Annotated in this window: 86 protein-coding genes and 1 pseudogene (1 of these 87 running past the window's edge); 49 read left to right on the forward strand and 38 right to left on the reverse strand. The window is 57.4% G+C overall.

Annotated elements, in window-relative coordinates; translation table 11 throughout:
• Positions 1-165, reverse strand: the start of a protein-coding gene (gene bsmA, locus IM299_RS14395) for a biofilm peroxide resistance protein BsmA (protein ID WP_028015263.1). The gene continues 165 nt to the left of window position 1, outside the view; the window shows 165 of its 330 coding nt (coding positions 1-165); its start codon is at positions 163-165; the stop codon falls past the left edge of the window.
• Between the two features lie 137 nt (positions 166-302).
• Here bsmA and yjfP point away from each other — a divergent pair, with 137 nt between their 5' ends.
• Positions 303-1,025: an esterase gene (gene yjfP, locus IM299_RS14400; protein WP_041911482.1), complete on the forward strand. Its 723-nt coding sequence runs from the start codon at positions 303-305 to the stop codon at positions 1,023-1,025.
• Here yjfP and ulaR read toward each other — a convergent pair.
• On the reverse strand, positions 1,022-1,777 hold the full coding sequence (gene ulaR, locus IM299_RS14405; RefSeq protein ID WP_024907324.1) for an HTH-type transcriptional regulator UlaR: 756 nt from the start codon (positions 1,775-1,777) through the stop codon (positions 1,022-1,024). The genes yjfP and ulaR overlap by 4 nt on opposite strands.
• A gap of 110 nt (positions 1,778-1,887) precedes the next feature.
• Positions 1,888-2,952, reverse strand: coding sequence for an L-ascorbate 6-phosphate lactonase (gene ulaG / locus IM299_RS14410; protein WP_045631264.1), 1,065 nt, complete (start codon positions 2,950-2,952; stop codon positions 1,888-1,890).
• 358 nt (positions 2,953-3,310) lie between these two features.
• Here ulaG and ulaA point away from each other — a divergent pair, with 358 nt between their 5' ends.
• From ulaA to IM299_RS14440, 6 genes are read left to right on the forward strand one after another with little or no spacing between them, the layout of a single operon-like run.
• Positions 3,311-4,711: a PTS ascorbate transporter subunit IIC gene (ulaA, locus tag IM299_RS14415; RefSeq protein WP_126300233.1), complete on the forward strand. Its 1,401-nt coding sequence runs from the start codon at positions 3,311-3,313 to the stop codon at positions 4,709-4,711.
• Positions 4,712-4,723: 12 nt separating this feature from the next.
• Positions 4,724-5,029: a PTS ascorbate transporter subunit IIB gene (ulaB, locus tag IM299_RS14420; protein ID WP_003856022.1), complete on the forward strand. Its 306-nt coding sequence runs from the start codon at positions 4,724-4,726 to the stop codon at positions 5,027-5,029.
• 9 nt (positions 5,030-5,038) lie between these two features.
• Positions 5,039-5,506, forward strand: coding sequence for a PTS ascorbate transporter subunit IIA (gene ulaC / locus IM299_RS14425; protein ID WP_028015266.1), 468 nt, complete (start codon positions 5,039-5,041; stop codon positions 5,504-5,506).
• Positions 5,507-5,518: 12 nt separating this feature from the next.
• A complete protein-coding gene (gene ulaD / locus IM299_RS14430; protein ID WP_023334265.1) occupies positions 5,519-6,169 on the forward strand; it encodes a 3-keto-L-gulonate-6-phosphate decarboxylase UlaD in 651 nt (216 codons plus the stop codon).
• 9 nt (positions 6,170-6,178) lie between these two features.
• Positions 6,179-7,039 carry an L-ribulose-5-phosphate 3-epimerase gene (locus IM299_RS14435; protein ID WP_193357678.1) on the forward strand — a complete coding sequence of 287 codons (861 nt, stop codon included), beginning with the start codon at positions 6,179-6,181 and terminating at the stop codon, positions 7,037-7,039.
• Complete coding sequence (locus tag IM299_RS14440; protein ID WP_041911477.1) at positions 7,032-7,718, forward strand: L-ribulose-5-phosphate 4-epimerase; 687 nt, start codon at positions 7,032-7,034, stop codon at positions 7,716-7,718. The genes IM299_RS14435 and IM299_RS14440 overlap by 8 nt, the downstream gene beginning before the upstream one ends.
• A gap of 139 nt (positions 7,719-7,857) precedes the next feature.
• On the opposite strand, the gene yjfY is transcribed toward IM299_RS14440, so the two are convergent.
• Complete coding sequence (gene yjfY, locus IM299_RS14445; protein ID WP_041911476.1) at positions 7,858-8,133, reverse strand: DUF1471 family protein YjfY; 276 nt, start codon at positions 8,131-8,133, stop codon at positions 7,858-7,860.
• A 340-nt stretch (positions 8,134-8,473) separates the two neighbouring features.
• Between yjfY and rpsF the strand changes: the two genes are divergently transcribed.
• From rpsF to IM299_RS14470, 5 genes are all read left to right on the forward strand, one after another.
• Complete coding sequence (rpsF, locus tag IM299_RS14450; RefSeq protein ID WP_014068637.1) at positions 8,474-8,869, forward strand: 30S ribosomal protein S6; 396 nt, start codon at positions 8,474-8,476, stop codon at positions 8,867-8,869.
• A gap of 6 nt (positions 8,870-8,875) precedes the next feature.
• Positions 8,876-9,190, forward strand: coding sequence for a primosomal replication protein N (gene priB / locus IM299_RS14455; protein ID WP_028015270.1), 315 nt, complete (start codon positions 8,876-8,878; stop codon positions 9,188-9,190).
• A gap of 4 nt (positions 9,191-9,194) precedes the next feature.
• Positions 9,195-9,422, forward strand: coding sequence for a 30S ribosomal protein S18 (gene rpsR / locus IM299_RS14460; protein ID WP_000135199.1), 228 nt, complete (start codon positions 9,195-9,197; stop codon positions 9,420-9,422).
• A 41-nt stretch (positions 9,423-9,463) separates the two neighbouring features.
• Positions 9,464-9,913, forward strand: a complete 450-nt coding sequence (gene rplI / locus IM299_RS14465) for a 50S ribosomal protein L9 (protein ID WP_006810372.1) — start codon at positions 9,464-9,466, stop codon at positions 9,911-9,913.
• 152 nt (positions 9,914-10,065) lie between these two features.
• Positions 10,066-10,995: a DMT family transporter gene (locus tag IM299_RS14470; RefSeq protein ID WP_193357679.1), complete on the forward strand. Its 930-nt coding sequence runs from the start codon at positions 10,066-10,068 to the stop codon at positions 10,993-10,995.
• Positions 10,996-11,041: 46 nt separating this feature from the next.
• Here the strand turns inward: IM299_RS14470 and IM299_RS14475 are convergent, their stop codons facing one another.
• Positions 11,042-11,680, reverse strand: a complete 639-nt coding sequence (locus IM299_RS14475) for an OapA family protein (RefSeq protein ID WP_193357680.1) — start codon at positions 11,678-11,680, stop codon at positions 11,042-11,044.
• A 233-nt stretch (positions 11,681-11,913) separates the two neighbouring features.
• On the opposite strand from IM299_RS14475, the gene fklB reads away from it, so the two are divergent.
• Complete coding sequence (gene fklB, locus IM299_RS14480; protein WP_008502892.1) at positions 11,914-12,534, forward strand: FKBP-type peptidyl-prolyl cis-trans isomerase; 621 nt, start codon at positions 11,914-11,916, stop codon at positions 12,532-12,534.
• A gap of 312 nt (positions 12,535-12,846) precedes the next feature.
• Positions 12,847-14,256 carry a D-serine/D-alanine/glycine transporter gene (gene cycA, locus IM299_RS14485; protein WP_041911474.1) on the forward strand — a complete coding sequence of 470 codons (1,410 nt, stop codon included), beginning with the start codon at positions 12,847-12,849 and terminating at the stop codon, positions 14,254-14,256.
• 86 nt (positions 14,257-14,342) lie between these two features.
• Here cycA and ytfE read toward each other — a convergent pair whose 3' ends face one another.
• Positions 14,343-15,005 carry an iron-sulfur cluster repair protein YtfE gene (gene ytfE / locus IM299_RS14490; RefSeq protein ID WP_047366985.1) on the reverse strand — a complete coding sequence of 221 codons (663 nt, stop codon included), beginning with the start codon at positions 15,003-15,005 and terminating at the stop codon, positions 14,343-14,345.
• A 244-nt stretch (positions 15,006-15,249) separates the two neighbouring features.
• On the opposite strand from ytfE, the gene IM299_RS14495 reads away from it, so the two are divergent.
• On the forward strand, positions 15,250-16,899 hold the full coding sequence (locus tag IM299_RS14495) for a methyl-accepting chemotaxis protein (RefSeq protein ID WP_193357681.1): 1,650 nt from the start codon (positions 15,250-15,252) through the stop codon (positions 16,897-16,899).
• Between the two features lie 79 nt (positions 16,900-16,978).
• On the opposite strand, the gene IM299_RS14500 is transcribed toward IM299_RS14495, so the two are convergent.
• The 3 genes from IM299_RS14500 to IM299_RS14510 form a co-directional block, all read right to left on the reverse strand.
• A complete protein-coding gene (locus tag IM299_RS14500) occupies positions 16,979-17,944 on the reverse strand; it encodes a DMT family transporter (RefSeq protein ID WP_041911471.1) in 966 nt (321 codons plus the stop codon).
• A gap of 75 nt (positions 17,945-18,019) precedes the next feature.
• Positions 18,020-18,844 carry an AraC family transcriptional regulator gene (locus IM299_RS14505; protein WP_193357682.1) on the reverse strand — a complete coding sequence of 275 codons (825 nt, stop codon included), beginning with the start codon at positions 18,842-18,844 and terminating at the stop codon, positions 18,020-18,022.
• 81 nt (positions 18,845-18,925) lie between these two features.
• Positions 18,926-19,774, reverse strand: coding sequence for an SDR family oxidoreductase (locus IM299_RS14510; protein WP_048957681.1), 849 nt, complete (start codon positions 19,772-19,774; stop codon positions 18,926-18,928).
• Positions 19,775-19,858: 84 nt separating this feature from the next.
• On the opposite strand from IM299_RS14510, the gene IM299_RS14515 reads away from it, so the two are divergent.
• Positions 19,859-20,245 (forward strand): helix-turn-helix domain-containing protein, encoded by a 387-nt coding sequence (locus IM299_RS14515; RefSeq protein WP_028015279.1) that lies wholly within the window; start codon positions 19,859-19,861, stop codon positions 20,243-20,245.
• Positions 20,246-20,285: 40 nt separating this feature from the next.
• Here the strand turns inward: IM299_RS14515 and IM299_RS14520 are convergent, their stop codons facing one another.
• The gene (locus tag IM299_RS14520) at positions 20,286-22,229 is read right to left on the reverse strand and encodes a bifunctional 2',3'-cyclic-nucleotide 2'-phosphodiesterase/3'-nucleotidase (RefSeq protein ID WP_048957660.1); all 1,944 of its coding nucleotides are present in this window, start codon (positions 22,227-22,229) and stop codon (positions 20,286-20,288) included.
• 190 nt (positions 22,230-22,419) lie between these two features.
• On the opposite strand from IM299_RS14520, the gene cysQ reads away from it, so the two are divergent.
• A complete protein-coding gene (cysQ, locus tag IM299_RS14525) occupies positions 22,420-23,160 on the forward strand; it encodes a 3'(2'),5'-bisphosphate nucleotidase CysQ (protein ID WP_028015281.1) in 741 nt (246 codons plus the stop codon).
• Here cysQ and IM299_RS14530 read toward each other — a convergent pair.
• Positions 23,154-23,711, reverse strand: coding sequence for a YtfJ family protein (locus IM299_RS14530; RefSeq protein ID WP_028015282.1), 558 nt, complete (start codon positions 23,709-23,711; stop codon positions 23,154-23,156). The genes cysQ and IM299_RS14530 overlap by 7 nt on opposite strands.
• Positions 23,712-24,034: 323 nt before the next feature.
• Between IM299_RS14530 and IM299_RS14535 the strand changes: the two genes are divergently transcribed.
• Complete coding sequence (locus IM299_RS14535; RefSeq protein WP_008501430.1) at positions 24,035-24,241, forward strand: DUF1107 domain-containing protein; 207 nt, start codon at positions 24,035-24,037, stop codon at positions 24,239-24,241.
• A 75-nt stretch (positions 24,242-24,316) separates the two neighbouring features.
• Here the strand turns inward: IM299_RS14535 and IM299_RS14540 are convergent, their stop codons facing one another.
• Together IM299_RS14540 and msrA are read right to left on the reverse strand one after the other, a co-directional pair.
• Positions 24,317-25,654 carry a hemolysin family protein gene (locus IM299_RS14540; protein ID WP_028015283.1) on the reverse strand — a complete coding sequence of 446 codons (1,338 nt, stop codon included), beginning with the start codon at positions 25,652-25,654 and terminating at the stop codon, positions 24,317-24,319.
• Between the two features lie 211 nt (positions 25,655-25,865).
• Complete coding sequence (msrA, locus tag IM299_RS14545) at positions 25,866-26,507, reverse strand: peptide-methionine (S)-S-oxide reductase MsrA (protein WP_028015284.1); 642 nt, start codon at positions 26,505-26,507, stop codon at positions 25,866-25,868.
• 223 nt (positions 26,508-26,730) lie between these two features.
• Here msrA and tamA point away from each other — a divergent pair, with 223 nt between their 5' ends.
• Genes tamA through IM299_RS14560 form a run of 3 tightly spaced genes read left to right on the forward strand, consistent with a single transcriptional unit; the run spans position 26,731 to position 32,584 of the window.
• Positions 26,731-28,464 (forward strand): autotransporter assembly complex protein TamA, encoded by a 1,734-nt coding sequence (tamA, locus tag IM299_RS14550; protein WP_193357683.1) that lies wholly within the window; start codon positions 26,731-26,733, stop codon positions 28,462-28,464.
• Positions 28,461-32,237 (forward strand): autotransporter assembly complex protein TamB, encoded by a 3,777-nt coding sequence (gene tamB / locus IM299_RS14555; protein ID WP_193357684.1) that lies wholly within the window; start codon positions 28,461-28,463, stop codon positions 32,235-32,237. The genes tamA and tamB overlap by 4 nt, the downstream gene beginning before the upstream one ends.
• Positions 32,238-32,239: 2 nt before the next feature.
• Entirely contained in the window at positions 32,240-32,584 is a 345-nt protein-coding gene (locus IM299_RS14560) for a gamma-glutamylcyclotransferase (RefSeq protein ID WP_008501424.1), read from the forward strand.
• Positions 32,585-32,638: 54 nt separating this feature from the next.
• On the opposite strand, the gene ppa is transcribed toward IM299_RS14560, so the two are convergent.
• Positions 32,639-33,169, reverse strand: coding sequence for an inorganic diphosphatase (gene ppa / locus IM299_RS14565; protein WP_041911466.1), 531 nt, complete (start codon positions 33,167-33,169; stop codon positions 32,639-32,641).
• 309 nt (positions 33,170-33,478) lie between these two features.
• Here ppa and ytfQ point away from each other — a divergent pair, with 309 nt between their 5' ends.
• The 5 genes from ytfQ (at position 33,479) to IM299_RS14590 (ending at position 39,646) form a co-directional block, all read left to right on the forward strand.
• On the forward strand, positions 33,479-34,435 hold the full coding sequence (gene ytfQ / locus IM299_RS14570) for a galactofuranose ABC transporter substrate-binding protein YtfQ (RefSeq protein ID WP_193357685.1): 957 nt from the start codon (positions 33,479-33,481) through the stop codon (positions 34,433-34,435).
• A 65-nt stretch (positions 34,436-34,500) separates the two neighbouring features.
• A complete protein-coding gene (ytfR, locus tag IM299_RS14575) occupies positions 34,501-36,003 on the forward strand; it encodes a galactofuranose ABC transporter, ATP-binding protein YtfR (protein ID WP_041911465.1) in 1,503 nt (500 codons plus the stop codon).
• 10 nt (positions 36,004-36,013) lie between these two features.
• Positions 36,014-37,039: a galactofuranose ABC transporter, ATP-binding protein YtfT gene (ytfT, locus tag IM299_RS14580; protein ID WP_193357686.1), complete on the forward strand. Its 1,026-nt coding sequence runs from the start codon at positions 36,014-36,016 to the stop codon at positions 37,037-37,039.
• Entirely contained in the window at positions 37,026-38,006 is a 981-nt protein-coding gene (gene yjfF / locus IM299_RS14585; protein WP_041911463.1) for a galactofuranose ABC transporter, permease protein YjfF, read from the forward strand. The genes ytfT and yjfF overlap by 14 nt, the downstream gene beginning before the upstream one ends.
• Positions 38,007-38,074: 68 nt before the next feature.
• Entirely contained in the window at positions 38,075-39,646 is a 1,572-nt protein-coding gene (locus tag IM299_RS14590) for a methyl-accepting chemotaxis protein (protein ID WP_049138562.1), read from the forward strand.
• Here IM299_RS14590 and IM299_RS14595 read toward each other — a convergent pair.
• The gene (locus tag IM299_RS14595; protein ID WP_041911461.1) at positions 39,618-39,974 is read right to left on the reverse strand and encodes a LysR family transcriptional regulator; all 357 of its coding nucleotides are present in this window, start codon (positions 39,972-39,974) and stop codon (positions 39,618-39,620) included. The genes IM299_RS14590 and IM299_RS14595 overlap by 29 nt on opposite strands.
• A 148-nt stretch (positions 39,975-40,122) precedes the next feature.
• Entirely contained in the window at positions 40,123-41,121 is a 999-nt protein-coding gene (gene fbp, locus IM299_RS14600) for a class 1 fructose-bisphosphatase (protein ID WP_028015293.1), read from the reverse strand.
• 197 nt (positions 41,122-41,318) lie between these two features.
• On the opposite strand from fbp, the gene mpl reads away from it, so the two are divergent.
• Positions 41,319-42,692, forward strand: a complete 1,374-nt coding sequence (gene mpl, locus IM299_RS14605; RefSeq protein WP_028015294.1) for a UDP-N-acetylmuramate:L-alanyl-gamma-D-glutamyl-meso-diaminopimelate ligase — start codon at positions 41,319-41,321, stop codon at positions 42,690-42,692.
• Positions 42,693-42,766: 74 nt separating this feature from the next.
• On the opposite strand, the gene yjgA is transcribed toward mpl, so the two are convergent.
• The gene (gene yjgA / locus IM299_RS14610; RefSeq protein ID WP_028015295.1) at positions 42,767-43,318 is read right to left on the reverse strand and encodes a ribosome biogenesis factor YjgA; all 552 of its coding nucleotides are present in this window, start codon (positions 43,316-43,318) and stop codon (positions 42,767-42,769) included.
• 95 nt (positions 43,319-43,413) lie between these two features.
• Here yjgA and pmbA point away from each other — a divergent pair, with 95 nt between their 5' ends.
• Both pmbA and cybC read left to right on the forward strand, forming a co-directional pair.
• On the forward strand, positions 43,414-44,766 hold the full coding sequence (pmbA, locus tag IM299_RS14615; protein WP_032644960.1) for a metalloprotease PmbA: 1,353 nt from the start codon (positions 43,414-43,416) through the stop codon (positions 44,764-44,766).
• Positions 44,767-44,805: 39 nt separating this feature from the next.
• Entirely contained in the window at positions 44,806-45,192 is a 387-nt protein-coding gene (gene cybC / locus IM299_RS14620; protein ID WP_028015297.1) for a cytochrome b562, read from the forward strand.
• 70 nt (positions 45,193-45,262) lie between these two features.
• Here cybC and IM299_RS14625 read toward each other — a convergent pair whose 3' ends face one another.
• The gene (locus IM299_RS14625; protein WP_041911460.1) at positions 45,263-45,418 is read right to left on the reverse strand and encodes a Hok/Gef family protein; all 156 of its coding nucleotides are present in this window, start codon (positions 45,416-45,418) and stop codon (positions 45,263-45,265) included.
• Positions 45,419-45,835: 417 nt separating this feature from the next.
• Between IM299_RS14625 and IM299_RS14630 the strand changes: the two genes are divergently transcribed.
• From IM299_RS14630 to IM299_RS14675, 10 genes are read left to right on the forward strand one after another with little or no spacing between them, the layout of a single operon-like run.
• Positions 45,836-46,174 (forward strand): PRD domain-containing protein, encoded by a 339-nt coding sequence (locus tag IM299_RS14630; RefSeq protein ID WP_026080657.1) that lies wholly within the window; start codon positions 45,836-45,838, stop codon positions 46,172-46,174.
• 10 nt (positions 46,175-46,184) lie between these two features.
• Positions 46,185-46,547: an SFCGS family glycine-rich protein gene (locus tag IM299_RS14635; protein ID WP_023293430.1), complete on the forward strand. Its 363-nt coding sequence runs from the start codon at positions 46,185-46,187 to the stop codon at positions 46,545-46,547.
• 2 nt (positions 46,548-46,549) lie between these two features.
• The gene (locus IM299_RS14640; protein ID WP_008501409.1) at positions 46,550-46,849 is read left to right on the forward strand and encodes a DUF4312 family protein; all 300 of its coding nucleotides are present in this window, start codon (positions 46,550-46,552) and stop codon (positions 46,847-46,849) included.
• 22 nt (positions 46,850-46,871) lie between these two features.
• Positions 46,872-47,648 carry a DUF4311 domain-containing protein gene (locus tag IM299_RS14645; protein ID WP_023310182.1) on the forward strand — a complete coding sequence of 259 codons (777 nt, stop codon included), beginning with the start codon at positions 46,872-46,874 and terminating at the stop codon, positions 47,646-47,648.
• A 13-nt stretch (positions 47,649-47,661) separates the two neighbouring features.
• On the forward strand, positions 47,662-48,303 hold the full coding sequence (locus IM299_RS14650) for a DUF4310 family protein (RefSeq protein WP_003856081.1): 642 nt from the start codon (positions 47,662-47,664) through the stop codon (positions 48,301-48,303).
• 42 nt (positions 48,304-48,345) lie between these two features.
• Complete coding sequence (locus IM299_RS14655; RefSeq protein ID WP_048960841.1) at positions 48,346-49,479, forward strand: amidohydrolase/deacetylase family metallohydrolase; 1,134 nt, start codon at positions 48,346-48,348, stop codon at positions 49,477-49,479.
• A complete protein-coding gene (locus IM299_RS14660; RefSeq protein ID WP_028015299.1) occupies positions 49,463-50,581 on the forward strand; it encodes a DgaE family pyridoxal phosphate-dependent ammonia lyase in 1,119 nt (372 codons plus the stop codon). Before IM299_RS14655 ends, IM299_RS14660 begins: the two co-directional genes overlap by 17 nt.
• Positions 50,578-51,318 (forward strand): KDGP aldolase family protein, encoded by a 741-nt coding sequence (locus tag IM299_RS14665; RefSeq protein ID WP_193357687.1) that lies wholly within the window; start codon positions 50,578-50,580, stop codon positions 51,316-51,318. Before IM299_RS14660 ends, IM299_RS14665 begins: the two co-directional genes overlap by 4 nt.
• Positions 51,319-51,343: 25 nt before the next feature.
• Positions 51,344-52,480, forward strand: coding sequence for a lactonase family protein (locus tag IM299_RS14670; protein WP_193357688.1), 1,137 nt, complete (start codon positions 51,344-51,346; stop codon positions 52,478-52,480).
• Between the two features lie 19 nt (positions 52,481-52,499).
• A complete protein-coding gene (locus IM299_RS14675) occupies positions 52,500-54,410 on the forward strand; it encodes a transcription antiterminator (RefSeq protein ID WP_193357689.1) in 1,911 nt (636 codons plus the stop codon).
• Positions 54,411-54,442: 32 nt separating this feature from the next.
• Here IM299_RS14675 and nrdG read toward each other — a convergent pair whose 3' ends face one another.
• The 5 genes from nrdG to IM299_RS14700 form a co-directional block, all read right to left on the reverse strand.
• Positions 54,443-54,907, reverse strand: a complete 465-nt coding sequence (gene nrdG, locus IM299_RS14680) for an anaerobic ribonucleoside-triphosphate reductase-activating protein (protein ID WP_193357690.1) — start codon at positions 54,905-54,907, stop codon at positions 54,443-54,445.
• A 105-nt stretch (positions 54,908-55,012) separates the two neighbouring features.
• A complete protein-coding gene (nrdD, locus tag IM299_RS14685) occupies positions 55,013-57,151 on the reverse strand; it encodes an anaerobic ribonucleoside-triphosphate reductase (RefSeq protein ID WP_041911452.1) in 2,139 nt (712 codons plus the stop codon).
• 369 nt (positions 57,152-57,520) lie between these two features.
• A complete protein-coding gene (locus tag IM299_RS14690) occupies positions 57,521-58,093 on the reverse strand; it encodes a PTS sugar transporter subunit IIA (RefSeq protein ID WP_193357691.1) in 573 nt (190 codons plus the stop codon).
• Position 58,094: 1 nt separating this feature from the next.
• Entirely contained in the window at positions 58,095-60,692 is a 2,598-nt protein-coding gene (locus IM299_RS14695) for a glycoside hydrolase family 38 C-terminal domain-containing protein (RefSeq protein ID WP_193357692.1), read from the reverse strand.
• A gap of 10 nt (positions 60,693-60,702) precedes the next feature.
• Positions 60,703-62,100, reverse strand: coding sequence for a PTS fructose transporter subunit IIC (locus tag IM299_RS14700; protein ID WP_193357693.1), 1,398 nt, complete (start codon positions 62,098-62,100; stop codon positions 60,703-60,705).
• Positions 62,101-62,279: 179 nt separating this feature from the next.
• On the opposite strand from IM299_RS14700, the gene IM299_RS14705 reads away from it, so the two are divergent.
• The gene (locus IM299_RS14705) at positions 62,280-62,939 is read left to right on the forward strand and encodes a MurR/RpiR family transcriptional regulator (RefSeq protein ID WP_193357694.1); all 660 of its coding nucleotides are present in this window, start codon (positions 62,280-62,282) and stop codon (positions 62,937-62,939) included.
• An 8-nt stretch (positions 62,940-62,947) separates the two neighbouring features.
• Here the strand turns inward: IM299_RS14705 and IM299_RS14710 are convergent, their stop codons facing one another.
• From IM299_RS14710 to treR, 4 genes are all read right to left on the reverse strand, one after another.
• A complete protein-coding gene (locus IM299_RS14710; RefSeq protein WP_028015309.1) occupies positions 62,948-63,694 on the reverse strand; it encodes an oligogalacturonate-specific porin KdgM family protein in 747 nt (248 codons plus the stop codon).
• Between the two features lie 135 nt (positions 63,695-63,829).
• Positions 63,830-65,485, reverse strand: coding sequence for an alpha,alpha-phosphotrehalase (gene treC, locus IM299_RS14715; RefSeq protein WP_193357695.1), 1,656 nt, complete (start codon positions 65,483-65,485; stop codon positions 63,830-63,832).
• Positions 65,486-65,536: 51 nt separating this feature from the next.
• A complete protein-coding gene (treB, locus tag IM299_RS14720) occupies positions 65,537-66,955 on the reverse strand; it encodes a PTS trehalose transporter subunit IIBC (RefSeq protein ID WP_028015311.1) in 1,419 nt (472 codons plus the stop codon).
• Positions 66,956-67,083: 128 nt separating this feature from the next.
• Positions 67,084-68,031, reverse strand: a complete 948-nt coding sequence (treR, locus tag IM299_RS14725) for a trehalose operon repressor TreR (protein WP_028015312.1) — start codon at positions 68,029-68,031, stop codon at positions 67,084-67,086.
• Between the two features lie 390 nt (positions 68,032-68,421).
• Here treR and mgtA point away from each other — a divergent pair, with 390 nt between their 5' ends.
• Both mgtA and IM299_RS14735 read left to right on the forward strand, forming a co-directional pair.
• Entirely contained in the window at positions 68,422-71,130 is a 2,709-nt protein-coding gene (gene mgtA, locus IM299_RS14730) for a magnesium-translocating P-type ATPase (protein WP_193357696.1), read from the forward strand.
• A 178-nt stretch (positions 71,131-71,308) separates the two neighbouring features.
• Positions 71,309-73,693, forward strand: coding sequence for a beta-N-acetylhexosaminidase (locus IM299_RS14735; protein ID WP_193357697.1), 2,385 nt, complete (start codon positions 71,309-71,311; stop codon positions 73,691-73,693).
• 44 nt (positions 73,694-73,737) lie between these two features.
• Here IM299_RS14735 and gbpA read toward each other — a convergent pair whose 3' ends face one another.
• The 5 genes from gbpA to IM299_RS14760 all read right to left on the reverse strand — a co-directional run bounded on the left by gbpA (position 73,738) and on the right by IM299_RS14760 (position 77,332).
• Positions 73,738-75,189: an N-acetylglucosamine-binding protein GbpA gene (gene gbpA / locus IM299_RS14740; RefSeq protein ID WP_193357698.1), complete on the reverse strand. Its 1,452-nt coding sequence runs from the start codon at positions 75,187-75,189 to the stop codon at positions 73,738-73,740.
• Between the two features lie 137 nt (positions 75,190-75,326).
• Positions 75,327-75,713: a 2-iminobutanoate/2-iminopropanoate deaminase gene (gene ridA / locus IM299_RS14745; RefSeq protein WP_008501391.1), complete on the reverse strand. Its 387-nt coding sequence runs from the start codon at positions 75,711-75,713 to the stop codon at positions 75,327-75,329.
• Between the two features lie 73 nt (positions 75,714-75,786).
• Entirely contained in the window at positions 75,787-76,248 is a 462-nt protein-coding gene (gene pyrI, locus IM299_RS14750; RefSeq protein ID WP_023310197.1) for an aspartate carbamoyltransferase regulatory subunit, read from the reverse strand.
• Between the two features lie 12 nt (positions 76,249-76,260).
• Positions 76,261-77,193, reverse strand: coding sequence for an aspartate carbamoyltransferase (gene pyrB, locus IM299_RS14755; RefSeq protein ID WP_193357699.1), 933 nt, complete (start codon positions 77,191-77,193; stop codon positions 76,261-76,263).
• Between the two features lie 34 nt (positions 77,194-77,227).
• Complete coding sequence (locus IM299_RS14760; RefSeq protein ID WP_071524139.1) at positions 77,228-77,332, reverse strand: pyrBI operon leader peptide; 105 nt, start codon at positions 77,330-77,332, stop codon at positions 77,228-77,230.
• Here IM299_RS14760 and IM299_RS14765 point away from each other — a divergent pair.
• Positions 77,312-77,429, forward strand: a pseudogene (locus IM299_RS14765) (hypothetical protein). The gene IM299_RS14760 and the pseudogene IM299_RS14765 sit on opposite strands and share 21 nt — an antisense overlap.
• Before the next feature lie 3 nt (positions 77,430-77,432).
• On the opposite strand, the gene IM299_RS14770 reads toward IM299_RS14765, so the two are convergent.
• From IM299_RS14770 to arcA, 5 genes are all read right to left on the reverse strand, one after another.
• Entirely contained in the window at positions 77,433-77,912 is a 480-nt protein-coding gene (locus IM299_RS14770; protein WP_193357700.1) for an arginine repressor, read from the reverse strand.
• Positions 77,913-77,987: 75 nt separating this feature from the next.
• The gene (locus IM299_RS14775; RefSeq protein WP_045259604.1) at positions 77,988-79,391 is read right to left on the reverse strand and encodes a YfcC family protein; all 1,404 of its coding nucleotides are present in this window, start codon (positions 79,389-79,391) and stop codon (positions 77,988-77,990) included.
• 47 nt (positions 79,392-79,438) lie between these two features.
• The gene (gene argF / locus IM299_RS14780) at positions 79,439-80,443 is read right to left on the reverse strand and encodes an ornithine carbamoyltransferase (protein WP_003863360.1); all 1,005 of its coding nucleotides are present in this window, start codon (positions 80,441-80,443) and stop codon (positions 79,439-79,441) included.
• Positions 80,444-80,468: 25 nt separating this feature from the next.
• Complete coding sequence (gene arcC, locus IM299_RS14785) at positions 80,469-81,380, reverse strand: carbamate kinase (protein WP_193357701.1); 912 nt, start codon at positions 81,378-81,380, stop codon at positions 80,469-80,471.
• A gap of 9 nt (positions 81,381-81,389) precedes the next feature.
• Entirely contained in the window at positions 81,390-82,610 is a 1,221-nt protein-coding gene (gene arcA / locus IM299_RS14790) for an arginine deiminase (RefSeq protein WP_193357702.1), read from the reverse strand.
• A 675-nt stretch (positions 82,611-83,285) separates the two neighbouring features.
• On the opposite strand from arcA, the gene IM299_RS14795 reads away from it, so the two are divergent.
• The 5 genes from IM299_RS14795 (at position 83,286) to IM299_RS14815 (ending at position 90,108) form a co-directional block, all read left to right on the forward strand.
• Positions 83,286-83,738, forward strand: a complete 453-nt coding sequence (locus IM299_RS14795) for a YhcH/YjgK/YiaL family protein (RefSeq protein ID WP_193357703.1) — start codon at positions 83,286-83,288, stop codon at positions 83,736-83,738.
• A gap of 247 nt (positions 83,739-83,985) precedes the next feature.
• Positions 83,986-84,894 (forward strand): 2-keto-3-deoxygluconate aldolase, encoded by a 909-nt coding sequence (gene yagE, locus IM299_RS14800; protein ID WP_193357704.1) that lies wholly within the window; start codon positions 83,986-83,988, stop codon positions 84,892-84,894.
• 14 nt (positions 84,895-84,908) lie between these two features.
• Positions 84,909-86,876, forward strand: coding sequence for a xylonate dehydratase YagF (yagF, locus tag IM299_RS14805; RefSeq protein ID WP_193357705.1), 1,968 nt, complete (start codon positions 84,909-84,911; stop codon positions 86,874-86,876).
• Positions 86,877-87,103: 227 nt separating this feature from the next.
• Positions 87,104-88,486, forward strand: coding sequence for an MFS transporter (locus tag IM299_RS14810; protein ID WP_193357706.1), 1,383 nt, complete (start codon positions 87,104-87,106; stop codon positions 88,484-88,486).
• An 11-nt stretch (positions 88,487-88,497) separates the two neighbouring features.
• On the forward strand, positions 88,498-90,108 hold the full coding sequence (locus IM299_RS14815) for a glycoside hydrolase family 43 protein (RefSeq protein ID WP_193357707.1): 1,611 nt from the start codon (positions 88,498-88,500) through the stop codon (positions 90,106-90,108).
• Positions 90,109-90,112: 4 nt separating this feature from the next.
• Here the strand turns inward: IM299_RS14815 and xynR are convergent, their stop codons facing one another.
• Positions 90,113-90,871, reverse strand: a complete 759-nt coding sequence (gene xynR, locus IM299_RS14820; RefSeq protein ID WP_193357708.1) for a DNA-binding transcriptional repressor XynR — start codon at positions 90,869-90,871, stop codon at positions 90,113-90,115.
• Positions 90,872-91,295: 424 nt separating this feature from the next.
• Here xynR and IM299_RS22960 point away from each other — a divergent pair.
• Positions 91,296-91,369, forward strand: a 74-nt coding sequence (locus IM299_RS22960; RefSeq protein WP_227008597.1) for a hypothetical protein, incomplete at its 3' end; no start/stop codon positions are given.

Below are 91,369 nucleotides of genomic sequence, written 5' to 3' on the forward strand. Positions count from 1 at the left end.
TCGCTGTAATCCTTCCGTCTGATTACGACGAATCTCCTGCGGATGATCGGCAACCGGGGGAGCGGGTTGCGGTGTACCCTGCAGTGCGCTACAGCCACTGAGCAGAAACACCAGCAATAAAGCAGCAAACCTGTGCATAACCATATCTCGTTTCCTGTTAGCCATAGTGTAGTTGTCTGCGAATTTAGTTTTGGGGGAATGTTCCCGAAGTGTTATCTGGGACGTAATTTTCGAATGAAAATAGCGTCAAACCGTAATCCAGTTCTCAACATTATGAATCATTCATTCGTACAGGGTCGACAATGATTGAAATTGAAATACGCCATCTCGGCGACCATGAAATTTTACACGCTGTGCCGGCAGGGAAACGTGATAAATCGCTGCCTGTTGTGGTTTTTTATCATGGGTTTACCTCATCGAAACTGGTTTACAGTTATTTTGCAGTGGCGCTGGCTCAGGCAGGTTTTCGCGTGGTAATGCCGGATGCGCCTGACCACGGCGCGCGCTTTACGGGCAATGAGCGGGCGCGACTGGGGCAGTTCTGGCACATTCTGCACGGCAGTCTGACCGAGTTTGCCGGGTTGCGCGATGCGCTCTATGAGGCAGGGCTGGTGGCCGATAATCGGCTGGCGGTGGCCGGGGCGTCGATGGGCGGCATGACGGCGCTGGGGATTATGACGCATCATCCTGACGTGCGATCTGTTGCCTGTCTGATGGGCTCGGGCTATTTTACCTCGCTGGCGAAGACGCTTTTCCCCCCTCAGGATTTAACGGAAATTACGCCGATGCTGGCAGAGTGGGAAGTGACCCGGGCATTGCCGCGCCTGGCCGATCGCCCGCTGCTGCTATGGCATGGTGATGCGGACGATGTTGTCCCGCCCGATGGAACCTTCCGCCTGCAGCAGGCGTTAAAGAATGAAGGACTGGACGCTAATCTGACCTGTTTGTGGGAGTCAGGCGTCCGCCACCGCATCACGCCAGCGGCGCTGGACGCCACGGTGGCGTTTTTCCGCAAGCATCTTTAAACGCGCAGGACTTTCACCCCTTGATCTTCCAGCTTCTGGAGGATCTCGGGGTTCGCCCCTTTGCCGGTGATCACCATGTCGATCTGTTCTGCGCGGCTGAACAGCATGCCTGCGCGTTCACCGACTTTGCTGCTGTCGACCAGCACAACGAGCTTGCCCACCACGTTGAGCATGTTTTGTTCCGCCATCGCGGTCAGCATATCGGTTTTATACAGGCCGTCAGCGGTCAGGCCTTTGCCGCTGGTAAACATCCAGTGCCCGGCGTAGAGACTGTTTTCGCTGTCCTGCGGGCTGAGCGTGATGGACTGGCTTTTGTTGTACTGGCCGCCCATGATCACCACGCTTTCATGTTCCTGATCGATCAGGTAGTTAGCCAGCGGCAAATAGTTGGTAATGATTTGCACCGGCTTGCCGCACATTTCACGGCCCAGCAAAAACGCCGTGGAGCCGCAGTTGATGACGACGCTCTCACCGGGGTTCACCAGCTGCGACGCCGCTCTGGCAATCCGTACTTTTTCATCGTGATTCTGCGCCTGATGAATATTCATAGGCGACCAGCGTGGACGCTGCTGGCTGATGGCTTCTGCGCCGTTGCGGACTTTTTTCAGCTTGCCGCTCTCATCCAGCTTGTTGATGTCTCGCCGCGCGGTGGCGGGGGAGATCCCTAAACGTTCGATCACTTTCTCGACGGTGATAAACCCTGTTTGCGCCAGGAGTTCCAGTAAAATTTGATGCCGTTGCGCTTCCGTCATGAGCTATTCCGATAAGAATTGATTTGAAAAGATGATATTTGAAATAGCGTGAAATTACTAAAATAAATATGAAATCGCCAGACACAGGGTCTGGCGATGTGGCCTCACAATCAGAGGAAGGATTTAAACGGGAGATCTGGCTCAATGGTGAAGCAATCATCGAAGCCGCGCGGGTAGTGATACTCGAGATTGTCTTTGTCCAGCGGCCAGGTGAACTTGCCGCCTACCTGCCAGATAAAGGGCTTGAAGCCGTACTTCAGGCGGTCTTTTTTCATCTCCCACAGCACGCGGATTTCCTGCGGATCGGCCTGGAAGTTTGACCAGATATCGTGGTGGAACGGGATCACTACTTTGGTGTTGAGCGCTTCCGCCATGCGCAGCATATCGGCGCTGGTCATTTTGTCCGTAATACCGCGCGGGTTTTCCCCGTACGAGCCCAGCGCCACGTCAATCTGATATTCGTTGCCGTGCTTCGCGTAATAGTTAGAGTAGTGGGAATCACCGCTGTGATACAGGGAGCCGCCCGGCGTCTTGAACAGGTAATTCACCGCACGTTCGTCCATGCCGTCTGGCAGTACCCCAGCAGCCTTCTGGTCGGCCGGCAGGGTAATCAGCGCGGTACGGTCAAAGGCATCCAGCGCGTGGATTTCAATGTCTTTAATTTTCACCACGTCGCCAGGCTTCATCACGATGCAGCGCTCTTTAGGCACGCCCCAGCCAATCCAGAGATCTACGCAGGTTTGCGGCCCGATAAACGGTACGTCGTCCGCGCAGTTTTGCATCACCGCTGCCGCCACGTTCACGTCGATATGGTCGTTGTGATCGTGAGTAGAAAGCACGGCATCGATCTGGCGAATGGCAAAAGGATCAAGGACAAACGGCGTGGTGCGCAGGTTCGGCTGGAGCTTTTCCACGCCGGCCATACGCTGCATCTGGTGGCCTTTTTTCATCAGCGGGTTACCGTGGCTCTGTTTGCCGGTGCCGCACCAGAAATCGACGCAGATATTGGCGCCGCCTTCAGATTTCAGCCAGATACCGGTGCAGCCCAGCCACCACATTGCAAACGTGCCAGGAGCAACCTGTTCCTGCTCGATCTCTTCGTTCAGCCAGCTACCCCACTCCGGAAAGGTGCTCAGAATCCATGATTCACGGGTAATGGTTTTCACTTTACTCATCGTTTGACTCCTGGTTTTAATCAAAAGTAATCATACTGTGACTTGTTGTGATTAATGCTGTCACTGTTTGAATCGATTTGCAATGGCTGATTTGCGGAAAATTCCCCTCGTCACATCACAGAAAAAACATCATGACGTTGTTAAGATAACCGCTATAAATGATTAATTTACTGAATTTTAAGAATTTATTTATTGGATTCGATCGGTAGTGAAAATCATTACTAACACCATGGAAATAAATTGCGTGATGCGTCACAAATAATCAAATTCAATCTTGTGGTGATTATTTGTGATTAATAGAGTGATGGCACCAACCGCACAGGGATTGCCCCTCGTGTTCTCATTTCTGGAGAGAGTTATGGAGATCCTCTACAACGTCTTTACCGTTTTCTTTAATCAGGTAATGACCAACGCCCCGCTGTTGCTGGGTATCGTGACGTGCCTGGGCTACATCCTGCTGCGCAAAAGCGTCAGCGTGATTATTAAAGGCACCATCAAAACCATTATCGGTTTCATGCTGTTGCAGGCGGGGTCAGGAATTCTGACCAGCACGTTTAAGCCGGTCGTCGCCAAAATGTCGGAAGTGTATGGCATCAACGGCGCTATCTCTGATACCTACGCCTCAATGATGGCGACCATCGATCGCATGGGTGATGCCTATAGCTGGGTGGGGTATGCGGTGCTGCTCGCGCTGGCGCTGAACATCATTTACGTGCTCCTGCGCCGCATTACCGGCATTCGCACCATCATGCTCACCGGGCACATCATGTTCCAGCAGGCGGGGCTGATCGCGGTTTCTCTCTATATCTTCGGTTACCCCATGTGGACCACGATTATCTGCACCGCGGTGCTGGTCTCGCTCTACTGGGGTATCACCTCCAACATGATGTACAAGCCAACGCAGATCGTGACCGACGGCTGTGGTTTCTCCATCGGTCACCAGCAGCAGTTTGCCGCCTGGATTGCCTATAAAGTTGCGCCGTACCTGGGCAAAAAAGAGGAGAGTGTCGAAGACCTCAAACTGCCTGGCTGGTTGAATATCTTCCACGACAACATCGTCTCCACCGCGATTGTGATGACCATCTTCTTCGGCGCCATTCTGCTCTCTTTCGGCATTGACGTCGTGCAGGCGATGGCGGGTAAAACCCACTGGACGGTCTATATCCTGCAGACCGGCTTCTCCTTCGCGGTAGCGATTTTCATCATCACTCAGGGCGTGCGTATGTTCGTCGCCGAGCTGTCGGAAGCCTTTAACGGCATCTCTCAGCGCCTGATCCCTGGTGCGGTACTGGCGATTGACTGTGCGGCTATCTATAGCTTTGCGCCAAACGCCGTCGTCTGGGGCTTTATGTGGGGCACCATCGGCCAGCTGATTGCGGTGGGCATCCTGGTGGGCTGCGGCTCCTCAATCCTGATTATTCCTGGCTTTATCCCGATGTTCTTCTCCAACGCCACCATTGGCGTGTTTGCTAACCACTTCGGCGGCTGGCGCGCGGCGCTCAAGATCTGTCTGGTGATGGGCATGGTGGAAATCTTCGGTTGCGTGTGGGCGGTCAAGCTCACCGGTATGAGCGCCTGGATGGGCATGGCGGACTGGTCAATTCTGGCCCCACCGATGATGCAGGGCTTTGCCTCCGTCGGTCTGGCCTTTATGGCCGTCATCATCCTGATTGCTCTGGCTTATATGTTCTTCGCTGGCCGTTCGCTGCGAGCTGAAGAAGATGCGGAAAAACAAACAGCAGAAGTGTCTGCTCATTAAGGAGTTTCGATTATGACCGTACGTATCCTGGCTGTGTGTGGCAATGGGCAAGGTAGCTCCATGATCATGAAGATGAAAGTGGACCAGTTTTTGACCCAGTCAAACATCGACCACACGGTGAACAGCTGCGCAGTGGGTGAATACAAAAGTGAACTGAACGGCGCGGACATCATCATCGCTTCAACTCATATTGCCGGTGAGATTAGCGTGTCGGGCAACAAATATGTGGTAGGCGTGCGCAACATGCTCTCGCCTGCGGATTTCGGGCCAAAACTGCTGGAAGTGATCAAAGAACACTTCCCACAAGACGTGAAGTAAGGACGCCACATGAAACTACGTGATTCGCTGGCAGAGAATAACTCCATCCTTTTACAGGCCGACGCCAGCACCTGGCAGGAAGCGGTGAAGCTGAGTGTGGATCTGCTGGTTAAGGCGGACGTTGTCGAGCCGCGCTATTACCAGGCCATTCTGGATGGCGTGGCGCAGCACGGCCCCTATTTCGTGATTGCGCCGGGCCTGGCCATGCCGCACGGCCGTCCGGAAGAGGGCGTCAAGAAAACCGGTTTTGCGCTGGTGACCCTGAAAACGCCGCTGGTGTTCAACCACGAAGATAACGACCCGGTCGACATTCTCATCACCATGGCGGCCGTTGATGCCAACACCCACCAGGAGGTGGGCATCATGCAGATCGTCAACCTGTTTGATGACGAAGCCAATTTTGACCGTTTACGCGCCTGCCGCACCGCGCAGGAAGTGCTGGATTTAATTGATAACGCCACTGCGGCGGCCGTTTAAGAGGAATTGAAAATGTCATTACCAATGTTGCAAGTCGCGCTGGATAACCAGACGCTGTCTCACGCTTACGAAACCACCCGCCTGATTGCGGAAGAGGTGGATATCATCGAAGTGGGGACCATTCTGTGCGTGGGCGAAGGCGTGCGCGCCGTTCGTGACCTGAAAGCGCTCTATCCGCACAAAATCGTGCTGGCGGATGCCAAGATTGCTGACGCAGGCAAAATCCTTTCCCGCATGTGCTTTGAAGCCAACGCCGACTGGGTCACCGTGATCTGCTGTGCGGATATCAACACCGCCAAAGGCGCGCTGGACGTGGCAAAAGAGTTTAACGGCGACGTGCAGATTGAACTGACCGGCTTCTGGACCTGGGAGCAGGCGCAGGAGTGGCGCGATGCGGGCATCCAGCAGGTGGTTTATCACCGCAGCCGCGATGCGCAAGCCGCAGGCGTGGCGTGGGGCGAAGCGGATATCAGCGCGATTAAGCGTCTGGCGGATATGGGCTTCAAAGTCACCGTCACCGGTGGCCTGGCGCTGGAAGATCTGCCGCTGTTCCAGGGCATCCCTATTCACGTCTTTATCGCTGGCCGCAGCATTCGCGACGCGGCATCTCCGGTGGAAGCGGCGCGTCAGTTCAAACGCTCAATCGCTCAGCTTTGGGGTTAAGGAGCGGGTATGTTGTCAAAACAGGTCCCGCTTGGCATCTATGAAAAGGCACTCCCTGCAGGGGAGTGCTGGCTGGAGCGGTTACGGCTGGCAAAACAGCTGGGTTTCGATTTTGTCGAAATGTCCGTGGATGAGACGGATGTGCGCCTTTCTCGCCTGGACTGGAGTCGCGAGCAGCGCCTGGCGCTGGTGGGCGCCATTGCCGAAACCGGCGTGCGCGTGCCGTCCATGTGTCTGAGCGCCCACCGCCGTTTTCCGCTCGGCAGTGAAGACGATGCCGTGCGCGCTGAAGGGCTGGCGATCATGCGCAAAGCCATTCGTTTTGCGCAGGATGTCGGCATCCGCGTGATCCAACTGGCGGGTTACGACGTCTACTATCAGGAAGCCAACGACGAAACGCGCCGTCGTTTCCGTGACGGCCTGAAAGAGAGCGTTGAGATGGCAAGCCGCGCGCAGGTCACGCTGGCGATGGAGATCATGGACTACCCGTTGATGAACTCCATCAGCAAGGCGCTGGGCTATGCACACTATCTGAATAACCCCTGGTTCCAGCTTTATCCGGATATTGGCAATCTGTCGGCCTGGGATAACGACGTGCAGATGGAGCTGCAGGCGGGCATCGGGCATATCGTGGCGGTGCACGTCAAAGATACCCGCCCTGGCGTGTTTAAAAACGTACCGTTCGGCACCGGGGTGGTGGATTTCGAACGGTGCTTCGAGACGCTCAAACAGACAGGGTATTGCGGGCCTTATCTGATTGAGATGTGGAGCGAAACGTCAGACGATCCGGCTGCGGAAGTGGCAAAAGCGCGGGACTGGGTGCGCGAGCGTATGGCGCGCGCGGGGTTACTGGAGGCTGAACATGCTTAAGCTGAAACAGCAGGTCTTTGAGGCCAATATGGATCTGCCGCGCTATGGCCTGGTAACGTTCACCTGGGGCAACGTGAGCGCCATCGACCGTGAACAAGGTCTGGTGGTGATCAAGCCGAGCGGCGTGGCGTATGAAACCATGAAAGCGGACGATATGGTGGTGGTCGACCTCGAAGGAAACGTCGTTGAGGGCAAATGGCGTCCTTCTTCTGATACGGCGACCCATCTGGCGCTGTACCAGCGTTATCCATCGCTGGGTGGCGTTGTGCATACCCACTCCACGCACGCCACCGCCTGGGCACAGGCGGGGCTGGCGATTCCGGCGCTGGGAACAACGCATGCGGACTACTTCTTTGGCGACATCCCCTGCACGCGCGCATTAACGCAGGCTGAAGTGGAAGGCGAATACGAGCTCAACACCGGGAAGGTCATCATCGAAACGTTGGGTGAAAGCGAACCGCTGCATACGCCGGGTATTGTGGTCTATCAGCACGGTCCGTTCTCCTGGGGTAAAGATGCTCACGACGCGGTACATAATGCTGTCGTGATGGAGGAGGTAGCTAAAATGGCGTGGATTGCCCGCGACATTAATCCACAGCTTCAGGGCATTGACGATTACCTGATGAACAAGCATTTCATGCGCAAGCACGGCCCGAATGCCTACTACGGGCAGAAGTGAATAAGTGCTCTGGAATACCGAAAAACAGTTGTAACCGGTGGTATTCCGGAGCCATTCACAAAAAAAGCCCCCGGACAGGGGGCAACGTCAACTATGGCTATGTTCTCGTTGTTGGCTTTCCTGGTGCTAGCGTTAAGGGTTACCGGTAGATATCTGCACTGGCGTGCATATTGCCGTTGCTGCCGGGCTCACGGGTTAACATCACGTGGTAATAGGTTGCGCCCTGGGCATCGGTCTCTTCATTTAGTGCCCGATCTGCTTCGCTTTCAGTGGCGAAATTATGATTGATATAGATTACGCCCAAGCTGTGCACATCATCCATGTTTCTGGCCTGCCGGCCGTCTATTTTGATGGCTGCCATCGCGTTTGCACTGAGCAAAAGCGCCGCCATTATGGCTACTGCGATTTTTTTCATGATATGCGCTCCACGACTGCGTGCTGTGTGAGGGGAATACTCCTTCTTTAATTCAGCTGATCTCTGATTAAAGTGTAATCATTCCTCCGGCGGGGATGCGTGACCATTTCTGATGCAGTTGTTCAAAAAAACAACGCTTCCTGATGCGATTAATTTTAAATCACCCACTTAGACCAGCTTTACGCTTTGTGCGAATTATTTGTGCAATCAGCTTGAGTTTCCTGGGGGGGGCAAGTATTATGACGCGTCAATTTTTCAGCCGACCTTTAACACGTTCCTTGCCTCCCCGGGCCTCGGCTGACCCAGACAGGAGGCTGAATAATCCGTAAGGAGCAATTCGATGCGTCATTACGAAATCGTTTTTATGGTCCATCCTGACCAGAGCGAACAGGTTCCGGGTATGATCGAGCGTTACTCTGCTGCCATCACTGGTGCAGAAGGTACGATCCACCGTCTGGAAGACTGGGGCCGCCGTCAGCTGGCTTACCCGATCAACAAACTGCACAAAGCACACTACGTTCTGATGAACGTTGAAGCGCCGCAGGAAGTGATCGATGAGCTGGAAACTACCTTCCGCTTCAACGATGCCGTTATCCGCAGCATGGTTATGCGTACCAAAAACGCAGTTACCGAAGCATCTCCGATGGTTAAAGCGAAAGACGAGCGCCGTGAGCGTCGCGATGATTTCGCAAACGAAACCGCAGATGATTCTGATGCTGGGGATTCTGAAGAGTAATTTCTGATGACCAACCGTCTGGCGTTGTCCGGCATCGTATGCAGGGCTCCCCTTCGAAAGGTCAGTCCATCAGGAATTCCGCATTGCCAGTTCGTGCTTGAGCATCGTTCTGTGCAAGAGGAAGCCGGGTTTCACCGGCAGGCGTGGTGCCAAATGCCCGTTATTATTAGCGGACACGAAAACCAGGCCATTACTCACAGTTTAACGGTCGGTAGCGCAGTAATCGTTCAGGGGTTCATCTCTTGCCACAAGGCAAAGAACGGCCTGAGCAAAATGGTTCTGCATGCCGAGCAGATTGATTTGATAGATACTGGAGACTAGCCATATGGCACGTTATTTCCGTCGTCGCAAGTTCTGCCGTTTCACCGCGGAAGGCGTTCAAGAGATCGACTATAAAGATATCGCAACGCTGAAAAACTACATCACCGAAAGCGGTAAGATTGTCCCAAGCCGTATCACCGGTACTCGTGCAAAATATCAGCGTCAGCTGGCTCGCGCTATCAAACGCGCTCGCTACCTGTCCCTGCTGCCGTACACTGATCGTCATCAGTAATCGGGCACGGTCCATTAATACGACTTTAAGAGGATAAGGTAATGCAAGTTATTCTGCTTGATAAAGTAGCAAACCTGGGCAGCCTGGGTGATCAGGTTAACGTTAAAGCGGGCTACGCTCGTAACTTCCTGGTTCCACAGGGTAAAGCTGTTCCAGCTACTAAGAAAAACGTAGAGTTTTTCGAAGCACGTCGCGCTGAACTGGAAGCCAAACTGGCTGACGTTCTGGCGGCTGCTAACGCTCGCGCTGAAGCAATCAACGCACTGGGCACTGTTACCATCGCTTCCAAAGCTGGCGACGAAGGTAAACTGTTCGGTTCCATCGGTACCCGCGATATCGCTGATGCAGTTACTGCAGCAGGCGTTAAAGTGGCTAAGAGCGAAGTTCGCATGCCGAACGGCGTTCTGCGTACCACTGGTGAGCACGAAGTTGACTTCCAGGTTCACAGCGAAGTGTTCGCTAAACTGGTTGTTAACGTTGTAGCTGAGTAATTTTTTACTCTGCTCGCGTCGAAGCGCCGGCCTTGTGCCGGCGTTTTGCTATTTAAAGCTACCGGAAATTCTCTTTTTATCTCGTATGGTAGCTATTCCTGACGCATTCTCTGATAATAAATTGAAACGCAATTTTATTTATGAGATTTGTCATGGATACCGCTCTGCCCACGCACGTCTTTGCCCGTCGACATGTGGCCTACGCCTGCGCCACGCTCTGCTGCCTGCTTTGGGGGAGCTCGTACCCGGCCATTAAAAATGGCTACGAACTCTTTCAGATCGCAACCGATGATATTCCCTCCAAAGTCGTTTTTGCCGGATACCGTTTTCTGTTTGCCGGTGCCTTGCTGCTGCTGTTTGCGCTGGCCCAGCGCAAACCGATTGGCAGGCTCACGCCCGCGCAGTTTGGCCAGCTCACGATCCTCGGGCTGACCCAGACCACCATTCAGTACACATTCTTCTATATAGGACTGGCCTACACGACGGGGGTAAACGGCTCAATCATGAACGCCACCGGGACTTTCTTCAGCGTACTGCTGGCGCACTTTATCTACCACAATGACAAACTCAGCTATAACAAAACGCTGGGCTGTATTCTTGGGTTTGCCGGTGTGATGCTGGTGAACTTTCACAGTGGGTTAAGCGATTTCCAGTTTGTCTGGAAAGGCGACGGTTTTGTGGTGCTGGCGGCTTTTATTCTTTCTGCCGCCACGCTTTACGGGAAACGTATTTCCCAGACCGTCGACCCAACGGTGATGACCGGCTGGCAGCTGGCGATAGGCGGGGCTGCGCTGGTTGCGGGAGGTTATGCCACGGGCGGAACGCTGGAAGTGCACAGCATGAAGGCCGTTGCGGTGCTGGGGTATCTGACGCTGCTCTCATCGGTGGCGTTCGCCCTGTGGAGCGCGCTGCTGAAAGTGAACCGGGTAAGCATGATTGCTCCGTTCAACTTTGTCATTCCTGTTGCAGGGACGGTACTTTCCGCCATTTTCCTCGGCGAAAACATTCTGGATATCAAATACGCGATTGCGCTGGTGCTGGTCTGCTCGGGGATCTGGTGGGTGAATAAACGGAGTGCCTGAGAACAAAAGTGCCGGGTGGCGGCTTCGCCTTACCCGGCATACGCCATTAACGTGCTCTGATGAAACTGCCGTCCGGCTGGCGGGTAAATAGCACCTGCTGCCCATTCCCGGTATCAATGGTCAGCCCGGTGACCACCCCGCTGGCGTTCTGGCGAATCTGCACCATCTGGCCGTTCTGTAAGTTACTCAGCGGTTTACCTGCGCCTTCCACTTTTGCCATGGCATACACGTCGGTAGGCGGCAGGTTGTGGTCGCGGAAAAGCTGTGCCAGGGTTTTGCCCGGCTCCACGCGATAGGAACGCCACTGTTGCTCAATGCCGGGCGGCTGCTGGGTTTGCGGCTCAGACGGCGTTGCGGCCTGCTCCTGTTCATCCTGAACGGGTTCGGGTTCAACAGGCGCGACCTGACCTGGATCGTTAGACGGGGCTACCAGCTGCGTCTGCATCGGCTGCGCGTCAGGCTGCGGCCGCGTTTGCGACTGAAGATCCAGCTGCGCATTGCGGGTGACCGGCGCGGTATCAACATCATCACCGCCGGAAGGAAGCAGGAAGCCCACGATCACCATCAGCGCACCAATGATGATCCCCCTGCGGTGCAGAGGAGGCAGCGGGTCCATAATGCGAAAATTGTCCGGCGCCTGCCAGATTTTCGCCAGGGTAGGTTTCAGTTCAAATCGCCCGGGCATGGCTCTCCTCCTGCTCCGCGTCTTTTATATCCTGTGCTTCGAAGTATAGTTCGCTAACTGCCTGAACGACGTAGCAAACCGGACATCCGTGACATCAGTTCGGGATTAATCCTGGTTGTCTCTATTGTTTCTGTTTCGTCGCGGTTTGTCACCTTAACTTCAGACAAAGTTTTACCCATAAGGGCATGGCTGATATGCTGCCCGCTACTTTAAATGTGATGGAAGGAAAACCCATGACCACCCCGACTTTTGACACTATCGAAGCGCAGGCAAGTTACGGTATCGGCTTGCAGGTAGGACAGCAGCTGAGCGAATCCGGCCTGGAAGGTCTGTTACCTGAAGCGCTGGTGGCGGGTATCGCTGATGCGCTGGAAGGTAAACAGCCTGCCGTTCCGGTTGACGTTGTGCATCGTGCGCTGCGTGAAATCCACGAACGTGCTGACGCTGTGCGTCGCGCGCGCTTCGAAGAGATGGCAGCCGAAGGCGTGAAATATCTGGAAGAGAACCGCGAGCGCGAAGGCGTGAACAGCACCGAATCCGGCCTGCAGTTCCGCGTGATCAACCAGGGCGACGGCGCTATCCCGGCGCGTACCGACCACGTTCGCGTGCACTACACCGGTAAGCTGATCGACGGTACCGTGTTCGACAGCTCCGTGGCGCGCGGCGAACCGGCTGAGTTCCCGGTCAACGGCGTAATCGCGGGCTGGATCGAAGCCCTGACCCTGATGCCAGTGGGTTCCAAATGGGAACTGACCATCCCGCACAACCTGGCTTACGGCGAGCGTGGCGCTGGCGCGTCCATCCCGCCATTCAGCACCCTGGTCTTTGAAGTCGAGCTGCTGGAAATCCTGTAATCGACTTTTCTTATTTCCTCTCTCCGCCCGGGGAGAGGAAAATAGTGATAAAACCCATAGTTACGACGGAATCAACATTTTATCTTGCAAACGAAACTGTTGCGTGTATTTTTGTGAGCTGTTTCGCGCTGTATGAGTGATATGACACTCACTTTCAACATATTATTAACATAATATCTAAATCATAGTATTCATCCCGCCGATTCTTACCTAATATCGATAAACCCTTACGAAGGGACCGTCATTTATTTGACGTTTTTAAAGGCCAGAAGAGCCTTAACAACACAGACAGGCATAAACAGGAAAAATTACATGGTAGATCAGGTCAAAGTCGCCGCTGCAGAAGAGGCGACGTCTGAACAGTCGCTACGGCGCAATCTCACAAACCGTCATATTCAGCTTATCGCCATCGGTGGTGCCATCGGCACCGGGCTGTTTATGGGGTCGGGCAAAACCATCAGTCTTGCCGGGCCGTCGATCATCTTCGTTTATATGATCATCGGTTTTATGCTCTTCTTCGTGATGCGCGCAATGGGTGAATTGCTGCTCTCGAACCTCGAATACAAATCCTTCAGCGACTTCGCGTCGGACCTGCTCGGCCCGTGGGCGGGCTATTTTACCGGCTGGACCTACTGGTTCTGCTGGGTGGTCACCGGCATGGCGGACGTCGTGGCGATTACCGCTTATGCGCAGTTCTGGTTCCCGGGGCTGTCGGACTGGGTCGCCTCGCTGGCGGTGATTATTCTGCTGCTGAGCCTCAACCTCGCCACCGTGAAAATGTTCGGTGAGATGGAGTTCTGGTTCGCGATGATCAAGATTGTCGCTATCGTGGGGCTGATTGTGGTGGGCCTGGTGATGGTCCTGACGCACTTCCAGTCGCCAACGGGCGTTCAGGCGTCCTTCACCCATCTGTGGAATGACGGCGGCTGGTTCCCGAAAGGCATCAGCGGCTTCTTTGCGGGCTTCCAGATTGCGGTGTTTGCGTTTGTGGGGATTGAGCTTGTCGGAACGACCGCTGCGGAAACCAAAGATCCGGAGAAGTCCCTGCCGCGCGCCATCAACTCCATACCGGTGCGTATCATCATGTTCTACGTCTTCGCGCTGATCATCATCATGTCCGTGACGCCGTGGAGCTCCGTGGTGCCCAGCAAGAGCCCGTTCGTTGAGCTGTTCGTGCTGGTAGGGCTGCCTGCTGCGGCGAGCCTGATTAACTTCGTGGTGCTGACCTCTGCGGCCTCTTCCGCGAACAGCGGCGTGTTCTCAACCAGCCGTATGCTGTTTGGTCTGGCGCAGGAGGGCGTGGCGCCGAGCGCCTTTGCGAAACTCTCTAAACGTGCGGTGCCGGCGAAAGGGCTGACCTTCTCCTGCATGTGCCTGCTGGGTGGTGTGGTGATGCTCTACGTGAACCCAAGCGTAATTGGCGCGTTTACCATGATCACCACCGTGTCGGCGATCCTGTTCATGTTCGTCTGGACCATTATCCTGTGCTCGTACCTGGTGTACCGCAAACAGCGTCCGCACCTGCATGAAAAGTCGATCTACAAGATGCCGCTGGGCAAGCTGATGTGCTGGGTGTGCATGGCGTTCTTTGTCTTCGTGCTGGTGCTGCTGACGCTCGAAGATGACACCCGTCAGGCGCTGATCGTCACGCCGCTGTGGTTTATCGCGCTGGGGCTGGGCTGGCTGTTTATCGGTAAGAAACGTATGGCAGGCATGCGTTAAGCATGCTGCCGGGTGGCGCTGACGCTTACCCGGCCTATGTTCGAGGACGCTGTAGGCCCGGTAAGCGCTAGCGCCACCGGGCTTTTTTATTCCCCCGCCAATGCCCGCGGGAACAGCACGTTATTCTCAAGACTGATGTGCTCCATCAGGTCGTCAATCATCTCGTTAATGCCGTTGTACATCGCTTTCCAGGTGGTGCACGCTTCCGGCGGCGGCGTGACGTTGTTAGTGGTGTGTTTGATCACATCCAGCAGTTCGCCCGCGTCATCGTGCTCGCTTTCCATTACGCTGATAGGCCCCATCGCCTGGCTTCCCATTCCCTGTTTAATCATCGGGAAGAGGATCTGCTCTTCTTTCATCATGTGGCTGGAAAGCTCTTCATGCAGCATGGTCAGGTATTTTGCCAGACCGCGCGGCACGGAAGGCTTGTCGGCATGTACGCGCTCAACTTTCGTTGCCTGCAGGATCAGCTCAGGCAGCTGTTCACGGTGGCGGTCGTGGTAACGCACGATGATATGGTCGATGATTTCCGTGAGCGGGGCGGTGCGCCAGTCTTTTTCAACAGGCTGTTCGGCCAGCAGCGCCAGCTCCGCTTCGATAGCCTCCACGTCCAGTTCCTTGCGCGAGGCTGCTCGCGCCAGCGTTTGCTTACCGCCGCAGCAGTAATCCATATCGTATTTACGGAACAGCGCGGAAGCGCGAGGGATGGAGAGCGCCAGCTCGCCGAGGGGGTGGTCGCGAAAGGCCATAGCAGTTACCTCGTCATCAAGAATATAAGATGCATATTAAATGCATCTTTAAGGCGGCGCTATAACCCTTTAGAGGGAAGGGGGAAAGTGCGACACGGATCACAAAAAAATGTCCCGTTTAACTCCCTGAATGGATTTAGGAAAGTGGTTTAGAAAGTTTTTAAAGGTGGAGAAACAGTAAACAACCCGCCGCGCGTGCCGATAGATACACGTCAGACAAACCTGCATATAACAAAGGCAACGTATGTTTAAACGTATTAAAGTCATTACTCTTCTTATTTCGGTGCTGCTTGTGCTCGGCATCATGCAAGTGATTTCCGCGGGTATCTTTATCAACGCGCTGAATAACGATAAAGACAACTTCACCGTGTCGCAGCTTTCCAGCCAGAACGTGGCGGAATTTACCGACGCCTGGATCAGCCTGAACCAGGCGCGCGTCACGCTAAACCGCGGGATGCTGCGTCTGCAAAGCAGCATGGCCTCTCAGATTAACGGCGGACAGCTGAACGAGCTGGTTAACACCGCGAAAAATCTGCTGGCCAATGCGCAGGTCCATTACGACAAATACTACGCCCTGCCGAATACCCCGGGTCTGGATGAGAACCTGGCCGATCGGCTGGAAGAGCAGTACCGCATCTACTCCGCCACGTTGACGCAAATGAACGTTCTGCTGGGCCAGGGCAACCTGGAAGATATGTTCAAGCAGAATGCAGAACAGAAGCAGACGGCAATGCAAAAGGTCTATCGCGAGTGGCGCGAGGCGCAGGCTGCGCTCACCAGTAAAGGCATTCAGGATAACGAAAGCGACTACAAGCGCATCCTGTGGATCCTTTCTGCCGTCATGATCCTCGTCATTGCGGTGATTATCTCCAGCTGGATCGCCATGCGCCGGGTGCTGCTGCTGCCGCTGGAAGAGGTGATCAACCATATCCGCGCCATCGCGGCAGGGGATTTAACCCAGCCGATTCAGGCTGAAGGCAAAAACGAAATGGCTATCCTGGCGCGCAACGTGCAGGAGATGCAAACCTCGCTGGCGAACACTGTGGGCGTGGTGCGTGAAGGCGCAGACACCATCTATACCGGTGCGGGTGAAATCTCGGCGGGCAGCAACGACCTCTCTTCCCGTACCGAGCAGCAGGCCGCGTCTCTGGAAGAGACGGCAGCCAGCATGGAACAGCTGACCGCCACCGTGAAGCAGAACGCGGATAACGCGCGTCAGGCGTCTCGTCTGGCGCTGGATGCCTCCTCAACCGCGAAGAAGGGCGGTAACGTGGTGGAAGGGGTGGTGCGCACCATGGACGAGATCGCCAACAGCTCCAGCAAAATCGCGCAAATTACTAACGTTATCGACGGTATTGCCTTCCAGACCAACATTCTGGCGCTGAACGCGGCGGTGGAAGCGGCGCGTGCGGGCGAGCAGGGCCGTGGCTTTGCGGTGGTTGCAGGAGAAGTACGCACGCTTGCCCAGCGCAGCGCCCAGGCGGCGAAAGAGATTAAGGCGCTGATCGATGATTCCGGCGAACGCGTCAACGCGGGTTCCCAGCTGGTGAACGAAGCGGGCGCGACGATGGCGGAAATCGTTAACGCGGTTACCCGCGTGACCGACATCATGGGCGAAATTGCCTCTGCCTCTGACGAGCAGAGCCGCGGTATCGACCAGGTTGGTCAGGCGGTAGCTGAGATGGACCGCGTGACCCAGCAGAACGCCTCGCTGGTGGAGGAGTCTGCGGCGGCAGCGGCGGCGCTGGAAGATCAGGCCGCACGCCTGAACGAAGCGGTAGCAGTGTTCAAAATAACGCGTAATCAGGCGGTCAAAGCGGCACCGGTGAAAACCTATGTGCCAAAAGCGCAGCCAGCAGCGACGGCGTCTGAAGCGAACTGGGAAACGTTTTAAAGGCTTGCCCGGTGGTGGCTACGCCTTACCAGACCTACGGTTTTGTAGGCCCTGCAAGCGTAGCGCCGCTGGGCATTACTCACATCTCCGAAGCCGGAACGACCCTCGGTTTTTCCGGCTTCGCTCTTACCGCCATCACCACCCCCACCACCAGCAGCGCGATCCCGCAGGCCGTTAACAGCGGCGGCACGCTCTGGCGCATCAGGAAGGTGTACAGCAGCCCGGCCAGGGTTTCGAACACAATCAGCGGCCCTAAGATCACCGTCGGTAGCTTCTGGCTGGCAATGTTCCAGCACAGCGCGCCCACCCAGGAGCACAGCACCGCAATCGCAACCATTAAGCCAATAAAGACCCAGGGTCTTGGCCCGAAGGGCTGGGCAAATTCCGGCTGCTGATGACCCAGCCAGAGGCATGCGCCGGCATACCCCACTAACGAGACGGGGAGCGTGACCAGCGCCTGCGCCGTTGCCCACATCATCGGGTGTTTATCCGGATTCTCCCGCAGCCAGCGCGCATTGCGCAGGGCGTACCAGGCCCAGCACGCGACCGAGATGAACGCTAAAACGATCCCCGAACCGTAACGCCATAAGCTGAAGTCTGCCAGGCCGTGGCGCAGCTCGGCGATATTGACGCACACCAGCCCCACGGCGGTGCAGGCCAGGGCGGGTATCATTTTCGACCACGCCAGCTTGCCGTCCCGATGACTATAGAGCAGATTCGCGAAGATGGGGATGACCACCGGCAGCGTGCCGATAATCATGGTCGACACCGGCGCTCCGGTTCGCTGAATGGCGCTTGCCAGGCAGACGTAATAGATGAGATTGCCCATCATGGTCAGCGCCAGCGCGGTGCCCCAGTCCTGACGGCTGAGCTGTCGCAAGCGCGTACGCCCCAGCCATGCCAGAGGAAGGGCAATCAGCCCGAGCGCCAGATAACGTCCGGTAGACTGCAATATCGCCGGGTATTCCGGCACGATCAGAGGGCCGACAAAGATCAGCCCCCACATCAGACCTGCAAGCAGGGCATACAACACGCCGCTAATCATTTTTCCATCCACATTGATTTACTCTGCACTCAGTCTAGAAGGGGGAAACGCGCGCGTATTGTATGAGATTGCGCATTAGCGCCGGGCGACCTGTTTCTGGTAGCGCACGGGCGTAATGCCGTAGCGGCGGGTGAAGGCGCGGGTTAAATGCGACTGGTCGGTCAGCCCCGTTGCGGCGGCGACTTCGGCGGCGGGCATACCGTGGGTGAGAAACGCCTTGGCGCGCCACAGGCGGATGGCCATCAACATCTGGTGCGGCGTAACGTGAAAATGGGCTTTGAACTGGCGCTGGAAATGGTACGGGCTGAGCGAGACAACGTTCGCCAGTTCGTCCAGCGTCAGGGCGTGCATATAGTTGTCGTGTAAATACTCGCGCACGCGCTCGAACCGGTGTGCGCCTTCCTGAACCACCGGCGCGTGATGGGCTAGCGGCTGAAAGGTCTCGATCAGATCCAGCAATAAGCCTTTTTGCGCCAGCGGATCGTCCGTATGCCACAGGCCGTAAATTAGCCTGCCGATCTGCTGAGAGCGCTGCGGGTCGTAACGGGTTACGTCGCTGAACCACCAGTGGCGCAGGCCGGTTACCTCTTCCAGAAGATTGGGTTCGATGTAGACCATCCGGTAGCGCCAGCCGTCTTCGGTCGCGGACTCCCCGGTATGGATCTCGTCCGGGTTCATGGTAACAACGGATTTTTCAGGTGCGAGATGCTGGGTGCCGCGATAGCGAAAGCGTTCGGCGCCGGTTTCGATGGTGCCGATGCCGAAGGCTTCATGGGTGTGGGGCTCAAAGGCGTAGTCAGAGATATGCGCATGATAGAGTTCAAGGCCCGGCAGTTGCGCCAGATGGCGAAAGCGCGCGCTGTCTCTCTCATCAATAAACTGTTCCGGTACGCCTTGCACGATGAGCCTCCTCATGGGTCATCACTACATTATCAGAGATGACCCGAGGGGATGCCACAAAAAATAACCAATCCGTAACAATTACAGAATGGCTTTGACGCTCTCCGCCAGCGGTGTAGTCGGGCGGCCAATCAGCTTGCTCAGGGTACGGCTGTCGTCAAACAGGCCGCCTTTGGACGCGCCCACGTCGGAGTCCGCCAGCATATCCGCCAGCCCGGCGGGTAAACCCACGCTCTTCAATGCGGCTGCAAAGTCCGCTTCGCTCAGGTTTTGATACGCCACAGGTTTACCACTCTGCTTGCTCAGTTCCGCCGCCAGCTCGCTCAATGTCCAGCCGTGGTCGCCTGCCAGTTCGTATACCTTGCCCGCATGACCCTCTTCAGCGATCACTTTGGCTGCCGCCGCGGCATAGTCTGCGCGGGTGGCGGAGGCAATTTTTCCTTCGCCTGCGGCACCAATGAATACGCCGTGTTCCAGCGCAGGCGGCGCGCTCGCCAGGTAGTTTTCGGTGTACCAGCCGTTGCGCAGCAGGGCATAGGGAATGCCGGACGCCGCCAGCGCTTTTTCAGTGGCGACATGTTCAACGTGCAGACCCAACGGTGATTTATCCGCGTGCAGCAGGCTGGTGTAGGCGATAAATTTCACGCCTGCCGCTTTGGCGGCGTTGATAACGTTCTGGTGCTGGGTCGCGCGCTGGCCCACTTCGCTGGAGGAGATGAGCAGCAGCTTTTCCACGCCGCTCAGCGCGGCAGTAAAGGCGGCTTCATCGGTGTAATCCGCCTGACGAACCACAATACCCTGGTTGCTTAACGCTTCAGCTTTCGCCGGGTTACGAACAATGGCAACAATCTGGTTTGCTGGAACGGTTGTCAGCAGTTCTTCAATAACGTGCTGGCCAAGCTGGCCGGTAGCGCCGGTAATCGCGATCATGATAAATCTCCTTCGTGTTTGTCTGGTGTTGTGGCACACTATCACCATGGCTAACTTTTAGTAAGTACGTACAAAAAGGTAAGTATGAAAAAAACGATCCCAACGCTCAGCGAGCAAATGCGCGATGGCAATCTCTTCGCGGAACAGTGCCCTTCACGGGAGGTGCTTAAACACGTTACCAGCCGCTGGGGCGTGCTGATCCTGCTGGCTCTGCGCGGAGGAACGCACCGTTTTAGCGAGCTGCGCCATAAAATGGGCGGGGTGAGCGAAAAGATGCTGTCCCAGTCGCTTCAGGCGCTGGAGCAGGACGGGTTTGTCGATCGCGTGTCGTATCCGGTCGTGCCGCCGCACGTCGAGTATAGCCTGACACCGATGGGCATCGAGGTGAGCGAGAAAGTCGCCGCGCTGGCGGACTGGATTGAAGTCAATACGCCGAAGGTGATGGCGAATCGGGATGAGCGTGCGGCGTAAAAGCCGGGTGGCGGTTTCGCCTTACCCGGCACAATCACCGCTACCTGCTCAAATCCACCTGATAAATCGCGAACCCGATATCATCCGTCGCAACCTTCTTCATCGGATACTGCGCCTTATCCTTAATAAACGCGGCTGCCTTATCGGACGGTGACGTTTCAAAGCGGATATCCAGTTTCGCATCGCTGTGGATTGGCGCAAGACGCCAGTTGTTATCCACCGCCGGGTGAATTTCGCCCGCCTTCTTCGACTCCGCGCCGATCCACGCCGCCAGCACCGAGCGGTTTTCGTCCGGTGACGCAAAAGCGATGTGGCTATCGCCCGTACCGGCAAACTTACCGCCGTAGGCACGATAGTTATTGGTCACCACCAGGAAGGTGGCATTCGGGTCGATCGCCTTGCCGTTGAAGGTCAGGTTTTTGATGCGTTCGGCCTGCGGGTTAATCGCCTGGCACTCGCTGTCATATTTCGCCGGCTGGGTGACGTCAATCTGGTAATTTACGCCGTCGATCACGTCGAAGTTGTAGGTGCGGAAGCCGTCCCAGTTAATCAGCGGCTGTGGTTTACTGCTCTTCGGGTCGATCTGGTTAAACTGCCCGGCGGAGCACTCCAGCCACTCCTTCACCTCTTTCCCCGTGGCTTTAACCACCACCAGCGTATTCGGGTAGAGATAGAGATCGGCGGCGTTACGGAAGGTGAGCTGGCCTTTTTCGACCTCAACATAGCTTGCCGGGTCGTTCTTGCGTCCGCCCACTTTGAATGGCGCAGCGGCAGACAGCACCGGCAGTTTTGCCAGATCCGGATCGCCCTGAACAAAGTGTTCGGCATAGGCTTTCTGGGCCATGTTGACCACCTGAACGGTCGGATCGTCCTGCACCAGCGCCAGGAAGCTGTACATATTGTCGGCGGATTTGCCGATCGGCTTGCTGACGAATTCGCGGGTGGCGTCGTGGTCGTGCTTCAGCACGTCGACCAGCTTTTTATCTTCCGCGGCCAGGGATTTTTTAGCCGCCGCGTCGTAAATCGGGCGCGCTTCGGCTTTTGACTGCGTCACCTTCCAGCTGCCGCTGTCGTTATTTAGCACCAGATCCACCACGCCAAGGTGGTCGCCCCACATGCCCGGCATCACCGACGGCACGCCGTTGAGCGTCCCTTTCTCGATATCCGCCCCTTGAATGCTGGCAAAATCTTTGCCCGGGAAAACGGCGTGAGCGTGGCCGAACAGGATCGCGTCAACGCCCGGGACTTCGCTCAGATAGTAAACGGAGTTCTCCGCCATGGCCTGATACGGGTCGGCTGACAGGCCTGAGTGAGCCACCACGACAACGACATCCGCGCCTTTCGCACGCATTTCCGGCACGTACTTGCGCGCGGTTTCGGTAATGTCATTAACGGTCACTTTGCCGTCGAGGTTGGCTTTATCCCAGGTCATGATCTGCGGCGGTACGAAGCCGATATAGCCGATTTTCAGCGTCTGCTTTTTACCGTCCCGATCGACAACTTCACTCTCTTTAATCAGGTAAGGGGTAAAGAGCGGCTTTTGCGTCTTAACGTCGATGATATTGGCGTTAACGTACGGGAACTTCGCGCCGGCCAGCGCATCGTGCAGGTATTTCAGGCCGTAGTTGAATTCGTGGTTGCCCAGGTTGCCGACGGCATAGTCCAGCGTGTTCATCGCTTTATAAACGGGATGGATCTCGCCTTTCTTCAGACCTTTTGCCGCCATGTAGTCGCCGAGCGGGCTGCCCTGAATGAGATCGCCGTTGTCCACCAGCACGCTATTTTTGACTTCACCCCGCGCGGCGTTGATCAAACTTGCTGTACGTACCAGTCCGAATTTTTCCGTAGGGGTATCTTTGTAGTAATCGAAGTCCATCATATTGCTGTGCAGATCGGTCGTTTCCAGAATACGCAGATCTACCGTCGCCGCCTGCACGCTCGCTGCAATCAGCGTCGCCAGAAGCGTTGCACTAAACTTAATCATCAGAGGAGTCCTTTTTTCGATCCGTTCCACAAAAGAGTATGTATCTATCGTTTGTTGCTTACAGAAATGTGAATCCTGACAGAAAAAAGCGACCTGAAACCGGAATTGCTTCACAGATAGCGGAATTGTTCACATTACGATATAACTAAAACAAAGAGTTAACCTCACTGCGTTAACAAAGAGGTGGAAAATGCTAGATAAGATTTGTCAGCTCGCACGGGATGCGGGAGATGCCATCATGCAGGTGTATGACGGTGTTAAACCGATGGAGGTCGTCAGCAAGGCGGACGACTCCCCGGTCACGGCGGCCGATATCGCGGCGCATAAGGTGATCCTGCAAGGTCTGCAGGCCTTAACGCCGGATATCCCCGTTCTGTCTGAAGAAGCGCCGCAAAGCTGGGACGAGCGCCAGCACTGGCAGCGCTACTGGCTGGTCGATCCGCTGGACGGGACAAAAGAGTTCATCAAGCGCAACGGTGAGTTCACCGTCAATATTGCCCTGATTGAGAAGGGTAAAGCGGTGCTCGGCGTGGTCTACGCGCCGGTAATGAAGGTGATGTACAGCGCCGCAGAAGGGAAGGCCTGGAAGGAGGAGTGCGGCGTACGCAAGCAGATCCAGGTGCGCGATGCCCGTCCACCGCTGGTGGTGATTAGCCGCTCGCACAGCGACAGCGAGCTGGAGGAATACCTGCAACAGCTGGGTGAACACCAGACCACCTCGATTGGCTCGTCGCTGAAATTCTGCCTGGTAGCGGAAGGTCAGGCGCAGCTGTATCCGCGCTTTGGGCCAACCAACGTCTGGGATACCGCGGCAGGCCATGCCGTTGCCGCGGCCGCCGGGGCGCATGTCCATGACTGGCAGGGCAAGCCGCTGGACTATACCCCGCGCGAATCATTCCTCAACCCCGGCTTCCGCGTCTCTCTTTACTGAGCCAGCAGTTTGTGCAGCAGGGCGACAACCTGCTGCACCTCTTCCTGAGTTAACGCGCCGTCTTTCACCCACTGCACGCGGCCGTCCTTATCCAGCACGACAATCGCGGAGCTCTCTTCCTCAAGCTGCCAGGCCTTACGCGTCACGCCGTTGCTGTCGACGATAAACTGCGACCACGGGTAGAGCTTTTTATTGCTCTCAAGGCTTGAGCGCACAAACATCCCGGAGCCCGGAATGGCATCATCGGTGTTCACAATCGTGGTGGTCTGGTAGCGGTCATGGGGGAATTTTGCGGCCTTGATCGCCTCCACCAGGCTGGCATTCTTCTCTTTTGCGGATGTACGACCGGCAATATGTTGTACAACTCTCACTTTGCCCGCGAGCTGCGCGCTATTCCAGGCTTTATAGCTAAACTTATCATTGTCGAGAATCAATTCTCCCCGGTCAGCAATGCCGACTGGCGGTACACGTTGTCCTTTTTCAATGCTGTGAGCGGAAGCCCACAGGGGCAGCAGCAGGCAGGCTGCCGCAAGGATGTTACGTAGGGTCATGGCGTTTCCTTATTGTTTGCAGGTGATCCGACCACTTGGTCATACGTTTTAATCATAAGTGCGATCAATGTGGTTTTCCCGCAATCCGAGTGCCAGTTTGCGGGTGAACGCACATATCCATGAAAAAACGACGGCTTATACTGCTCTCTATCACGCTTTGCAAAGATTATTCTGAATAATTGTAATCAAACGGTAAATAAACTTATGCACACTGGGTAACACCGTAGTTCTGGTCTATAGTCATTGGGCATCAAAATTTGCGCTCAGGACAGTCGGGCCGATTGTGGCACCGCAAGAGCGTATGATTCGCAGGAGATACAAGAATGAAAATTTTCCAACGCTACAACCCGCTTCAGGTGGCGAAGTACGTGAAGATCCTGTTCCGTGGACGGTTGTACATCAAGGATGTTGGCGCTTTTGAGTTTGATAAGGGCAAGATCCTTGTCCCAAAAGTGAAGGACAAACAGCACCTGTCTGTGATGTCCGAAGTCAACCGTCAGGTTATGCGTCTGCAAACTGAGATGGCTTAACCAACGTGCTATGCAGTAGGTAGTTAAAAAGACGGCTCCCGATGGGAGCCGTTGATGTTTGTGGGGGCAGGAACGTTACGCCGACACCTTCTCTTCCGCGTCCGGCAGCTTCGGCACCAGTACGGTCGGCTTGTTGTCAATACGCGTCACCAGCAGCTGGTCGATGCGATAGTTATCAATATCCACCACCTCAAACTTGTAGCCGGAGAACTTCACCGAGTCGGTGCGTTTCGGGATTTTACGCAGCATAAACATCATAAAGCCGCCGATGGTTTCGTAGTTACCGGACTGCGGGAACTCGTCGATATCCAGCACGCGCATGACGTCTTCAATCGGCGTACCGCCGTCGATCAGCCATGAATTATCGTCACGCTGAACAATCTGCTCTTCCAGTCCCTGGCCAACCAGGTCTCCCATCAGCGTGGTCATCACGTCGTTCAGCGTGATGATACCCACCACCAGCGCGTATTCATTCATGATCACCGCGAAGTCTTCCCCGGCGGTTTTGAAACTTTCCAGCGCTTCGGAGAGCGTCAGGGTGTCCGGCACAATCAGGGTATTGCGGATCTGCACGCCGCTGTTGAGCGCCAGGCTCTGGTTTGCCAGCACGCGGTTCAGCAGGTCTTTGGAGTCGACGTAACCGATTATGTGGTCGATATCTTCATTACAGACCAGGAACTTGGAGTGAGGATGCTGCGCCACTTTGTTCTTCAGGCTCTGCTCATCTTCATGTAAATCGAACCAGATAATGTTTTCACGGCCCGTCATGGAAGAGGGCACGGTACGGGATTCCAGTTCAAATACGTTCTCAATCAGCTCGTGTTCCTGCTTACGCAGCACCCCGGCCAGCGCGCCGGCTTCCACCACCGCATAAATGTCGTCAGAGGTGATGTCGTCTTTACGCACCATTGGCAGCTTAAAGATGCGGAAAATCACGTTCGCCAGTCCGTTGAAGAACCACACCAGCGGACGAAACACGTACAGACAGAAGCGCATCGGGTTGATGATACGCAAAGCTACAGCTTCTGGCGCAATCATACCGATGCGTTTCGGGGTCAGGTCTGCAAAGAGGATGAACAGGCCGGTTACCAGCGAGAAGGAGAGAATAAAGCTCAGCTGTTCGGCAAGCTCAGCGGACATGTATTTGACAAAGAGGCTATAAAACGCTGGAGAAAAGGCCGCATCGCCCACGATACCGCCGAGAATGGCGACCGCGTTAAGGCCAATCTGCACCACGGTGAAGAACATGCCGGGGTTTTCCTGCATTTTCAGGATGCGGGTGGCATTGATGTTGCCCTCGTCGGCAAGCAGCTTAAGTTTGATTTTACGGGACGCGGCCAGCGAGATCTCAGATATCGAGAAAAATGCACTGACGGCAATAAGACAAAGTATTACTAAAATACTGTTTAACATAGTTTATCCGGCTTCTCGCCAGATCCTCAGAAGGGGAGTTGATACCATTTGTGTGAAAACACGTAGAACGTCAGCTCGTAGCGTTGAGCCGATTATTTCAGCGGTAGTATAGCGTAAAGAGATGTAAATCTGCCAGAGGTCACATTTTTGGCATAAAACAGACCGGACAGCGTGCGCTGTCCGGTACGGGTGACGATTTAACGGTTAATAATCAGGCCAGCTGTGGCGGCAGGCAGACGCCGATGCCTCCGATGCCGCAGTAGCCGTACGGGTTTTTATGCAGATACTGCTGGTGATCGTCCTCGGCGTAGTAGAACGGTTTCGCCGTCGCGATTTCCGTGGTCACCTCGCGCGTATCGCCTGCTTCACGCATGGCCTGCTGGAAACGCTCAAGGCTGGCGCGTGCGGCGGCGTCCTGCTCAGGGGTGAGTGGATAAATCGCCGAGCGGTACTGCGTGCCGTGGTCGTTGCCCTGACGCATGCCCTGCGCCGGGTCGTGGTTTTCCCAGAAGACCTGCAGGAGCTGTTCGTAGCTGATGACCGTCGGGTCATATACCACGCGGACCGCTTCCGCATGGCCGGTTTCGCCGGAGCAGACTTCGCGGTAGGTTGGGTTTGGCGTGTAGCCGCCCGTGTAGCCGGCCGCGGTGCTGTAGACGCCGGGCAGCTGCCAGAAGAGGCGCTCAACGCCCCAGAAGCAGCCCATGGCGAACAGGGCGATTTCCATTCCATCAGGAACGTTGGTCATTGAATGGTTATTGACGGCGTGTAAGGTCGCCACAGGCATAGGGGTGTTGCGTCCCGGTAATGCATCAGCTTGTGAAACCAGATGCTTCTTGTCGAATAAACTCACGATGGGGCCTCCCGGGGTGCGATGTTTCGGTTAAGGTTGTCACGAAGCGTTTAATTGAACACAATAAATGCGCTGAATGAGACTAGATTTAATCATAAGAAATATTTGGGTGTTACACCCGTTTTCAACCCACGATTTGGGTTTTTGGCTTCCGGGCCGTATTTTGCCGCACGGCGGCGCTTCATTTGCTTCCAGGGTGGAAAAGGGATATTCAGGAGAAAACGTGACAAAAATCCGCCAGTTATGTTTAGTCAGTGTATTGCTGACAAGCGGGGTTGCCAGCGCGGCGAATGTCCGTTTGCAGGTTGAGGGGTTATCCGGGACGCTGGAAAAAAACGTGCGTGCGCAGCTGTCGACCATCCAGAGCGATGAGGTGACGCCGGACCGGCGTTTTCGCGCGCGCGTGGATGACGCGATCCGTGAAGGGCTAAAAGCGCTGGGGTATTACGAACCCACCATTGATTTCGATCTTCGCCCGCCGCCAAAGAAGGGGCGTCAGGTGCTTATTGCCCGCGTCTCGCCGGGCGAGCCGGTGCTGATTGGCGGCACGAACGTCATCCTGCGCGGCGGCGCGCGTACCGACCGCGACTACCTGGACCTGCTCAGCACGCGGCCGAAAATCGGCACCGTGCTCAACCACGGTGACTACGACCACTTAAAAAAAGAGCTGACGAGCGTCTCTCTGCGTAAGGGCTACTTCGACAGCCAGTTCAATAAAAGCCAGCTGGGCATTGCGCTGGAGCGACGTCAGGCCTTCTGGGATATTGACTACGACAGCGGCGAACGCTACCGCTTTGGCGATGTAACGTTTGAAGGTTCGCAAATTCGTGAAGAGTATCTGCAAAACCTCGTGCCGTTTAAAAAAGGCGATTACTACCAGTCGAGTGATCTGGCGGAGCTGAACCGTCGCCTCTCCGCTACCGGCTGGTTTAACTCCGTGGTTGTCGCACCGGAATTTGATAAGTCTCGCAAAACCAAGGTGTTGCCGCTGCATGGCGTTGTCTCGCCGCGCACCGAGAACACCATTGAGACCGGTGTTGGCTACTCGACAGACGTCGGTCCGCGCGTGAAGACCTCCTGGAAAAAGCCGTGGATGAACTCCTACGGCCACAGTCTGACCACCAGCGCCAGCATTTCCGCACCGGAACAGCAGCTTGATTTCAGCTATAAAATTCCGCTGCTGAAAAACCCGCTTGAGCAATATTACCTGGTGCAGGGCGGCTTTAAGCGTACCGATTTGAACGATACCGAGCAGGACTCGACAACGCTTGCGGTTTCACGCTTCTGGGATCTCTCCAGCGGCTGGCAGCGCGCCATTAACCTGCGCTGGAGCCTTGATCACTTTACCCAGGCAAACGTCACCAACACCACTATGTTGCTTTATCCGGGCGTGATGATCAGCCGTACCCGCTCGCGCGGCGGCCTGATGCCAACCTGGGGTGATTCACAGCGTTACTCTATCGACTACTCCAATACGATGTGGGGCTCTGACGTCGACTTCACGGTGGTGCAGGCGCAAAACGTCTGGATCCGCACGCTGTATGACAAACACCGCTTTGTGATGCGCGGCAATCTCGGCTGGATTGAGACGGGGGATTTCGAGCGCGTTCCGCCGGACCTGCGCTTCTTCGCCGGGGGCGACCGCAGCATTCGCGGGTATAAGTACAAATCGATCTCACCTGAAAACGAAAAAGGCCAGCTGACCGGGGCATCCAAACTGGCGACCGGATCGTTGGAGTATCAGTACAACGTCAGCGGCAAGTGGTGGGGTGCCATGTTTGTTGACGGTGGTGAAGCGGTGAACGATATCCGCCGCAGCGACTTTAAAACTGGTGCAGGCGTGGGCGTACGCTGGCAATCACCCGTCGGGCCCATCAAGCTCGATTTCGCCGTGCCGGTGGGCGACAAAGATGAACACGGATTACAGTTTTACATCGGTCTGGGGCCTGAATTATGAGTTTATGGAAGAAAATAAGCCTCGGGGTGCTGATTTTTATCGTGCTGCTGCTCGGTACGGTGGCGTTTCTGGTGGGAACGACGACCGGGCTGCATCTGCTGTTTAACGCCGCGAACCGTTGGGTGCCGGGGCTGGAAATTGGTCAGGTAACGGGCGGCTGGCGCGACCTGCGTCTGAAGAACATCCGCTACGAGCAGCCGGGCGTGGCGGTCAACGCCGGGGAATTTCATCTCGCGGTGAAGCTGGGCTGCCTGCGGGACAGCAAGCTCTGCGTAAACGATCTGTCGCTAAAAGACGTCAACGTGGCGGTAGACTCAAAGAAAATGCCGAAGTCTGCGCCGGTTGAGGAAGAGGACAGCGGCCCGCTGAATCTCTCCACGCCGTACCCGATTGCGCTCTATCGGGTGGCGCTCGATAACGTCAATATCAAAATCGACGACACCACCGTTTCGGTGATGGATTTCACCTCCGGTCTGCGCTGGCAGGAGAAAAACCTCACCCTGACGCCAACCTCGCTGCAAGGGTTGCTGATTGCGCTGCCGAAAGTGGCGGACGTGGCGCAGGAAGAGATCGTCGAACCGAAGATCCAGAACCCGCAGCCGGAAGAGAAGCCGCTGGGCGAAACGCTGAAAGAACTCTTCTCGAAGCCTGTCCTGCCTGAAATGACCGACGTGCATCTGCCGCTGAACCTCAACATTGAGGAGTTCAAAGGCGAACAGCTGCGCCTGACCGGCGACACCGATCTGACGGTCTTTAACATGCTGCTGAAAGTCAGCAGCATTGACGGCAACATGAAGCTCGACGCGCTGGATATCGATACCAACCAGGGCTCGGTGAACGCGTCAGGCAACGCCCTGCTGCGCGACAGCTGGCCGGTGGATATCACCCTCAATAGCGCTCTGAATATCGACCCGCTGAAGGGCGAAAAAGTGAAGGTTAAAGTGGGCGGGGCGCTGCGCGAGAAGCTGGATATCGGGGTGAATCTCTCCGGCCCGGTAGACATGGCCCTGCGCGCGCAAACCCAGCTGGCGGAAGCCGGGCTGCCGCTCAATCTGGAGGTTGTCAGCAAGCAGCTTTACTGGCCGTTTACCGGCGAAAAACAGTATCAGGCCGACGATCTGAAGCTGAAGCTGAGCGGCAAGATGACCGACTACACGCTCTCGTTCCACACTGCGGTGAAGGGGCAGGGCGTGCCGCCCGCGACCATCACGCTGGATGCAAAAGGCAACGAACAGCAGGTTAACCTCGACAAGCTGACAGTCGCGGCGCTGGAAGGCAAAACGGAACTGACCGCGCTGCTCGACTGGCAGCAGGCGATCAGCTGGCGCGGCGAGCTGAAGCTGACGGGAATTAACACCGCCAAAGAGGTGCCGGACTGGCCGTCGAAGCTGGACGGGCTGATCAAAACCCGCGGCAGCCTCTACGGCGGCACGTGGCAGATGGACGTGCCGGAAATCAAGCTCACCGGGAACGTTAAGCAGAACAAGGTGAACGTAGAAGGCTCGGTGAAGGGCAACAGCTACCTGCAGTGGATTATCCCGGGACTGCACGTGGCGCTGGGCCGCAACACGGCGGATATCAAAGGCGAGCTGGGGGTAAAAGATCTCAATCTTGACGCCACCATCGACGCGCCGAATCTGGATAACGCCCTGCCGGGTCTGGGCGGTACGGCGAAAGGACTCGTGAAAGTGCGCGGCACCGTGGACGCGCCGCAACTGCTGGCAGATATCACCGCCAACAATCTGCGCTGGCAGGAGCTGAGCGTTGCCCGCGTCCGCGTGGAAGGGGATGTGAAATCCACCGATCAGATCGGCGGCAACCTGAACCTGCGCGTGGAGCGCATTTCCCAGCCGGACGTGAACATTAGCCTGGTGACTCTGGACGCCAAAGGTAACGAGAAGCAGCACGACCTCCAGCTGCGCGTGCAGGGCGAGCCCGTCTCCGGCCAGCTTCACCTGATCGGCAGCTTCGACCGGAAGGAAACGCGCTGGAAAGGAACGCTGGACAACACCCGCTTCAACACCCCGGTGGGGCCGCTGGCGCTGTCGCGCTCCATTGCGCTGGACTACCGCAACGCCGAGGAGAAGATCAGCATCGGGCCTCACTGCTGGACCAACCCGAACGCGGAGCTGTGCGTGCCGCAGACCATTGATGCGGGGGCGGAAGGGCGCGCGCAGATCAACCTGAACCGCTTCGATCTGGCGATGCTGAAACCGTTTATGCCGGACACCACGCAGGCCAGCGGCGTCTTCAGCGGGAAAGCCGATGTCGCCTGGGACACCACCAAAGAGGGGCTGCCGCAGGGCAGCGTCACGCTTTCCGGCCGTAACGTGAAGGTAACGCAGGAGGTGAACGACGCGCCGCTGCCGGTGGCCTTCGACACCCTGAATGTGAGTGCAGACCTGCATAACAACCGTGCGGAGCTGGGGTGGCTTATCCGTCTGACCAACAACGGCCAGATGGACGGGCAGATACAGATTACCGATCCGCAGGGGCGGCGCAATCTGGGCGGCAACGTCAATATTCGTAACTTCAACCTGGCGATGGTCAACCCGATCTTCGCCCGCGGGGAAAAAGCTGAGGGCATGGTAAATGCCAACCTGCGCCTGGCGGGCAACGCGCAAAGCCCTCAGCTGTTCGGTCAGTTGCGGCTCAGCGGTGTGGATATCGACGGTAACTTTATGCCGTTCGATATGCAGCCCAGCCAGATTGCGATGAACTTCAACGGCATGAGCTCGACGCTGAACGGCTCGGTATTAACTCAGCAGGGGCAAATCAACCTGAGCGGCGACGCGGACTGGAGCCAGCTCGACAACTGGCGCGCCCGTATTGCCGCGAAAGGCAGTAAGGTGCGCATCACCGTACCGCCAATGGTGCGCCTGGACGTCTCGCCGGACGTGGTCTTTGAGGCGACGCCAAGCCTCTTCACCCTGGATGGCCGCGTGGACGTGCCGTGGGCGCGTATCGTGGTTCACGAGGTGCCGGAAAGCGCGGTCGGCGTCTCCAGTGATGAAGTTATGCTCAATGAAAATCTGAAACCTGTCGAACAGAAGAGCGCTGGCATACCGATTAATAGTAACCTTATCGTGCACGTGGGAAATAACGTGCGGTTGGATGCGTTTGGGCTGAAGGCGAGGCTCACGGGCGACCTGAAAGTGGCGCAGGATAAACAAGGGCTTGGCCTCAACGGGCAGATCAATATTCCTGAAGGGCGTTTCCATGCCTATGGTCAGGATCTGATTGTCCGTAAAGGCGAGCTGCTGTTCTCCGGCCCACCGGATCAACCGCTGTTGAACATCGAAGCGATTCGTAACCCGGAAGCGACGGAAAACGACGTCATTGCTGGCGTACGCGTCACCGGCTCCGCCGACGAACCGAAGGCGGAGATCTTCTCCGACCCGGCGATGTCGCAGCAGGAAGCCCTCTCTTATCTGCTGCGCGGACAAGGTCTGGACAGCGGACAAAGCGACAGTGCGGCGATGACCTCAATGTTGGTCGGACTGGGGGTTGCACAAAGTGGGCAGGTTGTGGGTAAAATCGGCGAGACGTTCGGCGTAAGCAATCTGGCGCTGGACACCCAGGGCGTGGGTGACTCCTCGCAGGTGGTGGTCAGCGGCTATGTACTGCCGGGTCTGCAGGTAAAATATGGTGTGGGGATCTTTGACTCACTGGCAACACTCACGTTACGCTATCGCCTGATGCCTAAGCTATATCTGGAAGCAGTGTCCGGCGTAGACCAGGCACTTGATCTGCTCTATCAGTTTGAGTTTTAGCAATGCGAATATTTGTCTACGGCAGTTTACGAACCAGGCAAGGCAACAGTCACTGGATGACCAATGCCCAGCTACTGGGGAATTACAATATCGAGAACTACCAGTTGTACAGCCTGGGCCACTATCCAGGCGCGGTTCCCGGCGAAGGAACAGTACAGGGTGAAGTTTATCGTATTGATAATGCTACACTTGCCGAACTTGATGCCTTGCGCACCAGGGGCGGTGAATACGCTCGCCAGTTGATCCAGACACCGTACGGAAGCGCGTGGATGTATGTCTACCAGCGTCCGGTCGACGGGTTAACGCGGATTGTAAGCGGTAACTGGTTAGACAGAGACCAGTACTGAAAAACGACAACGCCACCGTGAGGTGGCGTTGTTGTTTGTGTCTGGCAGTAAGAATTACTTCTTAGCAGCGCGTTCGAAGGAGGCGATGATTTCTGCTTTCGCCGCTTCTGCGTTGTCCCAGCCGTCAACCTTAACCCATTTACCTTTTTCGAGGTCTTTGTAGTGCTCGAAGAAGTGGGCGATCTGCGCTTTCAGCAGCTCTGGCAGGTCATTCACATCTTTAATGTGATCGTACTCTTTGCTCAGCTTGGTGTGCGGTACCGCAACCAGCTTCGCATCTTCACCCGCTTCGTCAGTCATCTTCAGCACGCCAACAGGACGGCAGCGAATGACGGAGCCTGGCTGCAGTGGGTATGGCGTTGGAACCAGCACGTCAACCGGGTCACCGTCCAGAGACAGGGTGTGGTTGATGTAGCCGTAGTTGCACGGATAGAACATGGCGGTAGACATGAAACGGTCAACGAACAGCGCACCGGTGTCTTTGTCGATTTCGTATTTGATTGGATCTGCGTTGGCCGGGATTTCAATAACAACGTAGATGTCTTCTGGCAGTTCTTTACCCGCTGGGACGTTGAGTAAGCTCATGTCGGTGTCCTTTAAAATGGATGGTAAACAAGTGGCAGGTATTATAGCCAACTCACGCTGAATGTCTCCGCCTCTTTTCGCTTTCTCTCCCCGCAAGCCCCACTTTTCAGACCGTTTCCATGACAGGAAAATCCATAAACTCAGCCGCATTTTTAATGGTGAAATGAAAGCGATTACAAACTTGTGATTAACATTTTATTCACTTTCCTGAAGTGTGATGTAACGCAATTCGTTACATATTTCATTGGCTATAGTCATTTCGCAGAACATCTTTTAACCAACAATAAACACCCCTACGAGGACGCTCATATGTGGAAGCGCTTACTTCTTGTCACAGCAGTTTCGGCAGCCATGTCGTCTATGGCGATGGCCGCTCCCTTAACCGTAGGTTTTTCGCAAGTTGGCTCTGAATCCGGCTGGCGTGCGGCGGAAACCAACGTTGCGAAAAGCGAGGCTCAGAAACGCGGCATCACCCTGAAAATCGCCGATGGTCAGCAAAAGCAGGAAAACCAGATCAAAGCCGTGCGCTCGTTTATCGCCCAGGGCGTGGATGCCATCTTTATTGCACCAGTGGTGGCGACCGGCTGGGAACCGGTTCTGAAGGAAGCGAAAGACGCTGAAATTCCGGTCTTCCTGCTCGACCGTTCCATCGATGTTAAAGACAAATCTCTCTATATGACCACCGTCACCGCTAATAACGTGCTTGAAGGGCAGTTAATTGGCGACTGGCTGATTAAAAAGGTCGACGGCAAGCCGTGTAACGTCGTTGAACTGCAGGGCACCGTCGGCGCGAGCGTGGCCATCGACCGTAAGAAAGGCTTTGCTGAGGCCATTGCCAAAGCGCCAAACATCAAGATTATCCGCTCCCAGTCCGGCGACTTTACCCGCAGTAAGGGTAAAGAGGTCATGGAGAGCTTTATCAAGGCTGAAAACAACGGCAAGAATATCTGCATGGTTTACGCCCACAACGATGACATGGCGATCGGGGCGATTCAGGCGATTAAAGAAGCGGGCCTGAAGCCGGGCAAAGATATCCTCACCGGCTCTATCGACGGCGTGCCGGACATCTACAAAGCGATGATCGACGGTGAAGCCAATGCCAGCGTCGAGCTGACGCCGAACATGGCGGGCCCGGCATTCGACGCGCTGGAGAAATTCAAGAAAGACGGCACGATGCCTGAGAAGGTGACCGTCACCAAGTCCACGCTCTACCTGCCTGATACAGCGAAAGAAGAGTTAGAGAAGAAGAAAAATATGGGCTACTGATCCAGTGAAATTGCCGGGTGGCGCTGCGCTTACCCGGCCTACGGGAACGTGCCGGGGACGTGAATATGAAAACTGAACAACACCAGGAAATCCTCCGCACAGAGGGCTTGAGTAAATTCTTCCCCGGCGTAAAGGCGCTGGATAGCGTTGATTTCAGCCTGCGGCGCGGTGAGATCATGGCGCTGCTGGGCGAGAACGGCGCGGGAAAATCGACGCTGATTAAATCGCTGACCGGCGTTTATCATGCCGATCGCGGTACCATCTGGCTGGAAGGCAACGCCATTTCGCCAAAAAATACCGCCCACGCCCAGCAGCTGGGGATCGGGACAGTTTACCAGGAAGTGAACCTGCTGCCGAATATGTCGGTGGCGGACAACCTGTTTATTGGCCGCGAGCCACGCCGCTTTGGCCTGCTGCGCCGCAAAGAGATGGAGGCGCGCGCCACGAAGCTGATGGAGTCCTACGGCTTCTCCCTCGACGTCCGCGAGCCGCTGAACCGCTTTTCCGTGGCGATGCAGCAGATCGTCGCCATCTGTCGCGCTATCGATCTCTCTGCGAAGGTGCTGATCCTCGATGAACCCACCGCCAGCCTCGATACCCAGGAAGTGGAGATGCTCTTCACCCTGATGCGCCAGCTGCGCGATCAGGGCGTGAGCCTGATCTTCGTCACGCACTTTCTCGATCAGGTGTATGAGGTGAGCGACCGCATTACGGTGCTGCGCAACGGCAGCTTTGTCGGCTGCCGCGAAACCCGCGAGCTGCCGCAGATCGAGCTGGTGAAAATGATGCTGGGCCGCGAGCTGGAAACCAACGCGCTCCAGCGTGCGGGCCGTACGCTGCTGAGCGAAAAACCGGTTGCCGCGTTCAGCGATTACGGCAAGAAAGGCGTGATATCGCCGTTTAACCTTGAGGTGCGTCCCGGCGAAATTGTCGGGCTGGCGGGCCTGCTAGGCTCGGGCCGAACCGAAACCGCCGAGGTGATCTTCGGGATCAAGCCTGCCGACAGCGGCACCGCGCTGATCAAGGGCAAACCGCAAACCCTGCGATCGCCGCATCAGGCCTCCTGTCTGGGCGTTGGCTTCTGCCCGGAAGACCGGAAAACGGACGGCATCATTGCCGCCGCCTCGGTGCGGGAAAATATCATCCTGGCCCTGCAGGCCCAGCGCGGCTGGCTGCGCCCGATCCCACGTAAAGAGCAAAACGCCATCGCCGAGCGCTTTATCCGCCAGCTCGGCATCCGCACCCCGAGCGCGGAACAGCCGATTGAATTTCTCTCCGGCGGTAACCAGCAGAAGGTGCTGCTCTCCCGCTGGCTGCTGACCAAACCGCAGTTCCTGATCCTTGACGAGCCGACGCGCGGTATCGACGTGGGCGCGCACGCAGAAATTATTCGGCTTATTGAAACGCTCTGTGCGGACGGGCTGGCCCTGCTGGTTATCTCATCCGAGCTGGAGGAGCTGGTAGGCTATGCCGATCGCGTCATCATCATGCGCGATCGCAAACAGGTGGCAGAGATCCCGCTGGATAAACTGTCCGTTCCGGCAATCATGAATGCCATCGCGGCGTAAGGAGTGAATCGTGATGTCCCGTTCGCTTTCGCAAACCGGTGAGTCAAAGCGCCGCTTTAGCTGGCCAACCGGCACGCCGCAAATTGCAGCGCTGCTGGTGGTGCTGCTGGTAGATAGCCTTGTCGCACCGCATTTCTTCCAGATTATTGTTCAGGATGGCCGCCTGTTTGGCAGCCCGATCGATATTTTAAACCGCGCCGCGCCCGTGGCGCTGCTGGCGATTGGGATGACGCTGGTGATCGCCACCGGCGGAATAGATCTCTCCGTCGGCGCGGTGATGGCTATCGCCGGGGCCACGGCAGCCTCAATGACCGTGGCCGGTCACAGCCTGCCGGTGGTACTGCTGGCGGCCTTAGGCACCGGCGTGCTGGCCGGACTATGGAACGGCATTCTGGTGGCGGTGCTTAAAATTCAGCCCTTTGTCGCTACGCTGATCCTGATGGTGGCCGGGCGCGGGGTCGCACAGCTGATCACCTCGGGGCAGATTGTCACCTTCAACTCTCCGAGCCTGGCGTGGCTTGGCAGCGGTAACCTTCTGTTCTTACCGACGCCGGTGATTATTGCCCTGGTCACGCTTATTGTCTTTTGGCTCTTCACCCGCAAAACGGCGCTCGGCATGTTTATTGAGGCGGTGGGGATCAACATTCGCGCCGCGCGCAACGCCGGGGTCAACACCCGCCTGATGGTGATGCTGACCTACGTGCTGAGCGGCGTCTGCGCCGCCATTGCCGGTGTCATCGTCGCCGCCGATATTCGCGGGGCCGATGCCAATAACGCCGGGCTCTGGCTGGAGCTGGATGCGATCCTCGCGGTGGTGATCGGCGGCGGGTCGCTGATGGGCGGGCGCTTTAACCTGCTGCTCTCGGTGATCGGCGCGCTGATCATTCAGGGCATGAACACCGGGATCCTGCTGTCGGGATTCCAGCCGGAACTCAACCAGGTGGTAAAAGCGGTAGTTGTACTCTGCGTGCTGATCGTCCAGTCGCCGCGCTTTGTCAGCATCATTAAGGGGATCCGTGGCCATGATAAAACGTAATTTACCGTTAATGATCACGCTGGGCGTGTTTGTGCTGGGGTATCTCTACTGCCTCACGCAGTTCCCCGGTTTTGCCTCAACGCGCGTGATCTGCAACATTCTGACGGACAACGCCTTTTTAGGCATTATCGCCGTCGGCATGACCTTTGTGATCCTCTCCGGCGGGATCGATCTCTCCGTCGGCTCGGTGATCGCGTTCACGGGGGTATTCCTCGCGAAGGCGATCGGTTTCTGGGGCATCTCGCCGCTGGTGGCGTTTCCGCTGGTGCTGGTGATGGGCTGCGCGTTTGGCGCCTTTATGGGGCTTCTGATCGACGCGCTGAAAATTCCGGCCTTTATCATCACGCTGGCCGGGATGTTTTTCCTGCGCGGCGTAAGTTATCTGGTTTCTGAGGAGTCGATTCCGATTAACCATCCGGTGTATGACACGCTCTCCAGCCTGGCGTGGAAAATTCCCGGCGGCGGGCGTTTAAGTGCGATGGGGCTGCTGATGCTGGGGGTGGTGGTGATTGGTATTTTCCTTGCCCACCGAACCCGGTTTGGCAATCAGGTTTATGCTATTGGCGGCAACGCCACGTCGGCCAACCTGATGGGGATCTCAACCCGCAGCACCACCATCCGCATCTATATGCTCTCGACCGGCCTGGCAACGCTGGCGGGTATTGTCTTCTCAGTTTATACCCAGGCGGGCTATGCCCTTGCAGGCGTCGGCGTCGAGCTGGATGCGATTGCCTCGGTGGTTATCGGCGGCACGCTGCTCAGCGGCGGGGTAGGGACGGTGCTGGGGACGCTGTTCGGTGTCGCGATCCAGGGGCTGATACAAACCTATATCAACTTTGACGGCACGCTCAGTTCGTGGTGGACGAAGATCGCCATCGGCATTCTGCTGTTTATTTTTATTGCCCTGCAACGCGGTCTGACGGTGCTTTGGGAGAATCGTCAGAGTTCGCCTGTAACACGTGTATAAATATTCTCCGGTAGCGGCCGATAATCTTCTTTTATGCCCAGAAATATCTCGCTACCGGAAATAATATCATGCTTAAAACGCTATCGATTCGTACCGGCTTGCTCTCTTTACTGGCCGTTATGACCCTTCTGCTGCTGATTGTCAGCGGCATCGGCATTTATGCCCTCACACAGAGTTCTTCCTCACTGCAGCGCATTAATCACCTTCAGGGTGAGCAGATGGTGCAGCTGAACACCGGCTATACGCTGATCCTGCGCGCGCGCAATGAGGCGGGTCAGGCCGTCCGCATGATGGAAATCGGCATGCTGGACGATGCGGCCAAAGCGGTAAAAAACATCAATCAGGAAGTCGCCCTGGCCCGGAAAACGTTAAAAGGCGTGATTGACGGCGGCGTGGCTGACGAACAGGGGCAGCAGCTCCTCGACAAAGTCGCGGCCAGCCTGGCGACATATAACCAGCAGGGGATCGGCCCGATGCTGAAAACCCTGAATGACCAGAGCGCGGACAGCTATTACGATCTGCTGGAGAACACGCTGATTCCGGTGGCGAAGCAGTTCGATAACGACATGCAGGCGTTTCAGAAATGGAGCGAAGCGCGGGGTCAGGCGGAAGTGCGTGCCGTGCAGGCGAGTAAAACCCGGGTGCTGATCCTGATTATTGTCGCCGCGCTGCTGACGGCGGGCATTATCGCGCTCGCCTGGCTGGCGCTGCGCCATATGCTGCTCAAGCCGCTCTCGGCGTCGATTGCTCAGCTGGAGAACGTGGCGGCGGGCGATTTAACCCACACGCTGAATGCCCCGGCGAGCCAGGAGTTTAACCGCCTCAACGCGGCGATAGAGGAGATGCGTCAGTCGCTGATGAGCTCGGTTCTGCGGGTTCGCGATGCCAGCTCGCAAATTGATACCGGCAGCCGCGAGCTGACAGCGGGGAACCGGGATCTTGCCGAGCGCACCGAATCCACCGCCACGTCGCTGGAGCAGACCGCCGCCAGCATGGAGCAGATCACCGCCACGGTGAAGCTTAACGCCGACAACGCCGAGCAGGCGCACCAGCTGGCGAAGTCTGTTTCCGACACCGCCGATCACGGCAGCGAAATGGTCTGCTACGTGATTGAAAAAATGCGCGATATCTCCGGCAGTTCGGCGCGCATCGCCGACATCCTGAGCGTGATTGACGGTATTGCCTTCCAGACCAACATTCTGGCGCTTAACGCCTCCGTGGAAGCGGCGCGCGCGGGCGAGCAGGGGCGCGGGTTTGCCGTGGTCGCGGGTGAAGTCCGCAACCTTGCCAGCCGCAGCGCCGACGCGGCGAAAGAGATCCGCTCTCTGATCGGCGATTCGCAGGCCCACGTTAACGAGGGCAGCGAGCTGGCCCAGCAGGCGGGTGAAACGATGGATGAGATTGCCACCGAAGTGCTGCGCATGACCAAACTGATGCGCGAAATTGCCACCGCGTCTCAGGAGCAGAGCCGCGGCATCGAGCAGGTGAATATTGCGGTGAACCAGATGGATGAAACCGCGCAGCAGAATGCGGCGCTGGTGCAGCAATCCTCCGCCGCGACCCGCTCCCTTGAGGAGCAGTCGCGTCAGCTGATGGAAGCCATGTCATCATTCAAAGTGACGGCTCAGACTGCGGCATAATATTTCCCAGCCCCGGTGCGTTCTGTGCCGGGGCTTTATTTCTCGCGGAATTTACCGCCGCAATATTATCGTGAATATCACCCATTAATAATTCCAGCGAGTTGGTTAACGCTAACGCTTTTTCAGTCGGCTCGAGATATAAACCTTTGCGAAAAAATAACGGCTCATCAAACAGTTGATTAAAACGCTTCAACGCCAGGCTCACCGCAGGACGGGACATCTCCAGGCGCAAAGAGGCTTTTGCCATACTGCCGCAGCGGACGACTTCAATAAATACAGGGATAAGATTTAAATCAATGCCGGTATTAGCCCGGGAATAATTTTTCATTGCAATTCTGCTCCAGGAAATAAATGTCAAACTGTTATGGAAATAATGCAGGAGCAGGGGTGAAGATTAAAGCGTGATTTTTATAAACACTTATACGGTAAAATATATAAATGTGTTGGGGAGCCAGGCTGGCTCCCCGGGAGAGATATTACGCGTCCGGGTACTCACGGATAAAACGTTCAACGTCTTCAACCATATGGTTGTTGCCAACGAAGAACGAACGACGCTGGTGAAGGCTTTCCGGCACGATGTCCAGAATACGCTGTTTACCGTCGCTCGCCTTGCCGCCCGCCTGTTCGGCCAGGAACGCCATCGGGTTGCATTCGTACAGCAGGCGCAGCTTCCCGTCCGGGTGGCTGGCGGTGCTTGGGTAGAGGTAGATACCGCCCTTCAGCAGGTTACGGTGGAAATCCGCGACCAGAGAGCCAATGTAGCGGGACGTGTAAGGGCGCTGGGTCGCTTTATCTTCTTCCTGGCAGAATTTGATGTACTTCTTCACGCCGTTCGGGAACTTGATGTAGTTGCCTTCGTTGATGGAGTAAGTGCTGCCTTTCTCCGGGAAGCGCATACGTTCCTGGCACAGGCAGAAGACGCCCAGCGACGGATCGTAGGTAAAGGCGTGAACCCCGCATCCGGTGGTGTAGACCAGCATGGTGGAGGAGCCATAGACGACGTAACCGGCCGCAACCTGGTTACTGCCCGGCTGCAGGAAATCTTCCTCGGTTACCGGCGTACCAACAGGCGTGACGCGGCGGTAGATGGAGAAAATGGTACCGACAGAAACGTTAACGTCGATGTTGGAGGAGCCGTCGAGCGGATCCATCAGTACGACGTATTTAGCGTGTTCACACCCTTCGAATACAACAATTTCATCTTCTTCTTCGGAGGCGATACCCGCAACGATGTCGCGCGCGCGCAGTGCAGCTTTCAGTTTTTCATTTGCGAACAGATCGAGTTTCTGCTGAACCTCGCCCTGAACGTTCTCGGCACCGCTGGCACCCAGGATATCGACCAGACCGGCCTTGTTGATATCACGGTGGATGATCTTAGCGCCCAGCTTTATTGCCGACAGCAAAGCAGTGAGTTCACCCGTAGCATGAGAGAACTCGTGCTGCTTTTCGACAATAAATTCACCTAACGTTTTCATAACACTTTCCCTGCATCTTTGTGAGTAGAGCGATTGTATGTTCACTAAAACGACTAAAGCCCAACAATCTTAACAAATATTCAAATAGTAGCGCAGAGGTGAATCGCGCCAGCAACATACGGATTTACCTGAAATGCGTTTCACAGCCGCTAACATGTGAGTAAAATGTGCGCCACATTAAAGAAGGATAGTGACGTATGCGCATTCATATATTGGGGATTTGTGGCACTTTCATGGGCGGACTGGCAATGCTGGCGCGCTCGCTGGGCCATGAAGTGACAGGTTCGGACGCCAATGTGTATCCGCCGATGAGCACGCTTCTGGAAAAACAGGGCATCTCTTTAATTCAGGGCTACGATGCCAGCCAGCTGGATCCCGAGCCGGATCTGGTCATCATTGGCAACGCCATGACCCGCGGTAACCCGTGCGTTGAAGCGGTGCTGGAACGCAATATTCCGTTCATGTCCGGCCCGCAGTGGCTGCATGATTTCGTGCTGCGCGACCGCTGGGTGGTTGCCGTAGCCGGTACCCACGGCAAAACCACCACCGCCGGCATGGCGACCTGGATCCTCGAAGCCTGCGGCTACAAGCCGGGCTTCGTGATCGGCGGCGTGCCGGGTAATTTCGACGTCTCTGCGCGTCTCGGCGACAGCCCGTTCTTTGTGATTGAAGCGGATGAATACGACTGCGCATTCTTCGACAAGCGTTCCAAATTCGTGCACTACTGCCCGCGCACGCTGATCCTCAACAACCTTGAGTTTGACCACGCGGATATCTTTGACGACCTGAAAGCCATTCAGAAACAGTTCCACCACCTGGTGCGCATTGTTCCGGGCCAGGGCCGCATTATCCTGCCGGAGAATGACATCAACCTGAAGCAGACCATGGCGATGGGCTGCTGGAGCGAGCAGGAACTGGTGGGCGAGCAGGGCCACTGGCAGGCGAAAAAACTCAACGCTGATGCCTCCGAGTGGGAAGTACTGCTCGACGGTGAGAAAGTGGGCGAGGTGAAATGGGGCCTGGTGGGCGAGCACAATATGCACAACGGCCTGATGGCGATCGCCGCGGCGCGCCACGTGGGCGTGCTGCCTGCGGATGCGGCCAATGCGCTGGGGACGTTTATCAACGCCCGCCGCCGCCTGGAGCTGCGCGGCGAAGCGAACGGTGTGACGGTGTATGACGATTTCGCGCACCACCCAACTGCCATTCTGGCGACGCTTGCCGCCCTGCGTGGCAAGGTTGGCGGCACCGCGCGCATTCTGGCGGTGCTGGAACCGCGCTCGAACACCATGAAAATGGGCATCTGCAAAGACGACCTCGCACCGTCCCTGGGACGTGCCGACGAAGTCTTCCTGCTGCAGCCGCAGCATATTCCGTGGCAGGTGGCTGAAGTGGCCGACGCCTGCATTCAGCCTGCGCACTGGAGCGCGGACGTGGATGTCTTAGCGGATATGGTGGTGAAAGCCGCACAGCCTGGCGACCACATTCTGGTGATGAGCAACGGCGGGTTCGGTGGGATCCATCAGAAGCTGCTGGACGGTCTGGCGAAGAAAGCCGCGGCCGCAGAGTAAAAAAAAGCCCTGTGGCGCTAGCGCTTACCGGGCTTACATTATCTCTTCTCCCTCTCCTCTTTGGGGTGAGGGGATTACTCTGCGTTCTCAGACAGCTCGCGCAGATACTGGAAAATCAGACGCGCGGATTTCGGCGGCTTATTCCCCTCTTTCTCTTTCTTCGCGTTGCGGATCAAAGAACGCAGCTGCTGGCGGTCGGCATCCGGCCACAGGTTCAGCACTTCCGGTACCGCATCATCACCCTGTTCAATCAGACGATCGCGGATCTGCTCCAGCTTATGGAACAGCGCAACCTGCTGGTTGTGGCGGTTTTTCAGCTTGTCCAGCGCCTGACGGATCGGATCCACGTCGCGCTGACGCAGCATTTTACCGATAAGCTGAAGCTGGCGACGACGGCCTTCTTTCTTGATTTTCTGTGCCAGTTCAATGGCATCACGCAGATCCTGGTCGAGCGGGATCTTATCCAGCGCGTTTTTACCCAGTTCTACCATTTCTGCGCCAAGCTGTTTTAACTCTTCGGCGTCACGTTTAATTTCACTTTTACTGACCCAGATGATCTCATCATCTTCGTCTTCGATGTCATCACCGGGAACGTCGTCGAGCCAGTCTTCGGGCTGCTTAGTCATGTCAGGCTCCTTAAAAAAAGAGGCTAATGTTACCAGTTAAGACGCGCACTGAAAAACGGTTCTCTGTTAGACTTCACTTAACTCTCTCTTACAGTATGGCATTTGCGATGAAAGTAACCTCACAAGTTGAAGCGCAGCGTAAGATTCTGGAAGAAGCCGTCTCCACCGCGCTGACGCTCGCTTCAGGTAAATCAGATGGCGCCGAAGTGGCGGTCAGCAAAACCACCGGCATTAGCGTGAGCACCCGCTATGGCGAAGTGGAGAATGTAGAATTTAACAGCGATGGCGCGCTTGGGATCACGGTGTATCACCAGAACCGCAAAGGCAGTGCGTCATCCACCGATCTCAGTCCGGATGCCATCGCCCGCACGGTGCAGGCGGCGCTGGATATCGCCCGTTACACCTCTCCGGATCCTTACGCAGGCGTGGCGGATAAAGATCTGCTGGCGTTTGACGCGCCGGATCTCGATCTATTCCATCCGGCGGAAGTGACCCCGGACGAAGCCATTGAGCTGGCCGCGCGCGCCGAGCAGGCGTCTTTGCAGGCTGACAAGCGCATCACGAATACCGAAGGCGGCAGCTTCAACAGCCACTACGGCATCAAAGTTTTCGGCAACAGCCACGGCATGCTGCAGGGCTACTGCTCCACCCGTCACTCGCTTTCAAGCTGCGTAATTGCCGAAGAGAACGGCGACATGGAGCGTGACTACGCCTACACCATTGGCCGCGCGCTGGGGGATTTGCAGTCTCCTGAATGGGTGGGCAAAGAGTGTGCCGAACGCACGCTGTCTCGCCTGTCGCCGCGTAAGCTCTCCACCATGAAGGCCCCGGTCATTTTTGCCAATGAAGTGGCGACCGGCCTGTTTGGCCATCTGGTGGGCGCTATCGCGGGCGGCTCGGTGTACCGTAAATCGACCTTCCTGCTCGACTCGCTGGGCAAGCAGATCCTGCCGGAGTGGCTGACTATCGAAGAACATCCGCACCTGCTGAAAGGGCTGGCCTCCACGCCATTCGACAGCGAAGGCGTGCGCACTGAACGCCGCGATATCGTTAAAGACGGCATTCTGACCCAGTGGCTGCTGACCAACTACTCCGCACGCAAGCTGGGGCTGAAAAGCACCGGACATGCGGGCGGGATCCACAACTGGCGCATTGCCGGTCAGGGCCTGAACTTCGAGCAGATGCTGAAAGAGATGGGCACCGGTCTGGTGGTCACCGAGCTGATGGGCCAGGGCGTAAGCGGCATCACCGGCGACTACTCTCGCGGTGCGGCAGGCTTCTGGGTCGAAAACGGCGAAATTCAGTATCCGGTGAGCGAAATTACCATCGCCGGAAACCTGAAGGACATGTGGCGCAATATCGTTACGGTCGGTAACGATATTGAAACACGTAGCAATATACAGTGTGGTTCTGTATTACTGCCGGAAATGAAAATCGCCGGCCAGTAATACCCGACAAGCGTTTTAATAATAAAAAGGAAGTGAGCAATGCGTAAACACCTGTTAGCGATCGTCGCGGCTTCAACGCTGGTTCTTGGCTCTTCTGCGTTTGCTGCCGATCTTGAAGACAACATGGACATCCTCAGTCAAAACCTGAAGGTAGTGCAGAAAACGGACAATGCGGCGGAAATGAAAGGCGCACTGACCAAAATGCGTGAAGCGGCGCTGGACGCGCAAAAAGCGACGCCGCCAAAGCTGGAAAGCAAAGCGGCAGACAGCGCAGAGATGAAAGACTATCGCCACGGCTTTGACGTGCTGGTCGGTCAGATCGACGGCGCGCTGAAGCTGGCTAACGAAGGCAAAGTGAAGGAAGCCCAGGCGGCGGCCGACCAGTTTGTGGCGACGCGCAACACGTATCACAAGAAATACCGTTAATTGGGTGCCTGAGCTGTACGTCCTTCCTCCGTATGCGGAGGCGCACTAAGCGCCCCCGCATCCTTGCTCCCTACTGGCCGGAGCGACAATCCATCCGCGCTGTCACTTCAAGCGAGCCGTTTCGAAAACGGATCTCGCACAGTGTTTTCCTCGTCACCAGCGTTAAGATGATTATTGTCAAAGCAACAATCATCGAAACCCGGATAATTGGGGATTGGCGTTTCATGGATGCCTCCTTGCTTTAAAGCGGGCGAGGTAGCGAACTCCACGGTCGTGACGTGTCGTTTCGAGCCCCCGCCCTGATTTTCTATCAGGCGGGGCTTTCCACTTTCCGTCCCATGCCTGAGACGGTCAGTCTCAAGCACCCGCAGCCACTCTAGCGAATCCCCATAAGAAAACCTTATCCACGTCACATTTCTACGAGCCTGCTCGTAAACTTTTCCACTCCGCTTACCTGTTTAGTGCCGCTTAATAGCGTGATATTCATCACGTAAATGCGGCCGTTAATCCAGATTCACCATATTTATGTGGCACAGATCACTGCTGCGGCTCACCTTTCCACTTCGAAGTGGAAAACAACTCGCTACAAACCCTTCACGCCCAACGTTAGTTTTATTCCAGAGCCATTAACGGGGTAAGACGAGTGATTAACGGAGCGGTAATGAACGACGTTGGGGAACAGGCGGTGCAAACAGAACAGCTCGCGAACACCATGCTGCAGCAGGTTTATGCCCTGCTGGCCCGGCACAACATCATCCCCAATGCGGTACAGGAGCAGATGCTCACCTCCCACGTTCGCGCAATGGCGCACCGGTCCGTGACCGGCGAGCCGCTGCCGGAGGTTGAAGCAGAGCTGTTCGACGAAATTTCACCAGATTCAATGCAGCTTGCCCGTGAAGTGGTGGCGCAGTTTGGCAACCTTCCTGATGAAGAGGCCTGGCTGCTCTCCGTTCACTTTGAAGTCGCGAAAGACAACCTTTAAGGAGCAACACATGGAACAGATTACAGTCGTGATTGGCGATCGCCTGGGTAAAGGTCAGAAAGTGGCTGCGGGTGTGGAAAAAGCAGGTGGACGCGCAGTGGTTGTGCCGGGCATGGCGGCGGACATGAAACTCGGCGACGTAATGAAAGCGGAAAACGCCACCTTCGGCATCTCCTTCTGCGGCAGCGGCGGCGCGGGGGCCATCACCGCCCAAACCAAATATGGCTACAAGGCCAAATACGGCATGCGTTCCGTGGAAGAGGGCGTGACCGCCATCAACGAAGGCTGCAACGTGCTGGGCTTTGGCTTTATGGATAAAGAAGAGCTGGGCGAGCGTCTGGTGCAGGCGTGGCAGAAGAAATACGGCGCATAAGCATGAAAGAACAGTTCACAACCACGGTGAGAGTGAAGGGGAAGGGCGACGCCAAAGCGCGCGCCTTTGCCGACGCGCTCAACCACGTTCAGGCCGCGGTGATGAAAGCCTCACCGCATATCTTACTGCGTATTGAGCCACAGGATGTGCAGGTAGTTCAGGCGCAAGAAGCGGTGCGTAAAGAAGCGTTTCTGTTCTTCTTTTTGCGCCGGGAAAGACGCACCTACAGCGTGGAGCTGGATGTGACCGTCAACGTGACCGCCATCAATCTTGACCGGGTGGATTTCGTCACGCAACGCTGATTATTCATAAAAGGGCAGACTGATGTTCTTAATTATATTAATAAAATCGCTCATCATTGGCGGCCTGGTTGGCGTCGGTGTCGGAGCCGGGGCTGCACGCATGTTTCATGCGCCTACCACTCAGGGTATGGGCGCGTTTCGTACGTTGGGGGAACTGAACTCCTGTGAAGGGGATCCGGCGTCCCACTTCTCCTTTGGGTTAGGTTTCTTCTTTAACGCCTGGGCCTCTTCCGTGGCTGCAGGTGCCTTCACACAGGACGTTGACCACCGCATCATCCCGAACTGGGGTGCTGCTGCACTGATGATCAAAAACCGTAACGTCGGCGAAACGCTGCACGATCCCCGCAAAATGGCGATTGCCTGCGGCGTGATTGGCATGCTCGTCGTCACCTTCCTGAACCTGACCGCCTCCTCCGTGCCGGCAGCGCTGCAGGTTACCGCCGTGAAGGTGCTGGTGCCTGCCGCGAACCTGCTGGTTAACACCGTGATGCCGGTGATCTTCTGGCTGGCGGCCATCGACGCGGGTAAAAAATCGGGCTTCTGGGCCACCATCTTCGGCGGCGCGGCGCAGCTGATCATGGGGAACGCCGTACCGGGTCTGGTTCTCGGCATCCTGATCGGTAAAGGCGTTGAGGAGAGCGGCTGGAACCACGTCACCAAAGTGATGATGGCGGCGATCGTGCTGCTGTTCGTGTTGAGCGGCTTCTTCCGCGGCTTCGACATGAAGATGATCGAATCCTTCCATCTGACCGTGCCGAACTGGCTCGACATGATCCACAACTCGCTCAGCGGTAAATAACAGGAGCCTCTACATGGAACAGAATAAAGGTTTTTGGTATGCCGACTGGTCGTTCCCGATCTTCGTTGGCCTGCTCTCCTCCGGCGTCTTCGCCGGGACGCACATGTACTACCTCTACGGCATCGGCGCGTTTAACGAAGTGGCCTTCGTGGCGATGCTGAAAGCGGGAATCGATACCGGCGTCTACGGCGCGGTGGCGGCGTTCGGCGCGAGCTTCCTGTTCGCCCGCATTATTGAAGGATCGCTGGTGGGTATTCTCGACATCGGTGGGGCGATCCAGACCGGCGTGGGCCTCGGCGTACCGGCGCTGCTGCTGGGCGCGGGGATCATGTTCCCGGTGACCAACTTCATCGCCTCGCTGATTACCGGCCTGGTGATTGGTCTGGCGATTGGCTACGTCATCATCCTGGCGCGTAAGTTCACCATCAACCAGAGCAACTCCACCTACGGTGCAGACGTGATGATGGGCGCGGGTAACGCCTCCGGCCGCTTCCTCGGGCCGTTGATTATCCTCAGCGCGATGACCGCCTCCATTCCAATCGGCGTCGGTTCGCTGGTCGGCGCGCTGCTGTTCTACATCTGGCAGAAGCCGATTACCGGTGGCGCCATCCTCGGCGCAATGATTTTGGGCTGGCTGTTCCCGGTCGCCCTTTAATACTCGCGGGCGCTCCGGCGCCCGCCATATCAGGAGATCCTCATGTTTGATTTACTCCTGCGCCGTGCGCGCCTCGCCGACGATACCCTGACCGATATCGCCATTCAGGACGGGAAGATCGCCGCGACGGGCGAAATTGACGCTCCCGCCCGTAAAACGGTTGAGCTTAACGGTGACGTGTACGTTAGCGCGGGCTGGATTGACTCCCACGTTCACTGCTACCCGAACTCACCGATTTACCACGACGAGCCGGACAGCGTGGGCATTGCCACCGGCGTCACTACCGTGGTGGACGCGGGCAGTACCGGGGCCGACGACGTGGACGATTTCTACGCGATTACCCGCAAGGCCTCCACCGAGGTCTTTGCCCTGCTGAACATCTCCCGCGTGGGGCTGATTGCCCAGAACGAGCTGGCCAACATGGCAAACATTGACGCCGATGCGGTGAAGCAGGCGGTGAAGCGCCACCCGGATTTTATTGTCGGCCTGAAGGCGCGCATGAGCAGCAGCGTGGTCGGTGAAAACGGCATCACGCCGCTGGAGCGCGCCAAAGCCATCCAGAAAGAGAATGGCGACTTGCCGCTGATGGTGCACATCGGCAATAACCCGCCGAACCTCGATGAAATCGCCGAGCTGTTAAGCTCCGGCGACATCATTACCCACTGCTATAACGGTAAGCCTAACCGCATTCTGACGCCGTCCGGCGAGCTGCGCGCCTCCATCACCTCCGCCCTGAAGCGTGGCGTGCGTCTGGACGTCGGCCACGGCACGGCGAGCTTCAGCTTTGAGGTGGCGAAACGCGCCATCGCGATGGGCATTCTGCCGCACACCATCAGCTCGGATATCTACTGCCGCAACCGCATCAACGGCCCGGTGGGCTCGCTGGCAAGCGTGATGTCGAAGTTTCTCGCCATCGGCATGTCATTGCCGCAGGTGATTGACTGCGTGACCTCGAACGCCGCCGACGGCCTGCGCCTGACGCGCAAGGGCCGCATCCAGCCGGGTCTCGACGCCGACCTGACGCTGTTCACGATTAAACGCCAGCCAACGGTGCTGACGGACGCTGAAAACGACAGCCTGCAGGCTGAACACATTCTGGTGCCGCTTGCCGCGATCCGCGCGGGCAAGGGCTACATGACCGAACAAGGGAGCACGGAACATGCCTTCGATTTATGAGAAGTATAATTTAAAGCAGGTTATCAACACCTCTGGCCGCATGACGGCGCTGGGCGTCTCCACGCCGCGCCCGGAAGTAGTGCAGGCGGCGATGGACGGCATGAATCATTACTTCGAGATGAAGGATCTGGTCAATAAAACCGGGGAATACATCGCGAAGCTGCTGGATGTGGAAGGCGCGACGGTGGTCTCCTGCGCGTCGGCGGGCATCGCCCAGTCCGTGGCGGCGGTGCTGGTAAAAGACAGCGACTGGCTGCTGGAAAACCTGCACGTCACGCCAATCGAGAACAATGAAATCGTCCTGCCGAAAGGCCACAACGTTAACTTTGGCGCGCCGGTCGGCACCATGGTGGCGCTGGGCGGCGGCAAGCTGGTGGAAGCGGGCTACGCCAACGAATGCTCCGCCGACCAACTGGCGGCGGCCATCACCCCGCGCACGGCGGCGATCCTCTACATCAAATCGCACCACTGCGTGCAGAAAAGCATGCTCAGCGTCGAGCAGGCGGCAGTCGTCGCACGTAAACACTCCCTGCCGCTGATCGTTGATGCCGCGGCGGAAGAAGATCTGCACGTGTACTACCGCTCCGGCGCGGATCTGGTGATTTACAGCGGCGCGAAGGCGATCGAGGGGCCAACCAGCGGCCTGGTGATCGGCAAAACCCAGTACGTCGAGTGGGTGAAACGCCAGACGGCGGGCATTGGCCGCGCCATGAAGGTGGGTAAAGAGGGGATCCTCGGCCTGACCTGCGCCATTGAACACTACCTGACGGCCACCAAGGAAAGCGGTGCCGAGATGGTGGCGAAGATGACACCGTTTATCGACGCGCTCAACACCCTGAACGGCGTCACCGCCCGCGTGGTCTGGGACAGCGCGGGTCGCGATATCGCCCGCACCGAAATTAAGTTCGACGAAGCCACCACAGGCGTCGGCACGGGTGACCTGGTGAACGCGCTCAAGCAGGGCGAATACGCCATCTATTTCCGTGGCTACAAGGCCAACGAAGGGATTATCGAAGCGGACGTGCGCAGCGTAAGTGCTGACCAGCTGAACATCGTCTACCGCCGCATTAGTGAAGTATTAGGACAGGAGAAAAACGCATGAAACTGACCCCCAATTTTTACCGTGACCGCGTCTGCCTGAACGTGCTGGCCGGCTCGAAAGCCAACGCCAGCGCCATTTACGAGGCGGCGGAAGGTCACGTGCTGGTGGGCGTGCTCTCCAAAAATTACCCGGACGTGGCGAGCGCGGTCGCGGATATGCGTGAATACGCGGCGCTGATTGATAACGCGCTCTCCGTAGGGCTGGGCGCGGGCGATCCGAACCAGTCGGCAATGGTGAGCGAGATCTCCCGCCAGGTGCATCCGCAGCACGTTAATCAGGTCTTCACCGGCGTGGCCGCGAGCCGCGCGCTGCTGGGGCAGAATGAATCGGTGGTCAATGGCCTGGTCTCTCCGACCGGTACCGTCGGTATGGTGAAAATCTCCACCGGCCCGCTGAGCAGCAAAGCGCCGGACGGCATCGTGCCGGTTGAAACGGCGATTGCCCTGCTGAAAGACTTCGGCGGCAGTTCGATTAAGTACTTCCCGATGGGCGGCCTCAAGTGCCGTGACGAATACCAGGCGGTGGCGGAAGCCTGCGCCCGTCACGACTTCTGGCTGGAGCCGACGGGGGGTATCGATCTGGAAAACTATGAGGCGATCCTGCAGATCGCCCTCGACGCGGGCGTGAGCAAAATCATCCCGCATATCTACAGCTCGATTATCGACAAAGCCAGCGGCGATACGCGTCCCGAAGATGTGCGTACGCTGCTGGCGATGACGAAGAAGCTGGTGAAGTAGAACTCACACATATAAAGGAGCCACCATGCACACCCGTAACCTGCTTGTCGCTTCACTCTCAATGCTCGCCACCGCCGCCATCGCCCAGACGCAATACGCCTGGGTGGGCACCTATAATCCGAATGGTGAAGGGCTGTACCGTTTTACCGTCGACCCGCAAACCGGCGCGCTGGACGATAAAACGCTGGTGAGCAAACTGCCGAATGCGGCGCAGTTGACCCTTTCGCAAGACGGTAAAACGCTGTATCTGGCAAGCGAAGTGGAGCAGGGCGTGGTGCAGGCGCTGCGCGTCGGCGATAACGGTGAGCTGAGCGAGCTGAATCAGGTGGCCTCCGGTGGCGCCGGGCCGGTGTATCTTTCGCTAACGCCAAACGGCAAGCATCTGCTGGTGGCGAACTACGTCAGCGGATCGATTGCCGTTTTGCCCGTCAACGCGGACGGCAGCCTGGGTGACGCGACGGACAGACATCAGGACCAGGGCGAACCGGGCGCGGCGAAGCCGGAAGCGGCTGTCGAAGGTAGCTTTGCCATCAGCGATCATAACGGCCCGCATGCGCACATGATCGCCGCCGATCCGAGCGGGAAGTACGTTTTTTCCACCGATCTTGGGCTGGATCGTATCTATCAGTACCGCTTTGACGATCGAACCGGAAAGCTAACGCCGAACGATCCGCCGTTTATCAGCGCCTCCTCAAAAGGCGCCGGCCCGCGTCATTTTGTTTTTACGCCGAAAGGCGATGCCCTGTGGCTGATTAACGAAGAGGCGTCGACGCTCACCCATTATGCGCTGGACAGCAGCGGCAGACTGAAAGAGGGTAAAACGGTCTCTGCCCTGCCGGACGGCTATAAAGGCACCAGTTTTGCTGCCGGGCTGGCGCTAAGCGCCGATGGTAAACAGCTGTATGTGGCGAACCGTTTGCATAACAGCATCGGGCACTTTACCGTAACAGCGGAGGGCACGCTGACGCATCAGAAGGATGTCTGGACGCGCGGCGACTACCCGCGCACCCTGACGCTCGATAAGCAGGGACGCTGGCTGTACGTCATGAACCAGCGCAGCGACAACATTACCCGTTTCCGCGTGACGCAGGACGGCAAGCTGAGCTTCGAGCCAGACTATACCCCGGTCGGCAGCCCATCCCAGATGGTCATTTCACCCTGAGCAGTAAGAGGACAACGACGTGCGATTTCCGAACCAACGTTTAGCGCAACTTTTCGATCTGTTGCAAAACGAGACGCTGCCGCAGGACGAGCTGGCGCAGCGGCTGTCGGTCTCCACGCGAACCGTCCGCGCAGATATCACCGCCCTGAACGCGCTGCTGGCGAGCCACGGCGCGCAGTTTATTCTGAGCCGGGGTAACGGCTACCAGCTTAAAATTGACGATGCCGAGCGCTATCAGCAGCTGCAGGCATCGCACCCGCGCGCGCTGCGTATTCCCCGAACGGGACCGGAGCGCGTGCACTATCTGGTGGTGCGTTTCCTGACGTCGGCGTTTTCACTTAAGCTTGAAGATCTGGCCGACGAGTGGTTTGTCAGCCGCGCCACCTTGCAGAGCGACATGGTGGAAGTGCGCGAGTGGTTCCAGCGCTATAACCTGACGCTGGAAACCCGCCCGCGCCACGGCATGAAGCTGTTTGGCAGCGAGATGTCGGTCCGCGCCTGCCTGACCGATCTTCTGTGGGAGCTGGCGCAGCAGGACAGCCTTAACCCGCTGGTGACGGAGGTCGCGCTCAACGCCGGGGTACCGGAGCAGATGGTGGTCGTGCTTCACGACGCGCTCACCCGCCATCACATTCGTCTGACCGACGAAGGCGAACTGTTCCTGCGCCTGTACTGCGCGGTGTCGGTGCGGCGCATCAGCGAGGGGTATCCGCTGCCGGAATTCCACGCGGAAGACGTGGAAGAGAACGTGCGCGAGGCGGCGAAGGATATCGCGGTGGCCATTCAGGAGCTGGCGGGCAAGGCGCTTGCGCCATCGGAAGAGAGCTGGCTGTGCGTCCACATCGCGGCGCGGCAGATTCAGGAGATTGCCCCCAGCGCGATTAACGCCGACGACGACGAAGCGCTGGTCAACTATATCCTGCGCTACATCAACACCCACTATAACTACAACCTGCTCAGCGACGCGCAGCTGCACGCCGATCTGCTCACGCACATCAAAACCATGATCACCCGCGTGCGCTATCAAATCATGATCCCCAATCCGCTGCTGGACAACATCAAGCAGCACTATCCGATGGCGTGGGATATGACACTCGCAGCGGTGTCGAGCTGGGGCAAATACACGCCGTATGCGATCAGCGAAAACGAGATTGGTTTTCTGGTGCTGCACATCGGCGTGGGGCTGGAGCGCCACTACAACATCGGCTACCAGCGCCAGCCGCGTGTACTGCTGGTGTGCGACGCCGGTAATGCGATGGTGCGCATGATCGAGGCGGTGCTCCAGCGCAAATACCCGCAGATCGAGGTGACGCGCACGCTCACTCTGCGCGAATACGAGCTGGCGGATGCCATCGGCGAAGACTTTGTCATCTCCACCGCCCGCGTGAGTGAAAAATCTAAACCGGTGGTGACGATCGCCCCGTTCCCGACCGATTATCAATTGGAGCAGATCGGCAAGCTGGTGCTGGTGGACCGCACCCGCCCGTGGATGCTGGAGAAATACTTCGACGCGGCCCATTTCCGCATTCTCGACAAGCCTGTTGACCAGCAAACGCTGTTCCGCGAGCTGTGTGACCAGCTTGAACGCGAAGGCTTTGTTGGCGCGGAGTTTCTGGATTCGGTCGTTGAGCGTGAAGCTATCGTCAGCACCATGCTCGGCGACGGTATCGCGCTGCCGCACTCCCTCGGCCTGCTGGCACAGAAAACGGTGGTCTATACGGTGCTGGCTCCGCAGGGTATTCAGTGGGGGGATGAAACGGCGCACGTCATCTTCCTGCTCGCCATCAGCAAAAGCGAGTACGAAGAGGCGATGGCGATTTACGATATTTTCGTCACTTTCCTGCGAGAACGGGCCATGTCACGGCTCTGTAGCTGCGGGGATTTCGCCGGGTTTAAGGCGGTGGCGATGGAGAGTTTGAGTCGTTTTTGAGATAGGGGTGGATGGATAATATCCGCCTTTGATCAACGCAGATGATGCACAACCTGATTGCTGCTGCCGCGCCAGATCAGCGCCGGGTCTTTTAAAACCTGCACGAACTTGCCGTCGACCAGGACGTTAATCAGATCCACCACTTCCATCTGAGCAGCGTTCAGTTCATCCAGCCTGTATCCCGTCCAGACCCAGATATCCTTTCCCGCGCACTCGCGGCGAATGCGTTTTACCAGCTTCAGGATCTCCGGCACGTTTTGCGGGTGCAGCGGATCGCCGCCGGAGAGCGAAATCCCCTGGCGTTTGATTCGCGTGTCGTTCAGGTCGTTGATGATTTTATCTTCCATCTCCGCGGTGAACGGCATGCCGGAATTGAGTCGCCAGGTGCTTTTGTTGTAGCAGCCGGGGCATTCGTGGACGCAGCCTGAAACAAACAGGGTGCAGCGGGTGCCGGGGCCGTTGACGATGTCGACAGGGTAGTACTGGTGATAGTTCATTGCGAATAACCACGCCGGGTGGCGCTGCGCTTACCCGGCCTACAAAAGAGAGCGGTCCGTAGGCCCGGTAAGCGCAGCGCCACCGGGCATAAATGTGGCAGTGGCTCAACCGATCTGCCCATTCCCCAGATGTTTCACCCGGCGCTTCACCTCTTCCTGCTTGCCGGCGTTAAACGGACGGGCATCCGGGCTGCCGAGATAGCCGCACACGCGGCGGGTCACGGACACGCGGGCTGCATCGTGGTTGCCGCATTTCGGGCAGGTAAAGCCTTTGCTCGTACACTCGAACTCACCGGTAAAGCCACACTCGTAGCATTCGTCGATTGGCGTATTGGTCCCGTAATACGGCACGTGCTGATAGCTATAATCCCACACGTCTTCCAGCGCCTTCAGGTTGTGCTGGATGTTCGGGTACTCGCCGTAACAGATGAAGCCGCCGCTGGCGATGGGTGGATAGGCCGCTTCGAAGTCGATCTTGTCGTACGGGTTTACCTTTTTCTCCACGTCGAGGTGGAAGCTGTTGGTGTAGTACCCTTTGTCGGTCACGCCTTCCACAATCCCGAACTCGGCGGTGTCCAGACGGCAGAAGCGGTCGCACAGGTTCTCGCTCGGCGTACTGTAGAGGCTAAACCCGTAGCCAGTTTCCTCTTTCCACTGGTCAACCGCGTCGCGCAGGCGCTGGACAATCGCAATGCCTTTTTCGCGCAGGGCCGCGCTGTCGTACATATGCGCGTCGCCAGACAGGGCGTTGATGGTTTCGTGGATGCCGATATAGCCCAGCGAAATCGACGCGCGGCCGTTTTTGAAGATCTCGGACACGTCATCGTCCGCCTTCAGGCGCACGCCGCAGGCCCCTTCCATATAGAGGATGGGCGCCACGCGGGCTTTCACCCCTTCAAGGCGTGCGATACGGGTCATCAGCGCCTTACGCGCCAGCTGCAGGCGTTCATCCAGCAGTTTCCAGAATTCAGCTTCATTGCCTTTGGCCTCCAGCGCGATGCGCGGCAGGTTCAGGCTGATGACGCCCAGGTTGTTACGCCCGTCGTGGATCTGCTCGCCGTTTTCATCCTCGTACACCCCGAGGAAACTGCGGCAGCCCATAGGCGTTTTAAACGAGCCGGTGACTTTTACCACCTGGTCGTAGTTCAGAATGTCCGGGTACATGCGCTTGCTCGCGCACTCCAGCGCCAGCTGTTTGATGTCGTAGTTCGGATCGCCAAACTTGTGGTTCAGGCCGTCGCGGATAGCGAACACCAGTTTCGGGAACACCGCGGTTTTGCGGTTCTTGCCGAGGCCGGAAATACGGTTGCGCAGAATGGACTGCTGGATCAGGCGTGATTCCCAGCTGGTGCCCAGGCCAAAACCGAAGGTTACAAACGGCGTCTGCCCGTTGGCGGTGTGCAGCGTGTTCACTTCATATTCCAGCGACTGGAACGCGTCGTAGCACTCTTTTTCGGTACGGGAGTGCGCATAGCCGTCCGCGTCCGGGATCTGCCACTCTTCGGCAGTTTTCCGATGCTTGTTGAAGCTCGCCGTCACGAACGGGGCCAGCACTTCGTCAATGCGGTTAATGGTGGTCCCGCCATAAATGTGGCTCGCCACCTGAGCGATGATCTGTGCCGTTACCGCTGTCGCCGTGGAGATCGACTTAGGCGGTTCAATCTCGGCGTTACCCATTTTAAAGCCCTGGGTCAGCATGCCTTTCAGGTCGATCAGCATGCAGTTGAACATCGGGAAGAACGGCGAGTAATCGAGGTCGTGATAGTGGATCTCGCCGCGCTCGTGTGCCGAGACCACGTCGCGCGGCAGCAGATGCTGGCGGGCATAGTGTTTGGCGACGATACCGGCCAGCAGATCGCGCTGGGTCGGGATCACTTTGCTGTCTTTGTTGGCGTTTTCATTGAGCAGGGCAGAGTTGGTCTGCTCCACCAGGCCACGGATCTCCTGATTCAGGCGACCGCGCTTCTCACGCTGCACGTCGCGATCGTGGCGATACTCAATGTAGGCGCGGGCTAACTGTTTGTAGGGGCCAGCCATCAGCTGGTTTTCAACCGCGGTCTGGATCTCGTTGATATCGACCTGGCTGCGTTCAGTCATCTGGCTGCTAACGACTTCTGCGACGGTGGCGCAGTAATCTGCGTCATCGACTCCCGCTGCTTTAGCTGCACGCAGAATGGCTTCCTGGATGCGCTCTGATTTAAACGGCACTTTACAGCCATCACGTTTCATCACATGCGGTGTCATGATCACTCCATTTTTAAAAACAGGTTATCCACAGAGGTGGAGAAGTATTCACCGGACGTATTCCCCGCCAGGCCAAAGACTTCCCCCGTTCCCAGCTCGTGTTATCCACAATTCCGGCCAGCGTCAGCGCCGTCTTGTTGTTGGAATAGTAGACGATTAATACAAGATGTTGGGTCGGCGTGCATTTTAAGTTCTACATATAGTGATTTGCATCAAACAAGTTTGCGATTTATTTGACGCAGAACAAAGTAAAAAGACGAGAGTACAAACGGCGGGCGCTTCAGCCTTTGTAAAGACGCGAAGGAAAAATCTGATTAATTATTCAACAAAAACAAGCGCTCAACGTGGTACATGCTGAGCGCCGTTCGGTTAATTCATCGCGCAGGCCCAGCTCAATCCTGCCTGTAAAAAGGCTGCGGTAGCGATACTGCCCAGTATCACCGGAATGAGAAGGGAGCGGTCAGGGGCCGCATCCTGTTTTTGAGGTTCTTCAGCACTCAGGGCGGACATCGCCTCTTCCCGGGTGCGCGCCGCCAGAAGCTGCGCGCGCACTCGATCTTCTGTCAATAAACTGGTCAGCGTCGTCAGCAGCTGCATATGGGTACTGCCTGCTTCCGCGGGCGGAATGGCGAGCAGGAAAACCATTCTGACCTCTTCATCACTGTCCAGCCCCGGCCAGCGTATCGGGTCGTCAAAGAGTGCCAGACAAAACGCCGCCTGCTGCACCGCCTCGGTTTTACCGTGCGGAACGGCGAGCGCTTCACCCAGCGCGGTAGGGCCTTCGCTTTCGCGCTGTAACACGCTCTGGATGAATGTTTCTTCATCGCAGATGATTTTTCGCCTGGCGAGCGGTTCGGCGAGCCAGCGGATCAGCGCTTCAGGCGTACGGTGCGGCGGGTTGATAAAAACCAGATCGGGGTGCGTCAATGCAAGCAAGTTCATATTAAGCCTCCATCAAAAAATCGCAGGTTGCGAAAGGGGGGATTGCCGTTACCGGCGGCACAGGCTCTTCCAGATAGTTGATCTGACGTAGCCCCGCCAGACTTTCCGGGACGGGAACCGGCTGCGTCCCGGCGTTAAACACCCGGACGACGGTGCCATTCGATCGTTGCGCATGGGGCAGGGCAGAAAGGACTAGCGGCTCCGGCAGGGTCAATAATGAGAATTGTGCCGGAAGCTGATGCTCGGGCAGACGCAACGCAAAGCGCTCAAGGCGGTGATCGAGCGTGTGTAACGATTGCCGTTGGTAGGTGAAGGGCTGTCCCGCAGCCTGGTTTTCCAGCTGGCGAAGCGTGAGATGATCGGCGCTGTCGGCCAGCGCGACGGTAAATGAAAAGTGCAGCGGTTTCAGTAACTGGGCGTCGGGGGTCTCAACCACCGTATTATTAATGCCGGACGCCCGGCCCGGTCGCCAGTCGAGATCGTTGCGCCCGAGCACGCCCGTCGCTTTAAACAACGTCAGGGCAATCGTCGCGGGTTCGCTGCCGATAATCTGAAATTCCTTCATACCGCGACTATTCACCACCAGCGCTTTGCCCGCTTCCGCGACAGCAATAATGCCTTCGGTGGTTTCGATATCCACGGGCATCTCGCGATAGCGCTCCTGCCAGTTTCCACTCTCACACCCCGTATCGCGCTGGATTATCGCGAAGGGCTGGGAGGCGATAGCGTGACGGGTGCGAATATCGCTGCCGATCAGTAAACGTAGCCGGTGATCGCAGTGGCTGTTTTCCAGCGAAGCCTCGACGTACAGGTTCGGATCGTCTTCGCGTAATGTGCACTCCAGACGAAGGGATAACGGCGTTCGGGCAGTATCCTGGCGTCCGGCGAGATCTGGCGGAAGAAACAGGGTGGCTTCAACGATCAGCTTTTCGACAAGCGGCGTTTTCAGGCAGCCGACGAGCGTGAAATGGTCGCATCGCGTCGGCGTATCGCCCGCAAGCGGTGAGAAATCGTAGCTGTCGCCCGCATCCGCACAGTCTTCAAGGGTAAAGAACGAGGGGATGCATCTGCCGCTGCGTTTGTCCTGCAGGGTTAGCGTTCCGTCGTCCAGCGTTAATCGATAATGCGCATTCTCTATCTCGCTGCCCGTTGTCTGTTCAGGCTGCCGGAAAGGCGCCGGGTCATCTTCAACGTTAACGCTGAGATAGCCGACCGGTGGCAGAACCGGTGTTTTCACAGCAACGTGCCAGCGGTAATAAGGGGGAAGGGGCGTTTCACACTCGCCTTCGGCGTTAAGGGAGATCGCCGTTCCGCCGGGCAACACGTCTCTTTTCAGGACGTCGAAGGGGATGGCCTGCCCCTGATACATCAGGGCGATATTTTCAGCGCGGCTATAGAGAGTGGTTTTCACCACGCGCTGCGTTTGCGTGCCCAGCGGGTTAAAAATCAGCAGATCGCCTTCCCGGGCGCAGGCGGCGGCCAGGGTTTTCACCACCAGGTTCCACAGGCTATGGCACAGCTGTTCGGTTTGCTCCAGTCGATGCAAAATATCGCGGTTGGTGGCATCGCTGTTACAGCCGCCGATGGAGTCATGGGCATGGCTTCGCAACAGCTTCTTCCAGAGCGTATCGACCACCGAGAGGTTGACCGGCAGCCCCTGATGACGCGCCATGGCGATTGTCGGCTCCAGCTGCCGCAGGATGAACTGCTCAACTGCATCATTTTTCTTTTTAATGTCGTAGCGCACGGAGCCGATCGTTTTATGGATGCGGGTGTAGCGCGGCGATTTCAGCTCTCCTTCCCAGAATTCAAACTGCTCACGCTGCGCGCGCAGAATGCCGACGTAGCGCTCCAGCGAACTGATGACGTAACGGTCCTCATCCGGGGAGCGTGCGCTGGCGACCTGCAGGATTTTCGGCAGCGCCGGGTCGATACTGACCTGATCGCCGCCGCAGGGCAGCAGCAGGTCATTTATTCCGGCCCGCGAGCGCAGGAGATTGACCATCGGATAGATTTTTCCCTGCAAATGGCTCGCGTCTGAAGAGATGTTTTTAGCCGCGCCATAACCGAGCGCCATCGCGCAGGCGATAACGGTCGCCCCTGACGGCGCGCGCCAGAGGAACTGGCTGCTTTTCGCCTGTCTGTCGTGATCGATGCCGCGCCAGAAGACGATGTTGTCGATATTGCAGCCCTGCAAAATCGTGGGCATCTGCGCATTGTGGCCGAAGGTATCAGGAAGATACCCAACCTGCATGGCGTGCCCCAGCTTTCGGGCAGAGAAGATGCCGTATTTGAGGTTGCGGATAATGGATTCGCCATGCACGTTGTAGGTATCCGTCTGGGTATACCACGGCCCCACAAAAATCCTTTTCGCTCTGACCAGCGTCTCCAGCCTGGTGCGATAATCGGGATTGATGGCGAGAAAGTCCTCTACCACCGCCATCTGTCCATCAAGGTGATAGCAGCTGTAAGCCGGGTCGTGCTCCAGCGTGTCGATGACGTCCGCAAAGTTATATGACGCCAGCACCATGCTGTCCTGACGGGTGAAATACCACTCTTGATCCCAGTGCGTATGGGCAATGACGTGGATCTGATTCATGACCTTCCCCTTAGCTGGCGTTCTTTGGGCTGACGTAAAGCACGCCCAGGGCGCAAATCAGTGCGCCAATAAAGACGCTCGCCAGGTAGCCCGCCACGTTGGTTGCCAGCGGCCAGCCCCAGATGGCCGGCAGCGGCAGCGTCTGCTTCACGCCGAGTGCAATGGCGACCAGCGCGCCGGCGACGGCACCGGTCATGAACACCGGGATCAGACGTGGGTTTTTCAGGATGAACGGGATCGCGCCTTCGGAGATCCCAATCACGCCCAGCAGCAACGAGGTGCTGCCAACGGTTTTCTCTTCCCGGCTAAAAACATCCGGTAGTCCAAAGCGGCCGTTGAGGAACGCGGCAAAGCCGACGCCAACAGAGGGGATCACGATGGAGAGTTCGCGGGCGGTGAGATCAAACGTTTCGCTCATGCCATTCAGGCCGAGCGCGACTGAGCCTGCCGCCTTGTTGACCGGGCCGCCCAGGTCAAACGCGGTGCCTGCGGCGATCATCGCGGAATAGAATCCGCGCCCGGTGTCACCTGCCGAGGTAAAAAAGACCACCATCAGCTGGTTAAGCGAGCCGAAAATCGGGTTAATCAAATATTCCATGACCATCACCAGCGTAATGCCGGTGATGAGCGGGACGACCAGCATGGTCTTGATGGTGGTGAGCTGCTGGCGGACGTGAATGGAATCATTCAGCCAGCGCACCAAATAGCCCACAAAAAAGCCAATGCCGATCGCGCCGAAAAAGCCGGACGGCATAAAGCCTTCGATATCAAAGAAGCGCTTATAGACCTCGTCTGACATGATGCCGCCGATAAGTCCGGGGATCAGCGCCGGTTTGCCGGCAATGGAAAACGCCAGATACATGGCGAAAACCGGATACATGAACTTAATGGTCATAAAGCCCACTTTATCCAGCACGCTGAACGGCGAATGGTCGATGTTAATAAACTGGCCGGTAATTTTGGCCGTTGCCATCATCAGCCCGCCCATGACCACCACCGGCAGCATATAGCTGATGGCCGCCATGATATGGCCGATAAAAATCTGGTAAGCCGAAGGCTGGAGTTCGTCTTCATGTACGACAGTCGTGACGTTTTTTTCCATGGCAAGCGCCTGACGCAGATAGCGATCGGTATGCTTGATCAGCTCTTGCGTGCGGGTCTGAAGGTGGGGAATGTTTTCAAAGCGTTCGACATCCTGAATGGGGACGTCGGTTGCCAGAATAATGGCCGTGGCGGAGGCAATATCCTGCTTCGTTAAGCGGTTTTTAACGCCGTCGCTGCCCTGCGTTTCGACCTTAACCTCAATATTGTGCTCTTTAGCCCATGCAATAATTTTATTCGCCGCCATAAAGGTATGTGCAATGCCCGTCGGGCACGCCGTTACCGCGACAACTTTCTGTTTCGTCATTGTCATAATTCCCTGGATGTGAAAACAGGGAAAGTATAAAGAGAACCTAAAACAGTTTTTAACGTTTGCTAATACTAATTACGTATCGTGATACGCGTAAATGCAATGTGTGAAGCGCCTTCCAGAGACTATTTCTCTGTTGTGTTAATATCATGCCGGGATTAAACAGGGTGTAATATATGAATTCATTCCAGGGAAGTGAACGCTTGATATTTGAATACATTCAGCATCACGCGTCTAATATTTCTAATATTTCGGCAAAAGAGATTGCCCGTGATACCTTTACAACGACAACATCCGTTAATCGTGTGTGTAAAAAAATGGGGTATAAAAGCTATACCGAGCTTCGGTATCGTTTTTTACGCGATCATTTTACCCCTGCGCCTGCAGTGCCCGACGCGGGTCCGCAGGCGGACGACATTGTGGCGGAGGTGTCCAGGCTGCTCATCCATTCCAGCCATATCTATCTGTACGCACGCGGCGCCTCGCTTACCAGCCTCAACTACCTGTCGCGCTTTTTATCGCTGGCGAGCCTGCCGCATCTTATTTTGAATGACATGCACCAGCTGACACGGGTATCGAAGGGGACGCTGGTGCTGATCAGCAAATCCGGGGAGACACAGTCGCTGATAGAAATGGCGCGAAACGCGCTGCGCAAGGGCTTAAAGATTATTGCAATTACCCGTCAGGGGGCGACGCTGGCGTCGATCTCAACGCTATGCTGGCCGTTATCGATCGACATTAACGCGGTATCGCTGTATCAGCGGGAGGGACAGCTTGAACTGTTAAGCGCCGTGGACCGTATCGGCTGCAGGCTGCTGCAGCACGATACGGTGTAGTCAGGCCGTCAGAGCTGCTTCACTATCCCCAGACGTACGGCATAATCATTTTCATGGTTGCCGTCATTGTTGATATAGGTTTTATCCAGTGACACCAGCTCGACGTAAGGCGTCCAGCCATCGTCGAGCTGGTAGTTGAACGCAACGGTATGCTCCCAGTAGGTATCATCCCCGGTTCCCTGATCGACATTATCCTGCCAGCGGAAGCGCGGGTTGTAGGACATACCGAATTTGCCAATGTTGTACGCGAACCAAATGTCGAACTGGTGTGACTGACGGCGGGTATAGCCGCTGCCGTCGAGTTCTTTGTCGCTGTGCGCGTCATTGATGGTGTTATAACGGTAACGGGCGGAAAGATTCAGACCGTTATCAAACGCTTTCCAGCCCTGAATGAAGGGGCGATAGTGGGTATTACTGGGGGTGAAAACCGTCACCATGCCAGGCGCAACGGCAAAGCCATTGCCCAGATTGAAGCGCCAGCGCGTTTCAATCTCCTGTGCCGCCTCCGTTAATCCTTTGTCATCGGGATTATTTCGGTCGGTATCACCAAAAAAGGTGTCGTTATGGTTTTGTGCGGCTTCAACGGAGAAGTAAAAACCGTTATCCGCCTGATGCATAACCTTAATACGTGAATCATTTACGTCAGAGCGCGTATTATGGCCAAAGCGAAGGTCGACGGACGTATTTCCGCACCATCCCTGTGTGCTCAATAATAATGCGCTAATACACGTTACTTTAATAATTGTCTTTTTCATCATGTCCTGCCGAGGTTATTTAATTGGCAGGACTATTTTTATTTTCGGTACGCCGTGATGTAAAAGTTATCGTCGTACATTTAGCGTATCGCTAAACATAAAAAAGGAGATACAGCATGCTGTATCTCCTGACGTTTATTCCTGCACCCACCAGATGGCTTCAAACGGGCGCAGTTGCAGCGTATCGGGACGAGAGGGGACGTCCTCATAGTTGCTGAGTGCGACCTGCCATGCGCCCTGGACCGGGTCCGGCTGCCACTGCTGGCGCTCTCGGCTCAGGTTTGCCACCACCATCAGCGTCTGGCCCTGCCACTGGCGGCGATAGCACCACAGGGAAGGGTGTTCCGGCAGCAGATCGTCGTAATCCCCCCACGTCAGCACCGGGAGGGTTTTGCGCAGACGAATCAGCGACTGATAGGTGTAGAACACTGAATCCGGGTCGTCCAGCGCCGTACGGGCATTCACGGTTTCATAGTTATCGCAGACTCCAATCCACGGCTCGCCCTCGGTAAAGCCCGCATTGTGCGACGCGTCCCACTGCATTGGGGTTCGCCCGTTATCGCGGGATTTACTCGCCAGGATCGCCAGTAATTCATCCGGCTCACGGCCATTGGCCCGCAGTTCGGCGAACATGTTCAGGCTTTCCACGTCGCGGTAGTCGGTGATGCGGCTGAAGTGCGGGTTGGTCATGCCCAGCTCTTCACCCTGGTAGATATACGGCGTGCCCTGCATGCCGTGCAGCACCATGCCGAGCATCTTTGCAGCGTGAACGCGGTGTTCCCCTTCGTCGCCAAAGCGCGACACGATGCGCGGCTGGTCGTGGTTACACCAGAACAGCGCGTTCCAGGCTTTGTTGTGCATCCCCTGCTGCCAGTGGCGGAAAAGGGTTTTCAGCGCCACGAAGTCCGGCTTTGCCTTCGTCCACTTTTCGCCGCCGGGGTAGTCCACCTTCAGGTGGTGGAAGTTAAAGGTCATCGACAGCTCGCGCCCGTCGAGCGACGCGTACTGCTGGCAGTTCTCCAGCGAGGTGGAAGACATCTCGCCCACCGTCATCAGGTTGCGCGGGGTGAAGACGTCGCGGCTCATTTCCTGAAGATATTCGTGAATGCGCGGTCCGTCGGTGTAGAAGCGACGACCGTCGCCGAAGGGATCGTCCGGGAAGGTCTGATCTTTCGAAATCAGGTTAATGACGTCGAGGCGCAAGCCGTCCACGCCGCGATCGGCCCAGAACTCGCATACCTTTTTCAGCTCGGCGCGCACCGCCGGGTTTTCCCAGTTGAGATCTGCCTGCTCGGGCGCGAAAAGGTGAAGATAATACTGCTCGCTCTCGGCGTGCCAGCGCCAGGCGTTGCCGCCAAACTTGGAGCGCCAGTTGTTGGGGAGCTGCTCCGGCGTGCCGTCGCGCCAGATGTAGAACTGGCGGTACGGGCTCTCTTTGTTCAGCGACTCGCGGAACCAGGCGTGCTGCGTAGAGGTATGGTTAAACACCATATCCAGCACGATGCGAATGCCGCGTTCGTGCGCTTCGGCAACCAGCTCGTCAAAATCATCCAGCGTGCCAAAGGACGGGTCGATGGCGGTGTAATTCGCCACGTCGTAGCCGTTATCCACCTGCGGGGAAATATAAAACGGCGTCAGCCAGATGGCGTCGATGCCGAGGGTTTTCAGGTAATCCAGCCGCTGCGTCACGCCGCGCAGATCGCCGGTGCCGCTGCCGGTGGTGTCCTGAAAACTCTTTGGGTAAATCTGGTAGATGACGCCGTTCTGCCACCAGTGAGGAAGGGTATTCATAGTGCGTTCCTGCAAATGCGAAGGGGCGCAATTGCGCCCCGAAAGATGAAGTTAAACAATCTGCAGCGTGCCCTGACGGAACTTACGCTGGTAAACCACGGTGGTGAGCGCCATGGGGACGATAATCGCCACCGCCATGGCCAGGGCAAACACCTGCCAGAAAGTAGGCTGGATGGAGAGGATCCCCGGCAGGCCGCCGACGCCAATCCCGTTCGCCATCACGCCGTTCAGGCCGCACAGCAGGCCCGCCAGGCCAGAGCCGATCATCGCGCAGAGCATCGGGAAGCGGTACTTCAGGTTGATGCCGTACATCGCCGGTTCGGTGACGCCGAGATAGGCGGAGATGGCCGCCGGAACGGAGATCTCACGCTCGTTGTGCTTACGACTAACGATAATGATGCCGGTCACCGCAGAGGCCTGTGCGATGTTAGAGAGGGCGATAATCGGCCAGACCGGGGTACCGCCGAGGCTCTGGATCATCTGCATATCGATGGCCAGCGTGGTCTGGTGCACGCCGGTGATCACCAGCGGGGCATACAGGAAGCCAAACAGCGCGGCACCGATTGGCGCGAAGCTGCCGGTCATCAGATGACGCACCGCGAAGGCCACGCCGTCGCCGATCATGCGGCCAAACGGACCGATAAAAGCGTGCGCCAGGAAGACGGCCAGGATCAGCGAGCAGACCGGCACCACCACCAGGTAGAGGTAATCCGGCACGATGCGCTTCAGACGCGTCTCAATAAAGCCCAGCGCCAGACCCGCCAGCAGGGCCGGAATGACCTGCGCCTGATAGCCCACCTTGGCGATGGTAAACAGGCCGAAGTTCCATACTTCCGGCACCTGCTGACCAAGTAAGTAAGCGTTCATTAACTGCGGAGAGACCAGCGTGACGCCCAGTACGATACCGAGAATTGGCGTACCGCCCATCTTGCGCACGGCGGACCAGCAGATCCCGACCGGCAGGTAGAAGAAGATCGCTTCGCCAATCAGCCACAGGAAGTCATAGATGCTTTGCAGCGCCGGGTACATCTGCGCCAGGGTTTTACCGTCGCTCATTGGCACATCGCCGATGACGTTACGGAAGCCCAAAATTAAGCCCCCGCTGATCAGCGCCGGCAGCAGCGGGAAGAAGATTTCTGCAAAGTGGGAAATCAGCTGCTCGTGCCACTTCATATTCTGGCGCGCCGCCTTCTTCGCCTGCTCTTTATCGGCAGAAGAGTGTCCGGTGGTCGCCAGCAGAGCCTGATAGTAATCGCCCACTTCGGTACCAATCACCACCTGGAACTGTCCGGCGTTGGTGAAGCAGCCTTTCACCATGGAAAGCTCTTCAATCGCCTTCGGGTTGGCCCTGGCCGGATCGTTCAGCACGAAGCGCAGGCGGGTAATGCAATGGCTGACGGTGGCGATGTTTTCGCGGCCGCCGACCAGGACGATCAGCCGATCGATATCTGCTTGTTTGACTTTACTCATCATGAAACCTCATGACAGATGTTGAGGGGGGTAATGACCTGAGCGCAAGCCTACTCCTTCAGCGTGACGGCGAAAATGGGAACGTTCCCGAAATCGGGCGAAGATCACAATAAACGATTCAGGGGGGGTTATGAGAGACGGGCAGGAATAACGATCTGGCGCGGCTCGCTCCGCCCGTTGATCTGCTCGATCAGCTGCGCGGCGGCCTGCCTGCCGGACTCGGCGTAGCCCGGATCGACGGTGATAATTTCAGGGTGCAGGAACTTCATCAGCGGCGTGCTGCCGACGCTCGCCACCTGCAGGTTATCAATGCGCTGCTCCTGCAGATACTTGCTGGCACCCAGCGCAAGGGTGTCCGTGGCGCACACCAGCGCGGTGGTCTGCGGCGTCAGGACGCTGGCGACCTGCTCGTAGCCCTGCTTCATGCCCAGCCCCGGCAGGGAGGCCACGGCAGGGAGATTGTGCTTTTTGCAAAAGGCCAGATAGGCTTCGTGGCGGCGCTTGCCGGTGGTAACGTCCGCGTGCGGCACGCCAAGATAGCTGATGTGGCGGTGGCCTTCTTCGTACAGGCGCTGCATCAGGGTGATAATCGCCCCCTCATCGTCATAACAGACGGAGGCAAAGCCGTGGGCATCGCGCGCCAGCAGCACCAGCGACGGCTGCCAGTGTTTCAGCATCTCCTCGTCAATGCCGGTAAAACCAAACAGCACCACGCCGTCAATGTTACGGCGCTGGAGCATGCCGAGATGTTCTTCCACCAGCTGTGGCGAGAACTGGCTCTCCATCATGATCGGATCATAGCCCTGCTCGTAGAAGGCAGGCAGCATGGTCTGAACGGCGAGGTTTTCGGAGAGGGAATCCAGACGCGAAACGATGATCGCAACCACTTTATCGCTCTGCCCGCGCATGGCGCGCGCGGAGCGGGAAGGGGAAAAACCGTGCTGATTCATGACCGCCTCAACGCGCTCGCGGGTGCGTTCGCTGACGCCGCTTTCGTTGTTCAGCACGCGTGAGACGGTTGATTTCCCCACGCCGCTTAAACGCGCGATGTCTTTAATTGTAAGGCGGTTCTGCATGCTGTTTTCCCTGTAACAACGACAAAATGGTCAATTGAGCCTAATGCTATAGCGCGATTTCGCTATGGGCAAAGTCTGGTTTACGTACTGTTTATTTGCAGGCGCGTATAATACCGCCCGAATCGTCACAAAGGGTACGCTTAAATCTTTATACTGCGCGGCGACACCCTGTTTTTTTACTTACCGGAGGCTTTATGGATCCCGATCCCGCACCTCTCCTGAACGGGAGAATTTGTTCTTTCCGGTAAGCCAGCTTTTGCTGTCTCACCGGTAATGTGAGGCAGCAACGTCCCAAACGTTCCTGCTTGAAAAATTGAGTGCCTGACAGGTACGGCTTTGCCACGCCTGAAGGGAATGCTGCGTCCGCCTGGCGGATGCGGAGGAATGTCTATGTTTAAAAATATCACCCGGCAGCTGCAGGCGCTGCTAAGCCGCCATCTGCCACACCGTCTTGTTCAGCGCGACCCGCTGCCCAATGCCAAAAACATGGCGGGAGCGGCGATCCCGGCGTCCCTGACCGAACGCTGCCTGAACGTGGCGGCGATGGATGAAAACGAAGTCTGGCGCGCCTTTGGCGGCCATCCGGAAGGGCTGAACGCGGCAGAAGTGGAAAAAATCCGCGCCGTGCACGGCGATAACCAGATCCCGGCGCAGAAGCCCTCTCCGTGGTGGGTGCACCTGTGGCTCTGCTACCGCAACCCGTTCAACCTGCTGCTGACCGTACTCGGCATTATCTCTTACGCGACGGAAGATCTCTTTGCCGCGGGCGTGATTGCCCTGATGGTGGGTATCTCCACGCTGCTGAACTTCATTCAGGAAGCCCGCTCCACCAAAGCGGCGGACGCCCTGAAAGCGATGGTCAGCAACACCGCAACCGTCTCGCGCGTGATTAACGACCTCGGCGAAAACGCCTGGGTGGAACTGCCTATTGACCAGCTGGTGCCGGGCGATCTGGTGAAGCTGGCGGCGGGAGACATGATCCCGGCGGATTTACGCATCATCCAGGCGCGGGATCTGTTCGTGGCGCAGGCCTCTCTGACCGGGGAGTCCCTGCCCGTTGAGAAGGTATCGCGCAGCCGCGACCCGCAGCAGATGAACCCGCTCGAGTGCGACACCCTGTGCTTTATGGGCACCACGGTGGTCAGCGGTACCGCGCAGGCAATTGTCACCGCCACCGGCGGCAACACCTGGTTTGGACAGCTTGCCGGGCGCGTCAGCGAGCAGGAGAGCGAGCCGAATGCGTTCCAGAAAGGGATTGGCCGCGTCAGCATGCTGCTGATCCGCTTTATGATGGTCATGACGCCGATTGTCCTGCTGATCAACGGCTACACCAAGGGCGACTGGTGGGAGGCGGCGCTGTTTGCGCTCTCCGTGGCCGTCGGCCTGACCCCGGAAATGCTGCCGATGATCGTTACCTCCACGCTGGCGCGCGGGGCGGTCAAACTCTCTAAACAAAAGGTGATCGTCAAACACCTCGACGCCATTCAGAACTTTGGCGCGATGGATATTCTCTGCACCGATAAAACCGGCACCCTGACGCAGGATAAAATCGTGCTGGAGAACCACACCGACATCGCCGGTAAAACCAGCGAGCGCGTGCTCCACAGCGCGTGGCTGAACAGCCACTACCAGACCGGGCTGAAAAACCTGCTCGACGTGGCGGTGCTGGAAGGCGTGGACGAGGAGGCCGCCCGTACGCTCTCCGGCCGCTGGCAGAAGGTGGACGAAATCCCGTTCGACTTCGAGCGCCGCCGCATGTCGGTGGTGGTGAGCGAGCAGCCGGACGTGCACCAGCTGATCTGCAAAGGCGCGCTGCAGGAGATCCTGAACGTCTCCACGCAGGTGCGCCATAACGGGGAGATCGTGCCGCTGGACGACACCATGCTGCGCCGCATCAAGCGCGTCACCGACAACCTGAACCGTCAGGGGCTGCGCGTGGTGGCGGTGGCGAGCAAATTCCTGCCCGCGCGGGAGGGGGACTATCAGCGTATCGACGAATCCGATTTGATCCTCGAGGGTTACATCGCATTCCTCGATCCGCCGAAAGAGACCACCGCACCGGCGCTGAAGGCGCTGAAGGCGAGCGGCATCACCGTCAAAATTCTCACCGGTGACAGCGAGCTGGTGGCGGCCAAAGTGTGCCACGAAGTGGGGCTGGACGCGGGCGACGTGGTGGTGGGGAGCGACATTGAGCACCTCACCGACGACGAACTGGCGCAGCTTGCCCAGCGCACGACGCTGTTTGCCCGCCTGACGCCGATGCACAAAGAGCGCATTGTGACGCTGCTGCGTCGTGAAGGGCACGTGGTGGGCTTTATGGGCGACGGCATTAACGATGCGCCCGCGCTGCGTGCGGCGGACATTGGCATCTCCGTGGACGGCGCCGTGGATATCGCCCGTGAAGCGGCGGATATCATCCTGCTGGAAAAGAGCCTGATGGTGCTGGAGGAGGGCGTCATCGAAGGGCGTCGCACCTTCGCCAACATGCTCAAGTACATCAAAATGACCGCCAGCTCCAACTTCGGTAACGTCTTCAGCGTGCTGGTGGCGAGCGCGTTTCTGCCGTTCCTGCCGATGCTGCCGCTGCACCTGCTGATCCAGAACCTGATGTACGATGTCTCTCAGGTAGCGATCCCGTTTGATAACGTGGACGACGAGCAAATCCAGAAGCCGCAGCGCTGGAACCCGGCCGATCTGGGCCGCTTCATGCTGTTCTTTGGCCCGATCAGCTCCATCTTCGACATTCTGACCTTCTGCCTGATGTGGTTTGTGTTCCACGCCAACACCCCGGAACACCAGACGCTGTTCCAGTCCGGCTGGTTCGTGGTAGGGCTGCTGTCCCAGACGCTGATTGTGCATATGATCCGCACGCGCCGCATTCCGTTCATCCAGAGCCGTGCCGCGTGGCCGCTGATTGTGATGACGGGCATAGTGATGGCGCTGGGTATCGCGCTGCCGTTCTCACCGCTGGCAAGCTACCTGCAACTTCAGGCGCTGCCGCTGAGCTACTTCCCGTGGCTGGTGGCGATCCTCGCGGGCTATATGGTGCTGACGCAGATGGTGAAAGGATTCTATGCGCGTCGATATGGGTGGCAGTGAGCTCATTTTGCCACAATCCAAACGTAGGCCGGGTAAGGCGAAGCCGCCACCCGGCATCTGGCTTTCCTCCCAAATTCAACAACCTGTGATCTCCGTCGGCGCATTCGCTTGACGACAATTTGTACGCATGTTAACAGAATGTTTTGCCTGTATTTGGCCCGTCAGATAAGGAACATTCATGTTACGGTACAGTCTCTTAACCGCCGGGCTTATGCTCGGCGCCTCCGCTTTTGCCGCGCCGGCAGGCGACCTTCCCCTGATGCCCTGGCCTGCGAAGGTTGAACGCCCGACGACGCAGGGCGCGCTGGTGCTTAACAATCAACTCTCCGTGAGCGTCAGCGGCGACGATCTGGGGGACGCGGTCAACCGCCTGCGCCAGCGCATTGCGCTGCAAACCGGCTGGACGCTACAGCCACAGGCCGAAAAACCTGACAAGCCGACCATCCGTATCGCCATCGCTAAAAAGGTGAAGCCGCAGCCGCTGCCGGACAGCGATGAGAGCTACAAACTCACGGTGGATGCCAACGGCGTGAACATCTCCGCTAACACCCGCTTTGGCGCATTGCGCGCAATGGAAACCTTGCTCCAGCTGATGCAGAACGGTGCCGAAAACACTTCGATTCCGTGGGTTACCATCGAAGATTCGCCGCGCTTCCCGTGGCGCGGGCTGCTGCTCGATTCGGCGCGCCATTTCATCCCATTACCCGATATCAAGCGTCAGATCGACGGCATGGCTGCGGCCAAGCTCAACGTCCTGCACTGGCATCTGACTGACGATCAGGGCTGGCGCTTTACCTCGAAGCGTTATCCAAAATTAACCCAGCTTGCCAGCGACGGGCTGTTCTACACCCCTGAGCAGATGCGCGAGATTGTGCGTTACGCTGCCGAACGCGGCATACGCGTGGTGCCGGAAATCGATATGCCGGGCCACGCCTCAGCGATTGCCGTCGCCTATCCAGAACTGATGAGCGCGCCGGGGCCGTACGCTATGGAGCGCCACTGGGGCGTGCTGAAGCCGGTGCTGGATCCCACCAAAGAGGCGACCTACACCTTTGCCGACGCGATGGTCAGCGAACTGGCGGCGATCTTCCCCGATCCGTATCTGCATATCGGCGGCGATGAGGTGGACGACAGCCAGTGGAAGGCAAACGCGGCGATCCAGAGATTTATGCGCGACAACAAACTGGCGGACAGCCACGCGCTGCAGGCGTATTTCAACCGCAAGCTGGAGACGATCCTTGAGAAGCACCACCGGCAGATGGTCGGCTGGGACGAGATCTACCATCCCGATCTGCCGAAAAGCATTCTGATCCAGTCCTGGCAGGGACAGGACGCGCTGGGGCAGGTGGCGCAGAACGGCTATAAGGGCATTCTCTCAACCGGCTTCTACCTCGACCAGCCCCAGTCCACCGCCTATCACTACCGCAACGAAATCGTGCCGCAGGGGCTGAATGGCGTGGACGTGATAGCGGACACCGACAGCGTTCAGAGCTGGGCTTTCTCCATGCCGCGCCTGAAGGGCAAGCCGGTGGAAGGCAGCTTTACGCTGGTGAAAGGCGACGCCGGCTGGCGCGGTTTTATTGATTTTGCCGGGAAATCGCGTCGGGCGGTGCATAACATTCAGTGGCGCGACGACAACCAGGTGACCTTTACCGTCGACACCTGGATGGGTGAAACGCGTCCGGTGGTCAACGTTAATAACGACAAACTCACCGGCTATTTCCTGGTGGGAAACACCCGCTACACGATTAGCGGCGCGCGTCTGGACGACGTGCCGAAAGGTACCCCTCCGGTCGTGCCGGACGTGGCGAATCAGGCCAACCTGCTCGGTGGCGAAGCCGCGCTGTGGGCGGAAAACGTGGTCGCGCCGGTGCTGGATATCCGCCTGTGGCCGCGTGCCTTTGCGGTGGCGGAGCGGCTGTGGTCCGCGCAGGACGTCAACGACGTCGATAATATGTATACCCGCCTGCAGGCGATGGACAGCTGGTCGACGGTGTCCGTCGGGCTGCAGCAGCATACCCAGCAGCAGGTGCAGTTCACGCGCCTCGCTAACAATGCCGACACCCTGCCGCTGCAAATCCTCGCCCAGGCGCTCGAGCCGGCCCAGTATTACACCCGCCAGCACCTGAAGTTCCAGGCCGGAAACTACCATCAGTTTGAGCCGCTTAACAAACTTGCAGATGCGCTGAACGCCGAAAGCGCTACCGTGCGTCAGATGCACAAGTGGGCGGACCGCCTGGTGAGCGACGCGGAAGACACGGAGAGCGCCGAGGCGCTGCGCCACGTCTTTAACCGCTGGCAGAACAACACCAGCGACGTGCTGGCCTTGAGCGAAAACAGCTATCAGCTGAAGGCCATTAAGCCGGTCATTCTGGAGGTGGATAAGCTGGCCTCGATTGGCCTGAGGCTGACGGATCTGGTGGCGCGTCAGGGGACGCTGGACGACAAGGAGATCGCCTCGATCCAGAGCGAGCTGGACAGCGCGGCGAAGGTGCAGGATGAGGTGGTGATTGCGGCGGTCTATCCGCTGGAGACGCTGCTACGCGCCACGCGAAATCAGTAACACACATGCCCGGCAAACGAAGTGCCGCCGGGCGTAAAGGCCACTCAGTTCTTCAGAACCCACGCCTCTTTCCAGTGTGCGCCAACGCCTGGCTCATACTGGTTTGCGGTTGGGCTGTACTGCACGCAGAAGCCGCTGTACGGGAATGGCTTACATTCGTAGGTCTTACCGTCTTTAGGCTGAAGCACCACGGTACCTGCCTTGTACGACGCGATATTGTCCGGGAAGGTAAAGTCGTGGTGGCCGGTGCTATCCGCAGCGGCATCGCCTTCCAGCATCAGGTTCAGGACGTCCTGCGCGAACAGGGTGCCGTCTTTATTGGTCGCGTAGTATTTCAGCATGTGGTGGCCGGCGGTCACGTCGGTCAGGGTCATGGTGACGTCCTGATTGCTGTTGTTCATGTCCTGCTTCAGGTAGCCTTTTTCCGCACCGTGGTGGTTCATCACGTGTGCTTCAAAATTCACGTCACCCTGCGTATTCACGTGGAAGGTCACGGTCGCGTTGCCATGTTCGATTTTGCTGTATTGCAGATCGGTTACGGCGATGGTTTCGCTCACCTGCGCTTTCTGCTCTTCATAAGAGATAGCAACGGACTGCAACGTGCTGCCGTCTTTCACGAAGACGCTGTTGGCGCCGTGAACCGGGCTGATGTCACCGGCTTCATCCTTCACGCCGACGCGCACGTCGTGCTGCGCGGTGTTGATCTTCTGCGCCAGATCCCAGGACCACTGGTTAGCGTCGCCTTGTTCAGCAGAGCCGATGGTCATCTCGGTGCGCATGGCGGTCACTTCGCCGTGGGCGTCGAAGAAGCGTGCGATAACTTTATCGCCCACGTTCAGGTTATTACCGGCAATCTGGCCGCTCAGGGTTTTGCTCCACTCGGACACAACCGCAGGCGTTTCGTCCGGGGTAACGTTGCCGCCATTCCCGAAATCAACGTCGATAGCCTGATAGAAGCTGTTTGTGGTATCTGCAATTTCCCATACGCCGTAAATTACCTGATAGCCTGTGCGTTCAGGAACATTACAGGTCATGGATTTAGTTACGGCTGGCGCCTGGCTATTTCCGTTAATTGTACAGAACGGGGTTAATTCAAACTGATCGCGAGTTAGCGGCTTATTTGGGTCCCAGTTTTGTTTGGTAATGTAATAACGCCAGTTGGTGGTTTTGTGCGGCGCAGTATGGTGCCAGACAAATTCATGCGGGCCCGCGGTCATCGGGTTTTTAGTCCACGCATTCAGGCTCTGCTTATCCAGCTGAGAATATTGAGAGATACCCGCGCTGGCGAGGTGTCCGTCTGCTGGCTCTGCCCCGGTCGGGAAGCCGGAGGTTTTCTCTACGCTCTGCGGTTCATACTGTACGGAGCCGCAATCAATATTTTGACCCAGCTTACACATATAGGCGCGGCTGGCAGGAGATTCGATATATCCGTGTGCAAGTGCTGAAGACGCCACCGTTAATGTGGTCACGGCCAGCGCAATTTTAGAAAGTTTCATTCTTCGTCCATTAATTAGAATATAACAAGGCAGCGCCAGTCTATTAATGGACAGCACACGACGTCATGGAATACCGGGAGTAAAAATGGTCGAAATAAAAAAGGCAGCCTCAGCTGCCCTCTAAAAATGGAAATGAATTAACGACGTACGGCAATCGCTTCAATTTCAATTTTCACGTCTTTTGGCAGACGCGCCACTTCCACGCAGGAGCGCGCCGGGAAGGTGGCGTTATGCTCGGTGAAGAACGCTTCGTAGGTAGCGTTAACGGTTGCGAAATCGTTCAGATCTTTCACGAACACGGTGGTTTTCACGATATCGCCCACTTTCAGACCGGCAGATTCAACGATAGCCTGCACGTTTTCCAGCGACTGACGCGCCTGTGCCGCGACATCTTCCGGCACCGCGCCGGTTTTTGGATTCACCGGGATCTGCCCGGAAGTGATGATCATGCTGCCAAGATCAACGCCCTGAACGTAAGGGCCGATAGCGGCTGGTGCATTTTCCGTCGCGAGTACTTTGCTCATGTTTTCTCCAGAATGACAGCGTTAAGAATGTTCCCGGCCATTATAACAGCCGGGATTTCATTACCAACCTCAATTAGTTGGCCAGCACCACATAATGAGAAAACTCTTTTTCGCAGTATTTGCATTTGAGCGCGATGTCATCGGCGCGTTTTTTCACTGCAAAACTGGATGAAACCGGCTCAGCATGACTGATGCAGTTGCTGTTCGGGCACACCAGCACGCTTTCGATGCGATCCGGCAGGCTCGGGCGGGATTTGCCAACCACTTCATACTCGTCGATGCGGTTAACCGTGGCGTCCGGCGCGTACAGCGACAGCTGGTTAACCTGCTCGTCGGTCAGGAAGGTGTTCTCGATTTTGATCAGGTCTTTGCGGCCCATCTCCCCCGACGGCAGGTTCAGGCCGATGGTGATGCGCTGGTCGGTTTCGGTCAGTTTGAACAGCGTCAGCAGCTTAAAGCCCACCTGCGCAGGGATGTGGTCAATCACGGTGCCACGCTTGATGGCTTCAACCTGGAGTTTGTTATCGTGTGTCATGGTCGTTTCCCCTTACAGAGCTAAGTCGCGATTCAGAACCAGTGCCAGTAACGCCTGGCGGGCGAAGATGCCGTTCCCGGCCTGCTGGAAGTACCAGGCGTGCGGCGTTTTATCCACGTCTGTGGCGATCTCATCGATGCGCGGCAGCGGGTGCAGCACCTTCATGTTGTCGCGTGCGCCTTCGAGGTCGCTGGCGCGCAGCACGAACTGCGCCTTCACGTTGGCGTACTCGGACGGGTCCAGACGCTCTTTCTGCACGCGGGTCATGTAGAGGATATCCACGTGGCCCATCACCTCTTCGATGCTGGCGTGCAGGCTCCACGCAATGCCCTTCTCGTCCAGCATGTCGAGTATGTACTGCGGCATCGCCAGCGCGTCCGGGGCGATGAAGTAGAAGCGGTTACCGTTAAATTTCGCCAGCGCCTGGGTCAGGGAGTGGACGGTGCGGCCATATTTCAGGTCGCCAACCATGGCGATGTTCAGGTTCTCGAGCGTGCCCTGCGTCTCCTGAATGGTGAACAGATCCAGCAGGGTTTGCGTCGGGTGCTGATTGGCACCGTCACCGGCGTTCAGCACCGGAATGCCGCCGGAGAACTCGGTCGCCAGACGCGCCGCGCCCTCCTGCGGGTGGCGCATCACAATCGCGTCGACGTAGGTGCTGATCACTGAAATGGTGTCCGCCAGGGTCTCGCCTTTTTTACCCAGCGACGTGTTGCTGCTGTCCGAGAAGCCCACCACGCTCGCGCCCAGGCGGTGCATGGAGGTCTCAAAGGAGAGGCGGGTGCGGGTTGAGGCTTCAAAGAAGCAGCTCGCAATCACCTTGTGCTTCAGCAGCTCCGGTTGCGGATTGGCCTTCAGTTTTGCCGCGGTTTCCAGAACCAGTTCCAGCTCTTCGCGGCTGAGGTCGTTTATGGAAATGATGTGTTTTTGATAAAGCGGATTCATGTTTATCTCCTGACGCCGGGCAAAAAAAAGCCCCTCAAATGAGGGGCTCTGGGAATAGGTTTAGCAACGGGAAGAAAAACGGCAGGCCAGCGTCTGATTTCAGACGCGGTAAGACGATATGTCGTACACGCTTGACCATGCTTCCTCCCGGCAAATTGTCGGGCATTATACGCAGCTCGCTTTGCGGATCAAGCGATTTAATGCACGCTTTACTCAATGCAAACGGTTCTTTATGAATATTAATGCGTTCTGAGTAAATAATTAATTTGCTTATGCACCAGCGCGGTACGCTTCACGAAACGGGGGGCGACCCAGACGATACTGCTTCCGGCGACCACGCCTAAAATTTCCGGTAACTGGTGATAATCCAGAATACGCGCCACCGCGCGGCCATATCCGGCAACGGTATGAATAAGGATAAATTCGCTGTTGTGCTCGACGCTCACCACCATTTCGGAGACGGTGCGCGCGGCATCAGGGGCAGGACGCAGTTGGGGATTCAACGAATAAATCTTTAGCCCTTTGGCATTTCGAATTTTTATGACGCCGAGCAGCTTGAGCAGACGTGAAACGGTGGACTGGCTGATGGTCTCAAAACCACGCTCCTGCAAATCGCGGCGGATCTCCTCCTGGGAGAGATAGCTCTTTTCTGCGATCAGGCGCTGGCAGACCGTCAGCTGAAGCTGTTCTTTTGGAGAGTAATCACCATATTCCGTCATAACTATTTCCCATGTAAGTGGCTTAAACAAAACGCCCGGTGGCGCTACGCTTACCGGGCCTACAACTTCAAAACATCACAACAACGCGCCCAGGCTTAACGCCACCATAATCACCACCGTCAAAATCCCCAGCAGCGGCGCGACCCATTTCAGATAGCGCACGTAGGGCACGCGGGCGATAGCCAGCCCGCCCATCACGACGGCAGAGGTGGGGGTGATAAGGTTAACGATGCCGGACGCCGACTGGTAAGCCGTAACCACCAGGTCGCGGTTGACGTTAGCGAAATCGGCAAGGGGCGCCATGATCGGCATCGTCAGAACGGCCAGGCCGGACGAAGAAGGCACAAGAAACGACAGCACCACCTCCAGCCAGTACATCACGTTAATGAACGCCACCGTCGACAATCCGGTGACCATCCCCTCGGCGCTGTGCAAAATGGTGTGGGTAATCATGCCCTTATCCATAATCACTACGATACCGCGCGCGATGCCGATAATCAGCGCGACGCCCAGCAAATCTCGCGCGCCGTTGATAAACGTCGACGTCAGCTCCTCTTCGCTCATGCGGGCGATAAGCCCAACGATAATGGCGCTGGCGAGGAACACCGCCGAGATCTCCGCCATCCACCAGCCCAGCACCGCCACGCCGTAGATCATCACCGCGAAGGCGAGGGCGAAAATCACCAGGATGAGTTTGCGCACCGGAGTAAATTCCAGCGACTGCTCGCCCTTGTTGCCGAGGAAGTGGGCGAGGTTCTCCTCCTGTTTATCCGCCACGATCGACAGCGACGGATCTTTGCGGACCTTGCGGGCATAGCGCATCACCCACGCCACGCAGATGATCCAGCCGATGACCAGCAGCGCGATGCGCAGCATGATCCCGTTGGTGAAGGGGATCCCGGCGGCGTTGGCGGCGATCACCGTCGCGAACGGGTTAATGGTGGATCCGAGCGTGCCGATCCCCGCCCCGAGCAGCACGGTGGACGCGGCAACCACCGGATCGAACCGCGCCGCCAGCATCACCGGCACCAGTAAGGTATAGAAGGGCAGCGACTCTTCGGCCATGCCGTAAATCGTGCCGCCTGCGGCAAACAGCGCCATCAGGATCGGGATCATCCACTCTTCGCGCCCGCGCAGCTTAGTGGTGACGCGCTCGATCCCGGCGTCAATCGCTCCGGTTTTGGTGACGATCCCGAGAAATCCCCCGATGATCAGGATAAACAGCGCGACGTCGATCGCCCCAGCCTGGCCGGACTCCGGATCGTACAGTCCGGCAATCGGCGCCATCAGCACCGATACCAGCCCCTGCGGGTGCGATGCCACGTGCGCATAGGTGCCGGCAACCGGCACCTCTTTGCCGAGCGCCTCGTTCATCGCCATATGGTACTGCCCGGCCGGAACAATCCACGTCAGCACGGCAACCACGGCAATCAGAAAAAAGAGAATGGTGTAAGCGGAGGGAAACTTGAACTTGCCCATGATGTTCTCCTGAATCCCGGCGCACCCCGCGGCGCGCCGGGTGGTGATTAGTCGCCGAGTGTCGCCACCATGACCGCCTTAATGGTGTGCATGCGGTTTTCTGCTTCGTCAAAGACGATGGAGTTCGGTGATTCAAAGACCTCTTCCGTCACCTCCAGCCCCTTCAGGCCGTACGCCATCTCGATCTCGCGGCCCACTTTAGTGTGCTCGTTGTGGAACGCGGGCAGGCAGTGCATGAACTTGACGTTCGGGTTGCCGGTGGCCTTCATCACGTCCGCGTTGATTTGATACGGCTTCATCAGGCTGACGCGCTCGGCCCACGCCTCCTTCGGCTCTCCCATGGAGACCCACACGTCGGTGTAGAGGAAATCGGTGCCCTGCACGCCTTCTTCCACGTCGTCGGTGAGGGTGATGCGCGCGCCCGTTTCTTTGGCGATGGCGCGGCACTGCTCAACCAGCCCGGCTTCCGGCCAGAAGGATTTCGGTGCCACGAGGCGGATATCCATCCCCATCTTGGCCGCGCCGACCATCAGGGAGTTGCCCATGTTATTCCGCGCGTCGCCCAGGTAGGCAAAGCTCAGCTCCGGCAGCGTTTTTCCCGGGGAGTGCTCCAGCATGGTCATCAGATCCGCGAGGATTTGCGTCGGGTGGAACTCGTCGGTCAGGCCGTTCCACACCGGCACGCCCGCGTATTCTCCGAGCTCCTCGACGATGGCCTGGCCGTAGCCACGGTACTCGATGCCGTCATACATGCGGCCCAGCACGCGGGCGGTGTCTTTCATCGACTCTTTATGGCCGATCTGCGACCCGCTTGGGCCGAGGTAGGTAACCTGCGCGCCCTGGTCAAACGCGCCCACTTCGAAGGCGCAGCGGGTGCGGGTGGAGGTTTTTTCAAAGATCAGGGCGATGTTTTTCCCGACCAGCGTCTGCTTTTCGCGCCCGGCCTTTTTGGCCGCCTTCAGCTCGATGGCGAGGTCGATCAGGTACTGAATTTCCGCCGGGGTGTAGTCCAGCAGTTTGAGGAAGTTGCGGTTTTTCAGGTTGATGGTCATGGGTAAATCCTTTTTAAATGAGTGATCAGTTACGAATCAGCGTGCCTTTCTCGCCCGCCAGGATCTCCGCGCCATCGGCCAGCGCGCCGATCCCGGCAATGCCGTTGCAGGTCTCAACAAATTCGCGGCAGGCGGCCACTTTCGGCCCCATCGATCCGGCGTCGAACGGCATGTCTTTAAGTAATTCCGGCGTCACCTGCGCCAGCGGGCGCTGGGTCGGCTTGCCCCAGTCGAGGTACACCGCGTCGGCATCGGTGAGGATCAGCAGGGCGTCGGCCTCGATCTGGCGCGCCAGCAGGGCGGCGGAGAGGTCTTTGTCGATCACCGCCTCAACGCCGCGATAGCCGTTGGCGTTTTCCACTACCGGCACGCCGCCGCCGCCGTTGCAGATGACCAGGTGGTCACGCTGGATCAGCGCCGTGATGGCGTCGCTCTCAACGATGCGTTTGGGCTGCGGAGAGGGCACCACGCGGCGGAAATAGGTGCCGTCGGCCCTGAACGTCCAGCCTTTTTCTGCGGCCAGCGCTTTCGCCTGCGCTTCGCTGTACACCGGACCGATGTACTTGGTCGGGTTGCTAAAGGCCGGATCGGCGGCGTCCACTTCCACCTGGGTGAGCAGGACGCTCACCTCACGCTGAGGCAGGCTGTTTTTCAGCGCCTGCTGGAGCATGTAGCCGATCATCCCCTGGCTTTCCGCGCCGAGAACGTCCAGCGGGTAGGGCGTCACTTTGTCGTAGGCGCTGTTCTGCAGCGCCAGCAGCCCGACCTGCGGGCCGTTGCCGTGCACCAGCACCACGCGCCACTGTTCTGTTAATCCGGCGATGATGCGGGCGGCCTGCTCGATGTTCTGGCGCTGGATATCCGCTTCCAGCGGCTCGCCGCGCTTGAGCAGCGCGTTGCCGCCAAGGGCCACAACCAGAGTGGGTTTTCGTTCCATGATGGCTCCTTAAATTCCGTCGCGTTCCAGTGGGCAGCTCATGCAGCGTGCGCCGCCGCGACCGCGTCCCAGCTCGTCGCCGGGGATCGGCAGCACGGTAATGCCCGCTTTGTCGTACTTCTCGTTGGTCCAGACGTTGCGCTCGTAGCCAATCACCACGCCCGGGCGGATGGTCAGAACGTTGTTGGCGTCGTTCCACTGCTCGCGTTCGGCTTCAAAGGCGTCGCCGCCGGTGGTGATCAGGCGGACCTGGTTAATGCCGAGGGCTTTCTCGATGGCGTGCAGCAGGTCGGTTTCCAGCGTGCGCAGCAGGCCGCCGCGTCCGTCCGGGGTGAGCGTCCAGCACTGGGCGTCTTTGCGCACTACTTCCGGATAGACGGAGAAGGTGTCCACGTCGATGTGGGTCATCACCGTGTCGAGGTGCATGCAGGAGCGATGTTTAGGCAGCTCAACGGCAATCACGCGTTCGGCCTGACGGTGTTTAAACAGGCTGTTGGCGAGGAACTCCACGCCCTGCGGCGTCGTGCGCTCGGACATGCCGATCAATACCGCCCCGCGGCCAATCACCAATACGTCGCCGCCTTCTAAGGTGGCGTGGTCGTAATTAATATTCTCGTCGCCGAAATACTTAATAAAATCGCCGTCGGCAAATGCCGGGTGCCAGCGATATATCGCGCGCAGATTATTGGTTTCACGCTGACGGGCCGGTTTGGCCATTGGGTTAATAGAGACGCCGTTATAAATCCAGCACGAGGTATCGCGGGTAAATAAATGGTTTGGCAGCGGCTTCATAATAAAATCATTCGCCGTGTGGGTATCTACCACCATATTTTTAATGGCCGCCGGAATTTCTCCGTAGGTTAATCCGCCGCTCAGTCTGCGCGCCAGTTCACGGTGCGGCATATCCGCCAGCCAGCCGCGCACGTCGGTCGCAAAGGTTGGGCCGAGGCGGTAGTCAGAGATTTGCATATCCAGCAGCCAGGCTTTGGCCTCAGCGATATCAAGGGTTTGTGTCAGAAGGTCGGTCAACAGCAGGACTTCCACACCCTGCTCGCGCAGCGTGTTTGCGAAAATGTCATGCTCCTCACCCGCCCGCTCAACCGAGAGCACGTCATCGAAAAGCAGCTCCTGACAGTTTGAGGGGGTTAACCGCTTCAGACTTAAATTAGGGCGGTGCAGCATAACGCTACGCAATTGACCAATTTCAGAACCGACGTAATGCTTTTCCATAATTATTCCTTTAACAGTTTTTCAGAATAAAAAGGGCATGCGCCATGTGATGTATTTAATTGCATGGCGGCTTAGCTCAATTGATTTCGTGATTTATAGTAGGCAGTTAAATAATCCGTAATGTGATATTGCTCACGCGAAAATGGATATTAATGAGTTTGTTTTCATTTGCATGATTCGCATCAGATAATGATTAATTTCATATTATTACTGGATGAATAGCTAAGCAGGATCCGTTGGCATTATTTGAGGTTGTTATTATTTTGTAGATTTTAATCTTTTGAAATATGTTGTTATGTAGCTGATTTAAAACGATAAATATTGCGCGTAAGAATGGCTATGCAATTAACGTAATTAACTATTTTTGACTTAAGAAAAATCAATAAATAATTATGGTTTTTTAGAGCAAATTATCAAAACAGTAAAGTGTGAGGCGGCAACAGGTTTTGTTAATTAAATAGAACGATCAAGAGGTTAGAGCAGGTGTGCGACAAGCGTTGATCGAGGTTATGCATAACCCCTGCATAAATGCCTGGGCAGGATTAACAGCAAATTAACACCATTCCCGATAAACATGCGCTCGCGCAAACCTCTTCGAAAAAGGGCTGGTATGGCAGCCGGTATTCTCGTATAAAAGATGAAAATGAAACGTTGTTTTACATTGAGGGTTGAAACATGATTATCGGCAACATCCACCATCTCCAGTCCTGGCTGCCTGACGATCTGCGCCAGGCCATTGAGTACGTAAAAGCCCACGTTACCGACGCCACGCCGCTCGGCAAGCACGACATCAATGATAACAGCCTGTTCTATCTGGTCTCTGAAGACATGACCCAGCCATTCGCCGAGCGCCGCGCCGAGTATCACGCGCGCTATCTGGATATCCAGATCGTGTTAAAGGGGCAGGAAGGGATGACCTTCAGCACCCTGCCGCACGGCACGCCGGACACCGACTGGCTGGCGGATAAAGACATCGCGTTCCTGCCGGAAGGCGAGCAGGAGAAAACCGTGGTGCTGAGCGAAGGGGATTTTGTGGTGTTCTGGCCGGGTGAAGTGCATAAGCCGCTGTGCGCGGTGGGGGCGTCGGCGCAGGTGCGTAAGGTTGTGGTGAAGATGCTGGTAGAGTAACCCCTCACCCCGGCCCTCTCCCACTGTACACCCACGGGGAGAGGGTGTAAAAGTTCCCTCTCCCTGTGGGAGAGGGTTAGGGTGAGGGCACCAGACCGCACCTTCGCATAATGTGATCCACCTTAAATTTCCCGCACTCCCTCCTCATCTCCCATTTACCTTCCCTTTTTCTGCGTCATAGTATGATCGTTAAATTAATGAACGCTGTTCTATAATATAGAACAAAATGATTCAACAAGGAGATCTCATGCCGCAGTCCGCGTTGTTCACGGGAATCATTCCCCCTGTCTCCACCATTTTTACCGCCGACGGCCAGCTTGATGAGCAGGGCACCGCCGCGCTGATCGACGATCTGATCGCAGCGGGCGTTGACGGCCTGTTCTTCCTGGGCAGCGGCGGCGAGTTCTCCCAGCTCAGCGCCGAAGAGCGTAAAACCATTGCCCAATTTGCTATCGATCGTGTCGATCGTCGGGTGCCGGTGCTGATCGGCACCGGCGGCACCAACGCCCGGGAAACCATTGAGCTTAGCCAGCACGCCCAGCAGGCGGGGGCGGACGGCATCGTGGTGATCAACCCTTACTACTGGAAGGTGTCGGAAGCAAACCTGATCCGCTATTTCGAGCAGGTGGCCGACAGCGTCACCCTGCCGGTGATGCTCTATAACTTCCCGGCGCTGACCGGGCAGGATCTGACTCCGGCACTGGTGAAAACCCTCGCCGATTCGCGCAGCAATATTATCGGCATCAAAGACACCATCGACTCCGTCGCCCACCTGCGCAGCATGATCCTCACCGTTAAAGCCGCTCATCCACATTTCACCGTGCTGTGCGGCTACGACGATCATCTGTTTAATACCCTGCTGCTCGGCGGCGACGGGGCGATTTCGGCCAGCGGCAACTTTGCTCCGCAGGTATCGGTGAATCTTCTGAAAGCCTGGCGGGATAAGGACGTGGCGAAGGCGGCTGAGTATCATCAGACCCTGCTGCAAATACCGCAGATGTATCAGCTGGATACGCCGTTCGTGAACGTCATTAAGGAGGCGATCGTGCTCTGCGGCCGCCCGATTTCTACGCACGTGCTGCCGCCAGCCTCGCCGCTGGACGAGCCGCGTAAGGCGCAGCTGAAAACCCTGCTGCAACAGCTCAAGCTCTGCTGAGCCGGACGATAACCATGACCATTGAGAAAATTTTCACCCCCCAGGACGATGCGTTTTACGCGGTGATCACCCACGCGGCGGGGCCGCAGGGCGCGCTGCCGCTGACCCCGCAGATGCTGATGGAATCCCCCAGCGGCAACCTTTTCGGCATGACGCAGAACGCCGGGATGGGCTGGGACGCCAACAAGCTGACCGGCAAAGAGGTGCTGATTATCGGTACCCAGGGCGGTATTCGTGCCGGGGACGGACGCCCGGTTGCGCTGGGCTACCACACCGGGCACTGGGAAATCGGCATGCAGATGCAGGCGGCGGCGAAGGAGATCACCCGCAACGGCGGGATCCCGTTTGCGGCCTTCGTCAGCGATCCGTGCGACGGTCGCTCGCAGGGCACGTACGGCATGTTCGACTCCCTGCCGTATCGTAACGACGCGGCGATCGTGTTTCGCCGTCTGATCCGCTCTCTGCCCACGCGCCGGGCGGTGATCGGCGTGGCCACCTGCGATAAAGGGCTACCCGCCACCATGATCGCGCTGGCCTCCATGCACGACCTGCCGACCATTCTGGTGCCGGGCGGGGCGACGCTGCCGCCGACCGTGGGGGAAGATGCGGGCAAGGTGCAGACCATCGGCGCGCGCTTTGCCAACCACGAGCTCTCCTTGCAGGAGGCCGCCGAGCTCGGCTGTCGCGCCTGCGCGTCGCCGGGCGGCGGGTGTCAGTTCCTCGGCACTGCGGGCACCTCGCAGGTGGTGGCGGAAGCGCTGGGGCTGGCGCTGCCGCACTCCGCGCTGGCGCCGTCCGGGCAGGCGGTGTGGCTGGAGATCGCCCGCCAGTCGGCGCGGGCGGTGAGCGAGCTGGATAACCGCGGCATCACCACGCGCGATATCCTCACCGATAAAGCCATCGAAAACGCCATGGTGATCCACGCGGCGTTCGGCGGTTCAACGAACTTACTGCTGCATATCCCGGCCATCGCCCACGCGGCGGGCTGCACTATCCCGGACGTAGAGCACTGGACGCGCGTCAACCGTAAGGTGCCGCGCCTGGTGAGCGTGCTGCCCAACGGCCCGGACTATCACCCGACCGTGCGGGCGTTTCTCGCCGGCGGCGTGCCGGAAGTGATGCTCCACCTGCGCGATCTCGGCCTGCTGCATCTGGACGCCATGACCGTTACTGGCCAGACGGTGGGCGAGAACCTCGACTGGTGGCAGACGTCCGAGCGCCGTAAGCGCTTCCGCCAGTGCCTGCGCGAGCAGGACGGCGTGGACCCGGATGACGTGATCCTGCCGCCGGAGAAGGCCAAAGCGAAAGGGCTGACCTCGACGGTCTGCTTCCCGACGGGCAACATCGCGCCGGAAGGTTCGGTGATCAAGGCCACGGCGATCGACCCGTCGGTGGTGGGTGACGATGGTGTTTACCGCCACACCGGCCGGGTGCGGGTGTTTGTCTCGGAAGCGCAGGCCATCAAGGCCATCAAGCGGGAAGAGATTGCGCAGGGCGATATCATGGTGGTGATCGGCGGCGGGCCGTCCGGCACCGGCATGGAAGAGACCTACCAGCTCACTTCCGCGCTGAAGCATATCTCTTGGGGCAAGACGGTGTCGTTAATCACCGATGCGCGCTTCTCGGGCGTGTCGACGGGCGCCTGCTTCGGCCACGTGTCTCCGGAGGCGCTGGCGGGCGGACCGATTGGCAAGCTGCGCGATAACGACATCATCGAGATAGCCGTCGACCGACTGACATTAACGGGCAGCGTGAACTTTATCGGCACCGCGGACAGCCCGCTGACGCCGGAGGAGGGGGCGCGCGAGCTGGCAATACGGCAGACGCATCCGGACCTGCACGCCCACGACTTTTTGCCGGACGACACCCGCCTGTGGGCAGCATTGCAGTCGGTGAGCGGCGGCACCTGGAAAGGCTGTATTTATGACACCGATAAAATTATCGAGGTAATTAACGCCGGTAAAAAAGCGCTCGGCCTTTAATTATTTATTGATAAAAATCCGTCTGCGGAAAATATCTCGCGGGCGGTTTTCGTGTTTCTGTAATTTTCTAATTTAAACAATAAGTTGAGATATATCGTTGGCGTCACAAAAGCAAAATAACGTAATTCTGAAATAAGATATGACCATTGCTGGTTAATTGAACAGCTCATTACACTCCTGTAACACGACGTTGTAAATTCAGCACACTAAAAAAGGGTGTAATTCTGATGACGCAATTAACCATGAAAGACAAAATTGGCTACGGGCTGGGTGACACCGCCTGCGGCTTCGTCTGGCAGGCCACGATGTTCCTGCTGGCCTATTTCTACACCGACGTGTTCGGCCTGCCGGCGGGCATAATGGGCACGCTGTTTTTGGTCTCCCGCGTGCTCGACGCCGTAACCGACCCGCTGATGGGGCTGCTGGTGGACCGCACCCGCACGCGGCACGGCCAGTTCCGCCCGTTCCTGCTGTGGGGCGCCATCCCGTTTGGCATCGTCTGCGTGCTGACCTTCTACACGCCGGACTTCTCCGCGCAGGGCAAAATCATCTACGCCTGCGTGACCTATATTTTGCTAACCCTGGTCTACACCTTCGTTAACGTGCCGTACTGCGCCATGCCGGGCGTCATCACCGCCGACCCGAAAGAGCGTCACGCCCTGCAGTCCTGGCGCTTCTTCCTGGCGGCGGCGGGGTCGCTCGCTATCAGCGGCATTGCCCTGCCGCTGGTGAGCATCATCGGCAAGGGGGACGAGCAGGTGGGCTATTTCGGCGCCATGTGTGTGCTGGGGCTGACCGGCGTGGTCCTGCTCTACGTCTGCTTCTTTACCACCAAAGAGCGCTACACCTTTGAAGTGCAGCCGGGCTCGTCGGTGGCGAAAGATCTCAAACTGCTGCTGGGCAACGGCCAGTGGCGCATCATGTGCGCGTTCAAGATGATGGCGACCTGCTCCAACGTGGTGCGCGGCGGGGCGACGCTCTACTTCGTGAAATACGTGATGGATCACCCGGAGATGGCGACCCAGTTTTTACTCTACGGCAGCTTCGCCACCATGTTCGGGTCGCTCTGCTCCTCCCGACTGCTGGGGCGCTTCGACCGCGTCACCGCCTTCAAGTGGATCATCGTCGCCTACTCGCTCATCAGCCTGCTGATTTTCGTCACCCCGGCGGAACATATCGCCCTGATTTTCGCCCTCAACATCCTGTTCCTGTTCGTCTTCAACACCACCACGCCGCTGCAGTGGCTGATGGCCTCCGACGTGGTGGATTACGAGGAGAGCCGCAGCGGGCGTCGCCTCGACGGGCTGGTGTTCTCCACCTATCTGTTCAGCCTGAAGATTGGCCTGGCGATTGGCGGGGCGGTGGTGGGCTGGATCCTGGCCTGGGTGAACTACTCCGCCAGCAGCAGCGTGCAGCCGGTTGAGGTGCTCACCACCATCAAAATTTTGTTCTGCGTGGTGCCGGTGGTGCTCTACGTGGGCATGTTCATCATGCTGTCGTTCTACAAGCTCACCGACGCGCGCGTGGAGGCCATCAGCCAGCAGCTGATCAAGCACCGCGCGGCCCAGGGCGAGGCCGTTCCCGACGCCGCGACAGCCGCATCCCATTAACCGGAGGCATTATGCAAATCACTAATCCGATCCTGACCGGCTTCAACCCGGATCCGTCCCTCTGCCGTCAGGGCGAGGACTACTACATCGCCACCTCGACCTTCGAGTGGTTCCCGGGCGTGCGCATCTATCACTCCCGCGACCTGAAAAACTGGTCGCTGGTCAGCACGCCGCTGGACCGCGTGTCGATGCTGGACATGAAGGGCAATCCGGACTCCGGCGGCATCTGGGCGCCTTGCCTGAGCTACGCCGACGGCAAATTCTGGCTGCTCTATACCGACGTGAAGATTGTCGACTCGCCGTGGAAAAATGGCCGCAACTTCCTCGTCACCGCGCCGTCCATTGAGGGGCCGTGGAGCGAGCCGATCCCGATGGGCAACGGCGGGTTCGATCCGTCCCTGTTCCACGACGACGATGGCCGCAAGTACTACCTCTACCGCCCGTGGGGGCCGCGCCACCACAGCAACCCGCACAACACCATCGTGATGCAGGAGTTTGACCCACAGACCGGCACGCTCTCGCCCGAGCGCAAAACGCTGTTTACCGGCACACCGCTCTGCTACACCGAAGGGGCGCATCTTTATCGCCACGCGGGCTGGTACTACCTGATGGTTGCCGAGGGCGGCACCAGCTACGAGCACGCCGTTGTGGTACTGCGTTCCAAAAATATCGACGGGCCATACGAGCTGCACCCGGACGTAACGATGATGACCAGCTGGCACCTGCCGGAGAACCCGCTGCAAAAGAGCGGCCACGGCTCGCTGCTGCAAACCCATACGGGAGAATGGTATATGGCCTACCTCACCAGCCGCCCGCTGCGCCTGCCCGGCGTGCCGCTGCTGACCTCCGGCGGACGCGGCTACTGCCCGCTGGGGCGCGAGACCGGCATCGCCCGCATTGAGTGGCGCGACGGCTGGCCGTACGTGGAAGGCGGCAAGCACGCGCAGCTGACCGTGCCCGGCCCGCAGGTGGCGGAGCAGCCCGCAGCCGCTCAGGGTAACTGGCGGGATGATTTCGACGGCAGTACGCTTGACCCGGAGCTGCAGACCCTGCGCATTCCGTTCGACGACACCCTCGGCTCGCTCACCGCCCGCCCGGGCTACTTACGGCTCTACGGCAACGACTCGCTCAACTCGACCTTTACCCAGTCGACCGTGGCGCGCCGCTGGCAGCACTTCGTCTTCCGGGCGGAGACGCGGATGCAGTTCACGCCGGTCCACTTCCAGCAGAGCGCGGGGCTGACCTGCTACTACAACAGCAAAAACTGGAGCTACTGTTTTGTGGACTACGAGGAGGGGCAGGGCAGAACCATCAAGGTGATTCAGCTCGACCACAACGTGCCGTCGTGGCCGCTGCACGAGCAGCCGATTCCGGTGCCGGAGAGTGCGAAGAGCGTCTGGCTGCGGGTGGACGTGGATACGCTGGTCTACCGCTACAGCTACTCATTCGACGGCGAGACGTGGCACGCCGTGCCGGTGACTTATGAGGCGTGGAAGCTGTCGGATGACTACATCGGCGGGCGCGGCTTCTTTACCGGCGCGTTTGTGGGGCTGCACTGCGAGGACATCAGCGGCGACGGCTGCCACGCTGACTTCGACTACTTCACCTACGAGCCGGCATAGCGGCTCAGGCCGGGTAGCCCAGCGCGCGTGAGAGCTGGAGCCCGGCCTGCTGAAGCTGCTCGCGGAAATTAGCCAGCTCGGCGTCGTCCACGCGGGAGGTCAGCGTCGAGAGGCTCAGGGCGGCGATGACGCGGGATTCATGGTTCCACACCGGCACCGCCACGCAGCGCACGCCCTGCTCGTTCTCTTCGCTGTCCAGGGCGTAGCCATGTTCGCGGGTTTTTTTCAGCGCATCCAGCAACGCTTCGCGGGTGGCAAGAGTGGAAGGGGTAAAGGTGGTGTACTGATAGCCCTCCAGCAGGGCGTTCAGCTCGGCCTCGTCCAGCCAGGCAATCAACACCTTGCCGATGGCGGTGGCGTGAACCGGCAGGCGGCGGCCAATGCGCGAATAGGCGATGGCGGCCAGCTTGCCTTCAATCTTCTCGATATAGACCCCTTCACGCCCGTCCAGGATCCCCAGATGGGTTGTCTGCCCGGTCCGCCGGGACAGCTCTGTCAGCCAGCCTTTCGCCTTCTGGCGAATATCGATGGAGCCCACGACAAAATGGCCGCGCTCGACCAGCTTCATGCCGAGGCGATATTTGCCATTCTCCGGGTTCTGATCGATATAGCCGTGAAGCTGCAGGGTTTTCAGCAGCGAGTGAAGGGTGCTCTTGCTCAGCCCCATCAGTTTGCTGATGTCGGTGATCTTAAGCTCGGTGGCCTGCTCGTTGAACAGGTCGAGGATCTGCATCGCACGTTCAACAGACTGAATAATCGGCATAATGCTGGCATGTCCACGCTGGAATGAAGGCGAAAACGTACCTTTTTCGGGGTGAAAAATCAATTAAGCAGGCCTGATTTGCCCGGCGGCGCTTCGCTTGCACAGGCCTACGGGCTGGGTGTTCTCCCTCTCCCTGTGGGAGAGGGCCGGGGTGAGGGCACCAGGCCGCATCACCGCCTGATTCGCCCGGCGGCGCTTCGCTTGCACGGGCCTACGAGCTGGGTGTTCTCTCTCCCCGTGGGAGAGGGCCGGGGTGAGGGTATCAGGCCGCATCGTCACCTGATTCGCCCGGCGGCGCTTCGCTTGCACGGGCCTACGAGCTGGGTGTTCTCCCTCTCCCTTGAGGGTGTACGGTCCGGGGACATAGTGAACACTTGTTCGGGGACATGGTAGACACTTACAACTGAGGCATAAGAACCCGTTTATGGAGTCGCTTATGCCCTGGGATGCGAGAGATACCATGTCATTACGTACCGAGTTTGTACTGTTCGCCTCGCA

The sequence above is a fragment of the Enterobacter cloacae complex sp. P47BA genome, from assembly GCF_014930485.1.
GTDB lineage: Bacteria > Pseudomonadota > Gammaproteobacteria > Enterobacterales > Enterobacteriaceae > Enterobacter > Enterobacter bugandensis.

Bases quoted from the DNA above. Each gene is read 5' to 3' on its own strand.
- cysQ (WP_028015281.1), top strand. From the start codon at position 22,420: ATGCTAGATAAGATTTGTCAGCTCGCACGGGATGCGGGAGATGCCATC.
- treC (WP_193357695.1), bottom strand. From the start codon at position 65,485: ATGAATACCCTTCCTCACTGGTGGCAGAACGGCGTCATCTACCAGATT.
- xynR (WP_193357708.1), bottom strand. From the start codon at position 90,871: ATGCCGATTATTCAGTCTGTTGAACGTGCGATGCAGATCCTCGACCTG.
- IM299_RS14590 (WP_049138562.1), top strand. From the start codon at position 38,075: ATGCTTAAAACGCTATCGATTCGTACCGGCTTGCTCTCTTTACTGGCC.
- ytfE (WP_047366985.1), bottom strand. From the start codon at position 15,005: ATGGCCTTTCGCGACCACCCCCTCGGCGAGCTGGCGCTCTCCATCCCT.
- arcC (WP_193357701.1), bottom strand. From the start codon at position 81,380: ATGGAACGAAAACCCACTCTGGTTGTGGCCCTTGGCGGCAACGCGCTG.
- IM299_RS14635 (WP_023293430.1), top strand. From the start codon at position 46,185: ATGGAACAGATTACAGTCGTGATTGGCGATCGCCTGGGTAAAGGTCAG.
- pyrB (WP_193357699.1), bottom strand. From the start codon at position 77,193: ATGAATCCGCTTTATCAAAAACACATCATTTCCATAAACGACCTCAGC.
- IM299_RS14640 (WP_008501409.1), top strand. From the start codon at position 46,550: ATGAAAGAACAGTTCACAACCACGGTGAGAGTGAAGGGGAAGGGCGAC.
- IM299_RS14660 (WP_028015299.1), top strand. From the start codon at position 49,463: ATGCCTTCGATTTATGAGAAGTATAATTTAAAGCAGGTTATCAACACC.
- IM299_RS14770 (WP_193357700.1), bottom strand. From the start codon at position 77,912: ATGACGGAATATGGTGATTACTCTCCAAAAGAACAGCTTCAGCTGACG.
- IM299_RS14665 (WP_193357687.1), top strand. From the start codon at position 50,578: ATGAAACTGACCCCCAATTTTTACCGTGACCGCGTCTGCCTGAACGTG.
- IM299_RS14735 (WP_193357697.1), top strand. From the start codon at position 71,309: ATGTTACGGTACAGTCTCTTAACCGCCGGGCTTATGCTCGGCGCCTCC.
- IM299_RS14700 (WP_193357693.1), bottom strand. From the start codon at position 62,100: ATGACGAAACAGAAAGTTGTCGCGGTAACGGCGTGCCCGACGGGCATT.
- pyrI (WP_023310197.1), bottom strand. From the start codon at position 76,248: ATGACACACGATAACAAACTCCAGGTTGAAGCCATCAAGCGTGGCACC.
- ytfQ (WP_193357685.1), top strand. From the start codon at position 33,479: ATGTGGAAGCGCTTACTTCTTGTCACAGCAGTTTCGGCAGCCATGTCG.
- IM299_RS14435 (WP_193357678.1), top strand. From the start codon at position 6,179: ATGTTGTCAAAACAGGTCCCGCTTGGCATCTATGAAAAGGCACTCCCT.
- ulaR (WP_024907324.1), bottom strand. From the start codon at position 1,777: ATGACGGAAGCGCAACGGCATCAAATTTTACTGGAACTCCTGGCGCAA.
- ulaB (WP_003856022.1), top strand. From the start codon at position 4,724: ATGACCGTACGTATCCTGGCTGTGTGTGGCAATGGGCAAGGTAGCTCC.
- yjfP (WP_041911482.1), top strand. From the start codon at position 303: ATGATTGAAATTGAAATACGCCATCTCGGCGACCATGAAATTTTACAC.
- cybC (WP_028015297.1), top strand. From the start codon at position 44,806: ATGCGTAAACACCTGTTAGCGATCGTCGCGGCTTCAACGCTGGTTCTT.
- treR (WP_028015312.1), bottom strand. From the start codon at position 68,031: ATGCAGAACCGCCTTACAATTAAAGACATCGCGCGTTTAAGCGGCGTG.
- rpsR (WP_000135199.1), top strand. From the start codon at position 9,195: ATGGCACGTTATTTCCGTCGTCGCAAGTTCTGCCGTTTCACCGCGGAA.
- IM299_RS14760 (WP_071524139.1), bottom strand. From the start codon at position 77,332: ATGGTCAAGCGTGTACGACATATCGTCTTACCGCGTCTGAAATCAGAC.
- IM299_RS14650 (WP_003856081.1), top strand. From the start codon at position 47,662: ATGGAACAGAATAAAGGTTTTTGGTATGCCGACTGGTCGTTCCCGATC.
- yjgA (WP_028015295.1), bottom strand. From the start codon at position 43,318: ATGACTAAGCAGCCCGAAGACTGGCTCGACGACGTTCCCGGTGATGAC.
- IM299_RS14815 (WP_193357707.1), top strand. From the start codon at position 88,498: ATGCAAATCACTAATCCGATCCTGACCGGCTTCAACCCGGATCCGTCC.
- yjfF (WP_041911463.1), top strand. From the start codon at position 37,026: ATGATAAAACGTAATTTACCGTTAATGATCACGCTGGGCGTGTTTGTG.
- ulaD (WP_023334265.1), top strand. From the start codon at position 5,519: ATGTCATTACCAATGTTGCAAGTCGCGCTGGATAACCAGACGCTGTCT.
- argF (WP_003863360.1), bottom strand. From the start codon at position 80,443: ATGACCATCAACCTGAAAAACCGCAACTTCCTCAAACTGCTGGACTAC.
- fbp (WP_028015293.1), bottom strand. From the start codon at position 41,121: ATGAAAACGTTAGGTGAATTTATTGTCGAAAAGCAGCACGAGTTCTCT.
- IM299_RS14440 (WP_041911477.1), top strand. From the start codon at position 7,032: ATGCTTAAGCTGAAACAGCAGGTCTTTGAGGCCAATATGGATCTGCCG.
- nrdD (WP_041911452.1), bottom strand. From the start codon at position 57,151: ATGACACCGCATGTGATGAAACGTGATGGCTGTAAAGTGCCGTTTAAA.
- gbpA (WP_193357698.1), bottom strand. From the start codon at position 75,189: ATGAAACTTTCTAAAATTGCGCTGGCCGTGACCACATTAACGGTGGCG.
- ridA (WP_008501391.1), bottom strand. From the start codon at position 75,713: ATGAGCAAAGTACTCGCGACGGAAAATGCACCAGCCGCTATCGGCCCT.
- fklB (WP_008502892.1), top strand. From the start codon at position 11,914: ATGACCACCCCGACTTTTGACACTATCGAAGCGCAGGCAAGTTACGGT.
- priB (WP_028015270.1), top strand. From the start codon at position 8,876: ATGACCAACCGTCTGGCGTTGTCCGGCATCGTATGCAGGGCTCCCCTT.
- IM299_RS14705 (WP_193357694.1), top strand. From the start codon at position 62,280: ATGAATTCATTCCAGGGAAGTGAACGCTTGATATTTGAATACATTCAG.
- IM299_RS14670 (WP_193357688.1), top strand. From the start codon at position 51,344: ATGCACACCCGTAACCTGCTTGTCGCTTCACTCTCAATGCTCGCCACC.
- tamB (WP_193357684.1), top strand. From the start codon at position 28,461: ATGAGTTTATGGAAGAAAATAAGCCTCGGGGTGCTGATTTTTATCGTG.
- IM299_RS14710 (WP_028015309.1), bottom strand. From the start codon at position 63,694: ATGAAAAAGACAATTATTAAAGTAACGTGTATTAGCGCATTATTATTG.
- ulaA (WP_126300233.1), top strand. From the start codon at position 3,311: ATGGAGATCCTCTACAACGTCTTTACCGTTTTCTTTAATCAGGTAATG.
- IM299_RS14625 (WP_041911460.1), bottom strand. From the start codon at position 45,418: ATGAAACGCCAATCCCCAATTATCCGGGTTTCGATGATTGTTGCTTTG.
- IM299_RS14520 (WP_048957660.1), bottom strand. From the start codon at position 22,229: ATGATTAAGTTTAGTGCAACGCTTCTGGCGACGCTGATTGCAGCGAGC.
- IM299_RS14540 (WP_028015283.1), bottom strand. From the start codon at position 25,654: ATGTTAAACAGTATTTTAGTAATACTTTGTCTTATTGCCGTCAGTGCA.
- yjfY (WP_041911476.1), bottom strand. From the start codon at position 8,133: ATGAAAAAAATCGCAGTAGCCATAATGGCGGCGCTTTTGCTCAGTGCA.
- IM299_RS14695 (WP_193357692.1), bottom strand. From the start codon at position 60,692: ATGAATCAGATCCACGTCATTGCCCATACGCACTGGGATCAAGAGTGG.
- IM299_RS14470 (WP_193357679.1), top strand. From the start codon at position 10,066: ATGGATACCGCTCTGCCCACGCACGTCTTTGCCCGTCGACATGTGGCC.
- yagE (WP_193357704.1), top strand. From the start codon at position 83,986: ATGCCGCAGTCCGCGTTGTTCACGGGAATCATTCCCCCTGTCTCCACC.
- IM299_RS14560 (WP_008501424.1), top strand. From the start codon at position 32,240: ATGCGAATATTTGTCTACGGCAGTTTACGAACCAGGCAAGGCAACAGT.
- IM299_RS14495 (WP_193357681.1), top strand. From the start codon at position 15,250: ATGTTTAAACGTATTAAAGTCATTACTCTTCTTATTTCGGTGCTGCTT.
- IM299_RS14645 (WP_023310182.1), top strand. From the start codon at position 46,872: ATGTTCTTAATTATATTAATAAAATCGCTCATCATTGGCGGCCTGGTT.
- ulaC (WP_028015266.1), top strand. From the start codon at position 5,039: ATGAAACTACGTGATTCGCTGGCAGAGAATAACTCCATCCTTTTACAG.
- pmbA (WP_032644960.1), top strand. From the start codon at position 43,414: ATGGCATTTGCGATGAAAGTAACCTCACAAGTTGAAGCGCAGCGTAAG.
- ulaG (WP_045631264.1), bottom strand. From the start codon at position 2,952: ATGAGTAAAGTGAAAACCATTACCCGTGAATCATGGATTCTGAGCACC.
- cycA (WP_041911474.1), top strand. From the start codon at position 12,847: ATGGTAGATCAGGTCAAAGTCGCCGCTGCAGAAGAGGCGACGTCTGAA.
- IM299_RS14795 (WP_193357703.1), top strand. From the start codon at position 83,286: ATGATTATCGGCAACATCCACCATCTCCAGTCCTGGCTGCCTGACGAT.
- IM299_RS14475 (WP_193357680.1), bottom strand. From the start codon at position 11,680: ATGCCCGGGCGATTTGAACTGAAACCTACCCTGGCGAAAATCTGGCAG.
- mpl (WP_028015294.1), top strand. From the start codon at position 41,319: ATGCGCATTCATATATTGGGGATTTGTGGCACTTTCATGGGCGGACTG.
- rplI (WP_006810372.1), top strand. From the start codon at position 9,464: ATGCAAGTTATTCTGCTTGATAAAGTAGCAAACCTGGGCAGCCTGGGT.
- ytfR (WP_041911465.1), top strand. From the start codon at position 34,501: ATGAAAACTGAACAACACCAGGAAATCCTCCGCACAGAGGGCTTGAGT.
- IM299_RS14535 (WP_008501430.1), top strand. From the start codon at position 24,035: ATGAAAATTTTCCAACGCTACAACCCGCTTCAGGTGGCGAAGTACGTG.
- IM299_RS14500 (WP_041911471.1), bottom strand. From the start codon at position 17,944: ATGATTAGCGGCGTGTTGTATGCCCTGCTTGCAGGTCTGATGTGGGGG.
- IM299_RS14810 (WP_193357706.1), top strand. From the start codon at position 87,104: ATGACGCAATTAACCATGAAAGACAAAATTGGCTACGGGCTGGGTGAC.
- IM299_RS14530 (WP_028015282.1), bottom strand. From the start codon at position 23,711: ATGACCCTACGTAACATCCTTGCGGCAGCCTGCCTGCTGCTGCCCCTG.
- nrdG (WP_193357690.1), bottom strand. From the start codon at position 54,907: ATGAACTATCACCAGTACTACCCTGTCGACATCGTCAACGGCCCCGGC.
- rpsF (WP_014068637.1), top strand. From the start codon at position 8,474: ATGCGTCATTACGAAATCGTTTTTATGGTCCATCCTGACCAGAGCGAA.
- mgtA (WP_193357696.1), top strand. From the start codon at position 68,422: ATGTTTAAAAATATCACCCGGCAGCTGCAGGCGCTGCTAAGCCGCCAT.
- IM299_RS14510 (WP_048957681.1), bottom strand. From the start codon at position 19,774: ATGATCGCGATTACCGGCGCTACCGGCCAGCTTGGCCAGCACGTTATT.
- IM299_RS14515 (WP_028015279.1), top strand. From the start codon at position 19,859: ATGAAAAAAACGATCCCAACGCTCAGCGAGCAAATGCGCGATGGCAAT.
- IM299_RS14595 (WP_041911461.1), bottom strand. From the start codon at position 39,974: ATGAAAAATTATTCCCGGGCTAATACCGGCATTGATTTAAATCTTATC.
- arcA (WP_193357702.1), bottom strand. From the start codon at position 82,610: ATGGAAAAGCATTACGTCGGTTCTGAAATTGGTCAATTGCGTAGCGTT.
- ppa (WP_041911466.1), bottom strand. From the start codon at position 33,169: ATGAGCTTACTCAACGTCCCAGCGGGTAAAGAACTGCCAGAAGACATC.
- yagF (WP_193357705.1), top strand. From the start codon at position 84,909: ATGACCATTGAGAAAATTTTCACCCCCCAGGACGATGCGTTTTACGCG.
- IM299_RS14775 (WP_045259604.1), bottom strand. From the start codon at position 79,391: ATGGGCAAGTTCAAGTTTCCCTCCGCTTACACCATTCTCTTTTTTCTG.
- treB (WP_028015311.1), bottom strand. From the start codon at position 66,955: ATGAGTAAAGTCAAACAAGCAGATATCGATCGGCTGATCGTCCTGGTC.
- IM299_RS14655 (WP_048960841.1), top strand. From the start codon at position 48,346: ATGTTTGATTTACTCCTGCGCCGTGCGCGCCTCGCCGACGATACCCTG.
- IM299_RS14690 (WP_193357691.1), bottom strand. From the start codon at position 58,093: ATGAACTTGCTTGCATTGACGCACCCCGATCTGGTTTTTATCAACCCG.